Below are 85,546 nucleotides of genomic sequence, written 5' to 3'. Positions count from 1 at the left end.
ACCTTACGGTGGCCCGCCGCCGTCGTCGTTATTCAGTCGTCCTTGGGGCCAGGCATGCCCGTCAGAAAAAAGTTTCCGGAACCGCGTAACCTGCCGGCCCGCCGCGGCGATTACGTATATGTAAGCGCCGGGCCGAAGGTTGTCCCCCATCGGCCTCCGGCCCGGCCTTCAATCAACCAAAGGACTTTTTTCTGATGAAGAGTGTTAGCAAGACCACCAAGATTGCTGTCGCAGCCGCCATTGTCGCTGTTGGAGGTTTCTCCGGCATCGGACTGGCCAACGCCGCCCAGGTTTCCAGCGCGCAGCACGCAGAGGTGACCCCCGCTACGCCCGCCACCCCGACCGTTCCCGCCGCCCCCGAGGTTCCGGCAGTGCCTGCCGTCCCGGCCACGCCGGCCACCCCGACGGTTCCTGCCGTCCCGTCCGCCAAGGCCAAGGCCGCCGGCGAAGCTGCTGACGCAGCCGACGCCGCAGTGGAAGCTGACAAGGAAAACGCCGCCGCGAACGCCAACGTCTCCGCCGGGGACAAGGCTGCCGGCGCCAACGTGACCGCAGCAATCCCCGCCACCCCGGCCGTTCCCGGTGGCCCCGGCGTTCCGGCCACCCCGGCCGTTCCCGCCACCCCGGCTGTGCCGAACGTTGCGGACCACGTGGCCAAGCCGGCCGCTCCGTCCGTCGCTGCAGATGCCGACGTCGAGGCTGACGCTGCTGCCGACCTGCCCGCCGGCAAGTAGTTCTCAGCACGCGAAACAGGGCGTTCCCCGAATAGGGGCGTGAGGTGTGCGGCGGTTAGGCTTACTACCGCCGCACATCTGCAGGAAAGGGAAGGACCGCTCCTTGGCAGCTCAGCTGACCGATGACGAATTGTCAGCAGCCCTTTCTGGCGACCCCTCCGGCTTCAGCGCTGTCTACAGCCTCATTTCCCCCGCCGTCCTCGGTTATTTCCGGGCCCGCGGCGTGGACGACGCCGAAGCACTGACCCAGGACGTCTTTGTCGATGTCCTGCCCAAGCTCAGCAATGTCAGGGGCGGCCACTCCGGGCTGCGAACCTTCATCTTCTCCGTGGCGCACGCCCGGCTGGTGGACTACCGCCGCCGGTCCGCGAGGACGCCGCAGCTCACCGAATTTGACCCGCTCACGGATGACCGGCTGTCGAGTTCCGCAGAGGACGAGGTTCTCGGGTCGCTGGGCGGTATGTCTGCTGTACTTTCCATGCTTAACGACGACCAACGGGAAGTGCTGGTCCTCCGGATCGTCGCTGACCTATCGGTTGAACAGGTGGCCGGCATCATGGATAAAACCCCGGGGGCCATCAAACAGCTCCAGCGGCGCGGGCTCATTGCCCTGCGCGAACTCGTCAAGGAAAAGGACCCCGCAGCATCATGAGTGTCACGCCGGAAGGCCGCGAAGCAGGCGAGATCCAGGCGATCCTCCTGGATTCCGGGCTCGAAGACGACGCCGATCTCCGCAGGTCCCTCGAAGAACTGCGCGGGTTCGCCCAGGCCAGCGCACCCCAGCCGCGGGCCGATCTCGCCGCACTGCTCGCCCACGGGGCATCCCCTTCACATGGGGCGACCCCTTCAGGGGTACCGGCTTCAGCTGTCCCCGCCCAGGGTGTAGCCATGCGACGTGCGTCCAGGGTCTCCAGCCTTGAGCTGCATCGCCGCAACCGGCAGCGCAGGATGGGCATCGTGGTGGGCGCCGCAGTGGTCGGTGCCATGGGACTTGGGGCTGGCGCCGTCGCAGCCTCCAGCGAGGACTTCCGCAACAGCGTAGGCCATACCGTGGTCCGGATCTTCCAGCCCACCAGCGAGACTTCGGCACCGACGCCGGTGCCCACATCGCCTGCCGGCATTCCGGCGGCTCCGGTTCCAACTGTTGTTGCCCCAAAACCCGCCGTCACGGAAACGGCTGGATCGCCGTCGTCACCCGCGACGCCGGCCCAAACGGACCCGGCTTCGTCAAACGCTTCGTCCAACTCATCGGCGGCGAACGGTTCAGCTGCTTCGCACGGAGCCTCGAAGACCCAGACGCCGGGCCGCCCCACCCAGCTGCCGACGGTTCCCGGGACGGGCGTCGCGCCCAAGCTTCCGGCCAAGCCGCTACCGGCAGTGCCCACGCTGCCGGGCGGTGTCCCGACAGTCCCGGCCAAGCCGGTCCCCGGCACGCCGTAAGTCGCCGGCACGCCGTAGTTACCAGGCACGCCGTAGAGGGAGCAACCGAGTTTTTGTCCATATATTGGGCCCAAACCGCTGCTGAAGTCACGGTACGTGGACAAAAACTCCCCGGGAGAATGCCTGCCTGGACGGGCTCCACGGGCGGCACGAAAGTTTTTGAAAAAGTTTTGGAATCGGCGTAACCCTTTGGCGTTCCCCGTCGATTACCAAAGTGAGAGTGCCGGGCTGGAAGTTGTCCCCCATCAAATTCCAGCCCGGCATTTTTATGCCTTGGATCCGGCTGCCCTGTTGCTAGGCCAGGATCTGCCGCTTCGAGGAGATGACCCCGGTGTCGAACCCGGCCAGGTGTAGTCCGCCGTGGAAGCGTGCGTGCTCGATCTTCACGCAGCGGTCCATCACCACGTTGAGCCCCGCTGTTTCGGCATCCTGCGCGACGCCCTCGTGCCACGAGCCGAGCTGCAGCCACAGCGTTTTTGCACCAGCGGCCACGGCCTCGTCCAGCACGCCCGGCAGGTCCTCGTGCTTCCTGAATACGTCCACGATGTCCGGGCTCTCTGGCAGGTCGGCCAGCGAGGTATAGGTTGACTGACCCAGGATCTCCTTGACCACGGGGTTCACGAAATACACCTTGTACCGCGTTGAGGACTGCAGGTACGTGGCCACGAAGTAGCTGGCCCGCGACGGCTTGTCCGAGGCGCCCACGATTGCAACCGACTTCGCCTCACGCAATAGATTCAGGCGCTCCGGAGCAGAGGGACCCGTCCAAGTTCGCTGAGTGATGCTCATGCCCGGACTCCAATCGTGCAGGAATCAGTCGCGGTGGTTGGGCCTGCAGGGGATGCGGTTCCAACGGCGGCGACCTCCGCAGCAGCGGTAAGCGCCTGGTCCAAGTCCCACAGGATGTCCTCGAGGTCCTCCAGACCAACCGAGATGCGGACCAGGTCATCCGGGACGCCGGCGGACTCCAGCTGCTCATCGCTGAGCTGCTGGTGCGTCGTGGATCCGGGGTGGATCACGAGGGTGCGGGCGTCGCCGACATTGGCCAGGTGCGAAGCCAGTTGCAGGGACTCGATAAACTTCTGGCCGGCGGCACGGCCACCCCTCACGCCGAAGGAGAAGACGGAGCCCGGCCCCAGGGGCAGGTACTTGCGTGCCCGCTCGAAGTGCGGGTGGGACGGCAGACCGGAGAAGTTCACGTAGGCCACGCGCGGATCCGCTTCCAGCCATTCGGCCACGGCCTGTGCATTCTTCAGGTGTTCGTCCAGGCGCTGGGGGAGAGTTTCCACACCCTGCAGCAGCTGGAACGCTGCAAGCGGGGACAGCGCCGGGCCGATGTCGCGCAGCTGCTCGCAGCGCAGCTTGGTGAGGAACCCGTATTCGCCGAAGTTGCCCCACCAGGAGACGTTGCCGTAGGAGGCTACCGGCTCGGTCATGGTGGGGAACTTGCCGTTGCCCCAGTTGAACCGGCCGCTCTCGACGATGACGCCGCCGAGTGTGGTGCCGTGGCCGCCAATGAATTTAGTGGCGGAGTGGATTACGATGTCCGCCCCGTGCTCCATCGGCCGCACGAGGTACGGCGTGCTCAAGGTGGCGTCGACAACTAAGGGGACGCCGGCTTCGTGCGCCACCTCGGCCAGGGCCGCCAGGTCCTGAACCTCCGACGACGGGTTGGCAACCACCTCGACGAAGATCGCCTTCGTGTTCTCCCGGATGGCCGCCGCATAGTTGGCGGGGTCGGTGCCGGGGACGAAAGTGGTGTCCACGCCGAAGCGGCGCAGGGTGACGTCAAGCTGGGTGACAGTACCGCCATAGAGCTGGGCTGCCGCTACGATGTGGTCGCCGGACTGGGTAAGCGCCGCGAAGGTGATGAACTCCGCGGCCATGCCCGACGACGTCGCAACCGCTCCAAGGCCGCCCTCAAGCGACGCGATGCGCTCCTCGAAAGCGGCCACGGTCGGGTTGCCGATGCGGGAGTATATGTTGCCGTACTTCTGCAGGGCGAACAGGTTGGCGGCGTCCTGGGTGTCCTTGAAGACGAACGACGTCGACTGGTAGATGGGCACCGCGCGGGCGCCGTGCTCGGCGTCGGGCGTGCCGCCGGCGTGCAGGGCGCGGGTGCGGAACCCGAACTTGCGATCAGCCATTACGCTGCGACCTCCCCGGCGGCTGCGGAAATCCGGGCCAGGGTGGGCAGGGCAAAAGTATGCTCTGGGGTCATTGCAGCACTCTATCGGGAATGGTCGTCTCACCTCACCGGTTTCTCAAAATCGCGGACTTGCGGGATGTGGCATTCGTTCATCGCCGTTGTGATGCCCGCCAGGCATTCACATATTCGGAAAAGGCCGCCAAATCACCGCGGGAGTAGAGTTGAGGCATGGCTCACGAAAACGATCCGGCGGTTATCGACCGACTCATGCGAACGAAGGGCACCTGGGCGATTGTGGGCCTGACCCGGAATGAGTGGCGCTCGGCGTACGACGTCTCGCTGTATGTCCGCGACCGCATGGGCATGGAGATCATCCCGGTCAACCTGCCCGGTGACGACGTGCACGGCGAGAAGGGATACCGCTCCCTCACCGAGATTCCGGCGGCGAAGCACCCGATCGACGTCGTGGACTGTTTCGTCAATTCGCAGAAGGTGGGATCCGTCATTGACCAGGCCATCGCCGTCGGTGCCAAGGCGGTGTGGCTGCAGCTGGGCGTGTTCGACGAGGCCGCCGTAGAGCGCGCAAAGGCCGCCGGGCTCGACGTCGTCGTCGATTCCTGCCCTGCCCGCGAAGGGTGGCGCGTGGGCATTTAGCCTTTTTAGGGCATCAGGTCAGGGCCTCATCAGCTCTGGGTAGTGACGCTCGGTGACATCCGGGTGGGCACGCATCCGGCCCTTGAGCATGTTCAGGCCGAACGAGGCAAGCATCGGGTTGGACGGGTCGTCGGAGATGCCGCGCGCCTGCATCTTCAATTCCGCCGGAAGGGGTACCGGATCGATTACCGCGTCGAGTCGGGGTGACCAGAAGAACGGGACTGAGTAGCGGTCCACGCCGGGTGGCGGGGCCTTGACGCGGTGGATGGTGGCGGCCAGATATCCCCCGGTGGCCACTTCGAGCATTTCGCCGAGGTTCACCACCAGCGCTTCAGGGGTGGGCTCCACGGGGACCCACGCGCTTGCACCTGGCGGCAGCACTTCAAGCCCGCCCACTTCATCCTGGAGGAGGAGGGTCACAAACCCGTAGTCCGCGTGGGAACCCACTCCCTGGTCGCCCGCCGCTTCCACCACTCCGCCGACGTAATGGACCAGCTTGCCCATCCATGCCGGAGCATCCCTGAACGGTTCCTCGAAATAGTTCTCCGGCTGCTGGAGGGACACGGCGATGGCCCGCATGAGCTCCGCCCCTACCTGGGACATGAGCTCCGCCCAGGCCATGGCCACCTGCATCAGCTCCGGCATGGACTCTTCAGGCCAGAGGTTGTGGCCCTGGAGGAGCCAGTACGGCTGTCCAGTCGGATAATCCTTCACCGGCTCCCGGTCAGGTGAGTAGTCGATCTGCTCCCGCGCATCCGCCCTTCCCTGCGTGACCTCCGTGCCCATCCTGGTGTAGCCACGGAAATGCGGTGACAGCCGGTTGTCGAGCTTCATCCGTTCCTCGAGGGGCAGGTCGAAAAAGCGCTTGATCGTCCCCAGCAGCTCCCTGGCCTGGCCGGGGGCACCGCCGTAGCCGATGACCTGGAAGAAACCGACGCGGTGCGTGGCGTCGCGGAGCTCCTCAATGAATTCCGGACTGAACGAGCCGTCGGCCCGGCGGGCGGAGCCGAGATCGAGCACAGGTATGGTCTCCTGGGCAGCTGCCATCTTCGCAGACTAGCACCGCCCGGAAAGGGTTTGTAGGCTCGCTGCATGGATCCCGCCGAACTGAGAAAAATCTGCCTGTCGTTTCCGGGCGCCTTCGAGGATTTCCCGTTCGGTCCCGAAACGTCGGTGTTCAAGGTCAGGGCGGCCGTGTCCGGCGGGGCACGGCAGGAGGCCAAGATGTTCGCCGCATCCGCCATGGATCCTGACGACTGGTCGGTGAGCCTCAAGTGTGAGCCTGCCCTGGCCGAACAGCTGCGGGCAGTGCATCCGGAGATCACCGGGGCGTGGCACATGAACAAGACGCACTGGAACGGTGTACGGCTGGACGGGGCGTTGCCCGACGACATGGTCCGGGACATGGTGGAGGACTCCTACGACCTCGTGGTTGCCTCGCTGAGCCGGAAACAGCGGGAGCAGCTGGGCTGGGCCAGGCAGGTCGGCAATGACTGAAAAGCGACTGGCGCAGGGCGCCCTCAACTATGCGGAGATCGGTGCCACCGAGCACGGCGGGTCACCGGCTGGCTACCGCCGCGTCGCGTCCCGCACCTATCTGGGCGAGGGCGCGGACGTCTACCGCCGGGTGGCGGAGGGGATCCTGGCCTGGGAACTGCAGCGGCGGTCCGGCCTGCGGGTCCGGACCGACTCCGGCGTCGTTGTTCCCGGCGCACGCGTGGTGAGCGGATTCGGCGTCGGGCCCTTCCGCCTTAACGTGCCCTGCGAGGTGGTGTGGGTGCACCAGCCCGTGGCGGGCGGCGGACCGCAGTCCGCCGGATTCGGCTACGGCTCGCTGCCGGGCCATCCGGTTCGAGGTGAGGAGTCCTTCGAGGCGGAGATCGACGCCCAGGGCCGGGTCTACGTCAGCATCACGGCGTTCAGCCGGCCGTCCAACTGGTTCTACGCGGCGGGCGGCGCGCTGGCCCGCCGTGCGCAGCGCCTCATGACTTCCCGATACATTGAAGGTGCACGCCAACTCGCCGCAGGTGAAAGCTGATCAGGAGAGGTACATGCTGGACCAAAAGAGCCTTGACCTATTGTGGAACTTCGAGGATCCCAAGCTGTCCGAGCAGCGCTTCCGGGATGCGCTGGCCGACCCCCGCTACGACGCCGACGAGCGGGCCGAGCTCTCCACTCAGCTGGGGCGGGCCATCGGGCTCCAGGGCCGCTTCGAGGAGGCCGATGCGCTGCTCGACGCGATAGACGGGGACGAACCGACGGTAGGTGTCCGGATCCTGCTGGAGCGCGGGCGGGTCCTGAACTCGAGCGGGCACGCGGCCATGGCGGTGCCCTTGTTTGAGCAGGCGGCCGAGCTCGGCGACCACCTTGGCGAGGAGTTCCTTGCGGTGGACGCGCTGCACATGCTGGCCATCGCCGACTCCGCCCACGCGGAGCTCTGGACCCGCAGCGCCCTGGAGTACGCCTCCACGGTCCACGACGAGCGCACCAAGCGCTGGATGGTGGCGCTGCACAACAACCTGGGCTGGACGCTGCACGGCGCGGGGCGGCTCACCGAGGCGCTCGTGGAGTTCCAGCTGGCCGAGCAGTGGGCCGAACGCGTCGGAACCCCGGCCCAGCAGAAGTACGCCCGCGAGGCCATTGAGGAGTGCGAGCAGGCGCTGGCCGCCGGGCCGCATCTACAAACCGAACGAAAGGCATAACCCCGTGATATTCATCGTCGTCAAGTTCAAGGTCAAGCCAGACTGGTCCGACAAGTGGCTCGGGCTCGTGGCCGACTTCACCGAGGCCACCCGCCAGGAGCCGGGCAACCTGTGGTTCGACTGGTCCCGCAGCGTGGACGACCCCAATGAGTTTGTCCTGGTGGAGGCGTTCAAGGACGATGCCGCCGGTGACCACGTCAGCAGCGCCCACTTCAAGAAGGCCATGGCGGACATGCCACAGGCTCTCGCCGAGACCCCGCGCATCATCAGCCGGCAGCTCGACGGCGAAGGCTGGGACGCGATGGGCGAACTCACCATCTGAGCGCCGTCGCTAGCATTAACGGCATGTGGATCGGCTGGATCGAGTTCGACATCCTCCTCGGCGACGTGCACAGCCTCAAGGAGAAGCGGTCCGTGGTGCGGCCGCTGCTGGCCGAGGTCAAGCGGCGCTACGACGTTTCCGTGGCCGAGGTGGGGGACCACGACCAGTACCGCCGCACGAGGATCGGCGCCGGCCTGGTCGCCGCGGACCGCGCGCACCTCGTGGAGGTGCTCACCGCCGTCGAGCGCTTTGTGGCCTACCGCCCCGAACTCGAGCTGCTGAGTGCCCGGCAGCGGGAGATCCACAGCGAGGACTAATCTCATCGACTGCTCCGTAGCTGCCGTTTTGGCCGCTCAAAACGGCAGTTACGGAGCAACGGATGGAGGCTGTGGATAACTCCTGCAGGGCTGGAGTCCTTTCTGTTCTTATGTACCAATGAAGATCGCACGCCCATTACCGAACAGATTCCAGGACCGGCCGTTTACCGTTGGTGAGGCCGGCCGCGCGGGCATCACTTCGAAACGGCTCCGGCACCGCTCGCTCACCACGTTGGGCAGGGGGATCCGTGCCGAAAGCCCGACGGCGGAGCTCGCCTTGTGCGTCAGGGTGCGGCCCTTCATCGAGGTCAATGAGCGGTGCGCCGCATCGCACCTCACGGCGGCGGAGCTCCTCAACCTGCCGCGACGACGGCAGAAGGGGGCGTCCGACATGTTCGACATCATCAGACCCGAGGGGGCGGCCCATCTGAACCGGCCGCACGTCATCGTGCACCGGATGAAACTCTACGACGATGAAGTCACGGTTCTGGACGGCATCCCCGTCACCACACCGGAACGAACGTGGCTGGATCTCGCCGAAATGCTGAGCGTGGATGAGCTTGTTGTGGCGGGTGACAGCTGTGTGCGTGTTCCGCGTCCGGAGTTGGAGGGCCGGGACCAGCCGCTGTGTACGCTGGCGGACCTGCAGCGAATGATCGACCGGCATAAGGGAAAGCGGGGGCTGCGCAAGGCAAAAGAGGCCATCATGCTCATCCGGGTTGGCTCGGACTCACCGCAGGAGACCCTGCTTCGGATGGCGATTATCCGCGCGGGGCTTCCGGAGCCGGAGCTGAATGTGCCGATTCTTTCTGAAGACGGCAGGCGTCACCATGAGCCGGATCTGTCCTACAAGCAGTACCGCATCGGCGTCGAGTATGAGGGCGAACACCACGGTGACGGGTTGCAGATTGAGCGGGACATTGCGCGGTCGGAACGGTACTCAGCGCTGGGTTGGACGGAAGTCCGCATCTCCAAGCGCCACATGTTAAATGACGGCAAGTCGGCCGTAGCCAAGGTCCGCAGCGCACTGGTCCAGGCCGGCTGGCGGCCCGGCCGTTAACGATCGATTGCTCCGTAACTGCCGTTCTGACGGGTCAAAAGGGCAGTTACGGAGCAATCGATGGGGAGGGGGCTCCTAGCCGAAGTACTTCGGCAGCGTGGCCTCGTGGGCTTCGCGGAGCGCGTCCAGCGAGAGCGTGTCCACACCGTTGATCTCCAGCTGTCCGCTGGCTGCGTCCACCACGCCGATGCGCAGGTGCTCGAAGCCGCGGGCGGTGCACATGTCCTTGAAGCGGACCTCCTCGGAACGCGGAACGCTCACGACGGCGCGGCCCTGGGTCTCGGAGAACAGTGCGGTGAAGAGGTCCACGCCGTCGCGGTCCAGGACATCCTGCAGCGCGATCCGGGCACCCACGCCGTAGCGCAGCGAGGATTCCACGAGGGCTGCGGCAAGGCCGCCCTCGGAGAGGTCGTGGGCCGAGTCCACCATCCCGTCGCGGGACGCGTTGATCAGGATCTCGCCCAGTGCGCGTTCGGCCTCGAGGTCAACCTTGGGGGGCAGGCCGCCGAGGTGGCCGCGCAGGTTGGACCACTCCGAGCCGTCCAGTTCGGCGGCCGTGGTACCCAGCAGGTAGATGGCTGCGCCGTCTTCCCGCCAGCCCGACGGCGTGCGGCGGGCGACGTCGTCGAGCTTGCCCAGCACTGCCACCACGGGGGAGGGGTGGATCGGCGTGGTGCCGGTCTGGTTGTACAGCGAGACGTTGCCGCCGGTGACCGGGATGCCCAGCACCATGCAGGCGTCGGAGAGGCCGCGGATGGCCTCGGCCAGCTGCCACATGACGTCCGGGTCCTCGGGGGAACCGAAGTTCAGGCAGTCGCTGACGGCCATCGGCACAGCGCCGGACGTGGCCACGTTGCGGTAGGCCTCAGCCAGTGCCAGCTGGGCGCCGTGGTACGGGTCCAGGTAGGTGTAGCGTCCATTGGCGTCGGTGGCCAGGGCCACGCCCAGGCCGGATTCCTCATCCACGCGCACCACGCCGGCGTCGTCCGGGAACGCCATGGCGGTGTTGCCGCCGACGTACCGGTCGTACTGGTTGGTGATCCAGGACTTGTCGCACATGTTCGGCGAGGCAACGAGCTCGGTGACGGCCGCGGCCAGTTCCGCCGGGGCGGAGGGGCGGCCGGCGTCCTGCACGGAACCGGTGAACTGATCGGCCTGGACGGCGTCCTGCCACTCCGGGCGGGCAAATGGGCGGTCGTAGACCGGACCGTCGTGCGCCACGGTGCGCGGGTCGACGTCGACAATGACTTCGCCTTCCCACGTGATGATCAGGCGGCCGCTGTCGGTCACCTCGCCCAGCCAGGCGTACTCCACGGCCCACTTGTCCATGACGGCTTCGAACGCCTCGACGTTCTCCGGCGTCACCACGGCCATCATGCGTTCCTGGGACTCGGACATCAGGATCTCACCCGGGGTCAGGGTGGGGTCGCGCAGCAGGACAGAGGTCAGTTCAACGTCCATGCCGCCGTCACCGTTGGAGGCGAGCTCGGACGTGGCGCAGGAGATGCCAGCGGCGCCGAGGTCCTGGATGCCCTCCACCAGCGAGCCCTTGAACAGTTCAAGGCAGCACTCGATGAGGACCTTCTCAGCGAACGGGTCGCCCACCTGGACAGCAGGCCGCTTGGACGGCTTGGTGTCGTCGAAGGACTCCGAGGCGAGCACGGAAGCGCCCCCGATGCCGTCGCCGCCGGTGCGCGCACCGAACAGCACCACCTTGTTGCCCTTGCCGGACGCGTTGGCGAGGCGGATGTCCTCGTGGCGCATTACGCCCACGGCGAGGGCATTGACCAGCGGGTTGCCCTGGTACACCGAGTCGAAGACCATTTCGCCGCCGATGTTCGGCAGGCCCAGGGAGTTGCCGTAGCCGCCGATACCCGCGACCGCGCCGTGCATGACGCGGGCGGTGTCCGGGTGGTCGATGGCGCCGAAACGCAGCGGATCCATCACGGCAACCGGGCGTGCGCCCATGGAGATGATGTCTCGGACGATCCCGCCGATGCCGGTGGCGGCACCCTGGTAGGGTTCCACGAACGACGGCGAGTTGTGGGACTCGATCTTGAAGGTCACGGCCCAGCCGTCGCCCAGGTTGGTGACGCCGGCGTTTTCGCCGATGCCCACCAGCATGTCCTTCTTCATCTCGTCGGTCACCTTCTCGCCGAACTGGCGCAGGTGGTTCTTCGAGGACTTGTAGGAGCAGTGCTCGCTCCACATCACGGAGTACATGGCGAGTTCCGCGCCGGTCGGGCGGCGGCCCAGAACCTTGACGATCTCGTCGAACTCATTGCGCTTCAGGCCCAGTTCCGCCCACGGCAGTTCGGTGTCCGGCGTCTTGGCCGCGTTCTCGACGGTGTCGATGTTGAACTTCTTGGCCTCGGTGATCGAGCTGGTCGAGATCCCGGTCATTTGTTCGCTCCCACAATCTTGTTCAGTACCGAGGTGAAGAAGCCCAGGCCGTCGGTGTCCGTCCCGCCGATGCCGTCCAGCGACTGGGGGCCGAAGCCCACTTCCACGGCGTGCTCCGGGTGGGGCATGAGGCCCACCACGTTGCCGGCGGTGTTGGAGATGCCGGCGATGTCGCGGCGGGAGCCGTTCGGGTTGAAGCCTACGTAGCGGAACACCACGCGGCCCTCCGCCTCGAGCGCGTCCAGGGTCTTCTCGTCGGCGATGTACTGGCCGTCCTGGTTCTTCAGCGGCACCGTGATCTCCTGGCCCGCCGTGTAGTCAAGCGTCCAGTCGGTGCTGTTGTTCTCCACCCGCAGCACCTGGTCGCGGCACATGAACTTCAGGTGGTCGTTCTTGATCATGGACCCGGGCAGCAGGTGCGACTCGGTCAGGATCTGGAAGCCGTTGCAGATGCCGAGCACGGGCAGCTTCGCATCGGAGTTGGCGGCGTCGATGATCCTGGACATCAGCGGCGCGAAGCGCGAGATGGCCCCGGCGCGCAGGTAGTCGCCATAGGAGAACCCGCCGGGGATCACGACGGCGTCCACGTCGCCCAGTTCCGTGTCCGCGTGCCAGAGCGCCACGGGTGTGCCGCCTGCCAGGCGGACCGCGCGGGCGGCGTCACGGTCATCGAGGGTGCCGGGGAACGTGACGACGCCGATCCGCGCGCCAGCGAGCCTGCGAGCACCAGGAGCGTCGGCGGCGACGGCGACTGCCTCGCCGATCAGGGGAAGTTCAGTCATTTCAGGCCTCGACGACCTCGACGTTGACGACGTCCTCGATCACGGGGTTGGACAGCAGGGTTTCGGCGGCCTCGCGGGCCTGGGCCAGGATGTCCTCGGTCACCTCGCCGTCAACGGTCAGTTCGAAACGCTTGCCCTGGCGTACAGAGCTAAAGCTGGTGAAGCCCAGACGGGGGAGTGCTCCCACGATGGCCTTCCCCTGCGGGTCCAGAATCTCGGGCTTGGGCATGACGTCGACAACGATCCGGGGCATCCGGTAACTCCTGTGCATGTGCATTGGGTAAGGGCGCAGCGGAGTGGTGCCGTCTCACGCCATTCCTGAAGTTGCCTGGCCGGTTCAAATGGCTGGGCATTCAAATGGCATGGTGTGGACGGGCGCTCCGCGAGCTTGCATGCCTATTCTACCGGCCGCGGCGCACCACTTTCGTATTCGGGTCGGCGGACGCCGGAGCAAGGGAAGAACGACGCCGGCTCTGGCCCGCCGTGGGCAGCCTCAGTAGGATTGCGGAATGGCTGAGAAACCGAAATCCGTCCTGTTGCCGGTGCTGGCCGTCGCCGTGTTCGCCGGCCTCGGCAGGATGGTGATCCAGAAGATCAAGGCCGACCGTGCGGCCCGCCGGAACAGCGGAGGCCCGGCCCGTGTTGGGCGGGGCCAGGACCGGGTTGCCGGTCCCGTGGACGAGAAGACGCGCCAGTGGATCAGCGAGGTGGTCCGCACACCGCGGCAGTAGCTGCCCGGCCGTAGATCGGCGCTCTCGCTCCGCAAGCGGGCGCCGGAACAAGTTTTCACTCCGCAGGCGGGTGCCCTTTCCGGGCGCCCGCCTGCTTTTTGATGCCGCTGTCGAAGGCAATGACAAAAAAGTAAATTCTGGATTGTCGCCTATGTCATATGCGGCTCTCAGTAGGTACTGTGGGGATCGGTCGACGATTGCTGGGATCGACAGGACCTGTCATCTTCACGTGTCGTTGCCGCCTGCGCCCGGCAATGTAGCCGGGGCTGTTCCTTTATGAAAGGTTCAAACCACTCGTGAAATCAGCAGGAAATAGCTTCTTCCGAAGCCGGGGGGCCCGGAAAGCAGCGGCACTGGTTGTCGGCTTGCCTTTGCTCCTTTCGTCAGTCGGCGCGCTGCCGGCAGCCGCGGCGCCGTCGCGGGTTGCGGCACCGGCCGCACAGCAAAAAAACGTCGACCCCAACAGCTACTCCGCCGGCCGCTACATCGTGGTCCTGACCGAGAAGCCCGCCGCCACCTACGAGGGCGGCACGCCGGGCCTGCAGGCCACGAAGCCGCGGTCCGGGGGCAAGCTCGACGCCGACCGGGCAGAGGTGCGCAAGTACCAGGCCCACCTTGAGGCGAAGCAGGCCGCGCTGGCCGAGAAGGAAAGCGTGCAGATCCGCCGCAAATACACGGCGGCACTCAACGGCTTCAGCGCCACGCTCACCGCCGACCAGGCCGTGAACCTGGCCAAGGACCCCGGGGTCCTCGCGGTGGCACCGGACACCCAGCAGGCCCCGGACTACTCCACCACGGACTTCCTCAAGCTCAGCGGCACCAAGGGCACGTGGAACACGCAGTTCGGCGGCAAGGCGGGCGCCGGCAAAGGCGTAGTGGTGGGCGTTATCGACTCCGGCTACACGCCGGGAAGCCAGTTCTTCGCCGGCCAGGATGTGGCGCCGCTCAAGGGCAATCCGCAGGTGGGTGTTCCCTACCGCACCGCCGGCGGCAACATCGCGATGCTGAAGGCCGACGGCAGCACCTTCGAGGGCGAGTGCCAGAAGGGTGAAAAGTTCAACGGAACAGCCTGCAACTCCAAGGTCCTGAGTGCCAGGTACTTCTCCGACGCCTTCGAGGATTCCGTGGCCAAGCCGGACCGGGCGCCGGAGGAACTGATCTCGCCCGTGGACGTGGGAAGCCACGGAACCCACACGGCCAGCACCGCGGCCGGCAACGCCGACGTCGTAACCTTCGTTGACGGCCGCAGCTTCGGCCTGACCGGCGGCATCGCACCGGCAGCCAAGCTTTCCATCTACAAGATCTGCTGGGAGGACAACGATCCCAGCACCGGCGGCTGCTACACGTCGTCCTCAGTGGACGCCATCAACCAGGCCGTACTCGACGGCGTGGACGTCCTGAACTACTCGATCTCGGGCACCACTTCGACCACCACGGACCCGGTGTCCATGGCGTTCCTGTCCGCCGCTTCGGCCGGCATCTTCGTGGCCACCTCCGCGGGCAACTCCGGTCCTGAGGCAAGCACGGTGAACCACGGCGAACCGTGGGTCACCACCGTTGCGGCCAGCAGCTTCTCCCAGGAGCTGCAGGGCACCGTGGAGTTCTCCGACGGCAGCAAGTACCGCGGCGCCAGCATCATGAACCGTGAAGTGGCCGGCGCGGGCGTTGTGCTTGCCGCCAACGCAGCTTCCGGACAGGCCGCCGACCCTGCACTGTGTGCCCCCGGCTCACTCGACCCCGCCAAGATTGCCGGCAAGGTGGTGGTCTGTGACCGCGGCGTCTACGACAGGGTGGCCAAGAGCGCCGAGGTTGCGCGGGGCGGCGGTGTTGGCATGATCCTCGTCAACCTGACCGCATCATCGCTGGACGCCGACAAGCACTCAGTCCCCACCGTGCACGTGAACCCGCCCGCCACGGGGGCCATCAAAGCCAAAGTGACGGCGAACCCGGCCATCACGGTTTCCCTGGTCAACAAGGACACCACGGGACTCCCCGCGGAGGCACAGCCACAGATCGCCGGCTTCTCCTCGCGCGGACCGCTCCTCGCCACCGACTCCGACCTGCTGAAGCCCGACGTCGCCGCACCCGGCGTGGCTGTCCTGGCCGGCGTATCGCCGATCGGGTCCGGCGGCGACCAGTTCGGTTTCATGTCCGGCACATCCATGGCATCACCCCACGTGGCTGGCTTCGGTGCCCTCATCCTGGGCAAGAACCCCACCTGGTCCCCGGCCGCCGTGAAGTCCGCCATGATGACCACCGCCAGTGACGTCAAGCTCGCAGACGGCAGCAGGAACACGGACGTCCTCGCCACCGGCGCAGGGCAGGTCGATCCCGCCCGCGTCCTGGACCCGGGCCTCGTGTACGACGCCAGCACCGACGATTACCTGCGGTTCATCCAGGGCACCGGCATGGACCTGGGCATCGCAGGCCTCGGCAGCACCCGGCCCCGTGACATGAACGTCCCGTCCTTCTCACTCGGAAACCTGGCCGGCAGGATCGAGGTCACCCGCACGGTGACAGCGCTGACGCCGGGCGTCTACAGCGCCAAGGCCAGCGTGCCCGGAGTGAAGGTGACGGTGACGCCGTCGGTCCTGTCCTTCAATGCGGCCGGCGAGAAGCGCACGTTCAAGGTGGCGTTTGAAAACCAAAGCGCCAAGCTGGGCGCGTTCGCCGCGGGTTCGCTCACGTGGCGGGGTGCCAACAAGACGGTGACCTCACCGATCGCCGTCCGGCCGCAGTCGGTGGTGGCTCCCAAGAACATTGCGTTCACCTCCCAGGGGGCCAACGGTTCCGGGAACATCGGCATCGTCTCGGGCACCAACTCGCCGACGAACGTGACGCTCGACGGCCTGTCGAAAGCGGACTCCTCCGCCATCGAACTCGTGCCCGGTCCCTTCCGGTACGAGGCGGACGCGTCGAACTTCGTTAAGACGGTGGAAGTTCCGGCGGGCGTGCCCCTGGCCAAGCTGTCCGTGATTTCCGCGGATGAGAGCGCCGACTTCGACATGGTGGTGGTCACCCCGGACGGGCAGGGAATTGTCGTCGCTACGTCGTCGGCAAGCGAGTCCGTCTCGATTCCGAACCCCGCTGCGGGCACCTACCGGATGTTCGTGAATCTCTACGACAGTCCCAACCAACAGGCAACCAAGGCCTCCGTGGACGCTGCCGTCCTGGGGGCAAATGAGGGCAACGCCACCGTGACTCCTGATCCGGTCCGCCTTGCGAACGGGCTCAGCGGGAAGCTCGCCCTCACCTGGAAAAACCTGGCTCCCGGCTCCTACATCGGACGGATCACCTTCGACGGGGCCAGTTCCCCGACGTTCGTGAGCGTTGTGGTGGCAGAGGGCGGCGCCGTCGCGGTTGCACCGGCTTCGGAAGATCCGAAGAAAAAGAAGGAACAGGGGAAGGTCCAGAACGAGGACCTGACGCGGTCACCGGATAACTCCATCTAGGAAGGTCCCGGAACCGGGCCCCGAAAGGGCCCCACAGCGAAGGCCGGCGGGCGTGGCGCAACATGCCAGAGTCCCGCCGGCCTTCGCTGTGCGTTCGGTTGGAGTTTTCGTCCAGATAATGGCGCTAAACGCCCCGCAAGTCGCGATATGTGGACAAAAACTCGTCTTGGACCGCGGCCAGGAACTTAGGGAGATTCGGGCAGCTCAGATGGCGCCCGTGGACCCCGCCACCCCGCCCAGGAGCGGGGACAGCGCCCGCCAGCGGCCAATTTCACACCCGTCCGTCAGGGAAAACCGGGAGTTGACCGTGCGGCCGTTGAAGGTGCCGGTGACCACTGCAACCTGGGGGCCGCCGTACTGCTGGGTGCACAGTTTGGGCGGGCCGGGTTCCGGGAAGAAGATCCGTTCGCCGAAGCGTTCGACGGCGGCAATCGCCGCCGGCGGATCCGGCAGCGTTGATTCCACCAGCCGGCCGGAACGGCTGACGAGGACAAAGACGTGTTCCGGACCGCCGGGCGAGTGGGTGAGGGCGACGGTCAGGTCGAGGTCCGGGGCCAGGTATGGGCCGGTGTCCGGGCCCCGGCCCGGCGATGCGGGTGTATCGCTCATCGTTCCGTCTCCGTTCCCAGGCTGTCGAAGAGCGGCGTGAGGGCTGCAAGCAGCCGGCTGCGCAGCTCCTGGGCTTCGGCCGAGAAGGCGCGTTGCTGCTCCACGTAGGCAGCCTTGCCGTCGGGCGTCTCGATCGGAATCGCGGGGTAGCCCCAGTCTGTGAGGTCATAGGGGGAGGCCTGCATGTCCATCGCCCGCACCCGCCACGACAGCTCAAAGCAGTCCATCACAAGTTCGCTCGGCAGGGCCGGCGAGAGCTTGTACGCCCACTTGTAGAGGTCCATGTTGGCGTGCAGGCAGCCCGGCTGCTCCATGGTCCGCTGGTTCTCCCGGCTGGGCGAAAGCTCGTTCAGGGGCACGGCGTCGGGTGTGTAGAACCGGAACGCATCGAAGTGCGAGCAGCGGATCCTGTTGTCCTCAACCACCTTGTCCGTGCCCGTACCACCCAGCCGGAGCTTGAGGTACTCGTGGCGCAGCTCGAATTTCTCCTGCCGGTAGACCATGGCCCATTCATGCAGGCCGAAGCAGCCGAACTGTGCCGGCCGGGCGGCCGTTCCGGCGAGAATGATCCGGGCAAACACGAGGGCGTCGCGCCGTTCGGCCAGGAAAGCCTCCCGGTCGAACGCCACCGCGGTGCTGCCGGCCGGCAGGCCCGCGGTGGCCAGCCCGGCGCCGTCGAGCGCTTTGTAGTACTTCCAGTCCTTGCGGGCGGCAGCCTCAGTTCCGGCGAGCACTGCGCCGTCCCCGGGATGCCAGCGCAGCAGCTGGCCGGGCTTTTGCGTGTAGTACGTGAAGAGGAAGTCCTCTACGGGGTGTTTCCTCCCCGCAGAGCGGCGGGCAAGGTAGGGATCGGCGTACCGGCGCACCCTGTGGACGTGGGCGGCTTCCCGTTCCCTCCAGCCGCCGGGGGAGAGGACCCGGACAGCGGGGATCGTCAATAGGGTGCCTGCCACAGTGCTAAAGCGCCCCGCCTGCAGCACCGAGGATGTCCTTCGCGGCATTCCAGGCACCGATCTGGCAGCCGTCCCGCAGGGCGAAGGAGGTCTCCACCGGGGTGCCGTTGACTTCGCCGGTCACGGTGGCCACCTGCGGTCCGCCGTACTGCTGTGTGCAGGAGATGCCCTTCGGCGGGGCGGCGGCGTTCACGATGGCGGCGTTGTTCTTCAGGGCCGTGCAGGCTGCGGCTGCGTTGGGGTGCTGGCTCTCTGCCATCGGCGCGCCGTCCTTGCAGACCAGCGTGTAGTTGACGGCCTTGCCGTCCTTCGACGCCTTGACCGTGATGGACAGTTCGGCATCGCCGGCGCCGGGCCCGGACGGCAGGGGAGAAGCGGAAGGGGGCGCGGGCGCCGGGACTGTCGTTTCGGCGTCGGGCGGTGTAATACCGGGCGACGGGGTACCGGGAGTGCCGGTGCTGGGGGTTTCGGTGCCGGGGGTTGCAGTCCCTGGCGACGAGGTCCCGGGGGAGCCGGTGGTGGTTCCCGGCGTGGCCGAAGGCTGGCCGGTTCCGTTGTTCGGGGTGCAGGCCGCGAGACCGCCCATCGCTGCGAGGGCGAGCAGCACAGAAATCAGTTGCTTGCGCATGCCGGGTCTCCTCAAGTTTTTCCCATTCTACCGTCGGGGCCCCCGGCGGTCCGGTACAGGCGGATAACGGTACCCGGCAATTGCTAACGGAAGGGTATCGATTCTTGGGGGCGTCCGCGGTATCTTTCTGACATCAACGGGTGCGCGGCATAACCATATAGTGATGACGCCCATGGGGGGCAGAGCGTCCAGTTCGTGGGACCGAAGGTCTACAGGTCCTGAACCAAGGAAGGCATCCCCCATGATCCCCCAGCAATCCACTACCCGCCCCGGACACAGCCGAAGGCTGCCGGCCGTATTCGCCGTAGCCCTTGCCATGGTCATCGGCCAGGGCCCCGCCGGACCAACGGCGGCGGCTCCGGCGCCGGCATCGGCGCAGCCGGCCGCTTTCCAGCCAACCGCCGCGCAGCCGGCGGCAACCCCGCTCGACGACGGCCACTACATCGTGATGCTCAAGGACAAACCGCTGGCCACCTACGCCGGCGGAGTCCCCGGCATCCCCGGGACGGCGGTGCCGAAGGGAAAGAAGCTGAACCCGTCGGGTCCCAACTCACGCAAATACGATGCCCACCTGAAGGCCAAGCAGCGGCAGGAGGCAGCGTCCAGGGGCGTGACCATCAGCAGGAGCTATACCCTGGCCCTCAACGGCTTCAGCGCGATCCTGTCCGCGGCCCAGGCGAAGGCGCTCGCGGGTGACGGCGACGTCCTGGCCGTGGTCCCGGACAGCATGCGCAAACCGGACTACTCAAGCACAGACTTCCTCGGACTGCCCGGCGGCGACGGCGTGTGGGACAAGCAGTTCGGTGGTCCGGATGAGGCTGGCAAGGGCATCGTCGTTGGCATGATTGACACCGGCTACACGCCGGACAACCCGTTCTTCGCGGGTGACCCGGTTGATCCGCTGTCCGGCACACCGAGTGTAGGCGAGCCGTACCACCTTCAGGGCAACGTGATCGCGATGCGCAAGGCCAACGGCGGGACCTTCGTGGGTGACTGCGTGGCCGGTGACGGGTTCGACGGCACGGAATGCAACAGCAAGGTCATCGGTGCCCGGTTCTACGACAAGGCCTACAGGGCCGCGGTTCCCCCGCAATTCATTTCCCCGAATGAGAAGTTCTCGCCGCTGGACGTCAGCGGCCACGGATCACACACGGCCAGCACCGCAGCCGGAAACAACGATGTCACCCAGACGGCCGGCGGGCGCGACTTCGGCAAGAGCTCCGGCGTTGCGCCGGCGGCAAAGATCGCCGTCTACAAGGTTTGCTGGGAGGGCGCCATTCCGGAGGCCACCGGGTGCGTTGAATCAGACATTCTCAACGCCATCCAGGATGCCGTCCTCGACGGCGTGGACGTGCTGAACTTCTCCATCTCGGGAAACAACAACTCCACCACCGACGCCGTTTCCCTTGCTTTCCTTAACGCCGCGGCCGCAGGGATCTTCGTGGCTGCCTCCGCCGGCAACTCCGGCCCGACGGCCTCAACGGTCAACCATGCCGGCCCCTGGATCACCAGCGTGGCCGCCTCGACGTTCGACAACACGCTGCGCGGAACCGCGGAACTGTCGGACGGAAGCAAATTCGCCGGTGCAAGCGTCATGGGCAGCGAGGTGGACTCCAAGCCGATTGTGCTGGCTGTGGATGTGAAGGCGGCAGCCGCCCTGGCTACGGACGCGGCACTGTGTGCGCCGAACTCGCTGGACCCCGCCAAGGTTGCCGACAAGATCGTGGTCTGCGACCGCGGCGTGGTGGCACGCGTTGACAAGAGCGCCGAGGTCAAGCGCGCAGGCGGTGTGGGCATGGTCCTGGTCAACCTGACGCCGGGCTCGCTCGACGCCGACCTGCACAGCGTGCCCACTGTCCATGTGGGCGACCCGAAGATCAAGGACGTGGTGGCTGCAACGCCGGGCATGACGGCAAGCCTTAAGGCAACCGACACCACGGGGGCCGAACCCCCGCCCGTGCCGCAGATCGCCGAATTCTCCTCGCGCGGCCCGACCCTGGCCTCCGACGGAGACCTGCTCAAGCCGGACGTGGCAGCTCCCGGCGTGGCAGTGCTGGCTGCTGTTTCGCCCATAGGCTTCAACGGCGAGAGCTTTGGCTTCCTGTCCGGCACGTCCATGGCGTCGCCGCACATCGCCGGCTCGGGAGCCCTGCTGTTGGGCAAGAACCCGCAATGGTCCCCCGCAGCCGTGAAGTCCGCAATCATGACCACGGCCTACGACCTGGTTGATGCCAAGGGCGCCGACTCGCATGACGTCTTTGCCCAGGGCGCCGGCCATGTTGATCCCGCCCGGTTCGACTCCCCGGGACTCGTGTACGACGCCGGCATCAGTGACTGGATGGGCTTCCTCCAGGGGCAGGGAATCGACCTTGGCGTCGCCCCCATCGCAGCCAAGGACGTCAACCTTCCGTCTGTGGCGCTGGGCGCCATGTCCGGCAGCCAGACCGTCACGCGGTCGGTCACGGCGGTGACGGCAGGAACGTACCGGGCGACGATTAAGGTTCCGGGCATCACCGCCACCGTCAGTCCGGCAGAAGTGACGCTGGCCGAGGGTGAAAGTGCCACGTTCACCATCACCTTCACTACCGCAGGGGCTGCGCTGAATGCGTACTCCACCGGGTCCCTGACGTGGACCTCAGGCGACAACACCGTCCGCTCACCGGTGGCGGTGCGCCCGGTGCCGTAGTGCATCTGATCCCAGGACGTACGACGCCGGGACTCACTGCTGGTTGTGAGTCCCGGCGTCGTGCTTTAACGCCAGGATGCCGGAACTGGGAAACGCAGGTTGCATGATCGTTAGTGCACTAATCGTTCGTGTATCATTGATAGTGGCAGCAGTCCCGAAATGGAGTGGATACCGTGGCAAAAGAGAACGCCGCACAGCGGTTCATGCGGGCAACAGGCAGGCTCAGGGCGGTTTTTGGCCCCGCCCACAGGAGTTCGCTGGTGCACGACATGACCGAGGAGAACCGCAAACTTCTCGCGCAGCGCGAGGCCGAGACCCAGCAGTGGGAAACTATCCACCGCCCGGACGGCAGCACATACGTTGTGCCGCGCAACCCGGACGACAAGTCGCTGCGCTAGCAGGCGCTGAAGTGCCAGCCGTTAAACCAGGCCGTTTGCTGAACCAGGCCGTTTGCCGAACCATTCCGGCCGGGGTTCATTTCCGGGGTCCCGGCGTAAAATAAGGGCACTGGCAATCGAAGGGCAGACGCTCTGACGCCTTCAAGCAGGGAAGGGGGTGGGACTTGTGGCACATGTGCTCACTGGCTTCATGAACCTGACAGACAGGCTCCGGTTCGTATTCGGCCCTGCCGCCGTAGGCGATTCAGCTACGCCGGTGGTTCACCTGCACGACACTTATGAGCATGCTTCCGAAGATGATTTGGCCCAGTTCGAAGTCGAGACTGACTCGGAAGGGCACCACTATGCTGTCCGCAAGGGCGATCTGGATAAGTGACAAGCGTCATCAAATGAAGAAGCCCGGTGCGCGAACGCACCGGGCTTCTGTCTTCGAGGCGCTTTAGCGCCCGGTGCCGCCGTAGACGGTGGCGACGGCTTCGCTGTCCAGGTCGAATGCCTTGTGGATGGCGCGGACGGCGTCATCGAGCAGGTCAGCATGGGTGACCACGGAAATGCGGATTTCCGACGTGGAGATCATGTTGATGTTGATGCCTGCGGCGGACAGGGCCTTGAAGAACGTGGCCGAAACGCCGGGGTGGGAGCGCATGCCGGCACCGATCAGCGACAGCTTGCCGATCTGCTCGTTGTACTCGATGCTTTCGAAACCGATCTCGGCCTGCGCAGCACGGAGGGCGGCAAGGGCGTCGGCGCCCTCGACGATGGGCAGGGTGAAGGAGATATCGGTCCTGCCGGTGCCGTGCGTGGAGACGTTCTGGACGATCATGTCGATGTTCGAGTGGGCGTCCGCAATGACCTGGAAGATCGCGGCCGCCTTGCCCGGGATGTCCGGAACACCCACAACGGTGACCTTTGCTTCCGAGCGGTCGTGTGCAACACCGGAGATGATTGGCTGCTCCAAGGCAACTCCCTCTTGAGTCGTGATCTTGTCATCGGCGCCGGGCAGGACCCAGGTGCCTTCGTTCTGGCTGAATGAGGAACGGACATGCAGCGGCACGCCGAACCGCCGGGCGTATTCGACGCACCGGAGGTGGAGGATCTTGGCCCCGGAGGCGGCCAGTTCCAGCATTTCCTCACTGGAGATGCGGTCGATTTTCTGGGCTGACGGAACGACGCGGGGGTCAGCGGTGTAGATGCCGTCGACGTCGGTGTAGATCTCGCAGACGTCGGCCTCGAGGGCTGCGGCAAGGGCCACCGCCGTCGTGTCCGAGCCGCCGCGGCCGAGCGTGGTGATCTCGTTGGTGGAGCGGCTCATGCCCTGGAAGCCGGCGACGATGGCAATGTGCCCCTTGTCCAGGGCGGTGCGGATGCGGTGCGGATCGACGTCGATGATCCGGGCCTTGCCGTGGATCCCGTCCGTGATCATGCCGGCCTGGGAACCCGTGAAGGACTGCGCGGACGCGCCGAACTTGTTGATGGCCATGGCCAGCAGGGCCATGGAGATGCGCTCACCGGCGGAGAGGAGCATGTCCATCTCGCGGGCCGGTGCCGAGTCGGTGACCTGGCCGGCAAGGTCAAGGAGTTCGTCGGTGGTGTCACCCATCGCGGAGACGACGACGACGACTTCGTTGCCGGCCTTCTGGGCGTCGACCACGCGCCTGGCCACACGCTTGATGCCTTCAGCGTCCGCCACCGAGGAGCCGCCGAACTTCTGCACAATAAGCTGCGCGGTGACAGCAGCATCTGCGGGCAGTTCCTGCGGCCGCGGTTCGGTTTTCACATCGGTACTGGGCATACTCATGCGTGCACCCTCACTGGATCAAATTGGAGTTCTGGAGGCCAGACGGCCTTGCGGCACGGCGGCATACTGGTTTGACCAGTTTATCGCCGCCGTCCGCCCGCTGTGGAATTATGACCCTTGCTGTCAGCTGAGGGCGTTCCGGCGGCCCTCGAACGCCCTGCCCAGGGTGACTTCGTCCGCGTACTCGAGGTCGCCGCCCACAGGCAGCCCGGAAGCGAGACGGGTGACCGCGATTCCTATGGACTGCAGCATGCGTGCCAGATAGGTGGCCGTGGCCTCGCCCTCAAGGTTCGGGTCGGTGGCGATGATGATCTCCTGGACGGCGCCGTCACTGAGCCGGTTGAGGAGTTCGCGGATCCGCAGCTGCTCCGGGCCGACGCCGGCAATCGGGTTAATCGCACCGCCGAGCACGTGGTAGCGGCCCCGGAATGAGCGGGTGCGCTCCACAGCCAGTACATCCTTGGACTCCTCCACGACGCAGATGACCGAAGGGTCGCGTCTCGGGTCGCGGCAAATGTTGCACAGTTCCTGCTCGGTCACGTTGCCGCAGGCGGTGCAGAACTTGACCCGTTCCTTAACGGTGGTGATGGCCTCCACCAGGCGCTTCATGTCCTGGGGGTCTGCCTCCAGGATGTGGAACGCCAGCCGCTGCGCAGACTTCGGTCCCACACCGGGAAGGCGTCCGAGCTCGTCGATCAGCTCCTGAACTGCACCCTCGTACACTTTTTCCTCGATTGCTTGGTTGAAGTTGGCCGGTGCCACCAGGCGGGGCACCGGGACGTCGCGGGGCGGCCCGCCCGGCCCGGGTCCTCGCTTCGGGCGGGAGCCGCTTCACGGCCGGGTGCCGCCGCCTAATACCGGGGCGCCAGGGGGCTGCCGTCCAGCGACCGTTCTTCGATGAGCTTTCCGCCCAGAATACGCTCGACGGCGGCACGGCCAAAGACGCCCGATTCCTCGATGGTTTCGTCGTCGGCGCTGGGGATGTCCTGCACGTATGGCGCAGGTTCCTCCGTGCTCCGCACGGGCGCCTTGGCCCTGCCCGCCTCGGCCTCCGGGCTGTTGGAGAGCCTCTGGTAGAGGCTCAGCTTGCCCCTGGCGGGAGCCTCGGATGCTGGCTCCGGTGCAGCGGTGCGGGCAGCGGCAACCGCCGGCCCGGCTTGAGCTGCAGACCCTGGCTGAGCTTTGGGTCCTGCCTGAATCGCCGGTCCGGGGCCGGACGCGAACACGGGGACCCGGACCGGGGCGGCGTCGGTGGCAGCAGTCACGGCAGGCGCGCGGACACCCTGGGCCGGGGTGGGTGCACCGTACTCGTGGCTGGCAGTCGCCGGCGCGGACGCCATGGCGTAGGCAGGTTCGAACTCCGGGACATCGCGCCCGGCAATTTCCGGCGCACTCTCCGCAGGGGCGCTCACGGCAGGGTCCGGGGCGCGCTCGCCCCGGGCGCTTTCACCCGGCGCAGCGGAGGGCCGGCCTCCAGCGGCAGGACCGCCGTTGTTAGGCGGCTGCGCGGCGGCGGGTGGGTACACCGGTGCAGCGGAGCCGGTGGGCTGCTCGTCGCGTTCGTTGCCAGCCCCCGGGTATTTGCCCACGTTGCTCTCGGAACTGAGGGCCCACACACCAGGTGTCTGCTCCACAGCACGGGTCCATGGATCGGCCGTGGCGCCTGGAGCCGGCCGGCGGTCTGCCTGGACCGGGGCGGCACTTTCTGCATGGGTTTGCGCAGCGGACGGTGCGGACTCGACAGACGGCTTCGGCGCCGGCGCCTTAATCTCCGGCCCCGCCGATGGTGCAGGGCTGCCCTGCCACTGGCGTGACGGCTCCCAGTCCATGGGAGGCTCTTCATCCAGCGGAGGGGCGTCCTCGTCCAGAGGAGGTCCCCAGTCGTCATCTGGATAGGAGTAGTCGCCGGATTCCTGCTGTTGCAGACCGTGTGCCGTCTTCTCCTGGGCGGAAACGGGCTGCGCAACGGTTTGCTGGGCGGTATCGGGCTGTGCGGCGGTTTGCTGTGTGTCCCCGGTTGACGGTGCAGGCTGCGCGGCGGGTGCGGACAGTCCACGGCCCGACGCTCCGGCAGGGCTGCCGGTGCCGACAGATGCGGCCGGGGCAGCGGTCGCAGCAGTGCCGGATGCGCCCGGAGCGCTTCCGGCGCCGGCGGGGGCTGCTGCGTCCGGCAGGGACGGCGTGATCGTTGGCCCGGACCACTGCGGCACGGATACCGCTGGGGTGGCCGACGAAGACGGAGAAGCATTCCCCGGGGCGGGCACGGCAGCCGGGACTGGCGACGCCGGCGCAGCCGCTGCTGCCTCCGCGTGTACCGGGGCAGGCTCCTGCCGTCCGGGGCCATCCGCGTTGGGTGCCAAGCCCCAGTCGGCGTCGGTGGTGGTAGCCGGAATATCCCGGCTAGTAGGCGCTTTTGGGTTTGGTTCAGAGCTCGCTGAGCTGCCGGCGCCTGCCATCGCGGTGATCTGGCAGTCGATGCCGATCGTTTTGTGAATGGCCTGGCGCAGATTCTCGGAGTGGTCTGCTCTGCCGAAGGCGCCGGCCAGCCCGGAAGTGCTGAAGACGAGCGTCAGGACCTGGCCGTCGAACTGGCCCACCTGGGCGTTGGGCTCCACGAGTGCCCACGTGCTCCGCTTGATCTTTGCCAGGGTCTGCAGGACCTCGGGCCAGGCGCGGCGGAGTACCTCGACGTCGGCATGCGACCCGGCGGGAGCCGCACCGGCAGTGGCTGCGCCGGAAGAAGGCTGTGCGTGGGGCTGCGGGGCGGGGGCAGACGGGGCCGCCTGTGCCGCCGCCGGCTCCGGCCGCTGGCGCTGTTCGTGCTGGGTCTGTTCGTGCTGGGTCTGTTGGCGCTGCGCCTGTTCAGGACCTGCGGCGGATGCCGGCGAATCGGCTGGCCGCTGGGCCGCCGGCCCGCGGTTCTCGCCGCCGTGTGAGTCCGGGGCTGGGCGGCGGTCAAGTGCGGCGGCGTCATCCATTGGCCAGTCACCAGTGGTGATTCGCGGTGCCGCCAGGGCTTCCCGTCCGGGCGCGTCCTCAGCGGCGGGTGCGGCCTGGATGCTGGGCGGTCCCTGTAGTTGCGGCGCGCCCTGAGCCGAGGCCGGCGCGGGAGCGGCCGAGGCAGCGGGAGTAACCGGAACGGCAGGCGGAACAGCCGCAGAAGCCGCTGCTTGAGCAACCGGAGCCACGGGAGCAACCGGAGCCGCCGGAGCCGCTGCAGGCGCAGGGGCGGCGGCTGCCGGCGCCGCAGCGGCCGGCCCAACCGCAGCGGCGGCGGGAGCTCCGGCGTCGGACCCTGCATAGTTCAGGCGACGCTCCACGCGGTCGATCCGGGCAGCAATGCCGCGCTCGGTCTGCTCGGAGCTGGGCAGCAGGATACGGGCGCAGAGAAGTTCCAGGTGCAGCCGCGGCGACGTGGCACCCGTCATCTCCGTCAGTGCGGTGTTGGTGACGTCGGCCGCGCGCGACAGCTCGGCCGCGCCGAGATTGTGGGCCTGGCTCTGCATCCGGGCGATCTGGTCCGCGGGCATGCCGCGGAGGATGGCCTGGGCGCTTTCCGGCATGGCCTGGACGATGATGAGGTCCCGGAAGCGCTCCAGCAGGTCTTCCACGAAGCGGCGGGGATCGTGCCCGGTTTGAATGACGCGGTCCACGGCGCGGAAGACCGTGGCGGCATCGGATGCGGCGATGGCTTCGACGACGTCGTCCAGCAGCGAGGCGTGGGTGTAACCGAGGAGTGCCACGGCAAGCTCGTAATCGAGGCCGTTGGGTCCGGCGCCCGCCATGAGCTGGTCCAGCACGGACAGCGAGTCCCGCACGGACCCCGCACCGGCCCGGATTACCAGCGACAGCACTCCGGGGGCCACCGGGACGTTTTCCTGGTGGCAGAGCTGCTCGAGGTACGCCATGAGCGGCTCCGGCGGCACCAGCCGGAACGGGTAGTGGTGCGTGCGCGAGCGGATGGTGCCGATGACCTTGTCCGGCTCGGTGGTGGCGAAGATGAACTTGATGTGTTCCGGCGGCTCTTCGACGATTTTCAGCAGCGCGTTGAAGCCCGCTGAGGTGACCATGTGGGCCTCGTCAATGATGAAGATCTTGTAGCGGTCCCGCACCGGGGCATAAGTGGCCCGTTCGCGGAGGTCGCGGGCGTCATCCACACCGCCGTGGCTGGCGGCGTCGATCTCGATGACGTCGAGGGAGCCGGCACCGCCGCGGGCAAGTTCGACGCAGCTGGGGCAGACGCCGCACGGGGTGTCCGTGTGGCCTTTCGCGCAGTTGAGGCAGCGGGCCAGGATGCGGGCCGACGTGGTCTTGCCGCAGCCGCGCGGGCCGGAGAAAAGGTAGGCGTGGTTCACGCGGTTCTTGCGCAGCGCCGTCATCAGCGGCTCCGTGACATGTTCCTGCCCGATAACGTCCGCGAACGAGTCCGGGCGGTACCTGCGGTAAAGGGCAGTTGTAACAGTCACAGGGAAAACCTACCTATAGGGACTGACATTAAATAAGAGACCCCTCATGCACCCGCCAGAGCCCATCTACCCTTGCTACCTTCCGGTCCTGGGGGAGTTCAACAGGATGACGCCACATGAGGGGCCGTCAGATACTTTACCCGAACTTTTGGCGTGGCCCGAATCGGCTCCGGTGGGGCTGCCGCGGGCACCCGCCGTCGTCTTAGCGGTGCCCGTTCACGGGCCAGCTCATGAACGCCGGCTCCTCATAGGGGTGGGCCTGCCGCAATCCCAGGACGACGGCGTCGAGCACGTCCTCTTCCACGATGCACTCGATCCGGACCTCGGACACTTCCTCCGGGACGCCTGTGGTGCCGATGAAGGGACGGGCGCCTGGCGAGGGGGTGAAACGTCCCGTGCCAGGCGCCCTGAAAGAGCAGTGTGAATAGTCGCCCAGGCGGCCGGCGCCGGCGTTTCCGACGGCAGTGAGCACCGCCTCGGCGTGGGAATCGGGAACGTAGATCACGAGCGCGTGCAGCTGGGACATGGCACCATTTTCGGCCGATTGGGAGATGCCGGAAAGTTCAGGTATCCTAGTATCTGCTTTTGGTTCAAGAGCAGCTGGAGAATTCGCCTAGCGGCCTATGGCGCACGCCTGGAACGCGTGTTGGGTTAACGCCCTCGGGGGTTCAAATCCCCCATTCTCCGCCATCGGAAAACCCGGTCCTGACTTCGTCAGGGCCGGGTTTTTTGTTTCTCGCCGTCCGCTGCGGGAGGGGTTATGTCACGCCCAGCCTCTGAAGCCGCTCGTGGGCGGCCAGCCGGCTCGGGCTGGCCGGGCCCAGTGCAAGACGGACGACGGCGAGGGTCACCCGGGCGGCCAGCCTCACCGGCAGCGGCAGGGGACCGAGCCGGACAGTGTGCAGTCCGAGCAGCTGGCGGTAGTCCGGCTCCAGCTCAGGACGGCGGCCTCGAACAGGATCCGGTAGCCTGGCTTCAACAAGGGATGCAGGGGCGGATTCCGGATGAACGCAACCGTTTCCGCGACCCGTTCATCGCCGCGGAGAATCCCTGCGGCAAGCCATTCCCCGAGCTCCCGGTTAAGGGCGGCTTTGCTTTCCGGCGGGAACTCCACGCCCATCAGCCTGCCCGCCTCCGCCCATTCGCGCACGTAGGCATCCGGGCCGCCCGGGATGGGGCCGCCCCAGAGTTCGTGCGAGCGGAGAAACGAGTCCGTGAAGGTTATATGCACCCAGCGGAGCAGTTGTGGATCGTTGGCGGAGTACGCCCTGGCCGTGCCGCCGCCGTCGACGTAGTTCCCGGATACGGACTCGTGCAGCCGGACCACCCTTGTGGTGGCCGCCTGGGCTTCCGCCGTGGACCCGTAGGTGAGGGCGTGGATCCAGGCAGTGGTCCGGGCCAGCCGGCCCAGCGTGTCCGCACGGAAATTTGAATGGTCGTGCACCCCGGCGAGGACGCCCGGGTGGAGAGTCTGCATCAGCAGGGACCGGATGCCGCCGATGATGGTAGCCACGCCGCCATGGACCGCCCAGACCGCAGAGCCGGGGAGGAAGTACCCGGCGTCGTCGCCCTGGGCAAACCTCCGCGCCCAGTCCGGCAGCGCATCCGGGCTGCCGGTCAGGGTGCGTTTCAGTTCCGCCTGCCATTCCGTCAGGAAAGTCCGCATAACTCATTCTCCCGCGCCGGAAGCTGCCCGGCTAAGCCTATGAGCCCGGACGGCTTGGCCCCCCAGTTTTAGGGGTTTCGCCGTGCTTTGGGCTGTGGCCACAATGGAGGACACGCTCGTCGAGATAGGAGTTTGGCGGGTACTTATCCAGGAGAATTTTGTGGCAAATCATGGGGGACCCAAGCACGCACCGGGGGTGACCGGCCCAGGCCGGATCGCCTTGCGGAGCCTTTCCGCGGCGGTGGTTGTCGGCTTCTCCGTCTTTGCTTTCGGATTCCAGGGTCCTGCCGCCCCGATCCAGCAGCCCGTGGGTGCTGCCGTCCCAATTGCCGCTCCCTCGGGAGTAGTCGGGCCGGCGCTCCTGGATCCCGACACGACCGCACCCGGGTATCCGATCAGCGGGTCCGGCATCGCCGCACCGGCGAAGGGTCCCACCGGACGCACCGTGGCCGACACGACCGTCAAGGCAGGCCAGGCAGCCAAAGCCAAATCTCCCGGTGTGGCCTCCACCGCGCTGAAGCGGCCCGGGCCCGGCTTCCTGATGGCACCCCTGGAAGTGCTCACTCCCAGTTCCCCGTTCGGCCAGCGGCGCAGCCCGATCACCGGCGAACCGGGAGAGTTTCACTGGGGCCAGGACTTCGCTGCAGCCTGCGGCACCCGCGTCTACGCCGCCGACTCCGGCGTGGTCCGGGCCGCCGGCTGGCACCCCTGGGGCGGCGGCAACCGGGTGGAAATCGACCACGGCAACGGCTTGATCACCACGTACAACCACCTGCAGGGCATCGCCGTCGAAAAAGGCGACCATGTGCGGGTTGGCGAGATCATCGCGGAGGTGGGCACCACCGGATCCTCCACCGGTTGCCATCTGCACTTCGAGGTGATCAAGAACGGCCAGCACGAGGACCCGATGAAGTGGACCCTGCTGCCCATCCGGCAAACCGACCAACTGACACCCGCCGTATTCACCAGCTTCGAAGGCGGCGCTGCCACCACCTACGGGTGGGCCATCCCCAACATCCCCGGCAACAGCGGGCCGGGCAACACAGACGACGGCCTGACGCCGGTCACCGCAGCCGCAGTCGCCAAACATCGCCCTGGCCAGGCGACAGCGGCGCGGCCCACCCGGGTATCCAGTGCGTCGTCGTCCGGTTCGTCGACCTCCCGCCCGACGGCAGCCCCGACCGTCACGGTGACTCCCAAGCCGAAGCCGACGCCTCCCGCAACGACCAAGCCCAAGCCCACCCCGACACCGACGCCGACTCCCACACCCACCCCAACACCGACTCCTACTCCCACACCGACGCCAACTCCCACCACGCCGCCGGCGGACCCGGCTCCGGTTGACCCGGTTCCGGCGGACCCGACTCCCACCGAGCCGGCGGTCCCGGCCGATCCCGCGCCGCCCGCGCCCACCGATCCGGCAGCACCCTCTGCGCCAATCACGAGTTCCCAACCTGCCCCGACGGAAGTTGCCCCCACCGAGTCCGCCCCGGCACCCGTGCCGGATCCGGTCCCCACGACGGCGGCCCCTGTCACCACGGCTCCGGCTGTCCCGGCACCGGCGCCAGTTCCCACGTCGGAACCGGCAACCGCGACTTCGCCAAGCGCCGCGCCAACTGAGGCCGCGGCAGCGGCCAAGGCCGCAGCAGGAGCCGTTCCGACGGCGGCGCCGTAAACAGTGGCGGGCAGCCGCCGTCGGGCTGTTCGCTTACCGGGTAAAGCCAACAGGTGAGGAGGTCCAGGGAATGCAACGGAGGCTAGAACCGTTGTCACTAGTGACAGTCATGTACCCGGCGAGAGAGCACGATGTGACTTCCCTCCAGACGATTCCGCCGACACCCGGCGGAACCCGCCCGGGTTTCGATTGCCCTGCGGGGGATGACGTGGCGGCGGCGGATGCGTCCGCCGACTGCGGATGTACGGGCTGTTCCCGATCTGCTGGACGGGTGGCCTGCCCAGCGCGGCCGCACGCCGTCGTCGTCCTTTCAAGCGGCCCCAGGCGCGGTAGGCCGGGCACGTTCCGGAAGAGCATTCCGCCCGGAACAGCCAGGGGAAGCTCCCCATTCTTCACTGCGGCGAAACTGCCGGGCGCATAGCCCTCTCTCCGTCAGATACCGGCGGAATGCGGCAAATCAAACCATGCGCGGCAATTAAATAAAGCGGTCATCGGCGATGACCGTGCAAGGAAACGAAAGCGAGGAAGGTAGCCCGAAGGCGGCGGCGGTGTTGTAATTTTTCAACATGCCAACTCCCGTTTCCCCCTAGTTCGCTTTTTATCTGGTTGGATGGAAGGTACTGAGAGGGACACAGGAGGCGCCCCGCTTCCTAACTACCACGAAGGCAGCAATGGAGCTCATCGAGGCCGAGCACCCCCGGCCACGCCATTTTCTACTCCACCTGAGTGACACCCATCTGTTGGGAGGTCCGGACCCTCTATACGGCGCAGTTGACAGCGAAGCCCGCCTGATCCAGCTCTTCGACGAGGTTCAGGCCTCCGGCGCGCGCCCGGAAGCCGTGATTTTCACCGGCGACCTGGCGGACAAGGGCGACCCCGAAGCCTACGCCAAGCTCCGCGCGGTCGTGGAGCCCGCGTGCCGCGATCTCGGCGCCCAGGTCATCTGGGCCATGGGCAATCACGACAACCGCGCCAACTTCCGGGCGGGCCTGTTCGGCCAGCACGGCAACGACGACCCCGTCGACCACAGCTACTACGTCAACGGGCTGCGGGTCATCACCATGGACACGTCCGTGCCCGGCTACCACCACGGCGAACTCAGCGACAACCAGTTGGACTGGCTCGCCGGGCAGCTGGAGACCCCCGCGCCGGACGGCACCATCCTGGCCCTGCACCATCCGCCGGTTCCGTCGGTCCTGGACCTCTCCGTGCTCGTGGAGCTCCGCGACCAGGCGTCCCTGGCAGCCGTGGTCCGGAACTCGGATGTGCGCAGCATCCTGGCCGGCCATCTGCACTACTCCACGACGGCGAGCTTCGCCGGCATCCCCGTCTCCGTGGCCTCCGCGACGTGCTACACCCAGGACCTGAATGTTCCTGTGGGCGGCACCCGCGGCCGCGACGGCGGGCAGGCCTTCAATTTGGTGCACGTCTATGAGCACACGGTGGTGCATTCGGTGGTGCCGCTGGGCGCCACTCCGACCGTGGGCGAGTACGTCAGCCCCGAGGAGACGGAACGCCGCCTGGCGGCAGCCGGAATCCGTATCCCGGAAGGGGGCAAACGCCCGATGCTCACGCGCAAGTAGCGTCTTCAGCTACAGGAAACCCCGCCGGATCTGGACTGGTCAGCTCCCGGCGGGGTTTTTCTGCATGGAGAGGGCTTACTTTTCCCAGGGCGCCTTGATGGGGTAGTACTTTTCCAGGAACTCGGTGACCAATTCCGCCCGCTCGTCGGCCGGAACCTCCGGAAAACTGCCGTCATTGAGGCAGAAGAAGTCCATGTTGCGCTTGTTCAGCAGCTTGGGCAGGTACTTCACTCCCGACCGGAGCGTGGTGTCCACGTACCGCACCTTGGCTGCCGTCTGGGTCACGGCCCGGCCGGTCAGCAGCGCGTAGTAGTGGTAGAAGGAATTCGTGACGGAGATGTTGTCCGCGGCCCGGAACGTGCTGGCGGCCGTGTTCGCGAAATCCGCCGGGAACTCCTGCTCCATCTGGGCCACGAGGCTCCGCCGCAGCGGCGCCGCCGTGTGCTCAAGATGGCGGGTGGTGATGCGGCCGAAGCGGTTCCAGAGCAGCTTCCGGTTGACCCGGGCCGCGTTCTCGAAGCCGCTGCGTTCGGCGTCGTTGTCGCCGAGGCCGATGCGCGTCTCCGCCTCGATGAACTTGGTGATCCCGCCCGGGGTGAAGAACATGTCCGGGCCCACCGGCCGCCCGAAGAACATGTCGTCGTTGGAGTAGAGGAAGTGCTCGGAGAGGCCCTCGATGTGGTGCAGCTGGCACTCCACGGCCTGCGAGTTGTGCGTGGGCAGCACCGAGGGGTCAGCGAAGAAGTCCTCGCTCCGGACAATGGTCACGGACGGGTGGTCGTTCAGCCATTCCGGCGCGGGGGAGTCCGTGGCGATGAAGATGCGGCGGACCCACGGCGCGAACATGTACACCGACCGGAGTGCATACTTGAGCTCGTTGATCTGCCGGTAGCGCGCCTCGTGGTCGTCGCCCGAGCCAAGGACAGCCCCTGCCTGCCGGGCCCGGCGGGCGGCGATGTATTCCGGGGAGGTGCCGTCCACCCAGGAGAAGACCATGTCGATGTCGAAGCTGATATCGCTCGCGTGGTCAGCGAACATGTTCTCGATGGTGGGCCAGGTGTGGCCGTAGCGCTCAACCGTTCCGCGGACGGCCTCGTGCGCCATCATGGTGCGGCGGGTGAGCGAGTTTTCGATGGGCAGGATCACCTCGTCGCCCAGGAAGCTCCACAGCTCCACCTGGACGCCGGCGGATGCTCCGAATTCGAAGCCGCCCTCGGGCTCAACCCGCGGGCGGTACAGCCGGAAGATGCGTGCCTGCCGGTTGACGGAGAGTTCGCCGTCGGCCACCAGGACGGACGTCTTCTTCTTCGCATCCACGGTCATGGAGTAGAACGGCTCGTTCCGGCAGGCGTCAACGAGGGCGGACCGCAGCTTCTTTCGGTCCTTCCAGTCGAGGGCGACTACCGGACGGTCGTTGTTGCCCCGGACCAGCAGGTAGTCCAGGCCGGCCCCGTCCAGCACGTTCCGCAGGAAGAGCAGGTCCTCCACCATGGCCTGGTAGGGCGTGCGGGTGTCGTTGATCAGCGCATACCGGCCTGACCGGCGAACGACGTCGGGGCGGTGCTTGAGGCGCGCCACAGCCGCCGGCGACGTTTCTTCCGCGAGTGCGGGCGCGTCCTCGGACGCCTGAGCGCCGTAGTAGATGTCGTCCTGAACCGTCACGTCCGTAATGGTGTTTCTCCCAAGCCTCGAGGGGTGAAGTCTTACTTGCATGATAGTCCTGCCGGTAAAACATGCCGGGCAGGCGGCCGGGCGGTGGCCCGCCCTCCGGGCTGTTCCCGCCCTTATCCCGCGGCAGCGGGCTTAGCCAAGCAGAGCCTGCCGCCAGCTGGACAGGAACGCCGCCCCGGCGTCGTCGTGAATGACAGTCTCCGGCAGGCCCAGGTCGACGGCGGTGAGAACGTCGTACGGTTTGGCCGGGACGCCGTCCGCGGGGCGGACGTCGACGTGCTTCACGGCGTGGTCGTTGTGGTGCAGCCAGTCGGCCATGGCGTAGTCCGTGCGGGAATCGCCGACCGTCCGCCAGGCTTGCGGCGTGATGCCCTGGGCGGCCAGCAGCTCCACGGCGCGGCTCGCGCCAAGGTCCTTGCCCAGCCGGACGGACTCAATGTCCGTGGAAATAATGGTGGGGTCCACGCGGTAGTCGATTTCGTCGTCGGAGTTCGGTGCGTGGTGCTCCAGCCGCACGACGCCGAAACCGTGACGCTCCATGAGTTCCAAGGCCTCCGCATCAAACAGCTTCTGCTCGGCGAGGTACTCACTGCTCGGCACCTCGATGTGCTGTTCCACCGACACCATGGCGCGCTTGGTTTCATCGAAGAACATGTGGGAGGCGTAGTCCTCGGCCACCATGCGCCGGATATCGTCGCCGTAGGCCGCCGGCACGGCAAGCTCGTGGTCCACGTGGATGGGGCCGGGGCCGGCCGCCGTGTAGCTGAACCACACGGCGCCCTTTTCGCAGATGGCGTGGATCAGCGTTCCCCCGGGCATTCCGGCCGCGATCATGGGCTCCATGACCTGCTCCCGGATGAACGCGTCCGAGCGCCCGGTGTTGAAGATGACCGGTACCCCGGCGCTCGCGAGAGCCACCAGATCGGCAATGATTTCCGGTTTCACATCCCTGCTCACCGGGCTGGCGACCGGCCCGTCGACGTCCAGGAGAAGAGCCAGTGCGGGTGCCGACGGAGTGTGGGCGCCGAACCCGGTGGCGGGGTTCGCTGAAGGTGCAGTCATGGCTCCATTCTGTCAGCCGGCACCGGCCATTCCGCCCAGACTGCGGGCGGCGGCCAGCATGTGACACATAGTTACTGTTTGGCTACAACCTCCCGCGGCGCGCTGATTCCACATTCCCTTGGACCGGCCAGTTGCTTACGCTTGCAGGGTGATATTCAAAGCTGTGGGCGAGGGACGCCCTTACCCCGACCATGGTTTCAGTACCCCCAAAGACTGGGCGGCGCTTCCGCCCCGTCCCGTGCGGCTGGATGAACTTGTGACCACCAAGCGGACCCTGGACCTTGAAGCGCTCCTTGCCGAGGACTCCACTTTCTTTGGCGACCTGTTTCCGCACGTGGTGCAGTACCAGGGCACCCTCTACCTGGAGGACGGCCTGCACCGGGCGGTAAGGACGGCACTCCACCAGCGCACCGCGATACACGCAAGGGTGCTTGTGATCGATGGCTAGAAGACCCAAAGACCTGACCGTTCTCCACGGTCACCGCGTGATTACCGGCCCCGAGCTCAGGGCCACGTTCGTCGAAGATGACGAGAACGCGGAAAACCCGGGCCGGCTCCGCCGCCGGATCCTGCACGGTGTGGTGCTCGTGCTGCTGCTGGGCCTCATTGTCGCGGGCATCATGGGTGCGATGGGCGTGATGAGCGGTCAGATCAAATTTCCGTCCGCCATCCAGGCCCAGGAGAATTCCTCTGTCTGCCCCGCCACAACTTTCGACTACACGCCGCCCGCCAAGGTGACGGTGAATGTCTTCAACGCCACAAGCCGCAACGGCCTGGCCAAGGCGGCGGCCAATGAATTCAAGGCCCGGAAGTTTGCTGTTGCCAAGGTGGCCAACACGCAGACCGGCTACCGCGGCGTGGCGGCCATCGTCTCGGGTGCTGCCGGACAGTCGGCGGCCTTTACCGTCCAGCGGAATCTGCCTGGCTCCGACTACTTCCAGGACGGGCGCAAGGACGCCAGCGTGGATGTGATCCTGACCAGCGACTACCGCGGCCTGGTCAAGCCGCAGCTCGTTGACCAGACGCCGGGCCAGCTCAGCTGCCCGCGGGAAAGCCGGCGCGTCGCCGACGACTCGCAGTGGCCGGTCATGCCCACCCAGGGCGCCAAGCGCTGAACCCCAGCCGGGTGATGCTTAGCCGGGTGATTCTTAGCCGGCCGCAGCGGCCGGCGGCTGCAGGCGGAGGGGGCGGCCGCCGTCGTCGAACCTTGCCCCGGCGCCCAACTGGATGAAGCGGACGGTCCGGGAGACCCTTTCCTCCAGGTCTTCGGAGGCGTCGGCGCCGCGGGCGGCGCTGGAGGAGAGCGTGCCGTGGATCAGCTGCGCCTGCTGCAGGGGATCGGCCACCGGAAAATAGCCCTGGTCCATGCCGTCGCGAAGAATGTCCTGCAGCATCTCGCTCAGCCCGTCCACGTGGTCCGCGAGCTTGGCAAACGACGCCGGCGAGAGGACGGCGCCCATGGCCGGTCCCGGGGGCAGATGGCGCCGGCTGAGATCCTCCACCTGGGCCCGCACGTACAGGGCCAGCCGGTCCACCGGGTTGTCCAGCCGGGACAGCGATTCGCGCAGCCCGGTCATGAACCGCTCCGTCTCCACGAGGGCGTACGCGATGAGCAGCTCTTCGATGTCGGCGTAGTAGTTGTAGACAGCCGTGCGGCCGATCCCCGCGTGCCGGGCGACATCCGTCATGGTGAGCCCGGGCAGCCCGTGGGAGAAGAGGAGCTCACCAAAGGCGTTCAGGATGCGGCGCTGGGTCTCGGCGCGTTGCGCAGCGTTGCTGGGGGCCGATATCCGTGGCATAGGGACACTTTACCGCGATCTGTCACCAAACCCTTCCGAGTTTTTGTCCAGATAATGGGCCCTAAATGCCTTCCAGGGGACGATATCTGGACAAAAACTCGGCTGTGCAGACGGGGTAGCTGTTCAGACGGGGCAGCCGTCCGGGCCGCACGCCCCGGCGTTTTCTGCCGCTGTTTTCCGGGCGCCGTTGTTTTCCGAGCCCACCATCCCGAGCGGGTGCGACTCCTGCCACGCCTGCTCGAGGGCCATGGTGAAACTCGCCGCGGGCCGGGCCCCGGACAGCCCGTACTTGCGGTCGATCACGAAGAACGGAACGCCGCTGATGCCCAGGGCGCGGGCTTCGGCGAAGTCGTTGCGGACGTCGTCGGCGTACTTGTCGGAGCTGAACAGCTCGGCGACGTCGCCGGCGTCGAGCCCCAGATCCGAGCCAACCGACGTGAGGTAGTCGGGGCTGCCGATGTCCTTGCCGTGCTCGAAATGGTCGCTGAGCAGCCGCTCCTTGGCCGCATCCTGCTTGCCGTGGGCGGCAGCCAGGTGGATCAGCCGGTGGGCCGTGAAGCTGTTGGCAACCACGACGGCGTCAAACCGGTAGTTGAGGCCCTCACCTTTGGCCTGCGCTGCTACCTGCTCGAACATCTGCGTCACCTGGCTGGCGGCCATGCCCTTGCGCTTGCTGAGGTAGTCCAGTTCGGTGCCGTCGTAGTGCTCGGGCACGCCTGGGTCCAGCTGGTAGCTGCGCCACTGCACCTCCACCTGGTCGCGGTGCGGGAACTCGGCAAGGGCGGTCTCGAAACGGCGCTTGCCGATGTAGCACCAGGGGCAGGCGACGTCTGACCAGATCTCGATCTTCATGCCTGCGACAACCCGCATATCCCGCCGTGCATTCCTGCCGGGACAGTTGCTTTGGTCACGCCGGCTGACTGTTGTTGGGAGCCCGGCTTCACGCGAGCCCTTGTCTGGCGGTGTGCCCGGCCATATTGTGTGGACTAGCTCCCGGCGGTCAGGCCGTACCTTCGTGGGAGGCAAAAGTGCGCATTGGACTCATATCGGCACCGTGGATCCCGGTTCCGCCGCCCGGGTACGGCGGCACCGAACGGGTGGTGGACAGCCTCGCGCGCGGGTTCGCAGCAGCAGGGCATGACGTCCTGCTGGCAGCCCCGTCCGACAGTACCTGTCCCGTTCCCCTGGCCCCGCGGATGCGGCCCTCGGAACCGGCTGACATGGGGTTCGCACTGTCGGAGCTGAGCCACATCATCAGGGCCTACGACGGCATGGCCGGCGTCGACATCATCCATGACCACACCATGAGCGGGCCGCTCTATGCCCACCGTCCGGCCCGGGTCCCGGTGGTCACCACTATCCACATCCGCCTGGCCCCGCAGGCCGTGGACTTGTACAGCGCCATCGGGAAGACCACGGGCATCATTGCCATCTCCCATGACCAGGTCAGCCGTTCGCCGGAAGTCCCGGTGACGAAGGTGATCCACCATGGCATGGATGTGGCGTCAGTTCCGGTGGGGCAGGGGAACGGTGGCTACCTGTGCTTCGTCGGACGGCTGTCCCCGGACAAGGGCATCCTTGAGGCCATCCAGATCGCCCGTGCCGCAGTAATCCCGCTGCGCATCAGCGCCCGGATCCAGGGACCCGAGGAGCAGGGCTATTTCGACGACGTCGTCAGGCCGGCGCTGGGGCCCGACGTGGAGTTCACCGGGCCGCTGTCCGACGCCGAAAAATATGAACTGGTGGGCGGCGCGCTCGCGTTCCTGAATCCGATCCAGTGGCCGGAACCGTTCGGCCTCGTGATGATTGAGGCGCTTGCCACCGGAACGCCCGTTGTGGGGACCCCTTTCGGTGCTGCCCCGGAAATCGTGGAGCATGGTGTCACGGGCTACCTGGGCAGCGTCGACCAGCTCGCCGGGTTCGCCGCCCAGGCCGCAGGCCTCAGCCGGGAAGCCTGCCGCGCGTCGGCGGAGCAGCGCTTCAGCTCGGCCCGCATGGTGGCCGACCATCTGGCGCTCTACAGACAGATCCTCGGCGGACAGGCCCTCGGCGGACAGGCCCTCGGCGGACAGGCCCTCGGCGGACAGGCTGCGGGGCGCGGCCCGGGGGCTTAGCCGGCGGCTGTCTGGAGGTACGCCCTGATGCTGTCGACCACCAGTTGATGGTCGTCGTCGGACGAAAGCCCGGACACCGTGACCGCGGCGACGACGCCCGCCCCGCGGACGCGGACCGGGAACGATCCGCCGGCCAGCGTGTAGTCCTCCGGGGCGAGCCAGCCGCCCTGCGTGGGGTCGAAGTCCTTGGACGCGAACTCCTCGCCGAGCAGGGCGGTGCTGTGTTCGAAGCGCAGGGTGCTGGCCGACTTGCGGCGGATCCACTCCTCCTGGTCCGCGGTGGCCCCGGGCAGGACGCAGCGGAAGAGAACCACGTTGTGCCGCCGGATATCGATGGCAACGGCATGCCCCGCGGCGATCGCCCGGTTGGCGATGAGCGAGCCCAGGCTCCACGCATCGTGGTGGTCGAATCCGGGAAAGACGAGTTCCTCTTCGTGTTGCTGCAGCTCAGTGATCCGGGACTGGACGGTTTCAGTCATTGGGGGTCCCTTCCGGGGCGGCGTCGGCGTCGTACTTGAGGCCGATCTGGCGGCGGATCTCGTCCATGGCGGCCATGACGGCCACGCTCTCGGCCGGTGGGAGAACGGTGCCCGCGGTGTGACCGTCCCGGATGAGGCGCTCCATCTCGGCCGCCTGGTACTGCATCCCCCTGCCGGTCACCGGCTGGTCGAAGCGCTCCAGGACGTTACCGGCATTGTCGAACCGGGTGAAGGGCGTCGGGTTGTACCAGGTGGGTTCGATGTCGATCCAGCCTTCAGTCCCGATAATGGCTGCCCGGTTGTTTGATGCGGTGTCCAGGGCGCAGTCCACAAGAGCCTGTTGTCCGTCCGGGTAATCGAAGATTGCTGCCGTCTGCCGGTCTACGCCGGTGGCCGTCGTCGCGGCGCTGGCCCGGATGCTGGCCGGTGCGCCCAGGACGTCGAGGACAAACGACACGGGGTAGACGCCGAGGTCCAGCAGGGCACCGCCGCCCAGGGCAGGATCGTTGAGCCGGTGCGCGGGATCCTTGGGAAGGTTCTGGTTGTGGCTGGCCGTGACCTTCCGGATCTGCCCGAGTGAGCCCTCGGCGATGATCTCACGGAGCCGGACCATGTGAGGGAGGAAGCGGCTCCACATCGCCTCCAGCACCACCAGCCCCTTGGCTTCGGCCAGCGCCACGATGTCCTGCGCTTCCCGGGCATTGATGGTGAAGGGCTTCTCCACCAGCACGTGTTTACCGGCGTTCAAAGCCAGCAGTGCGTGGGCGTGGTGGAAAGTGTGCGGCGTGGCAATGTAGACAACGTCAACGTCGGGGTCCGCGGCCAGCGCTTCGTAGCTCCCGTGGGCAGTGGGAATCCCGAACTGTTCGGAGAATGACTTGCTGGATTCCAGCGTGCGGGAACCCACAGCCTGGACTGTGAAGCCGTGATCGGCCAGGTCCTGTGTTTGCAGCCCGGCGATAAACCCGGTGCCGAGGATTCCCCAGCGGATTTTCCCGTCGGAAGTGCCGGTGTGTTGTGTAGTCACGTTGTTAGTCCTTTAAGGTGTCGGTGAGCGGGTAGGCGACGTACGCGAACCTGGATGAATCGGGCGCCCAGCTGTTGACGTTCAGCGTTCCCTGCCCGCCGAAGAGGGGCCAGGTCTGCAGCGGCGCGGCCCAGTCATCGGTAGAGACAAGCACGACGTCGACCGGAAGGTCCGCGGGGTGGCCTTGCGTACCGCCGGGGAAACGGATGTAGCTGGCCAGCCGGCCGTCGGGGGACAGATGCGGGAACCAGTCGACTGTGTCGCTCGCGAGGAGCTGCTCGAAACCGCTTCCGTCAACCTGCACGCGGGCTAGCTGGGCGTGGCCGGGGAGGGAGCTGAAGGACTCCGTGTTCAGGTAGAGCCACTTTCCGTCGGTCGAGTATTCCGGTCCGTCGCAATGGCCGGGGCCGACATCGACGCCGGCGGTAACGCCGCCGTCGGACGGTATGGTCCTGAGGCGGCCCGGCTGCGTAAAGTCGCCGGCCTCGATGCCGACGTATGCCAGCTGGGATCCATCCGGGCTGACGCCGTGCAGGAAGTGGAACGAGCCGTCGTCCTCGGTGATCCGGGTCGCCGGGCCTCCACTCAAAGCTGCCCGGTAGATGTGGCCGTCGTTCGCCGAGAGGAAGATGCCGGTGCCGTCGGGCGCCAGGACATGGTCGTTGTTGAGGTCGGGGATCCCGGCGAGCGGAACCTGGCTGATGGTCCGGCCGGGCAACTCAAACCGCCACAGCTTCCCGTCCCCGTTGAGGATGAGGGCCGAGCCGTCAAGGGTCCAGTTGGGCGCTTCGAGGAGGAGTTCGTCGGTGCTGTAGACGAGTTCGGATTCGCCTGTGACGGACGCTATCCAGACCTCGCAGCGCTGGCCGGGCTGAAGGGTACGCAGCATGCTCAGAGCTCCTTGATCCGGATGTTCCGCCAGCGGCATTGCGCGCCCTTTCCCCACCGGGCTTCGCCGAACATGGCGTCGTTGTCGTGCACCTCGAGGGCGATGTGCCCGCGGCTGCCGAGCACTCCAAAGATTGCCCCGGGATCATAGTCGGGGGAATCGAGCGTGGCGGTGTCCAGCTCTGCGACTTTGAGGCCGTTGACCCAGGTGGTGATCACCGGCATCGGCCCGACGCAGCGGATCCGCAGCTCGTTCCAGTCGTCCCAGCGCCACACGTTCAGGAAATCCCCGACGGCGGCGGCATGGCTCAGGCGGGCCCGCTTTTCTTCCGTAACCGGTTCCACCGAGGTGGCCGGGTCATCGGCGACGAGCCCAACCGGCCGCCCGTCGTCGTCGTATTTTGCGTCGATGGCGAACGGAACAGCCGAGAAGCTTGCCAGGCCGTTGCCGAAGAAGCCGCCGATCCCGCCGGACGGGCGGTGGTCCACGAGCACCTGGAACCCCTCCCAGCTGTCCCGCTGGCGCCGGATCATCACGCCGGTGTCGGCCGGCCAGTCGGGGCGCATTTCGAGCACGAGTTCGAAGTCGCCGAACGACTGGTCGCTGACGAGATAGCCGCCGTAGCCGCTGCCGGGGGTGTCCTGCTCACCGACCAGCACGCCGTCCTCCACGAACCAGCGTGCCGGGTGCTTCTCGGGTTCCACCGGGCGGGCGAGGCCCAGCCGGTCGAAGTGCTCCAGCACTGATGGACCGCCCGGATAGACGGTGCCGTAGATCCGGGGTGCCGGATGCCAGCCGGCCAGGCTCTCGCCGTCGAAAATTGGAACGAACTCGTGCATGGGTGCAATTCCTTTGGCGGTCCGTGGAGTTTTTGTCCAGGTATCGGCCGCAAAAGGCACTTTTGCTCGCGATATCTGGACAAAAACTCCACTGGGAAGGGGTTAGTCTTTCGCGCTGAAGGCGGCGTCGAAGCTGGTCTGGGAGGAGGGGAAGTCGAACTTCTTCAGCGCGGCGAGGGCTTCGGGGGCGCCGTGGAGGCGGTCCATGCCGGCGTCCTCCCACTCGATGGAGATGGGGCCGTCGTAGCCGATCGCGGTCAGGGCGCGGAAGGAGGATTCCCAGGGCACGTCGCCGCGGCCGGCGGAGACGAAGTCCCAGCCGCGGCGGGGGTCGCCCCAGGGCAGGTGCGAGCCCATGACGGTGTTCCGGCCGGTGGGGCGGAGCTTGGTGTCTTTGCAGTCGACGTGGTAGATCCGGTCTTTGAAGTCCCAGATGAAGGAGACGGGGTCGATGCCCTGCCACATGAAGTGGGAGGGGTCCCAGTTGAGGCCGAATGCTTCGCGGTGGCCGATGGCTTCGAGGGTGCGGACGGTGGTCCAGTAGTCGTAGGCGATCTCGGACGGGTGGACTTCGTGGGCGAACTTCACGCCGTTTTCGTCGAAGACGTCCAGGATGGGGTTCCAGCGGTCGGCGAAGTCCTGGTAGCCGGCCTCGATGACTTTTTCGGGGACGGGCGGGAACATGGCGACGTACTGCCAGATGGAGGAGCCGGTGAACCCGACGACGGTGTCCACGCCGAGGGCTTTGGCGAGCCGGGCCGTGTGTTTCATTTCCTCGGCTGCGCGCTGGCGGACGCCTTCGGGGTCGCCGTCGCCCCACACCTTGGACCCGACGATGGCTTCGTGGCGGAAGTCGATGGGGTCATCGCAGACGGCCTGGCCCTTGAGGTGGTTGGAGATCGCCCAGACCTTCAGGTTGTACTTTTCCAGGACGGCGAGTTTGGACTCGACGTAGCCGGGTTCGTCCCAGCGCCAGGCGTCCAGGTGGTCCCCGGAGACGGCGATTTCCAGGCCGTCGTAGCCCCAGCCTGAGGCGAGGCGGGCGACTTCCTCGAAGGGGAGGTCGGCCCACTGGCCGGTGAACAGGGTGTACGGGCGGGGCATGGTCAGGCTCCTTCGGTTGCGGGGTTGGTCAGGGGTGCGGCGGCTGCGCCGGCGGGCTGGACGAGTTGGATGGTGGCGCTCTTGGCTGCCGCTGACTCCTCGACGGCGGCCAGCACGCGCTGCACAGCGAGGCCCTCCTCGAACGACGGCGACGGCGCGTCACCGGTGCCGATCGCGGCCAGGAAGTCGCGGATCTCGTGCGTGAATGTGTGTTCCCAGCCGATGATGTGGCCCTGCGGCCACCACGCCTCCAGGTACGGGTGAACGGGCTCGTTGACCAGGATCCGGCGGAAGCCCTGCTCCCGCACGGGAACGGTGGCGTCCAGGAAGCCGAGTTCGTTCAGGTCCTCGAGGTCAAAGAGGATGGTGCCCTTCTCGCCGTAGATCTCCAGCTTCAGGGAGTTCTTCTGTCCGGTGGCCACCCGGGAGACTTCGACGGAGGCGATTGCCCCGGAGGCGAGGGACAGCGTGGCCCAGGCGGCGTCGTCGACCGTTACATCCTCTGGCCCGTGCTTGCCGGGCCGGACCGGGGTGAAGGTGTGCAGCCGGCCGGAGACCTCGGTGACGGCGTCTCCGAGGAGGAAGAGGACCTGGTCGATCGCGTGCGAGGCAATGTCCCCGAGGGCGCCGGACCCGGCGGTTTCCTTGTTCAGCCGCCAGGTCATGGGTGATTCCGCGTCGGCGAGCCAGTCCTGCAGGTAGGCCGCCCGGACGTGCCGGACGGTGCCGAGCCTGCCCTCCGCGATCAGTTCCCGGGCCAGGGCCAGGGCGGGCACGCGGCGGTAGTTGAACCCGACCATGGACTGCACCCCGCGTGCACGGGCGGCCTGGGCCGCGGCAGTCATGGCCTCGGCCTCGGCCAGGGTGTTCGCCAGCGGCTTCTCCACGAGTACATGCTTCCCGGCTTCGAGGGCGGCGATGGCGATCTCGGCGTGCATCCAGCCCGGGGCACAGATGTCCACGATGTCGATGTCCTCCCGCTCCAGGACCGAACGCCAGTCCGTCGCGGACTCGGCCCAGCCATACTTGGCCGCGGCGGCGGCGACCTGGCCGGCGTCCCGGCCCACGAGCACCTTCTGCTCGAAGACCGGGACGTCGAAGTATGACGCGACGTTCCGCCACGCATTCGAGTGGGCCTTGCCCATGAAGGCATAGCCGATCATTGCCACACCCAAAGGGCGCTTGGCTCCCGGCGGGGTGCCGGGGGATTCGGAGGAAGTCATTGGTTGTTCCTAGAGGGTGGGGGCGGTGGGGTTCCAGTCCTCGGGGAGGGCTGCGGACGCGGGAGCGGAGCTTTCGACGTCGACGAACGTTCCCGATTCCATGGACTCGGAGATCGAGACCATGGTGTCCAGGACGTGGTAGGCGAGGTTGCCGGTGGCGCGGTGCGGAACGCCGGCGCGGATGGAGCGGGCCATGTCCAGCACGCCCATGCCGCGGCCGTTGGCCGGGCCGGTGGCAGGAACGGTGGTCCATTCCTCGTCGCCGGCGCGCCAGAGCCTGATGTCGCCGTCGAAAAAGTTCGGGTCCGGCAGGGAGAGGGTGGCCTCGGTGCCGGTGATCTCCACGAATCCCATCCGCAGGCGCGGCGACTCGAACGAGAACACGCTGTGCGAGGACTGGCCGCCCTCGAACTGGGCCATCGCCGAGACATGGGTGGGTACGTCCACGGTGAATTCCTCGCCGGCCTTGGGCCCGGAGCCGATGACGCGGACCTCCTTGGCCTTGGACCCGACGGCGGCCACCTTCCGGACCGACCCGAACGTCTGGATCAGGGCGGTGAGGTAGTACGGGCCCATGTCGAACAGCGGGCCGGCACCGTACTGGAACAGGAACGCCGGGTTCGGGTGCCAGGACTCCGGTCCGGGGGTCTGGAACGTGGTCATGGCGGTGAGCGGCGTGCCGATGTCGCCGCGTTCGATGAGCCGGCGTGCGGTCTGGAGCCCGGCGCCGAGGAACGTGTCCGGGGCGGTGCCGAGGCGGATGCCCGCGGCGTCGGCCGTCTTCAGCAGCCCCAGGCCTGATTCGCGGTCCAGCGAGAACGGCTTCTCGGTCCAGACGTGCTTGCCGGCGTTGACGGCGGCGGTGGCCACCTCCACGTGCGCGGCCGGGATGGTCAGATTGACGATGATTTCGACGTCGGGATGGTTCAGCGCGGCGTCCACGCCGCCCCACTCCGGGATGCCGTATTCCTTCGCGCGTGCCTCGGCGGCCTCTTCGAAGAGGTCAGCGATGACGAGGACCTTCAGGTCCGGGAAGACGGTCAGGTTGTCCAGGTACTGCTTGCTGATGTTGCCGGCGCCGATGACGCCGACGCCGACCGGCCCGCGGCCGCTTGCCGGAGTCTGGACAGCGCTCATGCCTTTGCCCCTTCGGTGGCCTGGGCGGAGTCGGAGTTCAGGAAGCTGAGCGACTGGGTTATGCCCTCGAAGATGTCCCCGGAGTAGTCGTCGAACTCCACCACGCCGACTTCCAGCGACTTTGCCGCGCCGATGACGTCCCATACTGCGATCTTGCCCTGGCCGGCCGGCTGCTGGGCCTTGGTGTCGGTGTTCAGCGGGCCGTCCTTGATGTGGATGAACTTCACCCGGTCACCCAGTTTGGTCAGGATCTCCACCGGATCCTGGCCGCCCACGGCAACCCAGTAGGTGTCCACTTCCAGGACCAGTTCCGGGTCAAGCAGCCCTTCGAAGTACTCCAGCGCGGTCTGGCCCTCGACGGTGGATTCCAGCTCCCAGGCGTGGTTGTGGTAGCCGACGCGGATCCCGTACTCGGCGCCCTTCTTGGCGGCCGCGTTAAGCTTGGCCGCGGTGGCCTGGATGTCCTCGGCCTTCTGCCAGTGCTCGGCAGGGAGGTACGGATCGATGACGGTGCTGATGCCGAGTTCCTTCGCGGCGGCGAATATTTCGTCCTGGTCCTGGCTGAGCAGCGGTGCGTGGCCGGACGGGGAAGTGAGGCCGTTCTCCTTCAGCGCGGCACCCAGCTCCTTGGCCGTGGCCACGAAGTTGTAGGGCTCCACCTGCGTGAACCCGATCTCCGCCACCTTCTTGATGGTGCCGGGCAGGTCCTCCTGGATGGCGTTGCGCAGGGTGTACAGCTGGAGTGAGTAAGACATTTCGTTCCTTTGCGGGTTCTGTATGGGTTCGAAAAACGGTTGGGTTCGGTGAACGGAGGCGGCTAGCGGCCGGCGAGGGATCCGCCGATGCCGCCGACGCTGAAGTATTTGTTGAGGGCGGCGAAGACGATGACGGGCGGGAGCATCATGACGACGGCGAGGGCCATGACGCCGGACCAGTCGGTGTTGTTTTGCTGGAAGAAGGACTGCACGCCCATGGGCAGGGTGAAGATCTCGTTGGAGCGCAGGAACACGATCGCGACGAGGTAGTCGTTCCAGGCCAGCAGGAAGGCGAAAATAGCGGTGGAAAGCACGCCCGGCAGGGAGTTGCGGAGCACCACTTTGGTGAAGGAGCCGAAGACGGAGCAGCCGTCGATCCAGGAGGCTTCCTCGAGGCTGATGGGGATGGAATCGAAGTAGGCGGCCATCATCCAGGTGGCCACGGTCATGGTGGAGCCGACGTAGATGATGGTCAGGCCCATGAGGTTGTCCACGAGTCCCATGCCGGCGAACAGGATGAACAGCGGCACCACCGAGGTGATGATCGGCAGGGACTGCATGACGAACAGCAGCAGGGAGTAGCCGGAGACGGCCTTGCTGCGCCCGCGGGAAAGGACGTACCCGGCCGGGGCTGCGACGGCGACGGAGACCACCACGGTGGAGAGCGTGGTGATCAGGCTGTTCTGCAGCCACGTTGCCGCCAGCGTCTTGGAGAAGACGTTGGCGAGGTTCTCAAACGTCAGTCCCGTGGCGGTGCTGTTGGGTCCCGGGGTGAAGGCCAGGAGCACCGTGACCATGATGGGCACGAGGACGACGGCGGTGATGGCCAGGATCGCGGTGAAGCGCCACCAGCGTCCGCGCATGCCGGCTTCGGAGAGAGCGCGGCGGGGTTTGCCGGCGTCGACGCCGAGGGCAGGGCCGGTTTCGGGGTGGGCGTGGAGTACTGCGCTCATTATTCGACGCTCGACTTTCGGATCTGGCGGTAGAGGAGAACGGAGACGACCACGAGGGTGAGGGTCATGAGGAAGGCGATGGCGACGCCGGGGCCGGTGGCGAAGTCCTGGAAGACGGTGCGGTAGGCGAGGACGACGAGGGAGGTGGTGGCGTCTACGGGGCCGCCGCCGGTCAGCAGATAGATGGTGGGGAAGTCGTTGACGCAGAAGATCGTCATCAGGATCCAGCTGATGTAGGTGGAGCGGGCGATCAGCGGCAGGGTGATCTGGGTGAACTGCTGGAAGGGGGTGGCACCGTCCATGCTGGCCGCTTCGTAGACAGTGCCGTCCACGGAAGCCAGGGCGGCGGAGATCATCATCATCATGAAGGGGAAGGACACCCAGACCTTGAAGATCATGACCATGACGGCGGCCAGGTTGGGGTCGGCGAGGAAGAGCGGGGTGCCCAGGCCGAGGTTGCGGAACAGGGACGGGATGAGGCTGTCCGGGGTGGCGACCAGCCAGTTCCAGGCGGTGGAGGACACCACGATAGGGACCACCCAGGGCAGGAGCAGGAGGACCTTGAAGGTGCCGCCGGCCGGAATCTTGGTGCGCAGCAGCAGGGCCAGGCCGAGGCCGACGAGCCAGGAGCCGAAGACGCCGACGATGGTGAACCACAGGGTGAACTGCGCGGCCTTCCAGAACGCGGGGGAGGACAGGACGGTGGCGAAGTTGTCGGCGCCGACGAAGTTGCCGGTCTGGATGAGGTTGCCGTCGTGGGTGGCCTGGACGCCGGCGTAGACCAGCGGGTAGCCGTGGATCAGGACGAGCAGGACCACAGAGGGGATCAGGAGCCAGAAGAACGTCCTGGTGGTTTGAGCCGAAAGCTTGCTCTTGCGGTTGGCGCCGGTGCTGCGGGACCCGCCCCCGGACCCGCCGGGCGCAAGGCCCCGGCGGGCCCGGGCCAGGCCGGACTGTGCAGTAGTGGAAGTCATGGCGGCAGGGCCTACTTCTTGATGGTGGACTTAAGCCCGGACTCGAACGCCTGCAGTGCTGTCTTGGCGTCGGTCTTGCCCGTGAGGATGGTCTGCGTCAGCTGGTTCAGGGCCTGGCCGCCGTCAAGGACGGCCAGATCGGCGCTGAGCGTGTTGCCCTGCGCCGCGAAGGTCTTTCCGATGGGCTGGTATTCCTTGACGATCTTGACGTTGTTCGGGTCCTGCGTGAACTCCGGCAGTTCGGTGATGGACTTGAACACCGGAAGCGCGTTCATCAGCTTCTTCTGCCACAGTTCCTTGATCTGGCCGAGGTAGTACACCAGGAACGCCTCGGAGGCCTCCTGCGACGGGGTGTTGGTGTACATCATGATGTTGTTGGGGAAGATCAGCGCGGCCTTGTCGCCGTGCGGTCCGGCCATGGGGCTGGCCACCACGATATCGCCGGACGTGTCGCCCACGCGCTCGGGAACACCCAGGGTCAGCATGCCGAACGCGGCCTTCTTGTCCTTCCACTGGGCATTGAGGTTGTCCGTGGTGTAGCTGACGGCAGCGGGGTCGATGACGCCGTTGGAGACGAGCTCCAGCAGGAATTCGATGGCCTCGACGTTGCGGTCGTTCATGACATCCAGCTGGCCGTCCTTGGTGAAGACGCCACCGCCGTTGTTGAGCATCATCATGATCATCAGGTGGTTGCCGATGTTGTTGCCGGCGCCGGAGCCGGTAGCGAATCCCACGGCACCGATGTTCTTCATCGCCTTGCCGGCCTCAAGGAGCGAAGCCCAGTCCTTCGGCACATCCACGCCGGCCTTCTCGAACAGGGACTTGCGGTACCAGAGCGGGCGGATGTCCAGCTGCCACGGAACTGCCACGTAGCCCTTGTCAGTCTTGAACGGTTCGAGCACTCCCGGCAGGAAATCATCGAACTGGCCGTTCTTCTTCAGCGCGTCAACCACCTTGTCCGCGTAGGCGATCTGGCCCTGCTGCTCGAACTGGAATGCCTGGAAGCCGCCGCCGGTGGAGACCGCCGGCCCGGTCTTGGACGCTACGGCGGAGGAGAACGTCTGGTAGAAGTTGTTCCACTGGATGAGCTGGTAGCTTGCCTTGCTATTGGCTCCGGAGAACCCCTCGGTGATCTTCTTGGCGGCGTCGTTGTAGGCCGGCGTTGCCCACGGCATGTCCCAGAACTTGATAGCGCCGCCGGCGCCGCCGCCCTGGGAGGCCGAGCCGCCGCCGCACGCGGCCAGAAGCGGGACGGAGGCTGCGGCTGCGGCGAAGCCGAGGAATCCCCGGCGGGAAAAGGCGGAAGAAGCGACGGAGGATTTAGCAGACACGGTGTTTCCTTTCAGGCCCGGGCTGCTGAACGCCCGGTCCCTTCTCGACGATGAGTGGATTGTGCAGGTGTAGCGGAAATGCGGTGAGGCTGTTGTCTAACTGGTGAGCTGGCTGATGAGTGAGGTAACCGCGGTGAACCGTTCCAGGTCGTAGGCGGGGTCCCCCGAGGTGATGTGCGTGTGGATCCTGGACCAGCTGGTCCGGTGGGCCGATTCGTAGATGGTGGGGAGCGTCGTCGCCCCTTCTGCCATGACAGCGCGGACCTCGGCCGGCCACGCGGCTGCCGGGTCCGGCAGCACGACGTCGGCACGGCCAGTGGAGGTGAGAACGGTGATGCTTGCGGTGGCCGGCAACGACGACGTGATGATGCCCTGCAGCGCCGCGGGGGCTCCTCCGGGAAGGACGGCGGCCACGGTGTAGCCGTTGCCGCTGCGCTGGATCATCCGCGCGTTGCGCAGTTCGATTCCGGACTGCAGGACGGCGGAGAGCTGTTCTGCCAGCAGTTGCAGGGGGTCCGTGCCGGGCGGTGCCACGGCAACCGAGTCCATCAGCACGGCGTTGGCCAGTGCATCGGCAATGACGCCCTGCACGTTTGCGCGGGGTCCGGTGAGCACTGCATTTCCGGCCCAGCGCTGGTCGAGCACCACTGCCGCGCCTGAATCGGACGCGACGCCGGCCAGCAGGTCCACATCCTCGGGCACCGGCGAGGAGACGACGACGCCCCGGGCGCCGCTGCGGATCGCGTTGGCTGCCCGTCCGGTCCAGCCTGAATGGCCGGCGACGGCGACGACGTCGGAGGAACCGGCCTGGGCAGGAGCGAAGGACAGGGGTAGGGAGGCGGCGACGCCGGCCACGGACCCTGCCGTTTGGGCCTCCGGGTCGGCGTACAGGGACAGTTGGGTGCTCATGCGTTGACCTCCTTGCCTGCGGCGACCCTGCCGTCGCCGTCGTCAACGAGGCTGACGGCGGCGTCGGCGATTGACAGGGCGAATTCCAGGTCGTGGATCAGTGTTTCGGCCGACGGCGGCTGTCCCGTTCCGCGGGCCAGCTCGGCGAGTTTGCGCCATTCGCCTTCATAGCCGTTGTGGCCGTAGGGACCAAGGACCAGGGTCTGCCCGCCCCTTCGGATCTGCGCTGCCGCGGAGCCCGCGTGCACATACGACGGCGTGAAGTCGATCTTCAGGGCGGCGTCGTTGCCGATGGCTTCGAACACCCAGGACGGCTCCCATGTGCCATTCATTGCCGCGCGCAGCTCGATGCTCACGGCCCCCGCACGCAGCGAGATGACATAGCCGAAAGGTTGCGCGATTTCGGCGTGCAGAACCTCCACGGACGCAAAGTCGGGGGTGAAGCGCCGGACGAGGGGAAGATCATGGATGGCCAGGCCCATCACACCGCCCCGGAGCATGGCCTTGATGACCTCGGGCTCGGTGGCGTCCCGCTCCGGCATGGGAACCCGGCCCACGATCTCGGTGGCGAAGTCCTCAAAGCGGGGGTTAGGCGGCAGGACGATGGAGGAACGGATGGTGTGCACCTGCTCCGGCAGATCCTCCCAAGCCGCCTCGGCCGCGAGCCAGCCCGGGTCGAAGGTGTGCATCGCGCCAACGATGATGGGAACGCCGGTTTCGGCCGAGACGGCGGAGATGCCGGCTGCCTCCTCGCCGGTCATCGCGAAGGGTTTCTCGCACAGCACCGCCTTCTTGCCGGCGCGGCAGCATGCGATGACCTGGGCGGCATGGAACTGGTGCGGGCTGCAGATGGCGACAATGTCCACGCCGGGATCGGCCAGCAGTTCCTCCATGCTGGTGCTGAAGCGTGCGCCGACCCTGCCCGCGACGGATTCGGCAACGGCCGGATCCACGTCCATGATGTGGCGCACCTCCAGGATGTCGGTGAGTCTGGCCAGGGACGGAAGATGGATCGCCTGGGTGACAGGCCCCGCGCCCAGGATGCCGACGCCAAGGGGCGCCCCTGATTGGTACTGGCTCGACAAGGTCTTTACCTCTTTGTAATCGCCGGAAAAAGCTCTGCCCGCCGCACCCGGTGCTTGCACGTGATGCGTCTCACAGCCCAACCTAGAACCACTTTTGCCGACCGTCAAGCAAAAGTTAGAAAGTTATCGACATTCTTTTTGTTCTGTGACACTCAGAAGCATTCGTGCTATCACTGAAGCCATGAGTCCACGAACGGATAATGGCCAGACGGCGGAGCCGGTTTCGGCCGAGGGTGCAGGCAGCCTGTCCCGCGCCGGCGACCTCTTTCAGCTGCTCCGCGACGGCAAGGCACGCACCCGGGCTGAACTGGCGCTGACCACGGGACTCGCCCGCTCCACGGTGGCGTCCCGCATTGATGCGCTGATTGCCTCCGGACTGGTGGGCCCCGCAGGTGAGGCGACATCGAGCGGCGGAAGGCCGCCGTCGCGCTTTGCCTTCAAGCCGGCCGCCCGGGCAGTGCTGGCCGTGGACGTCGGAGCCACCCACGTGATCATCGCAGTCACTGACCTGGGCGGAAACATCCTCAGCGAGCGGCGACTGGCCCAGGATGTTGCCGAGGGGCCGGAGGCAGTGCTGGGGCGGATCGCCACCGAGGCGACGTCTCTGCTGGCGGAGACCGGACGGACCACGGAAGACCTGGCCGGCGTCGGAATCGGCCTGCCGGGCCCCGTGGAGCATGCCACCGGCATGCCGGTGAAGCCGCCCATCATGCCGGGCTGGGACGGCTTCGACGTGGTCAGCTACGTCCAGCGCTCGTTCCCCGTCCCGGTGCTGGTGGACAACGACGTGAACATCATGGCGCTGGGTGAACGCACGGCGCACTGGCCGGAGCACGACAACTTCCTGTTCATCAAGGTGGCCACGGGCATCGGTGCCGGCATCATCAGCAACGGGGAACTGCAGCGCGGCGCCAACGGCACCGCCGGCGACCTGGGCCACGTCCGCGTGCCCAGGGGCGACGACGTCCTTTGCAGGTGCGGCAACTACGGCTGCCTTGAAGCGCTCGCGTCCGGTCCTGCCGTGGCGCGGGCACTGGCGGTGCAGGGTGTTGAGGCAGAGAGCGGGACCGACGTCCTTCGACTGGTGGCCGGGGGCAACCTGCAAGCCATCCAGGCGCTGCGCCAGGCCGGCCGTGATGTGGGCGATGTGCTCGCCACGGTGGTGAACCTCCTCAATCCCTCCGTCATTGTCATTGGCGGAAGCCTGGGCCAGGCCGGCGAGCACCTCATGGCGGGCGTGCGCGAAGTGGTCTACCGCAGGTCGCTGCCGCTCGCCACCACCCACCTGCGCATTGGCCTGTCCATGGCCGGTGACAAGGCGGCCGTGCTGGGAGCGAGCCAAATGGTCACCCAGCACGTGCTGTCCCCGACGGTCCTCGAAGCCACGCTGCAGGCTACGGGCTAGCCGCCGCCGGCCACGGGGGAGCCGCGCCGCCCACGGAAGACCAGCTTTCACATCCAAGCGAAAACGGAGTCTTGAACATTGAGCACGCAGAAAAATACGCCCCTGAGGGTTGGCGTCGCGGGGATCGGCTGGGCCGGCCAGCAGCACATCGAGGCCTACACGAAGATCGACGGCGTGGAACTCGTCGCGGTCGCCGCGATGGAGGAGGACCTGCTTGGGAAAATCAAGGCTGAGTACAGCGTCCCCCACACGTTTGCCCGCTGGGAGGACCTGATCGAATTGGACGGGCTCGACGCCGTCAGCGTTGCCGTGCCGACCTTCCTGCACGCCCCCATCGCCGTCGCCGCCCTGGACCGCGGCCTGCACGTCCTGAGCGAAAAGCCGCTGGCGCGCAACGGCGAGGAAGGCCTCCAGATGGTGGAGGCCGCGCGGAAGGCCGGCCGCGTCCTGGACGTGGCCTTCAACCACCGCCGCCGCGGCGACATCCAAAAGCTGAAAGGCATCATCGACGCCGGCGAACTTGGCCGGCCGTACTACGCCAAGGCGTCCTGGCTCCGCCGGCAGGGGATCCCCATGCTGGGCAGCTGGTTCACCAACCCCGCGCTGGCAGGCGGTGGACCGCTGGCCGACATCGGCGTTCACGTCCTGGACTATGCCCTGCACCTGCTGGGAGAACCCCGGGTCCTCTCCGTCTCGGCGTCGACCCATTCCGAGCTGGGCCCCCGCGGCCTGGGCGGCAACGCCCGTTACACCGCCATGAAGTCCTCCCACAAATTTGAGGTGGAGGACTTCGCCTCGGCGTTCATCCGGCTTGAAGGCGGCGGCACGCTGATCCTCGAAGCCGGCTGGGCAGCCTACCGCGACGAGGAGGACCTGATGGACTTCACCGTCTACGGCACCGACGGCGGAGCGGAACTCCGCGCCGTCGGGGCCTCCAACGTCCCCGTGGCCGATGTCCGGATCTTCAAGGAGAAGGACGGCGAGAACGCCGACTACGTGGTGGTGGCGGAGCCGGGCCGGGCGCACCAGGCCGTGGTGGAGGACTTCGTGGACGCCGTCCGCGGCGGCGAAACAGTGTGGGGAGCCCATGACGGCTCGCTCGCCCTGACCCGTGCCCTGGTGCTCGACGCCTGCTACAAATCCGCCCTCGAACAGCGCGAAGTGAGGCTCTGACATGACCGAAAAACTCAACATCCTGGTCTGGAACGAAGGCGTCCATGAGGCGAACAACCAGCCGGAGACCATGGCCGGGATGTACCCCACCGGCATTCACGGCGCCGTCGCGGACGGACTGAGGGGCTTCTACCCGGAGTCCGGCATCACCACGGCCACGCTGGCGGATCCGGAACACGGGCTCTCTGAGGAAACCCTCGCCGCCACCGACGTGCTCCTCTGGTGGGGGCACGTGGCCCACGGCGATGTCAGCGACGAGGTGGTGGAAAGGGTACAGCGCCACGTCCTGGGCGGGATGGGCCTGATCGTCCTGCACTCCGGGCACTTCGCCAAGATCTTCACCAAACTGCTGGGCACGACGTGCTCGCTGAAGTGGCGGAACGAGGGCGAACGGGAACTCGTGTGGACTGTGAAGCCCTCGCACCCGATTGCGGCCGGCGTCGAAAGCCCCATCGTGATCCCGAAGCAGGAGATGTACGGCGAGCTCTTCGACATCCCCGAGCCGGACGACCTCATCTTCATCAGCTCCTTCGAGGGCGGCGAGGTGTTCCGCTCCGGCGTGACCTTCACGCGCGGGAAGGGCCGGATCTTCTACTTCAGCCCGGGCGACCAGGAATACCCCGTGTACCACCAGCCGCAGATCCAGCAGGTGATCGCCAACGGTGTGGGCTGGGTGGCGCAGCCGGGCCGGTTCCGAGAGGCGCCGGGCGTCAGCAACGCTCCCCGCGACTGGTTCGTGAACTGACCGGCCCTTCCCTCAGCGCGAACGTACACTTGCGGCCCCTTCACTGAGCGCGAACGTACACTTGGGGCCCTGCGGGCGCCGTTTTTCCAACGTTTTAGGCCCCGCGTGATAGCAATGAAGGTGATGAAACCCGTTGCCCGCTTCCAGCAGCCTGAAGTCCGCGCCCTATGAGGGACACGATTGGAACGAGGGTTCCCCGCAGCTGGATCCTGCTCGCGTGCATCGGCCTCATTGCGCTGAACATGCGGGGGCCCTTTGTGGCGGTGGCACCGGTACTGGGCCCTATGCAGCAGGAACTGGGGTTCTCGCCCGTTGAGCTGGGCCTGCTGACCGGGATTCCGGTGCTTTGCTTCTCGCTCGCGGCGCCCCTTGCCTCGCTTGCCGGGCGCCGGCTCGGCGCGGAACTGGCCATCACCCTCACGCTCGCGGGCGTCCTGGCCGGCGTGGCGGTCCGTTCGGCCGGGGGCGGGGCGATGGTGATGGCGGGGACGGTCATCCTGGGCCTGGCCATCACGGTGGGCAACATCGCGGTGCCGCTGATCATCCGCCGGGACTTCTCGCCGCGGCGCCAGGGAACGGCCATGGGCATCTACACTGCTGCCCTGAACGTCGGCTCGTTCGTTACGTCCGTGGTCACGGCGCCGCTGGCCGGGCTGGCCGGCTGGCGGGCTGCCATTGCGGCCTCTGCCGCCTTCGCCATCGCAGCCGTCGGCTTCTGGGTTTTCGCGTCCGGCCGCCGGGCCTTCCTTCCCGCGGCCGAAGACGGTGCGGGCGGCCCGCCGGCAGCGGGCCGCCCGGCGTCGCGCTGGATCACTGTGGGGCTGACGGTCGGTTTCGCTGGCCAGGCCATTTCCTATTACGGCGTGACCGCCTGGCTGCCCACCTTGCTTTCCGATGAGCTCGGCATGACGCCGGCAGCCGCAGGGGCGGGCTCCTCCCTGTTCCAGATCATGGCCATCGCCGGTGGCCTGGGGGTGCCGCTTGTGGCCCGTTTCATGAGTACGACGGCGGTGGCGGTCACCCTGGGTGCCCTGTGGCTGACCGTTCCGCTGGGGCTGCTGTTCGTTCCCCAGCTGTGGTGGCTGTGGTCTTCGCTCGGGGGAGTGGCGCAGGGCGGCGGCATCACGCTCATCTTCATCGCCATCATCAAGCTCGCCCGGGACCAGGCCTCCGCGGGCCGGATGTCGGCGATCGTCCAGGGCGTGGGCTACGGCGTCGCGGCGTTGGCTCCGACCGTGGTGGGCTACGTCCACAGCGCCTCGGGCACCTGGTCCGTCCCCCTCCTGGTGATCCTCGGCTCGGTGCTGGCGTTCTCCATCTCAACGACTCTCTCCGTGCGGAAGGTGCCCCGCCAGCGCTAGGCGCGGTCCCGCCGTCGTACATCCCCTAAACCCCAAGCGCGAACTGGCAGCTAACGCCCTCAAACCTGGGTTTTCGGGTCGTTATCTGCCAGTTCGCGCTTTATAGAAGGTGGCTTCCGCTGCCGGGCTGCCTCCCCGGATTTCGGGGGTGCTGTTGCGAAGGCGTGACAGCCCGGCGGACGGAAATTTGTGCTGGCTCTGGCTGCGGCGCCTAGGCCGCGACGAGCTCGTCCTCGATGGCCTCGGCCGTGGCGTCGATGCCCTCGCGGGCTTCGTGCAGGTACCGGGCGTAGGCGGGAACCGTGAGGAAGCTGGGGAACTTGTCGCTCAGCGTGACCTCCTCGAAGATGTCACGCGCATCGGCAAAGCGGTCGCCGTCGAAGCGCTCCAGCCGGGCGAACTCCTCGTCCAGCATCTCCTCCACCCATTCCCGGCTGATGATTTCGCCGTGGTCCGTGATGGCGCGGGAGTAGATCCACTGCCACAACTGTGAGCGGGAGATTTCCGCGGTGGCGGCGTCCTCCATCAGGTTGTGGATGGCGACTGCGCCGTTGCCGCGCAGCCAGGACTCGATGTAGCGGATGCCCACCTCGATGTTGTTCCGGATGCCCTGCTCGGTGATTGTTCCCTGCGTGGCAGCCACGTTGATGAGTGCGCGGTCGTCCGGGGTAACGTCTTCCCGCAGTCGGTCCAGCTGGTTGGGACGGTCACCGAGGACGCCGTCGAACACCTCGCGGCACACGGGGACCAGGTCCGGGTGTGCCACCCAGGAGCCGTCGAAGCCGTCGGCTGCCTCGCGGGTCTTGTCCGCGCGGACCTTTTCGAAGGCGTTGGCGTTGGCGGCCTCGTCCTTGCGGTTGGGAACGGCGGCGGCCATGCCGCCGATGGCCATGGCGCCGCGCTTGTGGCAGGCGCGCACCAGCTGTTCGGTGTAGGCCCGCATGAACGGAGCGGTCATGGTCACCTGGCCGCGGTCCGGCAGGACGAAACGCGGGCCGCGGGTGCGGAAGTTCTTGATGAGGGAGAAGATGTAGTCCCAGCGGCCGGCGTTCAGGCCGGCGGCGTGGTCCCGCAGCTCAAACAGGATCTCCTCCATCTCGAACGAGGCCGTGATGGTTTCGATCAGAACCGTGGCGCGGATGGTGCCCTGCGAGATGCCGAGCAGGTCCTGGGCCAGGATGAAGATGTCGTTCCAGAGGCGGGCTTCGAGGTGGTTCTCGATCTTGGGCAGGTAGAAGTACGGGCCCTTGCCCTGCGCCAGGAGGCGGCGGGCGTTGTGGAAGAAGTACAGGCCGAAGTCCACGATGCCGCCGGCGATTGGTTCGCCGTTGATCAGCATGTGCTTCTCCGGCAGGTGCCAGCCACGGGGCCGCACCACGATGGTGGGCAGCTCCTCTGCCGGGCGGAGCTTGTAGGCCTTGCCCTCCGGGGAAGTGAAGTCGATCCGGCGCTCCAGCGCGTCCGTGAGGTTCAGCTGGCCCTGGATGACGTTGCGCCACGACGGCGTGGAGGAGTCCTCCATGTCCGCGAGCCACACCTTGGCGCCGGAGTTCAGGGCGTTGATGGTCATCTTCTTATCCACCGGCCCGGTGATCTCGACCCGGCGGTCCTCCAGGCCCGGTGCCGGGGGAGCGACGCGCCAGTGCGGGTCGTTGCGCACGGACTCGGTCTCCCGCAGGAAGCGCGGATCCTGGCCCCTGGCGATGTCCTCCCGCCGCGCCCGCCGGGCCCGCAGCAGTTCCTCGCGCCGCCCGGCGGTTGCCTTGTGCAGCTTTGCAACGAAGGCGAGTGCATCCGGAGTAAGCACCTCGCCCTGCCGGCAGATGGGCTGAGCGGTCAACGTGATCCCGTTGATAGTGAAGTTGTCAGTGAAGCTGTTCATGTCAGATCTCCTTGGAAGCCCCAACTGACTGGCAGTAGATGTCGTTTTGAGGGCTCAAAACGACATCTACTGCGATCTAGTTGGGAAAGTATTAGTGGAACTGGCCTTCTTCTGTGGATCCCACGAGAGCCAATGTGGATGCGTTCGGGTTGAGCGCAGTTGCGATGTCGTCGAAGTAGCCGGTGCCGACTTCGCGCTGGTGCTTGGTTGCGGTGTAGCCGCGGGACTCGGAGGCGAATTCCTTTTCCTGGAGTTCGACGTACGCGCTCATGCCTTCACGGGCGTAGCCGTGGGCGAGGTCGAACATCGAGTAGTTCAGGGCGTGGAAGCCGGCCAGGGTGATGAACTGGAACGTGAAGCCCATGGCGCCGAGTTCGCGCTGGAACTTGGCGATGGTGGCGTCGTCGAGGTGCTTGCGCCAGTTGAACGACGGCGAGCAGTTGTAGGAGAGCATCTGGTCCGGGAACTCGGCCTTGACGGCTTCGGCGAACTTGCGTGCCAGTTCCAGGTCCGGGGTGCCCGTTTCCATCCAGATCAGGTCGGAATACGGGGCGTAGGCCTTGGCCCGGGCGATGCAGGGTTCGATGCCGTTGCGGACCTTGTAGAAGCCTTCCGGGGTGCGGACCGGCTGTCCGCCTTCGCGGAGGATGAATTCCTGGTCGCGTTCGTCGACGTCGGAGGTGATCAGGGTTGCTGCCTCGGCGTCGGTGCGGGCGATGACGACGGACGGGGCGCCGGCGACGTCGGCGGCCAGGCGGGCCGCGTTCAGGGTCCGGACATGCTGCTGGGTGGGGATCAGGACCTTGCCGCCGAGGTGGCCGCATTTCTTCTCGGAGGCGAGCTGGTCCTCCCAGTGAACACCTGAGGCGCCGGCCTGGATCATGGACTTCATGAGCTCGTACGCGTTTAGGGGTCCGCCGAAGCCGGCCTCGGCATCGGCGACGATCGGGACCAGCCAGTCCTCGACGGTCTGGATGCCTTCGGAGAACTCGATCTGGTCGGCGCGGAGCAGTGCGTTGTTGATGCGGCGGACCACGGTGGGAACCGAGTTGGCCGGGTACAGCGACTGGTCCGGGTAGGTGTGGCCGGAGTTGTTGGCGTCCGCGGCTACCTGCCAGCCGGAAAGGTAGATGGCGCGCAGGCCGGCCTTGACCTGCTGCACGGCCTGGTTCCCGGTCAGGGCGCCCAGGGCGTTGGTGTACTTGCCGGTCTTGTGCTCCTCGGTGAGCTGCTTCCACAGCTTCTCGGAGCCGCGCTTGGCCAAGGTGTGCTCTTCGGAGACACGGCCGCGGAGGCGGACGACGTCGGCGGCTGAGTAGTCCCGAGTGACGCCTTCCCAGCGCGGGTTGGCAGCCCACTCGAGCTCCAGTGCGGCGGCCTGTGCTGTTGTGTCCTGGCCGGACGGCTGCTGGGTGGGCTCAAATGCTGCAGTCATCATTGTCTCCTTGTTAGCTCCCGGGCCATTCCGGGGGTTCTGGTTCCGGGCCGGCCGTTCCTGCGCCTTTGCAGGTCCGGCCAGTTTCCGGAGGGGTTTTCCTTCGTGACACCTACTTTTCTGCACTTCCAAAGCGCTTTCTAGAGGAAAAAGCTGGAAAGAAATGCATTTCTTCACGTATTCTTCAGAAATGTCGCCTTCAAGCTGGAACAGGGAAGTTTCGCAGCCGCCGTCGTCCTCGCCGTCGGCGGAACTGGACGTGATTGCGCTGGGCCGCCGGGTGCGCCACCTGCGCAAGCAGGCCGGCCTGACGCTCGATGACCTGAGCGCCGCCGTCGGGACCGCACCGAGCCAGCTGAGCCTCATTGAGAACGGCAAGCGGGAACCAAAACTCGGGCTGCTGCAGCACCTTGCCGGGGCGCTCGGCGTCGGCCTTGACCAGCTGCTGGGGGCCGGGCCGCCCAGCCGCCGGGCGGGCCTGGAAATCGAGCTCGAACGCTACCAGCGCGGACCACTCTATGAGTCACTGAACCTGCCCAAAATCCGCATCAGCTCGCGGTTGCCGATAGATGTGCTGGAGGCCCAGGTGGGGCTGCTGCAGGAGCTCGAACGGAAGATGAACGAGCAGGTGGCAACGCCGGAGGAAGCCCGCCGCGCGAACGGTGAACTGCGGGCCATGATGCGTGAACGCGGCAACTATTTTCCGGAGTACGAGGCCGAGGCGCAGAAGGTTCTCAAGGAGGTGGGTTACACCGCCGGGCCGTTGAGCCAGCACGTGATCGCAGACATCGCAGAGCACCTCGGATTCACCCTCCACCACGTGGGCGACCTGCCGCATTCCACGCGTTCGGTGACCGATTTGAAGAACCGCAAAATTTATCTGACGCAGAGCGAGCGGCAGGACCACGACCCCCGCTCCGTGCTGCTGCAGGCACTGGGCCACTACGTCCTGGGGCATGAAACGCCCCGCAACTACGGCGATTTCCTGGCCCAGCGGGTGGCCACGAACTATTTTGCGGCGGCGCTCCTGCTGCCGGAGCAGGCCACCGTGGAATTTCTGCAAAAAGCCAAGGCAGCGAAGGAGATCGCGGTGGAGGATATCCGCGACGCCTTCGCCGTGTCCTACGAAACGGCCGCCCACCGCTTTACCAACCTGGCCACCAGGCACCTGGGCATCACCACCCACTTCCAGAAGACCCACCAGAGCGGCCTTATCTATAAGGCTTATGAGAACGACGGCGTGAACTTCCCGCAGGACCACACTGGCGCCATCGAGGGGCAGCCGTCCTGCAAGGCCTGGACGTCCCGCGCCGTGTTCGATGTGCCGGACAAGTTCAGCGCCTACAGCCAGTACACCGACACTCCGTCCGGCACGTACTGGTGCACGGCACGCACGGACCGGTCGGCCAGCGGGCAGTTCTCGCTGAGCATCGGGGTTCCGTACCAGCACGTGAAGTGGTTCCGTGGACGCGAGACGACGGCCCGGGCAACGTCCAACTGCCCGGATCCCAACTGCTGCAAGCGCCCGCCGGCCGCGCTGACATCCGAGTGGGCGGGCAATGCCTGGCCCTCGGCCCGCGCCCACTCCCACCTGCTCGCGGCCATGCCCCCAGGCGCCTTCCCGGGCGTGGACGAGACCGAGGTGTACACGTTCCTTCAGGCGCACTCGGGCAGCTGACCCGGACGCGCCTGCAGATCTTGCAGGCTTTCCCTGGACGCTCACAGATCGGCAGGTGCCCGTAGCTCACGCGCTCTTGCGGGAGCCGTGCTGACCACCGTCGGCTCGCGTGCGAGGCCACCCAGCGGAGGAAAATTTTTCGTTGAACATCCCGTGATAGAGGACACCGTGCAAAACCCCAAGGCTTTCCAGAGTGCCGGACCAGCGGCCGGTTTGCCCTAGAAAATGCACGTACTCGTGTAGTGAGCTACTGAAAGAGGCTGAAAATTCGGGATCACGCTCTTCGAGCGAATCCAGCTTTTGAGCGATGAGTGCGGGGTCCATTGCGGTTAGTGCGGCGCCGCCAGAAATGTCGGCGTAAACCGGAAAGAACGCCATCATGTCCGCCAGGACCGGAACGGGGTCTGAAGTTGTCCCGTGCTCCTTGTGCCAAGCCATGAATGCGAGCAGGGAACCCATTTCCTGATCGCGCTGGTGCCACGCACAAGAAACTGGCCTGGGGGCGCGTCTCCCTGCTGCGTGCGTGCCGCGGGAGTTCCGTTTTCTCAGCGGGCGACGGCGTGATTTATTGGCCAAAATCGATCCTCACTGTGGATATCAAGACAGGTGGATTACCTTTCCATCAACGCTACGAGCTGGGACACTGCGACTCCATGGGGTCGCATCCGTATGTGGAAAACGGCCGGCCTCGGTCCACCTCGGATCGCCCCACAGCCGCCAACCCTGAACCCCGCCCCAAGGTGACCGGACTATATTGGCCCTTGTCAGCCACCAATTTGATTGCGGGAGCGTGCACCCATGGCCAAGGAACTTGCCACCCAGCTCATCGAACAGCTCCAGGCTGCCGGCGTCCAACGGATCTACGGAATCGTCGGGGACAGCCTCAACCCGATCGTCGACGCCGTCCGGCAGACCGGCGGCTCGGAGCAAGGCGGGATCGACTGGATCCATGTCCGGCACGAGGAAGCCGCTGCCTTCGCCGCCGCCGCCGAAGCCCAGCTGACCGGAAAGCTTGCCGTGTGCGCCGGCTCCTGCGGCCCCGGCAACCTGCACCTGATCAACGGACTCTACGACGCCAACCGTTCCGGCGCGCCCGTCCTGGCCATCGCCTCGCACATCCCGAGCAAGCAGATCGGCCGCAGCTTCTTCCAGGAAACCCACCCGGACCGGATCTTCAATGAGTGCTCTGTCTATTCGGAGCTCATCAGCACGGCGGAACAGGCGCCGCGCGTGGTGCACAGCGCCATCCAGCACGCCGTCGCTCTGGGCGGGGTCGCCGTCGTCACCCTGCCCGGCGACATTGCCGGTCTGGAGGCGACAGGCGAAACGCCGCTGCCCGCAAAGTTCCGCCCGGCCACGCTCACACCGGCACCGGAAAGCGTCCGGGAGCTCGCCGATGCCATCAACGCGGCCGGCAAGGTGGCCATCTTCGCCGGGGCCGGAACGCAGGGAGCCCACGATGAGGTGGTGGCCCTCGCAGACGTCATCGGCGCCCCGATCGGCCATTCGCTGCGGGGCAAGGACTTCATGCAGTACGACAACCCGTACGACATCGGCATGACAGGACTGCTCGGCTACGGCGCCGCGGCCGAGGGGATCGAGGACGCGGACCTGCTGCTCCTGCTCGGCACCGATTTCCCCTATGACCAGTTCCTCCCCGGCACCCGCACCGCCCAGGTGGACCGCGCCGCCCACAAGCTGGGCCGGCGGACCGACGTCGACATAGCCGTCCACGGCGACGTGCTGCCCACGCTTGCCGCGCTGAAACCGCTGGTCGCCCCGAAGAAGAGCCGCCGCTTCCTGAACCAGATGCTCAAGAAGCACGACCGGCTCATGAACAAGGCCGTGGGCGCCTACACCCGCAAGGTGGAAAAGAAACAGCCGATCCACCCGGAATACGCCGCGTCCCTTCTGGACCAGGTGGCGGCCGAGGACGCCGTATTCACTGCAGACACCGGCATGTGCAACGTGTGGACCGCCCGCTACATCAACCCGCTGGGCACCCGCCGGCTGATCGGATCGTACCTGCACGGCTCCATGGCCAACGCGCTGCCACACGCGATCGGCGCGCAACTGGCGTACCCCGGACGCCAGGTCATTTCGGTGTCGGGCGACGGCGGGCTGTCCATGCTGCTCGGCGAGCTCATCACCGTTGCCGCACACCGGCTGCCGGTCAACGTGGTGGTCTTCAACAACTCCACCCTGGGCATGGTCAAGCTGGAAATGCTGGTGGACGGGCTCCCCGATTTTGGCGTCGACGTGCCGGACGCCAATTATGCGGACGTTGCGAGGGCCCTCGGCTTCCACGCCGTCCGGGTCACGGATCCGGCACGGATCGAAGTGGCATACCGCGAGGCCTTCGTCCATCCGGGGCCGTCGCTGGTGGAGCTCATCACCGATCCGAAGGCCCTGTCGATACCGCCGAAAATCACAGGCTCTCAGGTCCTCGGGTTCGCCACCGCCATGTCGAAGGTGGTCCTGAACCGTGGCGCCGGCGAGGCAGTCAGCATGGCGCGCAGCAACCTCCGGAACATTCCGCGGCGTTAGCGGCCGTTCACCGGCAGGTGCCCCGGCGGAAGGTGCCCACGACGGCCGTCGGGCCCTCCCGCCATCGTCTCTTTCCGTCGTCGTACGCGTTCGACGGCGGCAGGTACCAACGGCGGTTACTGCCCCCGGCGCTCAGCGGCGAGAAGCGCCGCCGTCCGTTCGATGAGGGCGTAGGGGATCGGCTTGCCGAGGGGGAACTTGAGCGTGCCCTTGGCCGCGCGGAAGGGCGCAATGTCCGCACGGTAGGCCTCGTCGCCGGACGGCACGGGGTACACCGAAATATGGTGCGCCCAGCCCGCGAAGTACACCACATACTTGCCGCCGAGCGTGACAGTGGGGATGCCGTAACTGATCATTTCGCCGGAACCCGGCACTGCCCCGCGGCATCTGCGCCGGATCTCCTGTAGGACATCCTGCACTTCGGCGGGAAACTGCCCGATGTACTCGTCAACGCTGTCGAAATGCTGGGCCACGCCGCGCTCCTCCACGATCCATCGGGATGCCTCGAGAATACGCCGCTCTGGGTGAGGGAGCGTTGCCGAAAACGTTGCGGAATGTGAGAGAGCATCGGAAATGTGAGACCAAAACGTCAACAAGCCGTGACCGTGCAGGCATCGATACTGTCAGCGCCCGGTGCTTGACTGTGGACATACGGTGTTCTCCGGACGAACCGAGGACTGCAATGAACAGGATTCGCATGGCCAAAATGGTGGCGGCCTCGGCCGCTGTGGCGCTTGCCACGGCATGTTCGGCGCCGGTGCCGGAAATGTTGAAGGCCGACGGCGTGGAGCGCGTTTCGGTGGACGGAATGGCTTACGCGTCTGAATTCCGTGCTTTCCGGGAGTCCGCTTTTGGCCTGGGTGAGGCGCTGCTGGCCGACGGCGGTAACGGTTCAGGTGGGAACGTGGTGTCCTCGCCCGGAAGCGTGCTGGTTGCCCTGGCGATGCTTCGGGCCGGCGCAACGGGGGAAACTGCTGCCGAGATGGATGCCGTGATGGGTCTTCCGGAAAACGGGCGGGATGAGGCCATGAATGCGCTGCTCGCGTCCCTGGCGAAGTTCGACGGAGACCCAGGTGCCGTGGACGAGGACAAGCCGCCCAGGCATCCCGTTCTGCACACGGCCAACGGATTGTTCGTGGACGACGGCGTCCCCACCGGCGAGGCGTTTCTCAGCACGCTGGCCAGGCACTACGGAACGGGTGTGTATCCCGTGGACTTCGCGAACGCCGCGGCCACGAAGCCTGCCATTGACGCGTGGGTGGACCGGAACACGGGTGGCCGGATCAAGCAGGCGCCGGCGGACTACGACCCCCGGAACACGTTCAGCCTGCTCAATTCCGTGTATTTCGCGGCGGCCTGGCGGGAGCCGTTCGACCCCGTCGACACGTCGAACACCGTGTTCACCAAGGCCGGCGGCGAGCAGGTCATGGTGCCCGCCATGAACAACGTGCTCTTGATGCCATACGCGGAAGGGGCCGGCTGGCGGGGCGTGGACCTCCCGTATGCTGAGGGCTTCGTGATGCGTCTGGTCCTGCCGGACGCCGGAAGTGACGCCATATTCGGGGCTTCACAGCTCGGGGAAATTGCCGATGCGCTGGATGCCGCGCCCCACCAGACGGTGCAGATCCAGCTGCCGCGCTGGGACCACAAAAGCCGCTTCGACCTCCGCGAGGTCCTGGCCTCATTGGGACTGGACAAGATGCTGATCACCAGCCAGGACTTCAACGCCATACAACCGGGACTCCAACTGACCCAGCTTGCCCAGGCCGCAAACATCACGGTGGCCGAAAAGGGAACCGTGGCGGCAGCCGCCACACAATTCAACGGGGCGGTTTCGGGCGCGCCGATGCCTGCCCACGCCATCAATTTCGACCGGCCGTTCCACTACCAGGTGGTGCACGTTGACACCGGCCTGCCGCTCTTCATGGGAACAGTGGCCGACCCCCGCTCCTGACCCCCACCCTTCCTCAGGTCCTGCAACAAGAACCGGAACCCTTCCTCACGCGTTGAGGAAGGGTTCCGGTTTTTGGTGCGGAAGGTGAGGAAGGGTTTCCTACCGGCTTAGCGCGGGCCGCCCTGCCAGAGGGCATCGAACGGCGCGCCGGAGGCCACCCGGTTGCGGATGCCCGCGGTCACGAAGTCCTTCGCAGTCCGCGCAGCCTCCAGCGGCGAGGCACCCTTGGCCAGCTCGGCCGTCACGGCCGCGGCGAGCGAGCAACCGGCTCCGGAGACGGCCACCTCGCCGACCTTCGGCGCGCTCAGGACCTCAAGGGTTTCGCCGTCGTAGAAGACGTCGACGGCATCGGGCCCGGACAGCCGCACGCCGCCCTTGGCCAGGACCGCGGCTCCGCTCAGCTCGTGGATGCGGACAGCCGCAGCCTTGAGGGATTCGACGTCGGTGATCTCCAGCCCGGACAGGGACTCGGCCTCAAAGTGGTTGGGCGTGACGAACGTGGCCAGCGGCAGGATCTGCGACTTGAGTGCCTTGTCCGTGTCCAGCGCGTGGCCCGGCTCCTGGCCCTTGCAGATGAGGACCGGGTCCAGGACAACGTTGCTGAATGATCCCGAGTCCAGCGCGGACGCAACCGTCGAAATGGTGGTCGGACTGCCCAGCATGCCGATCTTCACGGTGTCCAGCACAGAAGGTGCGCCGGAAGCGGCACCGTACGCCGCCGTCGTCGCCTCCAACTGGTCCGCGATGACCTGCTGGTCCACCGGGACAAACCGGTGGTTCCAGCTGTCCTTCGGGTCGAACGAGACGATGCAGGTCAGGTTGGCGATGCCGAAAACCCCCAGTTCCTGGAACGTTTTCAGGTCGGCCTGGGCCCCGGCGCCGCCGGTCGCCTCCGAACCGGCGATGGTCAGGACGACGGCGGGAGCGGCGGTGGTGCCGGAAGCGGCGCCGGACGCCAGGGCAGACGAGTCAAACGCGGTGGAAGTCATGCCCCCATCCTGCCACCGGCCGGGAGACGCCCGCATTGTGCCCATGAACAGATGTGCCCATGAACAGTATGACCAAAACGGGCGGTGGCCCCGGTCGCAGGCACTAAGGTGGCGGGCGGCGTTGCTTACTTGCCGCGCCGAATCCAGGAAGGTTCACTGATGAGCACCCAACTGTCAGAAGCAGCACAAACCCGCCGGGCGGTCGGCAACATCCTCAAAGGCTCCGCCGGCAACCTCGTGGAGTGGTACGACCTCTACGTCTACACAGTCTTCGCGGCGTACTTCCAGTCGCACTTCTTCAGTTCCAAGGACGAGCTGCAGGCCGGCCTCGAGGCGATGGCCGTCTTCTCGACGTCGTTCCTCATGCGCCCCATCGGCAGCTGGTTCTTCGGACGCTACGCCGACCGCAACGGACGCAAGGCCGCCCTGACCCTGAGCGTGACCCTTATGTCCGCGGGCTCGTTCGCGATCGCCATCCTCCCCACCCAGGACGTCATCGGGATCTGGGCCCTGGTCCTGCTGATTCTCATCCGCGTGCTGCAGGGCTTCTCCGTGGGCGGCGAATACGGCACCAGCGCCACCTACATGTCAGAGGCCGCCACCTCCAAGCGCCGCGGGTTCTTCTCCAGTTTCCAGTACGTGACCCTGGTGGGCGGACAGATGCTGGCCCTTCTGGTTCTGGTGGTCCTCCAGAACTCCCTGGGCGACGGCCTGCTGAAGGAGTGGGGCTGGCGCATCCCGTTCGCCGTCGGCGGCGTCGCGGCGCTGGTGGTGCTGTGGCTGCGGCGCTCGATGGAGGAGACCGTTTCCGAGGAGCAGGTCCGGGCCGCCAAGGCTCCTGCCGTGTCCGGCGAGGCCCAGCCCGGTACCCTGCGGCTGCTCTTTACCCGGCACTGGAAGCCGCTGCTGACCTGCATCGGTGTGACCCTGGGCGGCACCGTGGCCTTCTACACCTACACCAACTTCATCCTGAAGTTCATGAACGATACGTCCGGCATCGCGAAGACGGACACGTCCGTGATCAACTTCTGGGCGCTGTTCATCTTCATGCTGCTCCAGCCCGTCTACGGCATCATTTCCGACAAGGTGGGCCGCAAGCCGCTGCTCCTCTGGTTCGGCATCACCGGCGTGCTCTTCACCTGGCCGCTGCTCTCCTCCCTGGCCGGCACCAAGGATCCCTTCACCGCGTTCCTGCTGATGATGGGCGGCCTCCTGATCGTGGGCGGCTACACGTCCATCAACGCCCTCGTGAAGGCCGAGCTCTTCCCGGCCTCCATCCGTGCCCTCGGCGTGGGACTTGGCTACGCCATTGCCAACTCGCTGTTCGGCGGCACGGTTCCGCTGATCGGCGCAGCACTGCAGAAGTCGGACCAGGTGGACCTGTTCTTCACCTACGTCACCATCGCGATCGGCGTGTCCCTGCTGGTGTACATCTTCGCGCTCAAGAACAAGAGGACCAGCCACCTGGACCGCGAGCAGGGCCACGCCTGGTCCAGTACGGCTCCGTCCGGCGCCGCGGCAGGCGCCGTCCGCAAGGATGACGACGACGACTTCGTCAACGCCTGACCTCCAGTTACGCACTGCCTCAGTTACGTATGAATGCGGTAACGCACGACGGCGGGTGGCCGGCACCGCGGTGACCTTTGGGTCCCGGGGGCGGCAGCCCGCCGTCGTCCATTACCAGAGTTGCGCGCACGTGAGTCCGGCACTTCGGGGGCCGGTGATGGTGCTAACCGAGCTACGCGTAGTCCCTGCGGGGTGGCCGCCATTTCGACGGAACCGTGCACGTTCGACGTTCAGCAACGTCTAGCCGGCAGGGATCCGTCGAAACGGGGCGGGGTATCCAACACCCGAAGCAGCCGGTACTTGAACTCCTGTTCCCGGAACAGGTCCTTCCACTCGACGCGGACGAAAATCCACCCCTGCTCCATGAGCGCTTTTTCTCGTCGGCGCTCCTGGTATACGACCTCGCTTGTGGGCCGGTAATCGAAGTACTTTGTCTTACCGTCGAACTCCAGTGCCACCCTTTGTGCAGGCCAGGCAAAGTCCAGCCGATGTTCGCCCAAAGGCGTCCGCACCACGTATTGCAGCTCTGGCGCGGGGATCCTAAGTCTGTGAATGAGTTCCCGGGTCAGGCTCTCTCCGGCAGATTCGGAGCGGGCGTCCACCAACTCCAGAGCCCGGCGCAACGCCATGACGCCGTTACGGCCCGCCAACCTGGTGCAGTAGTCCCGCAGCAGGTGTAGGTCAGCCCCCAGACGCGCGGCGTGGTCCATCAGAATCACGGATTGGCGCACGTTAAACATCAGGCAGCAGTCCACTACAGTCCGCTCCAACGAGGTGCAAGGCAGGTTATTCACAAAGGTCACCTCACGGCTGCTCAGACGCCGGGTATGGGCCACCACGCCGCGCCCGTGCGAAACTCCCGACGGGCAGCCAGCCTGGGTCAGATGGACCATATCGTCGACTCCCCACAGGTGGAGGCTCTGCAGACTGGCACCTGAGGTGTGGCTGTAAACGAAGCCTCCCGCCGACGTCGTGCGTGTGCCATGGGCGTGGGCGTAGATCAGCTGCCGGCGGCGGGCAGAGGAGCTCAGGTCAGTCCACCATTCGCCGCGTGCGTAGCAGCCACGGCGAACCCGGACCAGCGTTCCGCCCTGAACCCGTTTGGCGATCGCCCGCGAGTTCAGCCCGCGCTGCAGGAGTTGCTCGGTGCGCCAGAGGTTCTTGCCTGCGGGCAGCCCGGCTAAAGATTGGTTCATGTTTCCACCATGGCCGTCCTGGAATCGGAGGCCCAGAGACTTTCCCCGCTATGTGGAAACAGCCCGTTTAGACGATTCCGTGCCCGCAAGACGTTCCGCGACGTCTAGTGGGCAGGGAACCGTCGAAACGGTGGGGGCGGGCGGCGCGGCGCGGGACCCTAGGAGTAGTACCGCCCCAGCGTTTCGGCCTTGAACTCGAAGAAGTCGCCGGAGTCGATGGCTAGCCGGGCGTCGTCCACCAGCTTCACCACGAAGCGCTCGTTGTGGATGGAAATGAGCGTGGCGGAGAGCATCTCCTTGGCCTTGAACAGGTGGTGGATGTAGGCCCGCGAATAGTTCAGGCACGCGTAGCAGTCGCAGCCGTCCTGAAGCGGGCCGAAGTCCCGCTTGTACTTCGCGCCGGAGAGGTTGAAGCGGCCATCGGGCGTGTAGAACGCCGAGTTCCGGGCCACGCGCGTGGGGGAGACGCAGTCGAAGGTGTCGGCGCCGTTCTCGATGGCCGTGAAGATGTCGTCCGGCTCCGAGATGCCCAGCAGGTGCCGCGGCTTGTTCTCGGGCAGCTCCTCGTTGCACCAGCGCACGATGGTGCCAAGGTTCTCCTTCTCGAGGGCACCGCCAATCCCGTACCCGTCGAAGGCCATGGCGCCAAGGTCCCGGCAGGCCTTCCGGCGCAGGTCCTCGTACTGGGCGCCCTGGATCACTCCGAACAGGGCCTGGTAGGGCTTTCCCACCCGGGAAGAGGTGAGCCGGAAGTGCTCGTCCAGGCACCGCAAAGCCCAGAGCCGCGTGCGCTCGAGCGACTCCTCCTGGTACCCCCGCGAGTTCTGCAGCGTGGTGAGCTCGTCAAAAGCGAACATGATGTCCGCGCCGATCTGGTGCTGGACCTGCATGGAGATCTCGGGCGAGAAGCGGTGGCGGTCGCCGTTGAGGTGGCTCTTGAACCACACACCGTCGTCATCCACGTGGGCCAGGCGCTCCTTGCCCGGCGCCACCGCATCATCCGGGCCGGAGGAGTCAACCGATTTCATGTCGATGACCTTTTTGAACCCCGAGCCGAGGCTCATCACCTGGAAGCCGCCGGAATCGGTGAAGGTGGGTCCCTGCCAGTTCATGAACGCGCCGAGGCCCCCCGCTTCGTCGAGGATCTCCGGGCCGGGCTGCAGGTACAGATGGTAGGCGTTGGCCAGCAGGGCCTGGGCGCCGAGTTCGGCCATGGACTCGGGGAGAACGGACTTCACCGTGGCTTTGGTCCCGACGGCGATGAAGGCTGGCGTCTGGATCTCGCCGTGCGAGGTGGTGATGGTGCCGGTCCGGCCGAGGAACCCGCCGCCGTTGGCGGCCTCCTGTTCGGGAGTGGGACTGCATGTTTCCGGGAGCCGCTTGGCCACACGGAAGGAGAACTCGGACTGGCGGGCGGCAGGCGCCGGCGCCGAGGGGGAGGGCGGTTCAGGATTGGCTGGCACGGTTCAAGTGTGCCAGCTAACAGTAGCGATCCTTCACTGGATGGGTTCTGATGTGGGGTAGTTCTCAGAGCGCCAGTCGTCCCACAGCGAACGGATGGTTTCCATGCTGCCGGCGCCCAGATCGTACAGCGACAGGATCACTATCGACCCGCCGTCGGGCCTGTGCTCGGGAACCACGGGCTGGTCCGCCACGACCAGCAGGCCGTCGCCGTGCTCCGCGTAGCTGTCCACGGTGAGCCCCGCCTGGTGGTTGGTTTTGTACCAGACCCTGCCCGAGATCTCCTCGCCGGTGCCCAAGGTCAGCGAGTACTGTTCACCAGGGGCAGGGATATCCTTCAGCCCGAGTTTCTCGATCGCGGAGCCACCCGTGCCCGGGACGGAAAAATAGCAGGTCCGGCGCTTTCCGTGCGGGTGCCGTTCAAGCGCAAACCTCAGCTGTTGCAGGAACGTGAGCCAGCCCTGCGTGATGTCCTCATCCCAGGCAGCCCATTCGGAGTTGTGGTCCATCGCGGCGCGCGTGACGCTGACCTCGGTCCCGGTGGGCACCGGCTTCAGCGCGAAGATGTCGCCGCCGTTGACCGTCAGCGTGGTGTGGTCCGGCCCTTCAACCACGTTCTTGCTGAAGTAGATCTCATTAATCTCCGCAGCCAGCTCGTCGGCTTCCCAGCCATGCCATTGCGCGACCTTTGAGGGTTCACGCAGCATCGTCCAAACCTGTGGCGCGTCCGAATTGATCACAACGCTGAGATTGTTCGTCATGGGCTGAATCTACAACTTGGGGCGCAACCCGGGCTAGAGGAATTTCCGGTGGAAAACGGCGCCGGCCGTCCCCGGGGAAAAACGCAGAGCCGCTTAGCCCCGCACAGATTCCAGCTCGTTCGCAATCCGACGCTCCAGCTCCGACCCGCTGATGGTCTGCGATCCGCCGTGGGCGCGCAGGAACAGCAGCGATTCCAGGCGCAGCTGCCGCCACTCGCGCTCGGCCTCGTGGTTGGAGTTGTCGATGGAGCGGAAAATCTCTTTGTCGTACAGGTTCGGCTCGTTCAGTGAGCGCTGGCGGACCCGGGCCTGCATCCGCGCCTTGAACGGGTCGGTCTCCTGGTTCTCCGGAGCCCGGAGCAGCTTCTCGTATACGGCGGCGCGGTCCTTGTGCCCCGTCTGCCGGCACACGTAGCTGGACAGCGCGAGCGACGCCTCCACCGACGCCCAGCGGCCCGGATTGCCGTCGAAGGGCAGCACATTCAGCAGGTCGGCCACCGTCAGCGACGCCTCGGCATCCTTGAGCATGATGAACAGCTCATGCGCGAGGTCGCTCAGGTCCTTCAGGCAGCTGCCCGACTTGGTGTTGATGCCCTTGACCAGCTTGTCGGCCAGCAGTTGCACCCCCACGGAGTCCGGATGGGCCTCCGCCACGGCCTCCACCACCGACTCGGGCGTTCCGGCGGGCTCCGGGATCAGTGCGAGGTCTTCGGCGCCGGGACCGATCACCACCGGGGTGGTGGACGGCAGCGGAGGTACGACGACGGCGGTAGGCGCCGTCCGCGCGGGCCCCCCGGCTGCTTCGTTCCCCACAGCCGAAAGGGGAGTGCCGGCGTCGGCCGCCTGGGCGTCCGCTGTTTGGGTGGCACCGTCCGCCGTCCCGGCGCCGTCTGCGGCTGCGCTGTTTGCGACTGCGCCATCTTCGACGACGGCAGCGGTCTTGGGCGCTACGGTGTCTGCGGCCTCCGGGGAGGGGAAGCCGTCAGTCTCCGGGGAAGGGATCCGGACGGACGAGCCTGCCGCGATGCGCAGCGTGCCGCCGCCGGTGAGGGTCGCAAGGACGATCGCGGGGCTGCCGAAATCATCGGTTTCCACCTCCACGGAGTGGATTTCCGCGGACCGCTCACCGTCCGGCAGCAGAAGGTGATCCCCCGCCCGCAGAGAGCCCGCCTGCTGTTCGAGGTAGGTCTTGGCAGCTGCAGGGTGGTTCATCGGGAGTCCTTAAGTTCTCTTGCGGTCCGCCCAACAGTCTACAAAGGAGAGGGTGCGAAGTCGGGGAGGCGCGGGCTCCCGGGCGTCAGGCGCCCACCCCGGCGTAGGCCAAAGCCTGCCGCACCAGGGCGCCGCGGCCGCCGGTGAACTCGAGCTGCACACCGTCGCTGAGCACTTCCTGGGGAGTCATCCAGGTCAGCTCCAGCGCGTCCTGGCGGGGGTCGCATTCGCCGGTCACGGGGATGATGTACGCCAGTGAGACGGCGTGCTGGCGGTCGTCGGTGAAGCCGGTGTGGGACGGTGCCGGGAAGTATTCGGCCACGGTGAACGGCACGGGGCTGATGGGGAGCTGGGGGAATGCCAGCGGGCCGAGGTCCTTTTCCATGTGGCGAAGGAGGGCGGCGCGGATGGTCTCGCGGTAGAGCACCCGGCCGGAGACGAGGGACCGGACCATAGTGCCGTCCTCGTCCGCCTGCAGCAGCGTGCCCACCTCGTTGACGAACCCGAGCGGATCCAGCCGGACCGGCACCGCCTCCACGTAGACCATGGGGAGCCTGCCTCTGGCTTCGAAGAGATCTTCGTCCGAGAGCCAGCCGGGGTTGGGGTCAGGGGTGCGCACGTTCATGAATCATTTTTACCCCATCGCCACAGGTCCGGCCGCCGAGGCGTGAGATCCCGACGCTTTGCGGCCGTCAAAGCGACGGGATCTCGCCACTCGATTTGGGCTACGAAGGGCGCCTGGCCGAGATCCAGAGGGGTGCCCGCTGTCCCGCCGCACCGCCATTGTCCGGGTGCGCAACATGCAGGGTGCGTCCGAAGGCCTCCTCGGTCAGCGTCACGTCGTGTCCCGCGACCGTGAGGCGGTCCCGCAGTGCCTCAAGATCCCCGCTGTACTCGAATCCCAGGCCCGCATGCGCGGTGCCCGTGCCTGGACGCGCCATCAGCACACCGCCGTTCTTGGCCGTGAAATCGGCGGTTTCGTCGTCGTCCGGGACCGGCCGGAACCGGGCGCCGATGTCCCGCAGTGCCTGGGCGGCGGCTGTCACGTCCTCGCTGAACCAGACCTCCACCACGGCCAGCGCCGGATCCGCATCCGCACAGTTGGCCCCGTGGCCGGCCTTGTCGGCGAAGAAGCTGAAGCCGTCCGCGCCCGTGATCCGGCACGAGTCGCCATGGTCCGCCCGGACGAGCTCGGCGGAGGAGGTGTCCGATTCCGCGCCGGACTGGTTGGTGCGCCGGGCAAACTCCTCGAGATCGCCGACCTCCACGCCAAAGTGCGTGACGCCGTCCTCCGCCGCGCCCGGCTCGGCCTGGTGCAGCGCCAGCCGGCCCGCTCCGGCGTCGTACTCCCGCCAGGAGCCCTCGTCGGTGGACTTGATCATCCCCAGGTCAGTGAGGAGCCGCTCCCAGGGTTCAACCCGGGACGTGAAATGGATGGGGCGGACACGAAGCATGCTCTCTCCTCGAACTCGAAACACCTGGATCCCGAAAAGGCGCCGACATGGCCATGATGCCACGTCTTGAATCGCGTGGCACCGGGGTGAATCACGGGGCGGCCGGGGCAGAATGGGCGCATGGCCGTTGAACTCGAGGAACTGTTGGTGCCCGATGCCGCCGCCTGGCGGACGTGGCTGGAATCCCACCACAGCGACAGCCCCGGCGTGTGGCTCGTCCTGCACAAGAAAGGCGGCAACGTTACCGAACTCGATTACGACGCCGCCCTGGACGAGGCGCTGTGCTACGGCTGGATCGACGGCCAGGTCAAGAAGCGCGACGGCGACAGCTACCTCCAGCGCATGACCCGCCGGGGCGCCAAGAGCCCCTGGTCCGAAAGGAACGTGGGCCACGTGGCCCGCCTTGAAGCGGAAGGGAAAATGACAGTCCCGGGGCGTGCCGCCGTCGACGCCGCCAAGGCCGACGGCCGCTGGGAGGCCGCCTATTCGGGACAGGCGACGGCGGAGGTCCCGGCTGATCTGGCCGCCGCCATCGCCGCCGTGCCCGAGGCGCAGGCCATGTTCGATGTGCTGACCTCGGTGAACCGGTACGCGCTGATCTACCGCACCAACTCGGTCAAACAGGCGGCCACCCGGGAGCGGAAGATCGCCGGATTTGTCGGGATGCTGGCGCGCGGCGAGACGCCGTATCCGCAGAAGAAGCGCCCCGGGCCGAATTCCGCGGGTTGAGCCTGCCGAACACGGTGCCGGTAGGCAAAAGGCCGTCCGCGCTAAAATTGATGCCAACTCTCCAACACGAACGGCGAACATGCAGCGGTATTCCCTACGCACGCTCGGCCCCCGTGGGCGGTGGATTGCGCTGGCGGTGATCCTGGCTCTGGTGCTGTCCACGGCTACGATAATCGGCCTGGCCAGCCGTTCAAACGACGGCGGAACACCGGGCGGCGCCGGACCCCAGGGCGACGGAACGCAAGGCAGCGGCACCCAGAGTGCAGCCCCGAAATCGTTCAGCAGGCCCGAGGGCGCCTCACAGTTCCGGCCCTCCTACCACCTCACCCCTGCCAAGGAGTGGATGAACGATCCGCAGCGGCCCTTTCTGCTGGACGGGGTGTGGCACTACTACTACCTCTACAACGCGGACCACCCCGAGGGGAACGGCACCGAATGGTTCCACGTGACCAGCACGGATCTGGTGCACTGGAAGGACGAAGGCGTAGCCATCGAGAAGTTCAAGAACGGCCTCGGGGACATTGAGACCGGCAGCGCCGTGGTGGACCAGGACAACTCCGCCGGCTTCGGCAAGGGTGCCGTCGTCGCCGTCATGACCCAGCAGGACAAGGGCGTGCAGCGGCAGTCGCTGTTCTACTCCACGGACAAGGGCTACACGTTCAAGGCCGCCGACGGGAATCCGGTCATGGACAACCCCGGCGCGCAGCACTGGCGAGATCCCAAAATCATCCGTGACGAGGCCCGCGGACAGTGGGTCATGGCGTTGGCCGAGGGGGAGAAGATCGGCCTGTACACCTCGAAGAACCTCAAGGACTGGCGCTATGTGTCCGGCTTCGAACGGAAGGGCCTGGGGATCCTCGAATGCCCTGACTTCTTCCAGCTGGATGTCGACGGCGACCCCGCCAAGCGCACGTGGGTCCTCGCAGCCAGCGCGAACGGCACCGCGGAAGGCCGGACCACCGGGGTTACCTACTGGACCGGGACGTTTGACGGGACCACGTTCACCCCCGCAGACGACAAACACCAATGGCTCGACGCCGGCTCCGACTTCTATGCCGCCGTCACCTGGGACGATCCCCGGCTCCCGGAAAACGATCGGATGGCGTCCCGCCACGCGATCGGCTGGATGAACAACTGGACGTACGCCCGGCAACTGCCCACCACCGACTGGCAGGGCGGCGCCGACTCGATCGTCCGGGACATCCGGCTGAAGACCGTGCAGGGCAGGCCAACGCTCGTCTCCACTCCGACGCCGGCCCTGTCCGCGCTGGACGGTGAAGCCAGGACCGCGGCCACCAGGGCGCTCACCCCGGCGGGCGCCGGCGAGCTTCCCGCGCCCTCAAGCGGAGCGTACCGGCTGGATGTGACGCTGGAACGGGCAGCGGGCGACGACGGCACGGAAGCCGTGCTGAAGCTGGGCAACGGCGGTTCGGACTATGCCACGGTGGGTTACAACTTCGAGGCTGGTACCGCGTGGGTGGACCGTGCGGCCGTGGTCCCGGGCGCGGAAGCCCTCGGACCGCTCTTCACGGACCGCAGGAGCGCGCAGGCCCCGCCCCGCGGCGGCAGCGCGCCGGGCAGCTCACCGGAAAGGGGCAGCGTGGACCTGACCGTGTTCGTGGACTATTCCTCGGTGGAGGTCTTCGTGAACGGCGGCGAGCAGACCCTGACGTCGGTGGTGCTGCCGAAGTCCGGGCAGCCGGCGGTCAGCGCCGCCACGGCCGGCGGGACGCTGACGCTGAAGTCGTTCAAGTACACCCCGCTGGCCACTGTGCTGACGGGACGCTAAAGGCCGGCGTAGGCGCAGGCGGTCAGTCGGACTCGAGCGGGAACGCCACGGCTTCCCCCACCACGCGCAGGCACAGCTCCGTGCCGGGCTGGGCGATGGACGCGTTCCAGTGCCGGATGGTGATCACTTCACCGCCGCCGGGATAGCGGTGGTCGGGCATGGCGCCCGCCAGTTTCGGCGGCACGGCCAGCTTGAGCCGCACGGTGGTTTCGGGGCCGAAGTAGTCGGTGTCCACCACCACGCCGCGGATGGGTCCGTCCTCGGCGATCCGGATCTGCTCCGGACGCAGCATGAGCTGGACGCGGCCCTGCGCGGGCGGACGCCGGACGGGGATCCCGCCCAGCGAGCAGGTGGCCAGAGAGCCTTCCATCCAGGCATCGAGGATCACGGCGTCGCCCAGGAACTCGGCCGTGGCGCGGTCCGCCGGCCGGGTGTACACCACGAACGGGTTGCCGATCTGTGCCAGCTTGCCGCCCCGCATGACAGCCACCTGGTCCGCGAAGGAGAGCGCCTCGGCCTGGTCGTGCGTCACGAGGATGGTGGTCACCCCGGCCTCGTTGAGGACCTTGGCCACCGCGCGCCGGGTGGCGACGCGCAGCCCGGCGTCGAGGGCGGAGAACGGCTCGTCCAGCAGCATGAGTTCGGGTTCCCGGGCCAGTGCGCGGGCCAGGGCGACGCGCTGCTGCTGCCCGCCGGAGAGCTGGTGCGGCCGGCGCTTGGCCATGGCCGTGTCCAGCGACACCATCTCGAGGAGGTCGTTGACCCGCGCGTTAACCGCGCGCCGGCCGCCGTCGAGCTTTGACGCGCTGAGCCCGAACGCGATGTTCTGCCCCACCGTCAGGTGCGGGAACAGGGCACCGTCCTGCGCCACGTAGCCGACGTGGCGCTTGTGCGCCGGTTTCCACACGCCGTCGCCCGCCACCGGGGAACCGTTCAGCGAGATGCTGCCGGTGCCCGGGTGTTCAAAGCCGGCGATCAGCCGGAGCAGGGTGGTCTTGCCAGAACCCGAGGGGCCCACGATCGCGGTGGTTCCGCCCTTGGCCACGGACAGGTTGACGCCCTTGAGGACGGCCTGCGAGCCGAAGTTCTTGGTGACGGCGTCGATCTCCAGGTGGCTGTTGGTGCTTGGCGCCACGGACCGTGAAATCCGTGGTTCCGGAAGCCTGGACGGGGATTGTTCGGTCACTGTCCCGCTACTTTCTTGGACTGCTGGAAGAGCAAATAGGTCATGGGCGCCGAGATCACGATCATGAGCAGGGCGTACGGCGCAGCCCCGGCGTAGTCGATTTCGCTGCTCTTGCTCCAGAACTCGGTGGCCAGGGTCCGGGTTCCGTTGGGGGAGAGCAGCAGCGTGGCCGTCAGTTCGTTGGCGATGCCGAGGAACACCAGCGCCGCGCCGCCGGCGGCAGCGGGGGCGGTGAGCCGGAGCGTCACGCGGATGAAGGACAGCAGCGGGGGCGTCCCCAGGGCCTGGGCTGCCTCGTCCAGTTCCTTGGGCGCCTGCGCCAGGCCGGCACGGATGTTCACCAGCGCGCGCGGCAGGAAGAGGAGGATGTAGGCGGCCACCAGGACGCCCGCCGTCTGATAAACATTCGGGAGCAGCCGGATGCTGACGGTGACGAAGGCCAGGGCCACCACAATGCCCGGCATGGAGCTGGTGACGTAGTTGGAGAGTTCCAGTGCCTTGCTGAACCAGCCGGCATGCCGGACGGCCAGGTACGCCATCGGGAAAGCGACAACGGTGGTGGCCGCGGCGCCCGCCAGCCCGTACAGCAGGGTCTGCCACAGGGCCGGAACGAATTCGTCTGCTGCCCAGATTTCCGCTCCGCCGGCAAAGATCCAGCGGAGCACGAACAGCAGCGGCAGCCCGAAGGCCAGCAGGGTCAGGCCGAGCAGTGCCAGCTGGGCCGGCACCTGGTAGGCGTGCAGGGGCAGGCGCAGGGCCCTGGCCTGCGCGCCGGATCCCACGCGGGCGTACCGGGCCGTGCCGCGGCTGCGCACCTCGACCAGCAGCAGCAGGAGGCAGAAGAACACCAGCACACTGGCCAGCATGGTGCCTGCGGTGCCATTGAAGGTGGACTGGTACTGCACCATGATGGCGGTGGTGAACGTGTCGAACCGGATCATCGCGAAGGCGCCGTACTCGGCCAGCAGGTGCAGCGCCACCAGCAGCGCGCCGCCGGTCATCGCGATCCGCAGCTGGGGCAGTACCACCCGGAAAAACGCCCGCCAGGCCCCGAGGCCCAGGGACGCGGCAGACTGCTCGACGGCGGGATCCAGGCGGCTCAGCGTCGCGGCGGCGGGAATGTAGACCAGCGGGAAGTAGGAGAGCGTGGCGATCAGCACGCCCGAAAACAGGCCGTGCAGCGAGGGCACCGCGGAAACCCACGCATAGCTGTTGACGAACGCGGGGATGGCCAGCGGCGCCGCAAGCAGCACGGCCCAGACCTTCTTCCCGCGGAGCGTGGTCCGTTCCACGAGCCATGCGCCGCCCACACCCAGGACGAGGCAGAGCGGCACCGTGAGCAGAATCAGGAGCACGGTGTTGAGCAGCAGCTCACCGACGCGCGGGCGCACGATCAGTGCAAGGGCGGTGTCCCAGCCCGTGGCCGCGGTCATCACCGCGACGTAGCCGAGGGGAACGAGGGAAAACAGGGCGATCAGCACCGCCATGACGCCTACTGCGGAAACGCCGAAAGGCGGGCGGGGGCGCTTGCCCCGGCCCGCCGTCGTCGTGCTTCCGGATATTTCCGGCGCCGATACTTGGGTGGTCACAGAATTAGAGCAGTCCTGCCTTGGTCATCAGCTCGGTGACCTTCGCGGAGTTCAGCTTCGCGGGGTCCACGGTGGGAGCGTCGAGTTCCTTGATGGGAACCAGCTTGTCGTTGGCGGGGACGCCGGAAGCGATGGCGTACTCGAAGGACGTGCCCTTCTGCAGGACTTCCTGGCCCTTCTTGCCGGTGATGAACTTCAGGAAGGCCTGGGCGTTCTCAGCGTTCTTCGAGGACTTCAGCACGCCGCCGCCGGAGACGGACAGGAACGCGCCCGGGTCCTGGTTCTTGAAGTAGTAGGGCGTGACGTTCTTGGAGTTCTCGCCCGTCTTCGCCTGGTCGCCGTAGTAGTAGTAGTGGTAGATCAGCGCGGCGTCGACCTCGCCGGCGTTCACTGCCTTCATGGCGGTGCTGTTGCCCTTGTAGGCCGTGAAGTTTTCCTTCATGCCCTTCAGCCACGCCTCGGCCGCGGCTTCGCCCTTGAGCTCAACGAGGGCGGAGACGATGGCCTGGAAGTCGGCGCCGCTCGGGGAGGCGGCCCACTTGCCCTTCCACTCCGGCTTGGCCAGGTCCAGCATGGACTTGGGCAGCTTGTCCTCGGAGATCTTGTTCTTGTCGTACACCAGGACGGTGGAGCGCGCGGCGATGCCGGTCCACTTGTTGGTGCTGGGGCGGAACTCCGCCGGAACCTGGGCCACCGTGTCCTTGTTGACGTCGGCGAACAGGCCGGCGTTCTCCACCTGCGCCATTGCGGGGGAGTTTTCGGTGAGGAAGACGTCCGCCGGTGAGGCCGCGCCTTCCTGGACAATCTGGTTGGACATCTCGGTGTCATCACCCTGGCGGAGCGTCACCTTGATGCCGGTTTCCGCGGTGAACGCGTCCACCCATTCCTTGGTGAGGCTTTCATGCTGGGCGTTGTAGACCGTGATCTCGCCCTTGGAGGCGTCAGCGGAGGACGAGGCAGCGGGGGAGGTGCTGGAGCCGCAGGCCGAGAGGCCAAGGGCTGCGGTGGCGGCGATCGCGATGCCGGCCAGCGCGTTGGTGCGGATCTTCATCGGGGTGCTTCTTTCTGCAAAAGTCTCGTGGGCGAGGCCCTTAGTGAGCTGGGGAAGTTAGGCAAAGCTCACTCGAAAAACTGTAGGTTAGCCAAACCTAAGCACCAAGCGACAGGGGCATTAAGTGATGAGGATCACATCAATTACGAAACTGTTGCGTGTCCTAATTGCTGTCTTTGCCGGCTGCCGCTGACGCTGCTGACACCGACGCCGCTGCCTCCAGGGCCATCCAGGCCTGAAGCTGGGTGGAAAGTTCGACGGCGGCGCCCGCCGGATATGTGTCGCTCGCCGGCCGCTCCGGCTCGAAAGGGAATAGGGGGTACCCGGCCCGTCCGTGCCGGCCCAGCGGTTCGCCCGCCGCGATCAGTCGGTGGCCGGCCCAGAGGGCGCCGGCCGTGCCGGCAACGAGGCCGGCGGCGGTGGTCCGGACGTCCGCCGGCAGCCGCCGGTCGTTGGCGGCCAGCGCCAGGTATCTGGTGAGGATGCCGGTGAAGAGCCCGCCGTCGCCCGTTCCGTCGCAGCGGAGAACCTTGCTTTCCGGGGGTCCTGTCCCGTTGGTGACGGCGGCCGGCAGGGTGAGGTGTTCCGCCACTGCGCGCACCACGGTTGCGGCGCGTTCCAGGTTGGCGGTGCCGCCGAGTTCCAGCAGGGCGCCCAGGACAGGCCCCTGGTTGTAGGTGTAGATTGCGTCCTCCAGCACGGTCTCCCCGGTGTTGCGGACCCGGATCCCGTCCAGGTAGAGCCCTCGGGCGGGGTCGAACAGCCGCGCATCCAGCCAGTCGAGCAGGGCCTGCGCCTTGGCGGTGTTGCCCGTGCGTGCATAGTAAAGCGCCACCGGGGCCGTTGCGGGGGTGTTCTTGAAGTCCCGCCTGGTGCTCCAGAACGTGCCGCCGCCCAGGTCGTCGGTGGACGCCGAGTCGAACTGCAGCGTCAGGCTCTTGCGGATTCTCTCCTGCCGCCGGGGGTTGGGGCTGCGGCTCTCTTCGGCCAGCCGCTCCAGCCGGAGTGTGGACAGGGCCAGCCAGGCCATGTCGTCGTAGTAATGGTTGACGTACGTCAGGAAATTCCGCAGCCGGATGCCGGTGACCAGCCGCGAAGCGAGCTGGCCGGCGCTGGGGCGGGAGGCGCCGTCGAACTTTTCCGGACCGCGCCCGGCTCCTCCGAGTTCTCGAAAACCCGCGTCCACGAGGCAGTCCAGGTAGTGCGCCTGCCACCAGTAGTGCCACGGGCGGCGGAGGTTCCCGATCCGGCCGGAGGGGCGCGCGGTGGCCGCGATGTGCGTCCCGGGCAGGAAAAACAGCCGCTGGCCGAACAGATGCGTTACCGACCGTGCTGCCTCATCGGCCCGTTCCGCCCAGGCGGTGGCGGGCTCGGCGGCGTCCGGGGTGACGTCGGCATGCGGCTTGGTCATCTGGCCAGCCTACCGAACGGTCTGCCTGGTGAGCCGCCGGCCCGGGGTGCATCCGTCACCCATTTCAGTTAACATTCACTAACTAACGTTTCGCGGCCGGGATCCGGATCCGCATCGACCGGTTCCGCATCAAGGAGGATGTATGGAAATCGAGGGTTCCGTCGCGCTCATCACGGGTGGTGCATCCGGCCTGGGCGCCGCCACGGCCCGCCGGCTGTTCGACGCCGGCGCTTCCGTGGTGCTCGCCGATCTCGCCTCCTCGGCCGGTGCCGCGTACGCCGATGAGCTGAATGCGGCCGGCCCGCAGAACCTCGCGGACCAGCAGTCGGCAGCCCCCAGGGCGGTTTTCGTTCCCGCGGATGTGACCAGCGAGGATCAGGTGCAGGCCGCCGTCGACGCTGCCGTGGGGCTGGGCCCGCTGCGCATCGTGGTGAACTGCGCCGGGATCGCCACGCCGGGCAAGGTTATGGGGCGCGACGGCGTGCTGCCGCTGGAGAACTTCCAGCGCGTCATCCAGATCAACCTGGTGGGGACGTTTAACGTGGTCCGGCTGGCCGCCGCTGCGATGGCCGCCACCGAACCTGCAGACACCGAGCTCGGCGGGGAGGAGCGCGGCGTCATCATCAACACCGCCTCGGTGGCCGCGTTCGACGGGCAGATCGGCCAGCCTGCCTACGCCGCCTCCAAGGGCGGAGTGGCCGCGATGACCCTGCCGCTGGCCCGTGAACTGGCCCGGTCACTGATCCGCGTGGTCACCATCGCCCCCGGGATTTTCGAGACCCCGATGATGGCCGGGCTGCCGCAGGAGGCGCAGGAGTCACTGGGCCGGCAGGTGCCGCACCCGTCCCGCCTGGGCCGGCCCGCCGAGTACGCCAACCTCGCTGCGCACATCGTGGAGAACGCCATGCTCAACGGCGAAACCATCCGCCTCGATGGCGCCATCCGGATGGGCCCGAAGTGAGCGGCACCGGACTTCGCGCCACTGGCCTGGGCAGCGCGGCGGCGGGCGGCACCAAGCCGGGCGGGGCTGAACCAGGCGGGACAGCGCAGGCGACGCCCGCCGTCGACACCTTGCCCACCGCCGACTTTTTCGGCTACGAGTCCTTGCTCAGCACCTCCGAGCAGCGCAAGCTGCGCGAGCTGCGGGATTTCCTGGCTGCGGAGATCGCGCCGTTCGCGGGGGACTGGTGGAACAAGGCCGAATTTCCGGCACACATCCTCCCCAAGCTGGCCGCCCTGGAGCTGAGCACGCCGGCCCAGCGCGGCTACAGCCACCTGTTCGCCGGGCTGGTGATCGCGGAGATGACGCGGGTGGACACCTCGATTGCCACGTTCTTCCTGGTCCATCACGACCTCTTCGTCGAGTCGCTCTACCGGTTCGGCTCCGAGGACCAGCGCCGCCGGTATCTCGACGACGCCTCAAACCTGCGAACCACTGGAGCGTTTGCCCTGACCGAACCGGACCACGGCTCGGACGTGGCAGGCGGCATGGAGACGCGGGCGCGCCGGATATCGGGCGTTACGGGTGAGGCCGACGACGCCGGGGACTGCTGGGTGCTGAACGGCGCCAAGCGGTGGATCGGCAACGGGACGTTCTGCGACTACATGCTGGTGTGGGCGCGGGACGAGGCCGACGGCGCGGTGCGCGGCTTCATCGTGGACGCCGGCCTGACCGGGGTGAGCCGCAGCCGGATCGAGAACAAGATCGCCCTGCGCACCGTGCAGAACGCCGACATCGTTTTCGAGGACGTCCGGGTTGCCGAGGCCGACCGCTTCTCCGGCATTGGCAGTTTCGAGGACACCAATGAACTGCTCCTCGGTTCGCGCATCATGGTGGCGTGGCAGGCGGTGGGGCAGCAGCTGGCGGCGTTCGACGTCGCCCGGCAGTACGCCGTCGAACGCCGGCAGTTCGGCCGTCCGCTGGCGAGGTTCCAGCTCATCCAGCAGCAGCTGGTGTCCATGCTGGGAAACGCCGTGGCGAGCATGGGCATGATGGTCCGGATCGCGCAGCTGCAGGAGCATGGTGCCGGGATGGGCGGTGCTGCGGCGGACGGTGCCGGGATGGCGCAGGTGGCACTGGCCAAGTCCTACACGTCGGCGCGGATGCGCGAAACCGTGGCCATGGGCCGGTCCATCCTGGGCGGCAACGGCATCGTCACGGACTACCGCATGGCCAAGATTTTCGCCGACGCCGAGGCCATCTACACCTACGAGGGCTCGTATGAGATCAACACGCTGATCGTTGGCCGCGCGGTCACGGGCGTGTCCGCGATCGCCTGACGCTCCTGCCCGGCCAGAGGGAAGCGGGGGGGGGGGGGGATATAAAACCCGCCCCCCAGGTGTTTGTTTTTTGAGAAACAGAGGGGGGTGTGGGGGGGGGCGCGGACGGGGGGGGGGTGTTTGGCGCCCCCCA

77 protein-coding genes, 1 tRNA gene, 1 other RNA gene and 1 pseudogene are annotated in these 85,546 nt (G+C 66.7%); 33 read left to right on the top strand and 47 right to left on the bottom strand.

The window, feature by feature from the left end; genetic code table 11:
* Positions 1–194: 194 nt before the first annotated feature.
* The 3 genes from ACFRAU_RS10310 (at position 195) to ACFRAU_RS10300 (ending at position 2,174) form a co-directional block, all read left to right on the top strand.
* Positions 195–734, top strand: a complete 540-nt coding sequence (locus ACFRAU_RS10310) for a hypothetical protein (protein WP_377999832.1) — start codon at positions 195–197, stop codon at positions 732–734.
* A 103-nt stretch (positions 735–837) separates the two neighbouring features.
* Positions 838–1,386 carry an RNA polymerase sigma factor gene (locus ACFRAU_RS10305; RefSeq protein WP_377997511.1) on the top strand — a complete coding sequence of 183 codons (549 nt, stop codon included), beginning with the start codon at positions 838–840 and terminating at the stop codon, positions 1,384–1,386.
* Positions 1,383–2,174: a hypothetical protein gene (locus tag ACFRAU_RS10300; RefSeq protein WP_377999831.1), complete on the top strand. Its 792-nt coding sequence runs from the start codon at positions 1,383–1,385 to the stop codon at positions 2,172–2,174. Before ACFRAU_RS10305 ends, ACFRAU_RS10300 begins: the two co-directional genes overlap by 4 nt.
* A 294-nt stretch (positions 2,175–2,468) precedes the next feature.
* On the opposite strand, the gene ACFRAU_RS10295 is transcribed toward ACFRAU_RS10300, so the two are convergent.
* Both ACFRAU_RS10295 and ACFRAU_RS10290 read right to left on the bottom strand, forming a co-directional pair.
* Positions 2,469–2,963, bottom strand: a complete 495-nt coding sequence (locus ACFRAU_RS10295) for a CoA-binding protein (protein ID WP_377999830.1) — start codon at positions 2,961–2,963, stop codon at positions 2,469–2,471.
* Positions 2,960–4,321, bottom strand: a complete 1,362-nt coding sequence (locus ACFRAU_RS10290; RefSeq protein WP_377999829.1) for an O-acetylhomoserine aminocarboxypropyltransferase/cysteine synthase family protein — start codon at positions 4,319–4,321, stop codon at positions 2,960–2,962. Before ACFRAU_RS10290 ends, ACFRAU_RS10295 begins: the two co-directional genes overlap by 4 nt.
* Positions 4,322–4,551: 230 nt before the next feature.
* On the opposite strand from ACFRAU_RS10290, the gene ACFRAU_RS10285 reads away from it, so the two are divergent.
* Positions 4,552–4,977, top strand: a complete 426-nt coding sequence (locus ACFRAU_RS10285) for a CoA-binding protein (RefSeq protein ID WP_377997507.1) — start codon at positions 4,552–4,554, stop codon at positions 4,975–4,977.
* Between the two features lie 18 nt (positions 4,978–4,995).
* Here the strand turns inward: ACFRAU_RS10285 and ACFRAU_RS10280 are convergent, their stop codons facing one another.
* Entirely contained in the window at positions 4,996–6,024 is a 1,029-nt protein-coding gene (locus ACFRAU_RS10280) for an isopenicillin N synthase family dioxygenase (protein ID WP_377999828.1), read from the bottom strand.
* 45 nt (positions 6,025–6,069) lie between these two features.
* On the opposite strand from ACFRAU_RS10280, the gene ACFRAU_RS10275 reads away from it, so the two are divergent.
* The 6 genes from ACFRAU_RS10275 to ACFRAU_RS10250 all read left to right on the top strand — a co-directional run bounded on the left by ACFRAU_RS10275 (position 6,070) and on the right by ACFRAU_RS10250 (position 9,378).
* The gene (locus ACFRAU_RS10275) at positions 6,070–6,474 is read left to right on the top strand and encodes an MmcQ/YjbR family DNA-binding protein (protein ID WP_377997505.1); all 405 of its coding nucleotides are present in this window, start codon (positions 6,070–6,072) and stop codon (positions 6,472–6,474) included.
* Positions 6,467–7,015 carry a DUF1990 family protein gene (locus ACFRAU_RS10270; RefSeq protein WP_377999827.1) on the top strand — a complete coding sequence of 183 codons (549 nt, stop codon included), beginning with the start codon at positions 6,467–6,469 and terminating at the stop codon, positions 7,013–7,015. The genes ACFRAU_RS10275 and ACFRAU_RS10270 overlap by 8 nt, the downstream gene beginning before the upstream one ends.
* 13 nt (positions 7,016–7,028) lie before the next feature.
* The gene (locus tag ACFRAU_RS10265) at positions 7,029–7,679 is read left to right on the top strand and encodes a hypothetical protein (protein WP_377999826.1); all 651 of its coding nucleotides are present in this window, start codon (positions 7,029–7,031) and stop codon (positions 7,677–7,679) included.
* Between the two features lie 4 nt (positions 7,680–7,683).
* The gene (locus ACFRAU_RS10260; protein WP_377997502.1) at positions 7,684–8,001 is read left to right on the top strand and encodes a putative quinol monooxygenase; all 318 of its coding nucleotides are present in this window, start codon (positions 7,684–7,686) and stop codon (positions 7,999–8,001) included.
* Positions 8,002–8,024: 23 nt separating this feature from the next.
* Complete coding sequence (locus ACFRAU_RS10255; protein WP_111904856.1) at positions 8,025–8,318, top strand: DUF503 domain-containing protein; 294 nt, start codon at positions 8,025–8,027, stop codon at positions 8,316–8,318.
* A gap of 118 nt (positions 8,319–8,436) precedes the next feature.
* Positions 8,437–9,378 (top strand): hypothetical protein, encoded by a 942-nt coding sequence (locus ACFRAU_RS10250; RefSeq protein WP_377999825.1) that lies wholly within the window; start codon positions 8,437–8,439, stop codon positions 9,376–9,378.
* Positions 9,379–9,453: 75 nt separating this feature from the next.
* Here ACFRAU_RS10250 and purL read toward each other — a convergent pair whose 3' ends face one another.
* The 3 genes from purL to purS are packed head-to-tail and all read right to left on the bottom strand — an operon-like array spanning position 9,454 to position 12,816.
* A complete protein-coding gene (gene purL / locus ACFRAU_RS10245; RefSeq protein ID WP_377997500.1) occupies positions 9,454–11,781 on the bottom strand; it encodes a phosphoribosylformylglycinamidine synthase subunit PurL in 2,328 nt (775 codons plus the stop codon).
* On the bottom strand, positions 11,778–12,563 hold the full coding sequence (gene purQ, locus ACFRAU_RS10240; RefSeq protein WP_377999824.1) for a phosphoribosylformylglycinamidine synthase subunit PurQ: 786 nt from the start codon (positions 12,561–12,563) through the stop codon (positions 11,778–11,780). Before purQ ends, purL begins: the two co-directional genes overlap by 4 nt.
* Position 12,564: 1 nt before the next feature.
* Positions 12,565–12,816 carry a phosphoribosylformylglycinamidine synthase subunit PurS gene (gene purS, locus ACFRAU_RS10235; protein WP_214852382.1) on the bottom strand — a complete coding sequence of 84 codons (252 nt, stop codon included), beginning with the start codon at positions 12,814–12,816 and terminating at the stop codon, positions 12,565–12,567.
* Between the two features lie 256 nt (positions 12,817–13,072).
* Between purS and ACFRAU_RS10230 the strand changes: the two genes are divergently transcribed.
* Both ACFRAU_RS10230 and ACFRAU_RS10225 read left to right on the top strand, forming a co-directional pair.
* Positions 13,073–13,294, top strand: a complete 222-nt coding sequence (locus ACFRAU_RS10230) for a hypothetical protein (protein WP_377999823.1) — start codon at positions 13,073–13,075, stop codon at positions 13,292–13,294.
* Positions 13,295–13,665: 371 nt separating this feature from the next.
* Positions 13,666–16,746 carry a S8 family serine peptidase gene (locus ACFRAU_RS10225; RefSeq protein ID WP_377999837.1) on the top strand — a complete coding sequence of 1,027 codons (3,081 nt, stop codon included), beginning with the start codon at positions 13,666–13,668 and terminating at the stop codon, positions 16,744–16,746.
* A gap of 204 nt (positions 16,747–16,950) precedes the next feature.
* Here ACFRAU_RS10225 and ACFRAU_RS10220 read toward each other — a convergent pair whose 3' ends face one another.
* The 3 genes from ACFRAU_RS10220 to ACFRAU_RS10210 are packed head-to-tail and all read right to left on the bottom strand — an operon-like array spanning position 16,951 to position 18,936.
* Entirely contained in the window at positions 16,951–17,355 is a 405-nt protein-coding gene (locus tag ACFRAU_RS10220; protein ID WP_377999822.1) for a serine protease inhibitor, read from the bottom strand.
* Positions 17,352–18,356, bottom strand: a complete 1,005-nt coding sequence (locus tag ACFRAU_RS10215) for a 3-methyladenine DNA glycosylase (RefSeq protein WP_377999821.1) — start codon at positions 18,354–18,356, stop codon at positions 17,352–17,354. Before ACFRAU_RS10215 ends, ACFRAU_RS10220 begins: the two co-directional genes overlap by 4 nt.
* The gene (locus ACFRAU_RS10210) at positions 18,313–18,936 is read right to left on the bottom strand and encodes an SSI family serine proteinase inhibitor (RefSeq protein ID WP_377999820.1); all 624 of its coding nucleotides are present in this window, start codon (positions 18,934–18,936) and stop codon (positions 18,313–18,315) included. Before ACFRAU_RS10210 ends, ACFRAU_RS10215 begins: the two co-directional genes overlap by 44 nt.
* Positions 18,937–19,177: 241 nt before the next feature.
* Here ACFRAU_RS10210 and ACFRAU_RS10205 point away from each other — a divergent pair, with 241 nt between their 5' ends.
* The 3 genes from ACFRAU_RS10205 (at position 19,178) to ACFRAU_RS10195 (ending at position 22,396) form a co-directional block, all read left to right on the top strand.
* Entirely contained in the window at positions 19,178–21,622 is a 2,445-nt protein-coding gene (locus tag ACFRAU_RS10205; RefSeq protein WP_377999819.1) for a S8 family peptidase, read from the top strand.
* A gap of 203 nt (positions 21,623–21,825) precedes the next feature.
* A complete protein-coding gene (locus ACFRAU_RS10200) occupies positions 21,826–22,020 on the top strand; it encodes a hypothetical protein (RefSeq protein ID WP_377997513.1) in 195 nt (64 codons plus the stop codon).
* 190 nt (positions 22,021–22,210) lie between these two features.
* Positions 22,211–22,396: a hypothetical protein gene (locus ACFRAU_RS10195; protein WP_377999836.1), complete on the top strand. Its 186-nt coding sequence runs from the start codon at positions 22,211–22,213 to the stop codon at positions 22,394–22,396.
* 63 nt (positions 22,397–22,459) lie between these two features.
* On the opposite strand, the gene ACFRAU_RS10190 is transcribed toward ACFRAU_RS10195, so the two are convergent.
* The 5 genes from ACFRAU_RS10190 to ACFRAU_RS10170 all read right to left on the bottom strand — a co-directional run bounded on the left by ACFRAU_RS10190 (position 22,460) and on the right by ACFRAU_RS10170 (position 28,810).
* A complete protein-coding gene (locus ACFRAU_RS10190; protein ID WP_377999818.1) occupies positions 22,460–23,818 on the bottom strand; it encodes an aspartate kinase in 1,359 nt (452 codons plus the stop codon).
* 123 nt (positions 23,819–23,941) lie between these two features.
* Entirely contained in the window at positions 23,942–24,541 is a 600-nt protein-coding gene (recR, locus tag ACFRAU_RS10185; RefSeq protein WP_111902426.1) for a recombination mediator RecR, read from the bottom strand.
* A 128-nt stretch (positions 24,542–24,669) separates the two neighbouring features.
* Entirely contained in the window at positions 24,670–28,284 is a 3,615-nt protein-coding gene (locus tag ACFRAU_RS10180; RefSeq protein ID WP_377999817.1) for a DNA polymerase III subunit gamma and tau, read from the bottom strand.
* A 32-nt stretch (positions 28,285–28,316) separates the two neighbouring features.
* Positions 28,317–28,413: signal recognition particle sRNA small type (gene ffs / locus ACFRAU_RS10175), an RNA gene on the bottom strand.
* A 73-nt stretch (positions 28,414–28,486) separates the two neighbouring features.
* Entirely contained in the window at positions 28,487–28,810 is a 324-nt protein-coding gene (locus ACFRAU_RS10170) for a hypothetical protein (protein ID WP_377999816.1), read from the bottom strand.
* A 76-nt stretch (positions 28,811–28,886) separates the two neighbouring features.
* Between ACFRAU_RS10170 and ACFRAU_RS10165 the strand changes: the two genes are divergently transcribed.
* Positions 28,887–28,974 (top strand) — tRNA-Ser (locus tag ACFRAU_RS10165).
* 68 nt (positions 28,975–29,042) lie between these two features.
* Here ACFRAU_RS10165 and ACFRAU_RS10160 read toward each other — a convergent pair.
* Positions 29,043–29,950 (bottom strand): annotated as a pseudogene (locus ACFRAU_RS10160) (oxygenase MpaB family protein).
* A gap of 160 nt (positions 29,951–30,110) precedes the next feature.
* On the opposite strand from ACFRAU_RS10160, the gene ACFRAU_RS10155 reads away from it, so the two are divergent.
* Together ACFRAU_RS10155 and ACFRAU_RS10150 are read left to right on the top strand one after the other, a co-directional pair.
* Positions 30,111–31,625 carry a M23 family metallopeptidase gene (locus ACFRAU_RS10155; RefSeq protein ID WP_377999815.1) on the top strand — a complete coding sequence of 505 codons (1,515 nt, stop codon included), beginning with the start codon at positions 30,111–30,113 and terminating at the stop codon, positions 31,623–31,625.
* A gap of 671 nt (positions 31,626–32,296) precedes the next feature.
* A complete protein-coding gene (locus ACFRAU_RS10150) occupies positions 32,297–33,208 on the top strand; it encodes a phosphodiesterase (RefSeq protein ID WP_377994451.1) in 912 nt (303 codons plus the stop codon).
* A 75-nt stretch (positions 33,209–33,283) separates the two neighbouring features.
* Here the strand turns inward: ACFRAU_RS10150 and ACFRAU_RS10145 are convergent, their stop codons facing one another.
* Both ACFRAU_RS10145 and ACFRAU_RS10140 read right to left on the bottom strand, forming a co-directional pair.
* Complete coding sequence (locus tag ACFRAU_RS10145; RefSeq protein WP_377999814.1) at positions 33,284–34,921, bottom strand: stealth conserved region 3 domain-containing protein; 1,638 nt, start codon at positions 34,919–34,921, stop codon at positions 33,284–33,286.
* A gap of 90 nt (positions 34,922–35,011) precedes the next feature.
* Complete coding sequence (locus tag ACFRAU_RS10140) at positions 35,012–35,941, bottom strand: hypothetical protein (protein WP_377999813.1); 930 nt, start codon at positions 35,939–35,941, stop codon at positions 35,012–35,014.
* A 148-nt stretch (positions 35,942–36,089) separates the two neighbouring features.
* Between ACFRAU_RS10140 and ACFRAU_RS10135 the strand changes: the two genes are divergently transcribed.
* The gene (locus ACFRAU_RS10135) at positions 36,090–36,389 is read left to right on the top strand and encodes a type II toxin-antitoxin system VapB family antitoxin (RefSeq protein ID WP_043417724.1); all 300 of its coding nucleotides are present in this window, start codon (positions 36,090–36,092) and stop codon (positions 36,387–36,389) included.
* Positions 36,382–37,056 carry a LytR C-terminal domain-containing protein gene (locus ACFRAU_RS10130; RefSeq protein ID WP_377999812.1) on the top strand — a complete coding sequence of 225 codons (675 nt, stop codon included), beginning with the start codon at positions 36,382–36,384 and terminating at the stop codon, positions 37,054–37,056. Before ACFRAU_RS10135 ends, ACFRAU_RS10130 begins: the two co-directional genes overlap by 8 nt.
* A 33-nt stretch (positions 37,057–37,089) precedes the next feature.
* On the opposite strand, the gene ACFRAU_RS10125 is transcribed toward ACFRAU_RS10130, so the two are convergent.
* Together ACFRAU_RS10125 and ACFRAU_RS10120 are read right to left on the bottom strand one after the other, a co-directional pair.
* Positions 37,090–37,740 (bottom strand): TetR/AcrR family transcriptional regulator, encoded by a 651-nt coding sequence (locus ACFRAU_RS10125; RefSeq protein ID WP_377999811.1) that lies wholly within the window; start codon positions 37,738–37,740, stop codon positions 37,090–37,092.
* 123 nt (positions 37,741–37,863) lie between these two features.
* Positions 37,864–38,592, bottom strand: a complete 729-nt coding sequence (locus tag ACFRAU_RS10120) for a DsbA family oxidoreductase (RefSeq protein WP_377999835.1) — start codon at positions 38,590–38,592, stop codon at positions 37,864–37,866.
* A 176-nt stretch (positions 38,593–38,768) separates the two neighbouring features.
* On the opposite strand from ACFRAU_RS10120, the gene ACFRAU_RS10115 reads away from it, so the two are divergent.
* Positions 38,769–39,854, top strand: a complete 1,086-nt coding sequence (locus ACFRAU_RS10115) for a glycosyltransferase family 4 protein (RefSeq protein ID WP_377999810.1) — start codon at positions 38,769–38,771, stop codon at positions 39,852–39,854.
* Here ACFRAU_RS10115 and ACFRAU_RS10110 read toward each other — a convergent pair.
* From ACFRAU_RS10110 to ACFRAU_RS10050, 13 genes are all read right to left on the bottom strand, one after another.
* A complete protein-coding gene (locus tag ACFRAU_RS10110; protein WP_377999809.1) occupies positions 39,851–40,333 on the bottom strand; it encodes a heme-degrading domain-containing protein in 483 nt (160 codons plus the stop codon). The two genes, ACFRAU_RS10115 and ACFRAU_RS10110, sit on opposite strands and share 4 nt — an antisense overlap.
* Positions 40,326–41,360, bottom strand: coding sequence for a Gfo/Idh/MocA family protein (locus tag ACFRAU_RS10105; RefSeq protein WP_377999808.1), 1,035 nt, complete (start codon positions 41,358–41,360; stop codon positions 40,326–40,328). Before ACFRAU_RS10105 ends, ACFRAU_RS10110 begins: the two co-directional genes overlap by 8 nt.
* Positions 41,361–41,364: 4 nt before the next feature.
* On the bottom strand, positions 41,365–42,249 hold the full coding sequence (locus ACFRAU_RS10100) for a TolB family protein (protein ID WP_377999807.1): 885 nt from the start codon (positions 42,247–42,249) through the stop codon (positions 41,365–41,367).
* A 2-nt stretch (positions 42,250–42,251) separates the two neighbouring features.
* Positions 42,252–43,088 (bottom strand): DUF1080 domain-containing protein, encoded by an 837-nt coding sequence (locus tag ACFRAU_RS10095; protein WP_377999806.1) that lies wholly within the window; start codon positions 43,086–43,088, stop codon positions 42,252–42,254.
* A 102-nt stretch (positions 43,089–43,190) separates the two neighbouring features.
* Positions 43,191–44,192 (bottom strand): sugar phosphate isomerase/epimerase family protein, encoded by a 1,002-nt coding sequence (locus tag ACFRAU_RS10090; protein WP_377999805.1) that lies wholly within the window; start codon positions 44,190–44,192, stop codon positions 43,191–43,193.
* Positions 44,193–44,194: 2 nt separating this feature from the next.
* The gene (locus ACFRAU_RS10085) at positions 44,195–45,415 is read right to left on the bottom strand and encodes a Gfo/Idh/MocA family protein (RefSeq protein WP_377994462.1); all 1,221 of its coding nucleotides are present in this window, start codon (positions 45,413–45,415) and stop codon (positions 44,195–44,197) included.
* 9 nt (positions 45,416–45,424) lie between these two features.
* Positions 45,425–46,552, bottom strand: a complete 1,128-nt coding sequence (locus ACFRAU_RS10080) for a Gfo/Idh/MocA family protein (protein WP_377999804.1) — start codon at positions 46,550–46,552, stop codon at positions 45,425–45,427.
* Entirely contained in the window at positions 46,549–47,307 is a 759-nt protein-coding gene (locus ACFRAU_RS10075) for a sugar phosphate isomerase/epimerase family protein (RefSeq protein WP_377999803.1), read from the bottom strand. The genes ACFRAU_RS10080 and ACFRAU_RS10075 overlap by 4 nt, the downstream gene beginning before the upstream one ends.
* Before the next feature lie 62 nt (positions 47,308–47,369).
* On the bottom strand, positions 47,370–48,260 hold the full coding sequence (locus ACFRAU_RS10070) for a carbohydrate ABC transporter permease (protein ID WP_377999802.1): 891 nt from the start codon (positions 48,258–48,260) through the stop codon (positions 47,370–47,372).
* Positions 48,260–49,234, bottom strand: a complete 975-nt coding sequence (locus ACFRAU_RS10065) for a carbohydrate ABC transporter permease (protein ID WP_377999801.1) — start codon at positions 49,232–49,234, stop codon at positions 48,260–48,262. The genes ACFRAU_RS10070 and ACFRAU_RS10065 overlap by 1 nt, the downstream gene beginning before the upstream one ends.
* A gap of 11 nt (positions 49,235–49,245) precedes the next feature.
* A complete protein-coding gene (locus ACFRAU_RS10060; protein WP_377999800.1) occupies positions 49,246–50,565 on the bottom strand; it encodes an ABC transporter substrate-binding protein in 1,320 nt (439 codons plus the stop codon).
* Between the two features lie 96 nt (positions 50,566–50,661).
* Positions 50,662–51,474: a hypothetical protein gene (locus tag ACFRAU_RS10055; protein ID WP_377994469.1), complete on the bottom strand. Its 813-nt coding sequence runs from the start codon at positions 51,472–51,474 to the stop codon at positions 50,662–50,664.
* Positions 51,471–52,559, bottom strand: a complete 1,089-nt coding sequence (locus ACFRAU_RS10050) for a Gfo/Idh/MocA family protein (RefSeq protein WP_377999799.1) — start codon at positions 52,557–52,559, stop codon at positions 51,471–51,473. Before ACFRAU_RS10050 ends, ACFRAU_RS10055 begins: the two co-directional genes overlap by 4 nt.
* Positions 52,560–52,740: 181 nt before the next feature.
* Here ACFRAU_RS10050 and ACFRAU_RS10045 point away from each other — a divergent pair, with 181 nt between their 5' ends.
* From ACFRAU_RS10045 to ACFRAU_RS10030, 4 genes are all read left to right on the top strand, one after another.
* Positions 52,741–53,964: an ROK family transcriptional regulator gene (locus ACFRAU_RS10045; RefSeq protein ID WP_377994471.1), complete on the top strand. Its 1,224-nt coding sequence runs from the start codon at positions 52,741–52,743 to the stop codon at positions 53,962–53,964.
* Positions 53,965–54,042: 78 nt separating this feature from the next.
* Positions 54,043–55,137 carry a Gfo/Idh/MocA family protein gene (locus ACFRAU_RS10040; RefSeq protein ID WP_377999798.1) on the top strand — a complete coding sequence of 365 codons (1,095 nt, stop codon included), beginning with the start codon at positions 54,043–54,045 and terminating at the stop codon, positions 55,135–55,137.
* A 1-nt stretch (position 55,138) separates the two neighbouring features.
* Entirely contained in the window at positions 55,139–55,882 is a 744-nt protein-coding gene (locus ACFRAU_RS10035) for a ThuA domain-containing protein (protein ID WP_377999797.1), read from the top strand.
* Between the two features lie 167 nt (positions 55,883–56,049).
* Positions 56,050–57,243 carry a CynX/NimT family MFS transporter gene (locus tag ACFRAU_RS10030; protein WP_377999796.1) on the top strand — a complete coding sequence of 398 codons (1,194 nt, stop codon included), beginning with the start codon at positions 56,050–56,052 and terminating at the stop codon, positions 57,241–57,243.
* A gap of 211 nt (positions 57,244–57,454) precedes the next feature.
* Here ACFRAU_RS10030 and aceB read toward each other — a convergent pair whose 3' ends face one another.
* The gene (aceB, locus tag ACFRAU_RS10025; RefSeq protein ID WP_377999795.1) at positions 57,455–59,125 is read right to left on the bottom strand and encodes a malate synthase A; all 1,671 of its coding nucleotides are present in this window, start codon (positions 59,123–59,125) and stop codon (positions 57,455–57,457) included.
* Between the two features lie 91 nt (positions 59,126–59,216).
* Positions 59,217–60,560 (bottom strand): isocitrate lyase, encoded by a 1,344-nt coding sequence (aceA, locus tag ACFRAU_RS10020; protein WP_377999794.1) that lies wholly within the window; start codon positions 60,558–60,560, stop codon positions 59,217–59,219.
* A gap of 163 nt (positions 60,561–60,723) precedes the next feature.
* On the opposite strand from aceA, the gene ACFRAU_RS10015 reads away from it, so the two are divergent.
* A complete protein-coding gene (locus ACFRAU_RS10015) occupies positions 60,724–62,238 on the top strand; it encodes a helix-turn-helix domain-containing protein (protein WP_377999793.1) in 1,515 nt (504 codons plus the stop codon).
* 66 nt (positions 62,239–62,304) lie between these two features.
* On the opposite strand, the gene ACFRAU_RS10010 is transcribed toward ACFRAU_RS10015, so the two are convergent.
* Entirely contained in the window at positions 62,305–62,697 is a 393-nt protein-coding gene (locus tag ACFRAU_RS10010) for a hypothetical protein (protein ID WP_377999792.1), read from the bottom strand.
* Positions 62,698–63,036: 339 nt separating this feature from the next.
* Here ACFRAU_RS10010 and ACFRAU_RS10005 point away from each other — a divergent pair, with 339 nt between their 5' ends.
* On the top strand, positions 63,037–64,785 hold the full coding sequence (locus tag ACFRAU_RS10005) for a pyruvate dehydrogenase (protein WP_377999791.1): 1,749 nt from the start codon (positions 63,037–63,039) through the stop codon (positions 64,783–64,785).
* A gap of 116 nt (positions 64,786–64,901) precedes the next feature.
* On the opposite strand, the gene ACFRAU_RS10000 is transcribed toward ACFRAU_RS10005, so the two are convergent.
* Entirely contained in the window at positions 64,902–65,258 is a 357-nt protein-coding gene (locus ACFRAU_RS10000) for an iron chaperone (protein WP_377999790.1), read from the bottom strand.
* A gap of 224 nt (positions 65,259–65,482) precedes the next feature.
* Between ACFRAU_RS10000 and ACFRAU_RS09995 the strand changes: the two genes are divergently transcribed.
* Positions 65,483–66,739: a serpin family protein gene (locus ACFRAU_RS09995; protein ID WP_377999789.1), complete on the top strand. Its 1,257-nt coding sequence runs from the start codon at positions 65,483–65,485 to the stop codon at positions 66,737–66,739.
* A gap of 107 nt (positions 66,740–66,846) precedes the next feature.
* Here the strand turns inward: ACFRAU_RS09995 and ACFRAU_RS09990 are convergent, their stop codons facing one another.
* Entirely contained in the window at positions 66,847–67,728 is an 882-nt protein-coding gene (locus ACFRAU_RS09990; RefSeq protein ID WP_377999788.1) for a hydroxymethylpyrimidine/phosphomethylpyrimidine kinase, read from the bottom strand.
* A gap of 159 nt (positions 67,729–67,887) precedes the next feature.
* Here ACFRAU_RS09990 and ACFRAU_RS09985 point away from each other — a divergent pair, with 159 nt between their 5' ends.
* Positions 67,888–69,294, top strand: a complete 1,407-nt coding sequence (locus ACFRAU_RS09985) for an MFS transporter (protein ID WP_377999787.1) — start codon at positions 67,888–67,890, stop codon at positions 69,292–69,294.
* Between the two features lie 230 nt (positions 69,295–69,524).
* Here ACFRAU_RS09985 and ACFRAU_RS09980 read toward each other — a convergent pair whose 3' ends face one another.
* The 6 genes from ACFRAU_RS09980 to ACFRAU_RS09955 all read right to left on the bottom strand — a co-directional run bounded on the left by ACFRAU_RS09980 (position 69,525) and on the right by ACFRAU_RS09955 (position 75,378).
* Positions 69,525–70,490, bottom strand: coding sequence for a hypothetical protein (locus ACFRAU_RS09980; RefSeq protein WP_377999786.1), 966 nt, complete (start codon positions 70,488–70,490; stop codon positions 69,525–69,527).
* Between the two features lie 158 nt (positions 70,491–70,648).
* Positions 70,649–71,953: a tRNA guanosine(34) transglycosylase Tgt gene (gene tgt, locus ACFRAU_RS09975; protein WP_377999785.1), complete on the bottom strand. Its 1,305-nt coding sequence runs from the start codon at positions 71,951–71,953 to the stop codon at positions 70,649–70,651.
* A 33-nt stretch (positions 71,954–71,986) separates the two neighbouring features.
* Positions 71,987–72,712, bottom strand: coding sequence for an SRPBCC domain-containing protein (locus ACFRAU_RS09970; RefSeq protein ID WP_377994490.1), 726 nt, complete (start codon positions 72,710–72,712; stop codon positions 71,987–71,989).
* Positions 72,713–72,805: 93 nt separating this feature from the next.
* Positions 72,806–73,924, bottom strand: coding sequence for a DUF6707 family protein (locus ACFRAU_RS09965; protein WP_377994492.1), 1,119 nt, complete (start codon positions 73,922–73,924; stop codon positions 72,806–72,808).
* Between the two features lie 85 nt (positions 73,925–74,009).
* Positions 74,010–74,549, bottom strand: a complete 540-nt coding sequence (locus tag ACFRAU_RS09960; RefSeq protein ID WP_331571980.1) for an NUDIX hydrolase family protein — start codon at positions 74,547–74,549, stop codon at positions 74,010–74,012.
* Between the two features lie 100 nt (positions 74,550–74,649).
* Complete coding sequence (locus tag ACFRAU_RS09955) at positions 74,650–75,378, bottom strand: VOC family protein (protein WP_377994494.1); 729 nt, start codon at positions 75,376–75,378, stop codon at positions 74,650–74,652.
* Between the two features lie 120 nt (positions 75,379–75,498).
* Here ACFRAU_RS09955 and ACFRAU_RS09950 point away from each other — a divergent pair, with 120 nt between their 5' ends.
* Together ACFRAU_RS09950 and ACFRAU_RS09945 are read left to right on the top strand one after the other, a co-directional pair.
* Complete coding sequence (locus tag ACFRAU_RS09950) at positions 75,499–76,107, top strand: YdeI family protein (RefSeq protein ID WP_377994495.1); 609 nt, start codon at positions 75,499–75,501, stop codon at positions 76,105–76,107.
* Between the two features lie 79 nt (positions 76,108–76,186).
* A complete protein-coding gene (locus ACFRAU_RS09945; RefSeq protein WP_377999784.1) occupies positions 76,187–77,896 on the top strand; it encodes a glycoside hydrolase family 32 protein in 1,710 nt (569 codons plus the stop codon).
* A gap of 22 nt (positions 77,897–77,918) precedes the next feature.
* On the opposite strand, the gene ACFRAU_RS09940 is transcribed toward ACFRAU_RS09945, so the two are convergent.
* The 4 genes from ACFRAU_RS09940 to ACFRAU_RS09925 form a co-directional block, all read right to left on the bottom strand.
* The gene (locus ACFRAU_RS09940) at positions 77,919–79,082 is read right to left on the bottom strand and encodes an ABC transporter ATP-binding protein (protein ID WP_377994499.1); all 1,164 of its coding nucleotides are present in this window, start codon (positions 79,080–79,082) and stop codon (positions 77,919–77,921) included.
* Positions 79,079–80,671, bottom strand: a complete 1,593-nt coding sequence (locus tag ACFRAU_RS09935) for an ABC transporter permease (RefSeq protein WP_377994501.1) — start codon at positions 80,669–80,671, stop codon at positions 79,079–79,081. The genes ACFRAU_RS09940 and ACFRAU_RS09935 overlap by 4 nt, the downstream gene beginning before the upstream one ends.
* Before the next feature lie 4 nt (positions 80,672–80,675).
* Positions 80,676–81,722, bottom strand: a complete 1,047-nt coding sequence (locus tag ACFRAU_RS09930) for an iron ABC transporter substrate-binding protein (protein ID WP_377994503.1) — start codon at positions 81,720–81,722, stop codon at positions 80,676–80,678.
* A 163-nt stretch (positions 81,723–81,885) separates the two neighbouring features.
* Positions 81,886–83,133 carry a glycoside hydrolase family 76 protein gene (locus tag ACFRAU_RS09925; RefSeq protein ID WP_377999783.1) on the bottom strand — a complete coding sequence of 416 codons (1,248 nt, stop codon included), beginning with the start codon at positions 83,131–83,133 and terminating at the stop codon, positions 81,886–81,888.
* Positions 83,134–83,275: 142 nt separating this feature from the next.
* Between ACFRAU_RS09925 and ACFRAU_RS09920 the strand changes: the two genes are divergently transcribed.
* Entirely contained in the window at positions 83,276–84,094 is an 819-nt protein-coding gene (locus tag ACFRAU_RS09920) for an SDR family NAD(P)-dependent oxidoreductase (RefSeq protein ID WP_377999782.1), read from the top strand.
* Positions 84,095–84,204: 110 nt separating this feature from the next.
* Positions 84,205–85,413 carry an acyl-CoA dehydrogenase family protein gene (locus ACFRAU_RS09915; RefSeq protein ID WP_377999834.1) on the top strand — a complete coding sequence of 403 codons (1,209 nt, stop codon included), beginning with the start codon at positions 84,205–84,207 and terminating at the stop codon, positions 85,411–85,413.
* The last annotated feature ends 133 nt before the right edge of the window (positions 85,414–85,546 follow it).

The organism is Arthrobacter sp. NPDC056691, assembly GCF_042791415.1.
GTDB lineage: Bacteria > Actinomycetota > Actinomycetes > Actinomycetales > Micrococcaceae > Arthrobacter.
Note: the sequence above shows the minus strand (reverse complement) of the source record. Positions and strands in the feature narration are given on the sequence as shown.

Excerpts from the sequence above, each read along its gene's own strand:
- ACFRAU_RS10030 (WP_377999796.1), top strand. The coding sequence starts at position 56,050 with ATGAGGGACACGATTGGAACGAGGGTTCCCCGCAGCTGGATCCTGCTC.
- ACFRAU_RS10145 (WP_377999814.1), bottom strand. The coding sequence starts at position 34,921 with ATGCAAGTAAGACTTCACCCCTCGAGGCTTGGGAGAAACACCATTACG.
- aceB (WP_377999795.1), bottom strand. The coding sequence starts at position 59,125 with ATGAACAGCTTCACTGACAACTTCACTATCAACGGGATCACGTTGACC.
- ACFRAU_RS10085 (WP_377994462.1), bottom strand. The coding sequence starts at position 45,415 with ATGACTTCCTCCGAATCCCCCGGCACCCCGCCGGGAGCCAAGCGCCCT.
- ACFRAU_RS09995 (WP_377999789.1), top strand. The coding sequence starts at position 65,483 with ATGGCCAAAATGGTGGCGGCCTCGGCCGCTGTGGCGCTTGCCACGGCA.
- purS (WP_214852382.1), bottom strand. The coding sequence starts at position 12,816 with ATGCCCCGGATCGTTGTCGACGTCATGCCCAAGCCCGAGATTCTGGAC.
- ACFRAU_RS10140 (WP_377999813.1), bottom strand. The coding sequence starts at position 35,941 with ATGACTGCACCTTCAGCGAACCCCGCCACCGGGTTCGGCGCCCACACT.
- ACFRAU_RS10015 (WP_377999793.1), top strand. The coding sequence starts at position 60,724 with ATGCATTTCTTCACGTATTCTTCAGAAATGTCGCCTTCAAGCTGGAAC.
- ACFRAU_RS10210 (WP_377999820.1), bottom strand. The coding sequence starts at position 18,936 with ATGCGCAAGCAACTGATTTCTGTGCTGCTCGCCCTCGCAGCGATGGGC.
- ACFRAU_RS10150 (WP_377994451.1), top strand. The coding sequence starts at position 32,297 with ATGGAGCTCATCGAGGCCGAGCACCCCCGGCCACGCCATTTTCTACTC.
- ACFRAU_RS10270 (WP_377999827.1), top strand. The coding sequence starts at position 6,467 with ATGACTGAAAAGCGACTGGCGCAGGGCGCCCTCAACTATGCGGAGATC.
- ACFRAU_RS10065 (WP_377999801.1), bottom strand. The coding sequence starts at position 49,234 with ATGACTTCCACTACTGCACAGTCCGGCCTGGCCCGGGCCCGCCGGGGC.
- ACFRAU_RS10130 (WP_377999812.1), top strand. The coding sequence starts at position 36,382 with ATGGCTAGAAGACCCAAAGACCTGACCGTTCTCCACGGTCACCGCGTG.
- ACFRAU_RS10100 (WP_377999807.1), bottom strand. The coding sequence starts at position 42,249 with ATGCTGCGTACCCTTCAGCCCGGCCAGCGCTGCGAGGTCTGGATAGCG.
- ACFRAU_RS10265 (WP_377999826.1), top strand. The coding sequence starts at position 7,029 with ATGCTGGACCAAAAGAGCCTTGACCTATTGTGGAACTTCGAGGATCCC.
- ACFRAU_RS10200 (WP_377997513.1), top strand. The coding sequence starts at position 21,826 with ATGCGGGCAACAGGCAGGCTCAGGGCGGTTTTTGGCCCCGCCCACAGG.
- ACFRAU_RS10220 (WP_377999822.1), bottom strand. The coding sequence starts at position 17,355 with ATGAGCGATACACCCGCATCGCCGGGCCGGGGCCCGGACACCGGCCCA.
- ACFRAU_RS10170 (WP_377999816.1), bottom strand. The coding sequence starts at position 28,810 with ATGTCCCAGCTGCACGCGCTCGTGATCTACGTTCCCGATTCCCACGCC.
- ACFRAU_RS10035 (WP_377999797.1), top strand. The coding sequence starts at position 55,139 with ATGACCGAAAAACTCAACATCCTGGTCTGGAACGAAGGCGTCCATGAG.
- ACFRAU_RS10290 (WP_377999829.1), bottom strand. The coding sequence starts at position 4,321 with ATGGCTGATCGCAAGTTCGGGTTCCGCACCCGCGCCCTGCACGCCGGC.
- purL (WP_377997500.1), bottom strand. The coding sequence starts at position 11,781 with ATGACCGGGATCTCGACCAGCTCGATCACCGAGGCCAAGAAGTTCAAC.
- ACFRAU_RS10195 (WP_377999836.1), top strand. The coding sequence starts at position 22,211 with ATGAACCTGACAGACAGGCTCCGGTTCGTATTCGGCCCTGCCGCCGTA.
- ACFRAU_RS10010 (WP_377999792.1), bottom strand. The coding sequence starts at position 62,697 with ATGGGTTCCCTGCTCGCATTCATGGCTTGGCACAAGGAGCACGGGACA.
- ACFRAU_RS09970 (WP_377994490.1), bottom strand. The coding sequence starts at position 72,712 with ATGACGAACAATCTCAGCGTTGTGATCAATTCGGACGCGCCACAGGTT.
- ACFRAU_RS10045 (WP_377994471.1), top strand. The coding sequence starts at position 52,741 with ATGAGTCCACGAACGGATAATGGCCAGACGGCGGAGCCGGTTTCGGCC.
- ACFRAU_RS09930 (WP_377994503.1), bottom strand. The coding sequence starts at position 81,722 with ATGAAGATCCGCACCAACGCGCTGGCCGGCATCGCGATCGCCGCCACC.
- ACFRAU_RS10280 (WP_377999828.1), bottom strand. The coding sequence starts at position 6,024 with ATGGCAGCTGCCCAGGAGACCATACCTGTGCTCGATCTCGGCTCCGCC.
- aceA (WP_377999794.1), bottom strand. The coding sequence starts at position 60,560 with ATGACTGCAGCATTTGAGCCCACCCAGCAGCCGTCCGGCCAGGACACA.
- ACFRAU_RS09980 (WP_377999786.1), bottom strand. The coding sequence starts at position 70,490 with ATGAACCAATCTTTAGCCGGGCTGCCCGCAGGCAAGAACCTCTGGCGC.
- ACFRAU_RS10120 (WP_377999835.1), bottom strand. The coding sequence starts at position 38,592 with ATGAAGATCGAGATCTGGTCAGACGTCGCCTGCCCCTGGTGCTACATC.
- ACFRAU_RS10080 (WP_377999804.1), bottom strand. The coding sequence starts at position 46,552 with ATGAGCGCTGTCCAGACTCCGGCAAGCGGCCGCGGGCCGGTCGGCGTC.
- purQ (WP_377999824.1), bottom strand. The coding sequence starts at position 12,563 with ATGACTGAACTTCCCCTGATCGGCGAGGCAGTCGCCGTCGCCGCCGAC.
- ACFRAU_RS10125 (WP_377999811.1), bottom strand. The coding sequence starts at position 37,740 with ATGCCACGGATATCGGCCCCCAGCAACGCTGCGCAACGCGCCGAGACC.
- ACFRAU_RS10215 (WP_377999821.1), bottom strand. The coding sequence starts at position 18,356 with ATGCCGCGAAGGACATCCTCGGTGCTGCAGGCGGGGCGCTTTAGCACT.
- ACFRAU_RS10005 (WP_377999791.1), top strand. The coding sequence starts at position 63,037 with ATGGCCAAGGAACTTGCCACCCAGCTCATCGAACAGCTCCAGGCTGCC.
- ACFRAU_RS09960 (WP_331571980.1), bottom strand. The coding sequence starts at position 74,549 with ATGAACGTGCGCACCCCTGACCCCAACCCCGGCTGGCTCTCGGACGAA.
- ACFRAU_RS09950 (WP_377994495.1), top strand. The coding sequence starts at position 75,499 with ATGGCCGTTGAACTCGAGGAACTGTTGGTGCCCGATGCCGCCGCCTGG.
- ACFRAU_RS10110 (WP_377999809.1), bottom strand. The coding sequence starts at position 40,333 with ATGACTGAAACCGTCCAGTCCCGGATCACTGAGCTGCAGCAACACGAA.
- ACFRAU_RS09945 (WP_377999784.1), top strand. The coding sequence starts at position 76,187 with ATGCAGCGGTATTCCCTACGCACGCTCGGCCCCCGTGGGCGGTGGATT.
- ACFRAU_RS10285 (WP_377997507.1), top strand. The coding sequence starts at position 4,552 with ATGGCTCACGAAAACGATCCGGCGGTTATCGACCGACTCATGCGAACG.
- ACFRAU_RS09925 (WP_377999783.1), bottom strand. The coding sequence starts at position 83,133 with ATGACCAAGCCGCATGCCGACGTCACCCCGGACGCCGCCGAGCCCGCC.
- ACFRAU_RS10095 (WP_377999806.1), bottom strand. The coding sequence starts at position 43,088 with ATGCACGAGTTCGTTCCAATTTTCGACGGCGAGAGCCTGGCCGGCTGG.
- ACFRAU_RS10300 (WP_377999831.1), top strand. The coding sequence starts at position 1,383 with ATGAGTGTCACGCCGGAAGGCCGCGAAGCAGGCGAGATCCAGGCGATC.
- ACFRAU_RS09985 (WP_377999787.1), top strand. The coding sequence starts at position 67,888 with ATGAGCACCCAACTGTCAGAAGCAGCACAAACCCGCCGGGCGGTCGGC.
- ACFRAU_RS10205 (WP_377999819.1), top strand. The coding sequence starts at position 19,178 with ATGATCCCCCAGCAATCCACTACCCGCCCCGGACACAGCCGAAGGCTG.
- ACFRAU_RS10255 (WP_111904856.1), top strand. The coding sequence starts at position 8,025 with ATGTGGATCGGCTGGATCGAGTTCGACATCCTCCTCGGCGACGTGCAC.
- ACFRAU_RS10230 (WP_377999823.1), top strand. The coding sequence starts at position 13,073 with ATGGCTGAGAAACCGAAATCCGTCCTGTTGCCGGTGCTGGCCGTCGCC.
- ACFRAU_RS10295 (WP_377999830.1), bottom strand. The coding sequence starts at position 2,963 with ATGAGCATCACTCAGCGAACTTGGACGGGTCCCTCTGCTCCGGAGCGC.
- ACFRAU_RS10090 (WP_377999805.1), bottom strand. The coding sequence starts at position 44,192 with ATGCCCCGCCCGTACACCCTGTTCACCGGCCAGTGGGCCGACCTCCCC.
- ACFRAU_RS10250 (WP_377999825.1), top strand. The coding sequence starts at position 8,437 with ATGAAGATCGCACGCCCATTACCGAACAGATTCCAGGACCGGCCGTTT.
- ACFRAU_RS10310 (WP_377999832.1), top strand. The coding sequence starts at position 195 with ATGAAGAGTGTTAGCAAGACCACCAAGATTGCTGTCGCAGCCGCCATT.
- ACFRAU_RS09920 (WP_377999782.1), top strand. The coding sequence starts at position 83,276 with ATGGAAATCGAGGGTTCCGTCGCGCTCATCACGGGTGGTGCATCCGGC.
- ACFRAU_RS10190 (WP_377999818.1), bottom strand. The coding sequence starts at position 23,818 with ATGAGTATGCCCAGTACCGATGTGAAAACCGAACCGCGGCCGCAGGAA.
- ACFRAU_RS09965 (WP_377994492.1), bottom strand. The coding sequence starts at position 73,924 with ATGAACCACCCTGCAGCTGCCAAGACCTACCTCGAACAGCAGGCGGGC.
- ACFRAU_RS10275 (WP_377997505.1), top strand. The coding sequence starts at position 6,070 with ATGGATCCCGCCGAACTGAGAAAAATCTGCCTGTCGTTTCCGGGCGCC.
- ACFRAU_RS09990 (WP_377999788.1), bottom strand. The coding sequence starts at position 67,728 with ATGACTTCCACCGCGTTTGACTCGTCTGCCCTGGCGTCCGGCGCCGCT.
- ACFRAU_RS10075 (WP_377999803.1), bottom strand. The coding sequence starts at position 47,307 with ATGTCTTACTCACTCCAGCTGTACACCCTGCGCAACGCCATCCAGGAG.
- ACFRAU_RS09955 (WP_377994494.1), bottom strand. The coding sequence starts at position 75,378 with ATGCTTCGTGTCCGCCCCATCCATTTCACGTCCCGGGTTGAACCCTGG.
- ACFRAU_RS10070 (WP_377999802.1), bottom strand. The coding sequence starts at position 48,260 with ATGAGCGCAGTACTCCACGCCCACCCCGAAACCGGCCCTGCCCTCGGC.
- ACFRAU_RS10055 (WP_377994469.1), bottom strand. The coding sequence starts at position 51,474 with ATGAGCACCCAACTGTCCCTGTACGCCGACCCGGAGGCCCAAACGGCA.